The sequence below is a fragment of the Enterobacter cloacae complex sp. P13B genome, assembly GCF_014895915.1.
Classification (GTDB): Bacteria; Pseudomonadota; Gammaproteobacteria; order Enterobacterales; family Enterobacteriaceae; genus Enterobacter; species Enterobacter bugandensis.
Genome location: NZ_JADBQN010000022.1, coordinates 1 through 111,959, shown reverse-complemented (window position 1 = coordinate 111,959; position 111,959 = coordinate 1). Strand labels below are relative to the sequence as shown.

Genomic DNA, 111,959 nt, shown 5'->3' with positions numbered 1-111,959 from the left:
ATAAATTGTTAAAGAGCAGTTGCAACGCGGCTTTCAGCTCACCGTTGCGAGGTCCCGTATATTACGTTTTCCTCATTCAGAGTCAAGCGATTATTTTCACTTTTCTCTGTTGGCGTTCATCTCTGAACCCCGCTAACCCGGCGGCCTGTAAGCCGTTGTTCCGTGTCAGTGGAGGCGCATTATAGGGAGTTCTCAGACGTTGACAACCCCTCTTTTAAAAAAAACTTTCAACCGTCTCTTTTTTGCTCAAAACCGTGCTACAGCGCCAGTTTTTCGAGCGTTTCAAAGCCATAACGGCGTAAAACGGGTAAAAGTTGCTCAGTCTCTTTCGTGATAGCCATGCAAAATGCGATATTTGCATCGGTAGATTTCGCATCCGGCGCTTCATGCTCCAGCAGCCAGGCCGTACGACGGGCGATCGCCGCACCAGAATCCACCAGCCGCGTCCCCTCCGGAAGCACTTCTAATAGCTCTTCCTGCAAGAGAGGGAAGTGGGTGCAGCCCAGCACAACCGTATCCGGTGGTTCGGGCATCCGCAGCCACGGACGAAGAATACGACGCAGCTCTTCGAGCGATACCGTCTCGCCGTGCAGTTTCGCTTCCGCCATCTCCACCAGCTCTGCGGAGCCAAGCATTGCAATCTGGCATTCGTTAGCAAAACGGTCGATCAGCTCGCGGGTATAAGGACGCTTCACCGTGCCACGCGTGGCCAGCAAGCCCACGATACCGTTCGCCGTCAGGCGCGCGGCAGGCTTTATGGCAGGAACAACGCCCACAACCGGGAACTGGAATTTTTCACGCAGGGCGGGAAGAGAAACGGTGCTCGCCGTATTACAGGCAATGACCGCCAGCGCAAGGGGATAGCGCTTTTGTACCGCGGTGACGATTTCAACCACGCGCTCAACGATAAAGTCCTCACTCTTCTCCCCATACGGAAAAGCGACGTTATCGAAGGCGTAGATGTAATGGAGATCCGGCAGGAGATGCCGAATCTCATCGTAGACCGAAAGCCCACCGACGCCGGAATCAAACACCAGCACGGTAGGGCGCGGATTAGAAGGTGTAGCTGCCAGACAAGGTGTATTCCCGTCCTGCAGTTTGGTAGCCATAAACTGTCTCGTAATCTTTATCGAACAGGTTGGCTATTTTACCACGAACTGTGAGGTGTGAGGTGACCGGATATGAAACTGCGACATCCCACAGGCTCACACCGCCCATTTTCACTTTTTCTGACGGATAAGAACCAAAATCAGTGTCGTAACGCGTGCCGAGATAGTGATACGTCAGGCTCCAGTCGAAATCATAGATCTGCGTATCGAGCTGATATTTCACCTGCTGCTTAGCACGACGGTCCAGAAGTTCGTTGGTCGCCGCATTGCGGGCATCCACATAGTCGTAGCCAACGATATGCGTCAACGGACCTGTATCAAACGACGCCGTCACTTCCACACCCTTAATGCGTGCTTTGCCGACGTTGTAATATTCCTGAAGGTTATTATTGAAGTCGATGAGATTATCAACGTCATTACGATAGCCAGACACGCGCCAGCTCACGCCTGCCGTCAGGCCTTCAAACGCCCCTTCCCATTGCTTGCTCTCTTCTGGATCAAGATGGTCATTGCCATAGAAGCCATAGAGTTGACCCAGATTCGGGGCCTTATAGGCCGTACCATAAGAAGCAATGAAGCGGTAACCGTCCACGAACTCCCACGCTGCACTGCTTTGCCAGGTGCCATGGCGACCAAACTGAGAGTTGTCATCGCTGCGAAACGCCCCTTCCAGAGTGAAATCGCCCAGCTGCTGCAGCCCGGTCAGGTAGACGCCGGTGTTACGCAGGTCGTAGCCGTTGGTCACGTAGTTTGTACCCGGCTCGGTGCTCTGCTTCTGCCAGTCAACGCCCGCACCAATGTTCCCGTGCCCCACATCAACGGAGTTGAGCCACTGAACGTTGTACTGTTTGATTTCATCCAGCGTGGCCGTCGAATCGTAACGGCCCAAATTAGGGTCGTAGTTATAGTCTTTGCTGTGGCTATAGCTGGTGAGCAGCTGTGAATGGAATATATCCTCGTTGAAGCGTAGTCCTGCGTCCCAGGTTTGGCTATAGAGCTGGCGGGTATCGACCAGAACGTCAGGGGTAAATGAGCTGTAGTAACCGTCATAGGCCGTACGGTTGCTGTAGCCAAAGCCGCGAACAAATCCGCTCCACTGGTCTGAGAATGCGTGCTCCAGTGCGCCGTAGAGCGTTTTATTCATAAAGCCGTCGCGATCGGTCTGGGCAAGGCCACCATTGTTGCCGTCCGCAACCACATCGAAACCTTTGGTATAGGTGTAATCCCCCGCCAGCGTGACGCGCGTGCTGTCGCCCAGCGTTTGCTGGGTACTGCCGCCATAATTCTGGTAACCGTGCGACCCTACGCCGGCATTCAGCGTCGTACCGTCCTTCGCGCGAGTGGTAATAATGTTGACTACACCGCCAATCGCATCCGAGCCGTATACCGCCGAACGCGGTCCACGCACATATTCGATACGCTGCACCAGGGAGATCGGGAACTGGCTGAGATCGGACGACCCCGTGACGCCCGCCTGGTTAAGGCGGATGCCGTCAACGAGAATCAGGACGTGGCTGGAGTTGGTGCCACGGATAAAGAGAGAAGAGAGTTGCCCCATCCCGCCATTTTGCGCCGTGTCCACGCCGGGCAGGCGACGCATAACGTCCAGCACCGAGGTTGACTGCCAGCGGTCAATATCGGCACGCGTAACCACCGACGTTGCTGCCAGAATAGTTTTTTCAGGTTGTTCAAAACGATTTGCCGTCACCACCAACGAGTCAGCGCTATCCTGCGCCCAGCCCGAAAATGCCGTGACGGACAGCGCCGTCAACAGCGATACTTTTTTAATCATTGTTAAAGCATCCACAATATAAGAAGGATGCCGCAGGCCTCATCTATAGCACGCGATGATGAAACCAAATGCGACGTGATCCCGGCAGGTCTTCGGGCTAGGTGGCGTTATACGGATGAAGACTTCCCATTTTCACAGTGTCTACAGCTCTCATCCCGCCAGTCTTTACCGCTGCGCGTCAGCTCCAGATTTTCACTGGATTCCCTTTTCACTCTCAGGAGACCGGAAACAGAATGCTACAATTAGACACGTATAGATGTCCAGACAGCTATTGGCCATTAAATCTGGACATCCCCTGAACAATCCCTACAATCCCCGCGTAATTCTTTATCACTCAGGACGCATCATGACCCCAGAACACCTCCCGACAGAACAGTACGACGCGCAGCTGGCCGAGAAAGTTGTCCGCCTGCAAAGTATGATGACGCCTTTCAACGCGCCCGTTCCCGAGGTGTTCCGCTCCCCTGTCAGCCACTACCGCATGCGCGCCGAGTTCCGCATCTGGCATGACGGCGACGACCTGTACCACATCATTTTTGATCAGCAGACCAAATCACGCATTCGCGTGGACAGCTTCCCGGCAGCGAGCGAGCTTATCAACCAGCTGATGACGCTGATCATTGAAGGCGTGCGCAACAATCCGGTGCTGCGCCACAAGCTGTTCCAGATTGACTATCTGACCACGCAAAGCAATCAGGCGATTGTCTCTCTGCTGTACCACAAAGCGCTGACCGACGAATGGCGCGAGCAGGCCGAAGCCCTGCGCGATACGCTGCGTGCGCAGAACATCAACGTGCACCTGATTGGCCGCGCGACCAAAACCAAAATCATGCTGGATCAGGATTACGTCGACGAGCGTCTGCCGGTGGCAGGTAAAGAGATGGTTTACCGTCAGGTGGAAAACAGCTTCACCCAGCCGAATGCCGCGATGAACGTGCAGATGCTGGAGTGGGCGCTGAAGGCGACGGAAGGGTCTAAGGGCGATCTGCTTGAGCTGTACTGCGGTAACGGCAACTTCTCGCTGGCGCTGGCGCGTAACTTCGAACGCGTGCTGGCAACGGAAATCGCCAAGCCGTCGGTAGCGGCCGCGCAGTACAACATCGCCGCTAACCATATCGATAACGTGCAGATCATTCGCATGGCGGCAGAAGAGTTCACCCAGGCCATGAACGGTGTACGCCAGTTTAACCGCCTGGAAGGGATCGATTTGAAGAGCTACCAGTGTGAGACGATTTTTGTCGACCCGCCGCGCAGTGGCCTGGACAGCGAAACCGAGAAGATGGTGCAGGCGTATCCGCGTATTTTGTACATCTCCTGTAACCCGGAGACGCTGTGCAAGAATCTGGAAACATTAAGCCAGACGCACAAGGTTGAACGTCTGGCGCTGTTCGATCAGTTCCCGTATACACACCATATGGAGTGCGGTGTACTGCTCACGGCGAAGTAACTAGCCGGCGTTTTTGGCAGGTGGCGCTTCGCTTACCTGCCCTACTCAGACCTCATTACTCTGGCAGTTGGCTCTTGCGGCTACGCATGCGCGAGCCAATCCAGAACACCAGCGCCACGGACAGTACCGCAGGGAAGAAGTTAGAGCCGATATCCGGATACTCCGCGCGCACCACGGTGCTATACAGCAATACGCCCAGAATAAAACAGGCAGCGGCCAGCCCCGGTAACCCGACCGGCATCGTACGGTTCAGGTAACGCTGATGCAGGCAGTAGACCGTCAGCACCAGCGCAATAAGCGGGAAAATCGAAAATGGCACGATGGAGCTAAAAATAGCGGCAAACGTGCCATTAATGGATAAGCCAGCGATCAATGCCAGCAACAGCGTCCCTTTATCCTGACCTGACTGTTTCATTACTCACCTTCACTCTTCGGTTTGATGTGCCAGTTTCTCTTGTTCACGGCGATACCAGTAGTACGCGCCTTTGGAGATCATCCTGAGCTGCAATACCAGTCGCTCTTCAAGCTGCTTGCGTTGTTCAATGCTGACGTCCAGCGCTTCGGCACCCGCGCTGAACACAATCGTCACCATCGCCTCGGCCTGTGCTTCAGTAAAGGCACGCGGCATATGGTTTTCGAGTTCAAGATAGTCGGCAAGTTCCGCGATGAAGTGCTGAATTTCCCGCGCGACGGCGGCACGAAACGCTGCCGATGTGCCCGAACGCTCGCGCAGAAGCAGACGAAACGCGTTGGGGTTATTGCCGATAAATTCCATAAACGTCGACACGGAGGTGCGGATCACGCTGCCGCCTTTGGCGATACGCTGACGCGCCTGGCGCATCAGCTGGCGCAGCATCAAACCGCTCTCGTCGACCATGGTCAGGCCCAGTTCATCCACATCACGGAAGTGACGATAGAAGGACGTTGGCGCAATCCCGGCCTCGCGTGCGACTTCGCGCAGGCTCAAACTGGCAAAACTCCGCTCTGCACTCAGTTGACTGAATGCGGCTTCCACCAGCGAACGCCGGGTTTTCTCTTTTTGTTGTGCTCTTACGCCCATCACGATAGTTGAATCCTTCCAAAGGCCTGATGGCACTATACCAGAGAATAAAATTAATCTGTTTGCTCAGCTTTGTGAATGATTGTTTACGTGCGGTTTGTGCTCCACTGCCGGAAAAAAGCACAACGATAATTGGGTTACCCTGGCAATGATGTTATGATTCTGTTGCTTTTATGTATAAGAACAGGTAAGCCTTGCCATGCCACATTCCTACGATTACGACGCAATAGTTATTGGTTCCGGCCCCGGCGGCGAAGGTGCTGCTATGGGTCTGGTGAAACAGGGAGCCAGAGTAGCGGTCATCGAGCGCTACCATAATGTCGGCGGCGGTTGCACCCACTGGGGCACCATCCCATCGAAAGCCCTCCGCCACGCCGTTAGCCGCATTATCGAATTTAACCAGAACCCTCTTTACAGCGACCACTCCCGACTTCTTCGTTCCTCCTTTGCCGACATCCTGAATCACGCGGATACCGTCATTAACCAGCAGACGCGCATGCGTCAGGGCTTTTATGAGCGTAACCATTGTGAAATCCTGCAGGGCAACGCGCATTTTGTGGATGAACACACCCTGGCACTCGAATGCCACGACGGTTCGATTGAGACGATCACCGCTGAAAAATTTGTGATTGCCTGCGGTTCACGCCCTTACCATCCGGCCGACGTCGACTTCTCACACCCACGCGTCTACGACAGCGACTCCATTCTGAGCCTGCACCATGAACCCCGCCACGTCATTATCTATGGCGCAGGGGTCATCGGCTGCGAATACGCGTCGATCTTCCGCGGAATGGACGTCAAAGTTGACCTGATTAACACCCGCGATCGCCTGCTGGCGTTCCTCGATCAGGAAATGTCAGACTCCCTCTCCTACCACTTCTGGAACAGCGGCGTAGTGATTCGTCACAACGAAGAGTACGAGAAGATCGAAGGCTGCGATGACGGTGTGATCATGCACCTGAAGTCCGGTAAGAAGCTGAAAGCCGACTGCCTGCTGTACGCCAACGGCCGTACCGGCAATACCGATTCACTGCGGCTGGAAAATATCGGGCTTGAAACAGACAGCCGCGGTCAGTTGAAGGTCAACAGCATGTATCAGACCGCGCTGCCGCACGTATACGCGGTGGGCGACGTAATTGGCTACCCGAGCCTGGCCTCCGCCGCTTACGATCAGGGCCGCATTGCCGCTCAGGCGCTGGTGAAGGGTGAAGCAACGGCGCATCTGATCGAAGATATCCCGACGGGGATCTACACCATTCCGGAAATCAGTTCTGTCGGGAAAACCGAGCAGCAGCTGACGTCAATGAAGGTGCCTTACGAGGTAGGTCGTGCCCAGTTTAAACATCTGGCGCGGGCGCAGATCGTGGGGATGAGCGTAGGTACGCTGAAAATTCTGTTCCATCGCGAGACGAAAGAGATCCTCGGGATTCACTGCTTTGGTGAACGCGCGGCGGAAATCATTCATATCGGCCAGGCAATCATGGAGCAGAAAGGCGGTGGTAACACCATTGAGTACTTCGTTAACACCACCTTTAACTACCCGACCATGGCAGAAGCCTATCGGGTAGCCGCGCTGAACGGCTTAAACCGCCTGTTTTAACGCGCTGTCGAAATGGCCATCCATCGCACCGCGGATGGCCTCTGCCAGCTGCTCATAGCGGCTGCGCAGCGGTGACCCTGGGCGATACACCAGGCCGATCGTGCGACGCGGCTCCGGCTTAATGCACGGCAGGTACACCACGCCATCACGCTTACGCTCGCGTGGCACGGCCAGCGCAGGCAGCAACGTAATACCGCTTCCCGCCGCCACCATATTACGCAGCGTTTCCAGACTGGTTGCGCGGAAGTGGGTATCTTCGTCAGCTCCCGCTTCGAAGCAGAAGCCCATCGCCTGATCGCGCAGGCAGTGACCGTCTTCCAGCATCAGCAGCTTTTCCCCGGCCAGATCGGCCATCGGCACGCGATCGCGGTTCGCCCACGGGTGATCTTCATAGATCGCCAGCATCATCGGCTCATCGAACAGCGGTACTTCAATAAACGCTTCGCTCTCTTTTACCAACGCCAGAATGGCGCAGTCGAGCTTGCCGCTGTCCAGCTGCGCCAGCAGCTGATGGGTTTGCGCTTCGTGCAGATACATTTCGAGTTTCGGGAACGTCTGGTGCAGCATCGGAATGATGTGCGGTAACAGGTACGGGCCAACGGTTGGGATCAGGCCAATATGCAGCGGGCCGGACATGGCCTCTCCCTGCTGGCTTGCCATTTCCTTGAGCACTTTGACCTCGCGCAGCACGGTGCGCGCCTGATCCACCAGCAGAAGACCGGCCTGGGTGAACAGCACCTTACGGCTGGTGCGCTCCAGCAGCATCACGCCCAGCTCGTCTTCCAGCTTGCGGATCTGCCCGCTCAGCGTCGGCTGGCTGACGTGGCAGGAATCTGCCGCGCGGCGAAAGTGACGATGCTCGGCTAACGCTACCAGGTATTCAAGATCACGAATATTCATTATTCATCCTCCGTCGCCACGATAGTTCATGGCGATAGATAGCATAGCAATGAACGATTATCCCTATCAAGCATTCTGTTGAATAATACGCCACATAGACGAGGCGGCCGTGTTTGACCCTTGACGTCCCCGCACCGTCAGCGAGTTTCTCTCAAAACTCGAACAACTAAAGCCAACGTGAACTTTTGCGGACCCCGTGGTCCGCTTTTTTTTTTGCGTAAAAAAGCCCGGCGCTAAGCCAGGCTCCGTTTTACTCCCTCTCTCAGTGGGAGAGGGCCGGGGTGAGGGCACCAGCCCGCACGGTTCAAATCAGGCGGTTTTTCGCATCCGCAATTGCCTGCGCCACCTGCTTGGGCGACACGCCGCCTTTCGCCGCACGTTTATCCAGGCAGGACTGCAGCGCCAGAATCGGGTACACATCCTCCCCGATCGCCGCGCTGAATTTTTGCAGGTCGGCAAGCGCCAGATCTTCCAGCGGTTTACCCTGACGAATCGCTTCCACCACCGCTTCGCCCACAATATGGTGCGCCTCGCGGAACGGTACGCCCTTCGCGACAAGGTAGTCCGCCAGTTCGGTAGAGTTGGCATAGCCCTGCTGCGCCGCTTCCTGGCAGCGCGGACGTTTCACCTGAATGCCGTCCAGCACCAGCGCGCCCATGTGCAGACAGTCCAGCCAGGTGTCGAGCGCGTCGAACAGCCCTTCCTTGTCTTCCTGCATATCTTTGTTATACGCCAGCGGCAGCCCTTTCAGGGTCATCATCATGCCGGTCAGCGCGCCCTGCACGCGACCGCACTTGCCGCGGATCAGCTCCAGCGCGTCCGGGTTTTTCTTCTGCGGCATCAGCGATGAGCCTGAGGTCACGCGGTCAGACAGCTCAACGAAGCCCGCTTCACCGGAGTTAAAGAAGATCAGGTCTTCGGCAAAGCGCGAAAGATGCACCATCCCGATAGAGGCATTGGAGAGCAGCTCCAGCACGTGGTCACGGTCAGAGACGCTGTCCAGGCTGTTGCGGGTGGCGGAGGCAAAGCCCAGCCATCCTGCCAGCTGCTCGCGGTCGATTTCATACGCCGTACCGGCCAGCGCGCCGCTGCCCAGCGGGCTGACGTCCAGACGCTTCAGGGTATCCTGCAGACGGCTTTCGTCACGCGCCAGCATCTCAACGTAGGCCAGACACCAGTGCGCAAAGGTCACCGGCTGCGCACGCTGCAGGTGGGTATAACCCGGCATCACCGCGTCCTGATTGTTCTGCGCGGTCTCTACCAGCGCACTTTGAAGCTGACGGTTGGCCGCCAGCAGTTCGCCAACGGTCTCTTTACACCACAGCTTCAGGTCGGTGGCGACCTGGTCGTTACGGCTACGGCCGGTGTGCAGCTTTTTACCCAGCTGGCCGACCTTGTCGATCAGCTTGCCTTCCACCCAGCTGTGAATATCTTCGGCATCGCTCTGCAGGATTTGCTGCGGATCCAGACGCACCTCTTCCAGCAGGTTGTTCAGCGCCTCTTCCAGCTGCTGCTGTTCGTCTGCGGTCAGTACGCCAACGGTCACCAGCGCTTTGGACCAGGCCACAGAGCCGACAATATCCTGTTCGGCCAGGCGGTAGTCGAAGCGCAAAGAGTCGTTGAACTGTTTGAACCGCTGATCCGCTGCCTGTGTAAAACGCCCACCCCAAAGTGCCATAACATCGTTCCTTTATTCGTTAGTTCCGCCGGGTGCGCTTCGCTTACCCCGGCCTACGGTCATTCAATAAAAAACTTACGCCAGAATACGCGTGCCAATCGGCGTGCCGTTAAACAGCGCCGGGAGCTGCTCCGCGTGACGCCAGGAGGCGATATCCACCGGGCGGCCCAGCGTGCGCGCTGCATCCAGCGCGGCGTTCACTTTGACGATCATGCCGTCGGTAATAATGCCCTGAGCGATCAGCTGCTCGGCTTTGGCGGCGGTCATTTCCGCTATGCGCTGGCCTTTACCGTCGAGAATGCCGCTCACGTCGGAGAGCAGGATCAGGTCTGCGCCCAGCGTGGCCGCCAGCGCGGTTGCCGCCTGGTCCGCGTTAACGTTCATCAGCTCGCCCTCTTCGGTCACGCCGATAGAGCTCACCACCGGCAGGAAACCGCCTTCCAGCAGGGTGTTAATCAGCTTAGGCGAACCTGGCTGCGCCAGTCCAACATGGCCGAGCTCTTCGTCGAGCTGGGTCACTTTTACGCTATCACCGTCGCCCAGGTAGAGGCCAACGGACGCAATATGGTGTTTCTTCGCCCATGCCAGCAGCGTTTTGTTCGCCGTGCCCGCCAGCGCGCCGGTAATGATGTCAATCTGGTCAGCAGGCGTGACGCGCAGGCCATTTTTCTTTTTCACCGGCAGATTCAGACCTTTCATCAGCTCATCCACCACGCAGCCGCCGCCGTGCACAATCACCAGCGGACGCTGGTGCGATTCGCGATAGTTCACCAGCGCGGTAAACAGGCGCTCCAGCGCTTCTTCGCTGTCCAGCAGTACACCACCGAGTTTGATAATTAATGGGTTCATCATCACACCTTAAATAAGAGCCTGCGTTTCAGGGAAGCCGAAACGAATATTTGCACACTGCATTGCCTGTGCGGCAGCGCCTTTGAGTAAGTTATCTTCTGCGGCGACCACAATCAGATGCTCGCCCTGTACGGCAAAGCCGATATCGCAGAACGGCAGGCCAACCACGTTTTTGAGCGCCGGCACGCCTTTGTCGTACAGACGCACCAGCGGTTTATCCGCATACGCCTGCGTGAAGGCCTCGCTCACCTGCGCTTTGGTCACGCCCGACTTCAGGCGACAGGTGATGGTTTCGAGGATCCCGCGCGGGAAGCTGCCCAGGTGCGGGGTAAAAATGACGTCCGCGCCCAGATGGGTGGTGATTTCAGGGTGATGACGGTGATTAAACACGCCATACGGCTGAAGGCTCACTTCGCAGAAGCTGTTGGAGATAGCGGCCTTGCGCCCCGCACCGCTCACGCCGCTGGTGGCGTTGATCACCGGCCACTGGCTCAGATCCAGCAGACCGGCGTCGATCAGCGGCTTCAGGGAGAGCTGCGCCGCCGTCGGGTAGCAGCCCGGAACGGCAATCAGGTCCGCTTCTTTCAGTTTATCCGCACTCCACTCCGCCAGGCCGTACACCGCTTTTTCAAGCAGATCCGGATGCTGATGAGTGAAGCCGTAATATTTTTCGTAGAACGCGCCGTCGTTAACGCGGAACGCGCCGGAGAGGTCAAACACCACGCAGCCGGCCGCCAGGAACTGCGGCGCAAGGTCGTGGCTGACCTCGTGCGCGGTGGCTAAAAACACCACGTCGACGCCGTCGGTAAACTCGCTGATGTCAGACATCGGCTGCAGCGGCAGATCGACCATGCCCTTAAGCTGCGGATGCAAATCGGAAATTAACTTTCCTGCATCATTGCTTTGCGCTGACACGGTCAAAGCGGTTATGGTCATATGAGGGTGGCGATTTACGTAGCTTACAAGCTCTGCGCCCGCATAACCGCTAGCGCCTACAATCAGCGTATTCAACATCGGGTTCCTTTATGCTCAACGTTAATGTATTTTTATTCACATTTATTGCATGAATATTGATACTATCACGACCTAAGGTGTGTCAACAATGAAAATGAACTTACCGCCATTTATCGAGATCTACCGCGCCCTGATTGCCACACCGTCCATCAGTGCGACCGAAGAAGCGCTGGATCAGAGCAATGAGTCTTTAATCAATCTGCTGGCGGGTTGGTTTAGCGATCTTGGGTTTAACGTTGAGGTTCAGCCCGTCCCCGGAACCCGCCACAAATTTAACCTGCTCGCCAGCACCGGAACCGGCGCGGGCGGCCTGCTGCTGGCCGGCCATACCGACACCGTACCGTTTGACGATGGCCGCTGGACGCGCGATCCGTTCACCCTGACCGAGCATGACAACAAGCTCTACGGTCTGGGCACCGCCGACATGAAAGGCTTCTTCGCCTTTATCCTCGACGCGCTGCGTGACGTGGACGTGACGAAGCTGAAAAAACCGCTCTACATTCTGGCAACCGCCGATGAAGAGACCAGCATGGCGGGCGCACGTTATTTCTCTGAAAACACGTCGATTCGTCCGGACTGCGCGATCATCGGTGAACCGACCTCTCTGCAGCCGATTCGTGCGCACAAAGGCCATATTTCTACCGCGGTGCGCGTGCTGGGCCAGTCCGGTCACTCCAGCGATCCGGCGCGCGGCGTGAACGCCATTGAGCTGATGCACGACGCCATTGGCCGCATTATGACCCTGCGCGACGACCTGAAAGAGCGGTATCACTACGAGGCATTCACCGTGCCGTATCCGACGCTGAACCTCGGTAGCCTGCACGGCGGCGATGCGTCCAACCGCATCTGCGCCTGCTGCGAACTGCATATGGATATCCGTCCGCTGCCGGGCATGACGCTGAGCGATCTGGATGGCCTGCTGAATGAAGCGCTGGCCCCGGTGAGCGAGCGCTGGCCGGGACGCCTGACGGTCTCCGAACTGCATCCGCCAATCCCGGGCTACGAATGCCCGCCAGACCATCAGCTGGTTCAGGTGGTGGAAAAACTGCTCGGCGAGAAAACCGACGTGGTGAACTACTGCACCGAAGCGCCTTTTATTCAAACGCTTTGCCCGACGCTGGTCCTCGGCCCTGGCTCCATTAATCAGGCCCACCAGCCGGATGAATATCTGGAAACTCGCTTCATCAAGCCCACCCGCGAGCTGATTACCCAGGTTGTGCATCACTTCTGCTGGCATTAAAACCGCACCGAAAAGTCCCCTCTCCCTGTGGGAGAGGGTTAGGGTGAGGGCAACAAATCGCATGATCACCGTCACATTTCCATAAGCATCTCTTATCTGACGCAATGCGAATTAAATTTCGTAAATTGCCCGCATTTATTCGTTTGCTGAACCGTTTTCGCAGCAATTGACGACGGGGGTTTTACGTGGCTTTATAAAGGGAGATGACAAAATAATGTCCAGAAGATTTTCGCCTGGGCATAAACAAAAATGATGGGGTGACTGGGTTTTTATGAACGAACAATATTCCGCGTTGCGTAGTAATGTCAGCATGCTCGGCAAAGTGCTTGGAGATACCATCAAAGACGCGCTGGGGGAGAACATCCTCGACCGCGTTGAAACCATCCGCAAGCTGTCCAAATCTTCCCGTGCCGGTAACGAGGCCAGTCGTCAGGAGCTGCTCACCACCTTGCAGAACCTCTCTAACGATGAGCTGCTGCCCGTTGCCCGCGCCTTCAGCCAGTTCCTGAACCTGGCAAACACCGCTGAGCAATACCACAGCATTTCGCCAAACGGCGAAGCGGCCAGCAACCCGGAAGTCATTGCCCGCACCCTTCGTAAACTGAAAGACCAGCCAGACCTCAACGAAGCCACCATCAAAAAAGCGGTGGAGTCCCTTTCGCTGGAGCTGGTGCTGACCGCACACCCAACCGAAATCACCCGTCGTACGCTGATCCACAAGATGGTGGAAGTAAACAGCTGCCTGAAGCAGCTGGATAACAAAGACATTGCCGACTACGAGCGCAACCAGCTGATGCGCCGTCTGCGCCAGCTGATTGCCCAGTCCTGGCATACCGATGAAATTCGTAAGCATCGCCCAAGCCCGGTCGACGAAGCCAAATGGGGCTTTGCGGTGGTGGAAAACAGCCTGTGGGAAGGGGTACCAAACTACCTGCGCGAGCTGAACGAACAGCTGGAAGAAAACCTGGGCTATCGTCTGCCGGTAGACTTTGTGCCGGTGCGCTTCACCTCCTGGATGGGCGGCGACCGCGACGGCAACCCGAACGTGACCGCGGAAATCACCCGTCACGTCCTGCTGCTGAGCCGCTGGAAAGCGACCGACCTGTTCCTGAAAGATATTCAGGTGCTGATCTCCGAGCTGTCGATGGTTGAAGCGACGCCGGAACTGCGCGCGCTGGCCGGTGAAGAAGGTGCCAGCGAGCCGTACCGTTTCCTGATGAAAAAGCTGCGCGGTCAGCTGATGGCCACCCAGGCGTGGCTGGAAGCGCGCCTTAAAGGCCAGCGCCTGCCGAAGCCGGAAGGTCTGCTGAGCCAGAACGAACAGCTCTGGGAGCCGCTGTACGCCTGCTATAAATCACTCCAGGCCTGTGGCATGGGCATCATCGCCAACGGCGAACTGCTTGATACCCTGCGCCGCGTGAAGTGTTTCGGCGTACCGCTGGTGCGTATCGACGTGCGTCAGGAAAGTACCCGTCATACCGAAGCGCTGGGCGAGCTGACCCGCTATCTCGGCATCGGCGACTATGAAAGCTGGTCAGAAGCCGACAAGCAGGCGTTCCTGATCCGCGAATTGAACTCCAAGCGCCCTCTGCTGCCGCGCAACTGGGAGCCAAGCAACGACACCCGCGAGGTGCTCAACACCTGTAAAGCGATCGTCGATGCGCCGAAAGGATCGGTGGCCGCCTACGTGATCTCCATGGCGAAAACCCCGTCCGACGTGCTGGGCGTTCATCTTCTGCTGAAAGAAGCGGGCATCGACTACGCCCTGCCAGTCGCCCCGCTGTTTGAGACCCTCGACGACCTGAACAACGCCAACGACGTCATGACCCAGCTGCTTAACATCGACTGGTATCGCGGCTTTATTCAGGGCAAGCAGATGGTAATGATTGGCTATTCCGACTCCGCGAAAGATGCGGGCGTGATGGCGGCGTCCTGGGCGCAGTATCAGGCTCAGGATGCGCTGATCAAAACCTGCGAGAAAGCCGGTATCGAGCTTACCCTGTTCCACGGTCGCGGCGGCTCCATTGGCCGCGGTGGCGCGCCTGCTCACGCGGCGCTGCTCTCTCAACCGCCGGGAAGCCTGAAAGGCGGCCTGCGCGTGACCGAGCAGGGCGAGATGATCCGCTTCAAGTATGGCCTGCCGGAAGTGACCATCAGCAGCCTGTCGCTCTATACCAGCGCGATCCTGGAAGCGAACCTGCTGCCACCGCCGGAGCCAAAAGAATCCTGGTGCCGCATCATGGACGAGCTGTCAGACATCTCCTGCGATCTGTACCGCGGCTACGTGCGTGAAAACAAAGATTTTGTCCCTTACTTCCGCTCGGCCACGCCTGAACAGGAGCTGGGTAAACTGCCGCTGGGCTCGCGTCCTGCAAAGCGTCGCCCGACCGGTGGCGTTGAATCCCTGCGCGCCATTCCATGGATCTTCGCCTGGACGCAGAACCGCCTGATGCTGCCCGCCTGGCTGGGTGCCGGTGCCGCGCTGCAAAAAGTGGTGGAAGACGGTAAACAGAACGAACTGGAAACCATGTGCCGCGACTGGCCCTTCTTCTCTACCCGTCTTGGCATGCTGGAGATGGTCTTCTCGAAGGCCGACCTGTGGCTGGCGGAATACTACGACCAGCGGCTGGTGAAACCAGAGCTGTGGGCGTTGGGTAAAGAACTGCGCGAACTGCTGGAAGGCGACATCAAAGTGGTGCTGGACATCGCCAACGACTCGCACCTGATGGCGGACCTGCCGTGGATTGCCGAGTCTATCCAGCTGCGTAACATCTACACCGACCCGCTGAACGTTTTACAGGCTGAACTGCTGCACCGTTCCCGCCTGGCGGAAGAGGAAGGTAAAGAGCCGGATCCTCGCGTTGAACAGGCGCTGATGGTGACGATTGCGGGCGTTGCGGCGGGTATGCGTAACACTGGGTAATGCTTTATGCCGGGCAGGCGTTTTTAGCGCCGCCCGGCACGTTTCGGTAGTCTTCTCATGTATTCCGATATCACCCGAATTTTGGCTGACCTGGTGAACCGTACGTTACCGCTGGGCCAGATTCATTTCTCAGCGCTGGCTGAACAGCATCCCCGAACATCTCCCTGCCTCGTCATTAGCCTTGCTCCCCCCTGTGAGGCGATATTTTCATCCTTTGGACACATCACGCTTCCACCGCCTAACGCCCTGAGCATACATTTCGGTAAGCAGCAGCTGACTCTCGATTTACAGCGTGACAACGCGCTTTTGCAGCAGCTGCAGGTTCCCCGGCGTGGCCCGCGAACGGGTGCTTTTCTTCTGCAAGCGCTCACCGAATTGCAGATGCAGCCAGACGAGCAAGACACAGCCATGCTGGTGGTATTAAGCTTGCTCAGCCACTGCCGGGATCTGCTTGGCAGTGACATCCACACCGCTAACCGTAGCCGGGCGCTATTCGAAGCCATTCGTAGCTATATCGAAGAAAATTACGCCTCTTCGTTAACGCGCGAATCCGTGGCACAGGCGTTCTACATCTCGCCGAACTACCTTTCCCATCTCTTTCAGAAGATCGGCCATGTGGGGTTCAACGAGTATCTGACGCAAACGCGGCTGGAACATGCGCGCCAGCTGCTGAAAGGCTACGATCTCAAAATTAAAGATATTGCCGCACGCTGCGGATTTCCTGACAGCAACTACTTTTGTCGCCTCTTTCGCAAGCACACCGAGCGTTCCCCTTCCGAATATCGTCGCCAGTATCACAGCCACCTTATCGCCAAAAAATAGCATTGTGATCGCTATCGCACTTCGCTAAGGACATTACATTTGTCCAGTATTTGGCAAAATTGACCTGTATCCGCCGCACTCAGCCGGGCCTTATCCTTTATTCAACCTTTCTGACTTAAGGAAAAATAATGGAACTGTATCTGGATACCGCGAACGTGGCGGAAGTGGAACGCCTTGCCCGCGTCTTCCCCATCGCGGGCGTCACCACCAACCCAAGCATCATTGCCGCCAGCCGTGAATCCATCTGGGACGTGCTGCCGCGGCTGCAAAAAGCCGTCGGGCCGGAGGGTACGCTGTTTGCTCAAACCATGAGCCGCGACGCCGAAGGCATGGTGGCGGAGGCCAAACGCCTGAGTAACGCCATCCCGGGTATTGTGGTGAAAATTCCGGTCACCGCGCAGGGGCTTATCGCCATTAAAGGGCTGAAAAGAGAGGGTATTACCACGCTGGGCACCGCCGTTTACAGCGCCGCTCAGGGTTTACTGGCCGCGCTGGCAGGCGCGAAATACGTTGCGCCGTACGTCAACCGCGTCGACGCACAGGGCGGCGACGGTATTGGCATGGTACAGGAACTGCAGTCCCTGCTGGAACTGCATGCGTCGGAAAGCATGGTGCTGGCTGCCAGCTTTAAAACACCGCGTCAGGCGCTGGACTGCCTGCTGGCCGGATGCGAGGCAATCACGCTCCCCTTAGACGTAGCGCAACAAATGCTCGGTACCCCAGCGGTAGAGTCGGCCATAGAAAAGTTCGAGCAGGACTGGAAAAACGCGTTTGGTAACCTCAATCTCTAAGGGAGAACTGTTATGGACCGTATCATTCAATCGCCGGGGAAATATATCCAGGGCGCGGATGTGCTGACCCGTCTCGGCGACTATCTGAAACCCCTGGCAAACCGCTGGCTGATCGTCGGTGATAAGTTTGTGCTGGGTTTTGCCGAAGACACCCTGCGCCAGAGTTTTAAAAAAGCCGAACTGCATGCCGAAATCGCGCCGTTTGGCGGCGAATGTTCGCAAAATGAAATCGATCGCCTGAAAAAGTTGGCCGACAGCGCCGACTGCCTGGCAGTACTGGGGATTGGTGGCGGTAAAACGCTTGATACCGCGAAAGCGCTGGCTCACTTTATGGACGTGCCGGTCGCCATTGCGCCGACTATCGCTTCCACCGACGCGCCGTGCAGTGCCCTTTCCGTTATTTACACCGACAGCGGCGAGTTCGATCGCTACCTGATGCTGCCGCACAACCCGAACATGGTCATTGTGGATACGAAAGTGGTAGCAGGTGCGCCTGCACGTCTGCTGGCCGCCGGGATTGGCGACGCGCTGGCGACCTGGTTTGAAGCACGCGCCTGCTCGCGCAGCGGCGCGACCACCATGGCCGGGGGTAAATGCACACAGGCGGCATTAGCGCTCGCCGAGCTGTGCTACAACACGTTGGTTGAAGAGGGTGAAAAAGCGATGCTGGCGGCGGAACAGCATGTGGTAACGCCTGCGCTGGAACGCATTATCGAAGCTAACACCTATCTCAGCGGCGTCGGCTTTGAAAGTGGCGGGCTTGCGGCTGCACACGCTATTCATAACGGCATGACGGCGGTGCCGGACGCGCATCACTTCTATCATGGGGAAAAAGTGGCGTTTGGTACGCTGACGCAGCTGGTGCTGGAAAACGCGCCGGTAGAAGAAATTGAGACCGTCGCGGCGCTTTGCCACAGCGTAGGGCTGCCGATCACCCTGGCACAGCTGAACATCAAAGAGGATATTCCGGCCAAAATGCGTCTGATTGCCGAAGCCTCTTGTGCGGAAGGAGAAACGATCCACAACATGCCGGGGGGCGTCACGCCGGATCAGGTGTATGCGGCGCTGCTGGTGGCAGACCAGTATGGGCAGCGATTCCTGCAGGAGTGGGAGTAATAAAAAAGCCGGGTGGCGCTGCGCTTACCCGGCCTACATGGCACTTTAATTTGTAGGCCGGGTAAGGCGTAGCCGCCACCCGGCACAATGGCTACTTCACGTCAAACCGATCCAAATCCATCACCTTCGCCCATGCGGCAACGAAGTCACGGACAAACTTCTCGTGTGCGTCGCTGCTGGCATAAACTTCGGCCAGCGCGCGCAGGACGGCGTTAGAACCGAAGACCAGGTCGGCGCGGGTAGCGGTGTATTTCACTTCACCGCTGGCGCGATCGCTACCGGCAAACAGCTCGTTTGAATCGTCGGTCGCTTTCCACTGCGTGTTCATGTCCAGCAGATTCACGAAGAAATCATTGCTCAGCACGCCTTCGCGGTTGGTGAACACGCCGTTCTTACTGCCATCAAAGTTCGTGCCCAGCACGCGCAGGCCGCCGATCAGCACCGTCAGCTCAGGTGCGGTCAGGGTCAGTTGCTGGGCCTTATCAATCAGCAATGATTCCGTCGTGGACACATCCACCTGCGCACGGTAGTTGCGGAAGCCGTCGGCAATCGGTTCGAGCAGGTTAAACATCTCGATATCCGTCTGATCCTGACGTGCATCCACACGGCCCGGCGTGAACGGCACGTTGACGTAAACGCCCGCGGCTTTCGCCGCCTGCTCAACGCCCACAACGCCCGCCAGCACGATGATATCCGCCAGCGAGGCTTTATTGGTGGTGCGCTGAATAGCTTCCAGAGCCGGTAACGCACGTACCGCCGCGGCGTTCACATCCCAGTCGCGCTGAGGCGCCAGCGCCAGACGCGCGCCGTTGGCGCCGCCGCGCTTGTCGCCACCGCGGAAGGTCGATGCAGACGCCCATGCCACTGAAACCAGCTCGCTCACGGAGAGGCCAGAGGCCGCGATTTCCGCTTTCAGGCTTTCAATGTCTTCCTGCGTCGGATGGAACACCGGCTGAGGCAGCGGATCCTGCCAAATCAGATCTTCTTTCGGCACTTCCGGGCCGATGTACCGCGCTTTTGGCCCCATATCACGGTGGGTCAGTTTGAACCACGCGCGCGCGAAGGCTTCGTTAAAGGCCTGCGGATCGTTCAGGAAGCGACGGGAAATTTTCTCGAATTCCGGGTCAAAGCGCAGCGTCAGGTCGGTGACCAGCATGGTTGGCTTGCGTTTTTTCGACGGGTCGAACGGGTCAGGCATAATCTCTGGCGCATCCACGGCTTCAAACTGAATCGCGCCTGCCGGGCTGCGGGTCTGCACCCATTCGTACTTGAACAGGTTCTCAAAGAAGTAGTTACTCCACTGGGTCGGAGTTTGCGACCAGATGACTTCCAGCCCGGAGGTGATGGCGTCAGCGCCAATACCGGTGCCGTGCGTGCTGGCCCAGCCTAAGCCCTGCGCTTCAATCGGCGAGGCTTCCGGATCGGTACCTACGTGCGTGGCTTCACCCGCGCCGTGGGTTTTACCGAGCGTATGGCCGCCGGCAATCAGCGCGACGGTCTCTTCGTCGTTCATACCCATGTTGCCAAAGGTGGCGCGGATTGCCGCAGCCGCAGACAGCGGTTCACCGCTGGCGTTTGGCCCTTCCGGGTTCACGTAAATCAGCCCCATTTCGGTGGCCGCCAGCGGGCGCTTCGCCAGTGCTTCCGGGTCACGGTGGGTCAGCCAGGCTTTTTCATCACCCCAGTTCACGTCCAGATCCGGTTCCCAGACGTCTTCACGACCGGCGCCAAAACCAAAGGTGCGGAAGCCGGAGTTCTCCAGCGCCACGTTACCCGCGAGAATAAACAGGTCGGCCCAGGAGATTTTTTGTCCGTATTTTTGCTTGATTGGCCACAGCAGGCGGCGCGCTTTATCCAGGCTGACGTTATCAGGCCAGGAGTTCAGCGGCGCAAAGCGCTGTTGGCCGCGTCCGGCGCCGCCGCGTCCGTCAACGGAGCGGTAAGTACCTGCCCCGTGCCAGGCCATGCGAATAAACAGACCCGCGTAGCTGCCCCAGTCGGCAGGCCACCACGGCTGTGAATCGGTTAACAGGGCTTTGAGATCGCCCTTGAGGGCGGAATAGTCGAGCTTGCTGAATTCTTTGCGGTAGTCGAAGTCTTCACCCAGAGGGTTCGAACGGTTGGAATGTTGGTTTAGAAGATCGATGCGGAGTTGTTTAGGCCACCACTCTTTGCTGCCGGTACCTGCGCCCGCGCTGTGATCGACGCCGCCCTGATGGAACGGACATTTGCCGGCGGATGCCGCGTTATTGGTCTCGTCTGACGTGCTCATCGCTATGCTCCCTTTACAGTGATACCGTTACGATATACACCACTAGCAATAAGATATAGTTGAATTAATCCACAGATTCGATAGTTAATACCTTTTAACTTTTTATCTGATTAAAAAGCCCTCATAAAGTGAGGGCTTTTTGCTGATTACGCTGGACGAACGCCCAGCGTATGACAAATGGCGTAGCTCATCTCCGCGCGGTTAAGCGTGTAGAAGTGGAAGTCTTTCACCCCTTCGCGGCTTAAGATCTTAACCATGTCCATCGCGATATTGGCCCCCACCAGCTTGCGGGTTTCCGCGTCATCGTCCAGCCCTTCGTACATTTTGGACATCCACAGCGGAATGCGAACGTTGGTCATATCGGCGAACTTCTTCGCCTGTTTGAAGTTAGAGACTGGCAGAATGCCCGGGATAATTTCGACGTCGATACCTGCCGAGACGCAGCGGTCGCGGAAGCGCAGATAGCTTTCCACGTCAAAGAAGAACTGGGTGATGGCGCGGTTGGCACCGGCCTCCACCTTACGCTTCAGGTTAAGCAAATCCGCCTGGGCGCTTTTCGCTTCCGGGTGGACTTCAGGGTAGGCGGCCACGGAAATATCAAAATCAGCAACGTCTTTCAGCAGCGCGACCAGATCGGTAGCGTACATGTCCGGCTTGCCGCTTCCCGGCGGCAGATCGCCACGCAGGGCAACGATATGGCGAATCCCGTTGTTCCAGTAGTCCTGGGCAATGGCGCGCAGCTCATCGCGGGTGGCGTCAATACAGGTCAGATGCGGCGCTGCTTCCAGACCAGTACGATCTTTGATGCCTTTAATAATGCTGTGCGTGCGGTCACGCTCGCCGGAGTTGGCGCCGTAGGTCACGGAGACAAACTTCGGCTTCAGGCTGCTCAGGCGATCGATAGAGCTCCACAAGGTTTGCTCCATTTCACTGGTGCGCGGCGGGAAAAATTCAAAAGAGACGTTAATCTGGCCGTTTACTTCGGCCAGGCTCTGATTCAGTGCTTCCCGCTGGTTGGCGTGAAAAAAGCTCATACCTTACCTCTATCTTTCGCGTGTCATTGTCTGTTGTGTTGTGAACTTCTATACGTTTAGACGTCCAGATGTAAAAATGACGGAAAAGCGGCGTGACGTCAACAGAAATAATCACAATAACGGTGAGGTTTGCTCAGGGAAAATGAGGGAAATTCATGATGGGGGTGAGCGCGGTCTGATGCCCTCACCCTAACCCTCTCCCACAGGGAGAGGGAAATTCACTTTTTACAGCAGCTTAGCCAGACGGTTAATATCGGACTGGATAGCCCCAGCGGTGACGTCGCGCCCCGCGCCCGGGCCGCGGATCACCAGCGGGTTATCGCGGTACCAGCGGCTTTCAATGGCGAAGACGTTATCGCACGGCAGCAGGGCCGCCAGCGGATGGTCAGGACGCACCGCCTCGACACCCACACGCGCCTTACCGTTCGCCTCGAAACGCGCCACGTAGCGCAGCACCAGCCCCATCTCGTTTGCCGCTTCCAGACGCTGCACCATCTGGTCATTCAGCTCGTCGCCGTTTTCGAAGAAGTGGTCAACAGAACCTTCTTCGCAGCCCGCAGGCACCAGCGACTCGACGCGGACGGAATCCGGTTCGATGTCATAACCGGCTTCACGCGCCAGGATCACCAGCTTGCGCATCACGTCTTTACCGGAGAGGTCAACGCGCGGATCGGGCTCGGTTAAGCCCTGCTGCCACGCCTGATCCACCAGGTCGGTGAACGGTACGGTGCCGTCAAACTGCAGGAACAGCCAGGAGAGCGTGCCGGAGAAGATCCCGCTTAGCGCCAGAATGCTGTCGCCGCTTTCAATCAGGTCACGCACGGTATGGTTAACCGGCAGGCCCGCGCCAACGGTGGCATTATAGAGCCAGTGGCGGCCCGTTTTTTCGAACGCGTCATGGATCTGACGGTATTTATCGGTGCTGCTCGCCCCCGCCAGCTTGTTGGCGCTGATGACGTGGAAACCGTGGCTGGCGAAATCCAGATACTGATCGGCAAGCTGTTCGCTGGCGGTGACGTCCAGCACCACCAGATCGTCATACGGGTGCGCGCGCATCCACAGGAACAGCGACTCTTCATCCTGCTCAACCGCTTCATCGTTAAAGAAGGCAAGCGCCCGGCTGGCGTCCAGCCCTTCGTAGTTCAGCAAGCTGCGGCGGCTATCCACCACGCCGGCAAGAATAAATTCAAACCCGGTACGCGCCGAAAGCGTGACCTGTTCGCGGGCGAACAGCTCCAGCCAGCGGGAACCGATGTTACCCTTACCAAACAGCACCAGGCCGATGCGTTTTTCCGCGCGGAACAGCGAGGTGTGCAGACCCTGAATCAGGCTTTCGGTTGGGCCTTTACGCAGCACGGCGACCAGGCTGATGCCCTCTTCCGACTGCCAGGTGAACTCCACCGGCTGGCCCTTCAGCTGCTGCCAGAAACGGTGGCAGTGCAGCGGGTTACGGGTGACGCCCGCGCCGACCATCGCCACCAGCGCCAGCCCCTGACGCAGGCGAAGCTCGCCCGGCAGGCCCGCTTCGTCGAGAATTTTCAGCGCGCTGTCCGCCACTTCGGCGGTATAGCAGAACTGCAGCAGCTGACGATCGTTATGCACGCCAACGGCCAGCGGACGCACCTGGGCGCGTTTCAGGATCGTGTCGATATCTTTATGCGCCAGCCTGAAGTCCTGACCCGCAGGCACCTGGAACTCGATCAGGCAGATGTCGTCGTGGCTGGTGACGATGCGCGCGCCCGTGCCGGACGCCAGCACGCGCTCAATGCGGGTAGACCCCTGATCCGGCGTATAGCTACAGCGCAGCTGCAGGTCAATATCGCTGCCGGAAACCGGCTGCAGCGTACGGGCGTGCAGAACCGGTGCCGCCAGACGCGCCAGCTCGCTCGCTTCGTCGAGACGCAGCAGCGGAAGCAGGCAGGCATCTTTCACTTTACGCGGGTCCGCGCTGTAGACACCGGCCACGTCGCTCCAGATGGTAACGCGGGACACGCCCGCCAGGGCACCGATCTGCGTTGCCGAGTAGTCCGAGCCGTTACGGCCCAGCAGCACGGTTTCACCGGCGTTGCTGCGGCTGATAAAGCCGGTGACGACAATACGTTTGCCCGGATGCTGCACCAGCAGCTGTTGCAGCAGCGGATAGGACAACCCTTCGTCCACCTGCGGCTGCGCGGCGCGTTCCGCACGCAGGAAATCACGCGCGTCGAGCCAGGCCGCGTCTACGCCCAGGTGTTGCAGTACGGCGGCCATCAGGCGCGCGGACCACACTTCACCGTGGCCCACCACTTCGGCATACACCGCGTCGGTAATCCCGCTGTCCAGCAGGGCAGCCAGACGCTCAAGGTCATGCGTGAAGGCGCTGATCAGCCCGTCCGCCACGTCCGCAGGCAGCAGGCCGGCAATCAGCTCGCTCTGGTAACGACGTAAGGACTGTTGCACCTGATGCGCAGAAAGGCGATCGGTCTGGCTCAGTTTCAGCCAGCTAATCAACTGGTTGGTGGTGCTGCCCGCCGCCGAGACAACCATCATGTCACCCGGCTGTGAATATTCGGTCATGATCCCTGCGACGCGCAGATAACATTTCACATCAGCAAGACTACTACCACCAAACTTGTGCAGCTGACGACCCTTCGCCCCTGCCTGCGCTATCACACTCATGATTACCCCTTGGCTGCGACCCGGAAGCCATTTTCCAGATCGGCAATTAAATCTTCAGAATCTTCAATACCGGTCGAGATACGCAGCAGCGTCTCGGAAATCCCGGCGGCGGCACGTGCTTCCGGTGCCATACCTGCGTGTGTCATGGTCGCGGCGTGGGAGATCAAGCTTTCAACCCCACCTAAGGATTCCGCCAGCGTAAACAATGACAGCCCGCTCAGGAAGCGACGCAGCGTTTGCTCGTCACCGTCCAGTTCAAAACTTAACATCGCGCCAAACCCCTTCTGCTGGCGCGCGGCAATCTCATGCCCCTGGTTTTCCGGCAGCGACGGGTGATAAAGCTTCTTCACCAGCGGCTGGGTTTTCAGGAAATCGACAATCGCCTGGGCATTACGCTGCGCCACGTCCATGCGCGGCGACAGCGTGCGGATGCCGCGCAACAGCAGGTAGCTGTCGAACGCGCCCGCGGTGACGCCGATGTTATTAGCCCACCATGCCAGTTCCGTGACAACGTCGGGATCTTTTGCAATCACCACGCCCGCCACCACGTCAGAATGGCCGTTCAGATATTTAGTGCATGAATGCAATACCAGATCCGCACCCAGTGCTAACGGGTTCTGAAGGGCCGGGCTGAGGAAGGTATTATCCACTACACTTATCGCTCCCGCATCCCTTGCGAGCTGACAAATTTTCGCAATGTCGACAACGCGCAACAATGGGTTGCTTGGACTTTCCACCAGAACCAGCTTCGGCTTCTCTGCCAGCGCCTGTTTCAGCGCCTGTTCGTCGTTTTGATCGACAAACAGCACGCGGTAGCAGCCGCGCTTTGCCAGGCTGTCAAACAGACGATAGCTGCCGCCGTAACAGTCGTGCGGCGCAACCAGCAGATCGCCAGGCTTCAGGAACACCGTGGTCACCAGGTGAATGGCAGACATACCGGTATTGGTTAATACCGCACCCGCGCCGCCTTCCAGTTCCGCCAGCGCGCGCTGGGTTACATCACGCGTAGGGTTGCCGCGACGCGAGTAGTCATGCGCGCGCGGTTCATTAAATCCGGTGAAATTGTAGGTGCTGGAAAGATGAATGGGCGGGACAACGCAGCCGTACTGCTCGTCATCATTTAATCCGCTACGCACTGCGATCGTGGCCTGTTTACGCGTCATGGTGAGGGCTTCCTGGCGAATGAGGTGAAAAGTCAGCCACCAGAGTAAACATTGAAAGTATGGACGTCAATACATCTGGACATCTAAACTTCTTTGCGTATAGATTGAGCAATGCGCAAATAGCCGTTAAAATTATATGCTTTAGTGCACGCTGCAGCGGCAATATCCGTGCCACGGTATCGTCTCTACGGTAAACTACGCAAGATTACGGTTCAAAACGGGCAGTGACCGGTTTGCACCTTTAGATTAATGACTGAGAGGATTAAAGGTATCTCATGGCTGAATGGAGCGGCGAATATATCAGCCCATACGCTGAGCACGGTAAGAAGAGTGAGCAAGTAAAGAAAATTACGGTTTCCATTCCTCTGAAGGTGTTGAAGATCCTCACCGATGAACGTACGCGTCGTCAGGTGAACAACCTGCGTCACGCGACCAACAGCGAACTGCTGTGCGAAGCGTTCCTGCATGCGTTTACCGGCCAACCGTTGCCGAACGATGACGATCTGCGCAAAGAGCGTAGCGACGAAATCCCGGAAGAGGCGAAGGTGATCATGCGTGAACTGGGTATTGACCCGGAGACGTGGGAATACTGAGAAGCGGATACAAAAAAGGCACCTTGCGGTGCCTTTTTTTCGGGAAACTTATTTAGCGCCCGGGATGCTGAAACGCTTGTTGAAGCGGTCAACACGGCCACCGGTTGCAACATCACGCTGCTTACCAGTGTAGAACGGGTGGCATTTGCCGCACACGTCCAGGTTCAGATCGTGACCCACGGTAGAGCGGATCTGGATAGAGTTACCGCAAGAGCAGTTTGCAGTAATCATTTCGTATTTCGGGTGAATATCTTTTTTCATGGGAGAACCTCAGTTAAGGCCGCGTCGCTCTTCCAGCCCTAACGCCAGACACCACGCGATGTTGAATGTAAGTTCTTTGGCGTAAAGTACACCAAAGGCGGCGAATCATACAGAATTTAACCAACGTATGCAAACTGATCCGCACGCCGCTTTTACTAATGTGTATACTAACGCGCCACTTTTCAAGTCAGGAAGATTCGATGCTCGTCGCTCACGTTGCCCTGCCCGTTCCGCTTCCCCGCACCTTTGACTACCTGCTGCCCGACAGCATGAGCGCCAAAGCGGGCTGTCGCGTGACCGTGCCGTTTGGCAAACAGCAGCGCGTGGGGATCGTCGTCTCCGTCAGCGATACAAGCGAATTGCCCCTCAATGAACTGAAATCGGTGGTTGAGGTGCTGGACAGCGAGCCTGTTTACTCCACCAGCACCTGGCGACTGCTGCTGTGGGCGGCAGATTATTATCATCACCCGATTGGCGACGTCCTGTTCCACGCCCTGCCGATCCTGCTGCGCCAGGGCAAGAGCGCCAGCCACGCCCCGATGTGGTACTGGTTTGCCACCGAACAGGGGCAGGCCGTGGACATCAACAGCCTGAAGCGTTCGCAGAAACAGCAGCAGGCGCTGGCGGCGCTGCGTCAGGGAAAAATCTGGCGGCACCAGGTCGACGAGCTTGAGGTCAGCGAAACGGCGCTACAGGCATTAAGAAAGAAAGGGTTGAGCGAGCTGGCCAGCGAAGCGCCCGCCCTTCACGACTGGCGCGACGGCTTCTCCGTCTCGGGCGATCGCCTGCGTCTGAATACCGAGCAGGCTACCGCGGTAGGCGCCATTCATAGCGCCTCGGACCACTTTTCCGCCTGGCTGCTGGCGGGCGTGACGGGCTCCGGCAAGACCGAAGTCTATCTGAGCGTGCTGGAAAACGTGCTCGCGCAGGGCAAACAGGCGCTGGTGATGGTGCCGGAAATCGGCCTGACGCCGCAAACCATCGCCCGCTTCCGCGAGCGCTTTAACGCGCCCGTTGAGGTGCTGCACTCCGGGCTGAACGACAGCGAGCGCCTCAGCGCCTGGCTGAAAGCGAAAAACGGCGAAGCGGCGATTGTGATCGGCACCCGCTCGTCGCTGTTTACGCCGTTTAAAAACCTCGGCGTTATCGTCATCGACGAAGAGCACGACAGCTCCTATAAACAGCAGGAAGGCTGGCGCTATCACGCCCGCGATCTGGCGGTCTACCGTGCGCACAGCGAGCAAATCCCTATTATTCTCGGATCCGCCACGCCTGCGCTCGAAACGCTGCACAACGTGCGCCAGCGTAAATATCACATGCTGCGCCTGACGCGCCGCGCGGGGAATGCCCGCCCGGCCATTCAGCACGTGCTGGATCTCAAAGGCCAGCAGGTGCAGGCCGGCTTAGCGCCCGCCTTGATTTCCCGCATGCGCCAGCATTTGCAGGCGGGGAACCAGGTCATTCTGTTCCTCAACCGTCGCGGATTTGCCCCCGCCCTGCTGTGCCACGACTGCGGCTGGATTGCCGAGTGCCCGCGCTGCGACCACTACTACACCTTCCATCAGGCCCAGCGACACTTGCGCTGCCACCACTGCGACAGCCAGCGTCCCGTGCCTCGCCAGTGCCCGTCATGTGGTTCCACGCATATCGTGCCGGTGGGGCTGGGAACGGAACAGCTGGAACAGGCGCTTGGCCCTTTCTTCCCGGACGTGCCTATTTCCCGAATCGACCGGGACACCACCAGCCGCAAGGGGGCGCTGGAGCAGCAGCTGGCGGAAGTGCATCGCGGCGGCGCGCGCATCCTGATTGGCACCCAGATGCTGGCCAAAGGGCACCACTTCCCGGACGTGACGCTGGTCGCCCTGCTCGACGTCGACGGCGCGCTGTTCTCGGCAGATTTCCGCTCCGCCGAGCGCTTCGCCCAGCTTTATACTCAGGTGGCAGGGCGTGCCGGTCGCGCGGGTAAACAGGGCGAGGTAATACTGCAAACGCATCACCCTGAGCACCCGCTGCTACAGACTCTGCTGCACAAAGGCTATGACGCCTTTGCCGAGCAGGCGCTGGCCGAACGCCAGACCATGCAGCTGCCGCCGTGGACCAGCCACGTCATCATCCGCGCGGAGGATCATAACAACCAGCAGGCGCCGCTTTTCCTGCAACAGCTGAGGAATCTCCTGCAGGCCAGCCCGCTGGTGGATAACCAGCTGTGGATCCTGGGCCCGGCGCCGGCGCTGGCGCCAAAACGCGGTGGACGTTTCCGCTGGCAGATTTTACTTCAGCACCCCTCGCGTATTCGCCTGCAGCACATCGTCAGCGGCACGCTGGCGCTCATCAATACCCTGCCGGAAGCGCGTAAAGTGAAGTGGGTACTGGACGTCGATCCCATCGAAGGCTGAAGACGGATCGAAAAATTTAACGCGCCTCACACTTTTTATGAAAATTCTGTAACCGATTCCATTAACTATCTGTAAAAATGGTGATGTCCGCAGTTCGGTGTTCAGGCGAGGAGAAGACGTTGAAGTCCAGGAAAGAGGTTGCCACGGCGACCATGAAAGACGTTGCCGAGAAAGCACAAGTCTCAACGGCAACCGTGTCCCGCGCATTAATGAACCCGGATAAAGTCTCCCAGGCGACCCGTAACAAGGTTGAACAGGCGGCGCTAGAAGTGGGGTATTTCCCGCAGGCGATGGGGCGGAACGTCAAGCGCAATGAATCTCGGACCATCCTGGTAATAGTGCCGGATATCTGCGATCCCTTCTTCAGCGAAATCATTCGCGGTATCGAAGTGACGGCGGCGGAGCAGGGCTATCTGGTGCTGATTGGCGACTGCGCTCACCAGAACCAGCAGGAAAAAACCTTTATCGATCTCATTATCACCAAGCAGATTGACGGCATGCTGCTGCTTGGCTCGCGCCTGCCGTTTGATGCCAGCATCGAAGAACAGCGCAATTTACCGCCAATGGTAATGGCCAACGAATTTGCGCCTGAGCTTGAGCTGCCGACGGTCCACATTGATAACCTCACCGCCGCGTTCAACGCCGTAAACTATCTCCAGGAGCTGGGACATAAGCGGATTGGCTGCATTGCCGGGCCGGAAGAGATGCCGCTGTGCCACTACCGCCTGCAGGGCTATGTTCAGGCGCTGCGCCGTACCGGTGCAATTGTCGATCCGCACTATATTGCGCGCGGTGATTTTACCTTTGAAGCGGGCGGACAGGCGCTGGAGAAACTGCTGGCGCTGCCGGAACCGCCAACGGCGGTGTTCTGCCACAGCGACGTGATGGCGCTGGGTGCGCTTTCACACGCCAAGCGCCGTGGCTTACGCGTGCCGAAAGATTTGTCGATTATCGGATTCGATAACATTTCACTTTCAGAGTTTTGCGATCCACCGCTCTCCACCGTTTCACAACCGCGCTATCAGATTGGCCGCGAAGCGATGCTGCTTCTGCTGGATCAGCTGCAGGGTCAAACGGTTAGCAGCGGCTCGCGTTTGCTGGACTGCGAGCTGATTATTCGCGGCTCTACCCAGGCATTGACTTAAAGTAAACGCCTTTCGGACACCCTTATCTGGTCAAAGCCCCGCCGCTTAAGTAACATGGCGGGCTGACGAACGAATAAATACAGCGAAACGATAGTGGCACAACGAGATTATGTACGTCGCGGCCAGCCGGCACCTTCGCGACGCAAAAAGAGCAGTTCAAAAAGCAAGCAGCGTAATCTGCCTGCGGTCTCGCCAGCAATGGTCGCTATAGCTGCGGCCGTGCTGGTGGCCTTTATTGGCGGCCTGTACTTCATCACGCACCATAAAAAAGAAGAGTCCGAGGCCCTTCAGGGCAACAAAGTGGTGGGAAATGGTCTGCCGCCGAAACCTGAAGAGCGCTGGCGCTATATTAAAGAGCTGGAAAGTCGTCAGCCCGGCGTGCGTGCGCCTACTGAGCCCTCAGCCGGTGGCGAAGTGAAGAATGCCGATCAGCTGACGGACGAGCAGCGCCAGCTGCTGGCACAGATGCAGGCCGATATGCGCCAGCAGCCGACGCAGCTGAATGAAGTGCCGTGGAATGAACAAACGCCAGCGCAGCGTCAGCAAACGTTGCAGCTGCAGCGTCAGCGCCAGGCACAAATTCAACAGCAGCAACAGCAGCAGTGGACGCAAACTCAGCCGGTACAGCAGCCGAAGGCCCAGCCATACCAGCAACCGCAGCAGCAGACGCGTACGGTGCAGTCGCAGCCTGTTCAACAGCCAAAAGCGCAGCCGCCAAAGCAAGCGGCGCAGCCGTATCAGGATCTGCTCCAGACGCCAGTGCATACCACCGCGCAGCAGCCGAAAACGCAGCAGGCCGCGCCGGTGACCAAAGAGACCGAAGCGCCGAAGCAGACGGCAGAGAAAAAAGACGAGCGCCGCTGGATGGTGCAGTGTGGTTCGTTTAAAGGTGCCGAGCAGGCGGAAACGGTACGTGCACAGCTGGCGTTCGAAGGATTTGATTCACGCATTACCACCAATAACGGCTGGAACCGCGTGGTGATCGGCCCGGTTAAAGGCAAAGAAAACGCAGACGGCACCATTTCACGTTTGAAAGTGGCTGGCCACACAAACTGCATTCGACTCGCCTCCGGGGGTTGAAACCCCCAAAATCCCCCCCATCTATCATTTAATTCAGCCCTGAGCACAGGCTCAGGGCTTCTGTTTCCCGAATCTGTAACCAGGGGGTCTGCTCGTGACAACAATAGTAAGTGTACGCCGTAACGGCCAGGTGGTAATTGCCGGTGATGGCCAGGCCACGCTGGGTAATACCGTCATGAAAGGCAACGTGAAGAAAGTCCGTCGTCTCTACAACGACAAAGTGATCGCCGGTTTCGCAGGCGGCACGGCGGATGCCTTCACGCTGTTTGAACTGTTTGAACGCAAGCTGGAAATGCACCAGGGTCATCTGGTGAAAGCTGCCGTTGAGCTGGCAAAGGACTGGCGTACCGACCGTATGCTGCGCAAGCTCGAAGCGCTGCTGGCGGTCGCGGATGAAACCGCCTCGCTTATCATCACCGGTAACGGTGACGTGATTCAGCCGGAAAACGACCTGATTGCCATCGGCTCTGGCGGCCCTTATGCCCAGGCTGCAGCCCGCGCGCTGTTGGAAAATACCGACATGAACGCGCGCGATATCGCGGTGAAGGCGTTGGATATTGCAGGTGATATCTGCATCTATACCAACCACAACCACACCATCGAAGAATTGACCTCCAAAGCGTAAGGATCTCCCATGTCTGAAATGACCCCACGCGAAATTGTCAGCGAACTGAACAAACACATTATCGGCCAGGATAACGCCAAGCGCTCCGTGGCTATCGCGCTGCGTAACCGCTGGCGTCGTATGCAGCTTGACGAAGAGCTGCGTCACGAAGTCACCCCGAAAAACATTCTGATGATCGGCCCGACCGGCGTCGGTAAAACCGAAATCGCCCGTCGTCTGGCGAAGCTGGCAAACGCGCCGTTCATCAAAGTTGAAGCCACCAAGTTCACCGAAGTGGGCTATGTGGGTAAAGAAGTGGACTCTATCATCCGCGACCTGACCGATTCTGCGATTAAGATGGTGCGCGTCCAGGCGATTGAGAAAAACCGCTACCGCGCGGAAGAGATGGCCGAAGAGCGTATTCTCGACGTGCTGATCCCACCGGCGAAAAACAACTGGGGCCAGGCTGAACAGCAGGCTGAGCCTTCAGCCGCGCGTCAGGCGTTCCGCAAAAAACTGCGTGAAGGCCAGCTGGACGACAAAGAGATTGAGATCGACCTCGCGGCCGCGCCGATGGGCGTGGAAATCATGGCGCCTCCGGGCATGGAAGAAATGACCAGCCAGCTGCAGTCCATGTTCCAGAACCTGGGCGGCCAAAAGCAGAAAGCGCGTAAGCTGAAAATCAAAGACGCGATGAAGCTGCTGATTGAAGAAGAAGCGGCGAAGCTGGTGAATCCGGAAGAGCTGAAGCAGGACGCTATCGACGCGGTTGAGCAGCACGGTATCGTGTTTATCGACGAAATCGACAAAATTTGTAAGCGCGGCGGCAACAGCTCCGGTCCAGACGTGTCCCGCGAAGGCGTACAGCGCGATCTGCTGCCGCTGGTTGAAGGCTGCACCGTCTCTACCAAGCACGGCATGGTGAAAACGGACCACATTCTGTTTATCGCTTCCGGTGCATTCCAGGTAGCCAGCCCGTCGGATCTGATCCCCGAACTGCAGGGCCGTCTGCCGATCCGCGTTGAGCTGCAGGCGCTGACCACCGAAGATTTCGAGCGCATCCTGACGGAGCCAAACGCCTCTGCTACCGTACAGTACAAGGCGCTGATGGCGACCGAAGGCGTGAACCTCGAGTTTACCGAAGACGGTATCAAGCGTATCGCCCAGGCCGCATGGCAGGTCAACGAAACCACCGAGAACATCGGTGCGCGTCGTCTGCACACCGTGCTGGAACGCCTGGTAGAAGACATCTCATATGACGCGAGCGACCTCAACGGTCAAACCATCACCATCGACGCAGACTATGTGAGCAAACATCTGGATGCGTTAGTGGCAGATGAAGATCTGAGCCGTTTTATCCTATAATCGCGGTTACTGCATTCTCATCACTGTTAATGGGGGCTAAGGCCCCCATTTTTATTGGCTAAATTACTATGACTGATATCAGCCGTACTCAGGCGTGGCTCGAAAGTCTGCGCCCTAAAACGCTTCCTCTGGCTTTTGCCGCCATTATTGTCGGCACCGCGCTTGCCTGGTGGCAAGGGCATTTCGATCCGCTAGTGGCAGGTCTGGCGCTCATTACCGCCGGGCTGCTGCAAATCCTCTCTAACCTCGCGAACGATTATGGCGATGCGGTAAAAGGCAGCGACAAGCCTGACCGTATCGGGCCGCTGCGCGGGATGCAAAAAGGGGTGATCACCCAGGCACAGATGAAGCGTGCGCTGATTATCACCGTGGTGCTGATTTGCTTATCTGGCCTGGCGCTGGTGACGGTCGCCTCGAAAACTACCAGCGACTTCATTGGCTTCCTGGTGCTGGGCCTGCTCGCCATTATCGCGGCCATCACCTACACCGTCGGCACGCGCCCTTACGGCTATATTGGCCTTGGGGATATCTCTGTGCTGGTGTTCTTCGGCTGGCTGAGCGTAATGGGGAGCTGGTACTTACAGGCGCATACGGTGATCCCTGCCCTGTTCCTCCCGGCGACCGCCTGCGGCCTGCTGGCGACGGCGGTACTCAATATCAATAATCTGCGCGATATCGACAGCGATCGTGAGAACGGCAAGAACACGCTGGCGGTGCGTCTGGGGCCGGTGAATGCGCGCCGCTATCATGCCTGCCTGCTTATTGGCGCGCTGGTTTGCCTGGCGCTGTTTAACCTGATTTCCCTGCACAGTCTGTGGGGCTGGCTGTTTGTGCTTGCCGCGCCGCTGCTGGTTAAGCAGGCCTGCTTTGTGATGCGTGAACTCAGCCCGGCAGCCATGCCGCCGATGCTGGAGCGAACGGTAAAAGGCGCGCTGCTGACTAACCTGTTGTTCGTCATTGGGATTGTGTTAAGCCAGACGCTCAGTTAGCTGACAAATATCAATTAACAATTGATGATTTTGCCAACAACGCATTTCGCACGATATACTGAACACATTCGCAGCAACTGAGCGTTAAACCTATGAAATACGATACCTCCGAGCTTTGTGACATCTACCAGGAAGATGTCAACGTCGTTGAACCGCTGTTCTCCAACTTTGGTGGGCGGTCATCGTTTGGCGGGCAAATCGTCACGGTGAAATGTTTCGAGGACAACGGGTTGCTGTACGATCTGCTCGAACAGAACGGCCGTGGCCGCGTTCTGGTGGTCGACGGCGGCGGGTCCGTGCGTCGCGCACTGATTGATGCTGAACTGGCCGGCATTGCCGTCCAGAACGAGTGGGAAGGCATCGTGGTGTACGGCTCCGTGCGTCAGGTGGACGATCTGGAAGACCTGGATATCGGAATTCAGGCCATCGCGGCCATACCGGTAGGCGCTGCGGGCGACGGCATCGGCGAAAGCGACGTGCGCGTCAATTTCGGCGGAGTGACCTTCTTCTCAGGCGATCATCTCTACGCCGATAATACCGGCATTATCCTTTCTGAAGATCCGCTGGATATCGAGTAATAAAACCATAAGCGTGAACCATAAAAAAACCGCCAACAGCAATGTGGCGGTTTTTTTTGTCCCTCGGGATTCGCGGTCCGTTGGGAAGTTTTGCAACCTTTAACCAGGATTTTTATCTTACCCTGGTTCAAACCTCAGGTAACCTCATCGACCCTTTATAAATTCCTAATTATCTATGAAAACCTTAACTACGCTGCTATTGCTCATTATGATGCAGCGTCCCTTTCCGCCATTTCGCACATGGGCATCGGTCCAGGGAAAGGTGTAACCACAACCGTAAAGCAGCCTTTAACCAGGCTTGTGTCCACCGACTTATCACCGGTGGTGAACGGTGGAGCGGTTAGCCGCAGGGACCGCATAATGAAACGCTATTTATGTATCGCGTTCATTGTCGCCAGCGTACTCGTTGTAAAAAGTGATGAACCGATCGGGTTTGTTGCGTTTACCACAATAGCGCAGGACAAGTAGCGTTAAGGCCGCCTTGGGCGGCCTTTTTTATGGTTGGATGTCAGTCAGCGAGAACCATAAAAAAAGCCGGGTAGCGGCATCGCCTTACCCGGCCTGTTCAGTTCATCCCAGTGGGAATCAGACTTCTTCCATACGTCCCAGCAGCGCCTGCAGGCGATCCTGCCAGCCGTTCTGCTGTTCGCGCAGCTGGTTGTTTTCGCGCTCCAGTTCTTCGCGGCCGTGCTGAGCGTTCTGAACTTCCTGCGCCAGGCTGTTGTTCTTCTCTTTCAGCTCTTCAATTTCCATCTGCAGCAGCGTGATGGTGTCAATCGCCTGCTGTACTTTCGCTTCCAGTTTCTCAAACACTTCTAAAGACATGATCCTACCTCTCCTGAATTGCAAGGCGACGCTTTAACGTAAACGCGCACAACATATGTTCCGATTGTATGGAGCGCAGTCGCCCCTGTCCAGCGGCATGCCACGCAGATCGCGGTTTGCAACACTTTTCGGCCTCGTCCTGGTGCGTTCGCGGCATATACCTCTAAGTTGTTAACCCATTCGTTAAAAAAATGATTCAGCTCACCGTGCGCGACTGATGCAAAAACGCGCTTTATGGCGCGAAAACGCTCATTTTATTGACACAGACCACACATTTTAATTTCGATATTTCTCGTTTTTGCTCGTTAACGATAAATTAACACTATGTCTACAGGGCATCGTGGCTGTCACGGGCGGCCACGCTAACAATAAACATCAATTTCTTCAGGATTCCGATTATGAGTCAGACATCAACCTTAAAAGGCCAGTGCATTGCCGAGTTCCTTGGTACCGGGTTGTTGATATTCTTCGGAGTGGGCTGTGTCGCTGCACTGAAAGTGGCGGGTGCCAGTTTTGGTCAGTGGGAAATCAGTATCATCTGGGGTCTGGGCGTGGCGATGGCCATCTACCTGACTGCAGGGGTCTCTGGCGCACATCTTAACCCGGCGGTGACTATCGCACTGTGGCTGTTCGCGTGCTTCGACGGACGCAAAGTTGTTCCCTTCATTATTTCTCAATTTGCCGGCGCGTTTTGCGCAGCGGCGTTAGTTTACGGGCTTTATTACAATCTTTTCATCGACTTCGAACAGACGCATCATATGGTGCGCGGTAGCGTCGAAAGTCTGGATCTGGCAGGCATCTTCTCAACCTACCCTAACCCGCATATCAATTTTGTGCAGGCGTTCGCAGTTGAAATGGTGATTACCGCTATTCTGATGGGCGTCATTATGGCTTTGGGCGATGATGGTAACGGCATTCCGCGTGGCCCGCTGGCGCCATTGCTGATTGGCCTGCTGATCGCCGTCATCGGTGCGTCCATGGGGCCGTTAACAGGGTTTGCGATGAACCCGGCGCGTGACCTGGGTCCAAAAACCTTCGCCTTCTTTGCAGGATGGGGCGACGTGGCTTTCACCGGCGGCAAAGATATTCCTTACTTCCTGGTACCGCTGTTCGGACCCGTCGTAGGGGCGGCACTGGGTGCATTTGGCTATCGCAAATTAATTGGTCGCCACTTACCGTGCGACACCTGTGTGGAAGAGGAGAAGGAAACGACTTCTACCGCACAACAAAAAGCTTCGCTGTAATCTGACTACGGGACACATACCATGACCGAAAAAAAATATATCGTTGCGCTCGACCAGGGCACTACCAGCTCCCGCGCTGTCGTAATGGATCATGACGCGAATATCGTCAGCGTGTCACAGCGCGAATTTGAGCAAATTTATCCGCGTCCAGGCTGGGTAGAACACGACCCGATGGAGATCTGGGCGTCACAAAGCTCCACGCTGGTGGAAGTGCTGGCGAAAGCCGACATCAGTTCCGACGAAATCGCCGCGATTGGTATCACCAACCAGCGTGAAACCACCGTGGTGTGGGAACGCGAAACCGGTAAGCCTATTTACAACGCCATCGTCTGGCAGTGCCGCCGTACGTCAGAGATCTGCGAACAGCTTAAGCGTGACGGGATGGAAGAGTACGTGCGTAGCGCCACCGGTCTGGTGGTTGACCCGTACTTCTCCGGCACCAAAGTGAAGTGGATCCTCGACCACGTGGAAGGTTCACGCGAGCGTGCAAAACGCGGCGAGCTGCTGTTCGGTACCGTCGATACCTGGCTTATCTGGAAGATGACTCAGGGACGTGTCCACGTTACTGACTACACTAACGCCTCGCGCACCATGCTGTTCAACATCAACACCCTGGAGTGGGATGACAAGATGCTGGACGCGCTGGATATTCCGCGCGCGATGCTGCCTGAAGTGCGTAAGTCGTCTGAAGTCTACGGCCAGACCAACATCGGCGGTAAAGGTGGCACCCGTATTCCTATCGCCGGTATCGCCGGTGACCAGCAGGCGGCGCTGTTCGGCCAGCTGTGCGTCAAGGAAGGGATGGCGAAGAACACCTACGGCACCGGCTGCTTTATGCTGATGAACACCGGCGAGAAAGCGGTGAAATCAGAAAACGGCCTGCTGACCACCATCGCCTGCGGCCCGCGCGGCGAGGTGAACTATGCCCTGGAAGGTGCGGTGTTTATGGCGGGCGCATCTATTCAGTGGCTGCGCGACGAGATGAAGCTGATCAGCGATGCGTTTGACTCCGAGTACTTCGCGACCAAAGTGAAAGACACCAACGGCGTGTACGTGGTGCCAGCGTTCACCGGTCTGGGCGCACCGTACTGGGACCCGTATGCCCGCGGCGCAATTTTCGGCCTGACGCGTGGTGTGAACTCAAACCACATCATTCGTGCGACCCTGGAATCCATCGCCTACCAGACGCGTGACGTGCTGGAAGCGATGCAGGCAGACTCCGGCATTCGTCTGCACGCCCTGCGCGTGGACGGTGGCGCGGTGGCCAACAACTTCCTGATGCAGTTCCAGTCCGACATTCTGGGCACCCGCGTTGAGCGCCCTGAAGTACGTGAAGTGACGGCACTGGGCGCGGCGTATCTTGCGGGTCTCGCGGTAGGCTTCTGGCAGAACCTGGACGAGCTGCAGGAGAAAGCGGTCATCGAACGCGAATTCCGCCCTGGCATCGAAACCACCGAGCGCAACTACCGCTACAGCGGCTGGAAGAAAGCGGTGAAACGTGCCCTGGCGTGGGAAGAGCACGAAGAGTAAGCCTATATTCCCTCTCCCCTGAGGAGAGGGTTAGGGTGAGGGGCTCCAAACGTACCGGTCCCCTCACCCCTCCCCACTCTGTGATAAACTTCGTGCAATTCCTTTTGATTGTACGAGTCCCTCATGAAACGTGAACTTGCTATCGAGTTTTCCCGCGTCACCGAAGCAGCCGCCCTTGCAGGCTATAAATGGCTGGGTCGTGGCGACAAAAATACCGCAGACGGCGCGGCCGTCCACGCCATGCGCATTGTGCTTAACCAGGTCAACATCGACGGCACTATTGTCATCGGTGAAGGCGAGATCGACGAAGCGCCGATGCTCTACATCGGTGAAAAGGTCGGGACCGGCAAAGGCGATGCGGTGGATATCGCGGTGGACCCGATCGAAGGCACGCGCATGACGGCGATGGGCCAGGCCAACGCCCTGGCGGTGCTGGCCGTGGGCGATAAAGGCTGCTTCCTCAACGCGCCGGACATGTACATGGAAAAGCTGATTGTCGGCCCTGGTGCGAAAGGCGCAATCGATCTCAGCCTGCCGCTGGACGCCAACCTGCGCAATATCGCGGCGGCGCTGGCTAAACCGCTCAACGAACTCACCGTGACCATTCTGGCGAAACCGCGCCACGACGCCACCATCTCTTATCTGCAGGCACTCGGCGTGCGCGTGTTTGCCATTCCGGATGGCGACGTTGCCGCCTCTATTCTGACCTGCATGCCGGACAGCGAAGTCGACGTGCTTTACGGCATCGGCGGTGCGCCGGAAGGCGTGGTCTCTGCGGCGGTGATCCGCGCGCTGGACGGCGATATGCAGGCGCGCCTTCTGCCGCGCCATGAGGTGAAAGGCGACAGCGACGAAAACCGTCGTATCGGTGAGGACGAGCTGGCGCGCTGCGCAGCGATGGGCATCGAAGCCAATAAAGTACTGGCGCTGAACGACATGGCGCGCAGCGATAACGTCGTCTTCTCTGCAACCGGCATCACCAAAGGCGATCTGCTGGACGGCATCACCCGCAAGGGCAACATGGCGACCACCGAAACGCTGCTGATCCGCGGTAAATCGCGCACCATCCGACGCATTCAGTCCATTCACTATCTCGACCGTAAAGACCCGGACGTGCAGACGCACATTCTGTAAAACAGTTTGATCGATAGAGCTTTCCGGCCCGAAGGGGCTGGAAATGTTTCCCACAAGTACGGAAGATAGAACAGAGAAACAGCACAGGAGAAGATCATGGCGGACTGGGTAACAGGTAAAGTCACAAAGATAGAATTCTGGACCGATGCGCTATTTAGTCTCACCCTGCATGCTCCCGTTCACCCGTTTAAGGCCGGGCAATTTGCCAAGCTGGGTCTGGATGTCGACGGCGAGCGCGTGCAGCGCGCCTACTCTTACGTTAACGCGCCGGATAACCCGGATCTCGAGTTCTATCTCGTCACCGTTCCTGACGGTAAGCTCAGCCCGCGTCTTGCCGCCCTTCAGCCCGGCGACGATGTGCAGATTGTGAGCGAAGCGGCAGGCTTCTTTGTGCTCGAAGAGATCCCTGACTGTGACACGCTCTGGATGCTGGCAACCGGCACGGCCATCGGTCCGTATCTCTCTATCTTGCAGTACGGTAAGGATCTGGAGCGCTTCAAAAACATCGTGCTGGTGCACGCCGCGCGCTATGCCGCAGATTTAAGCTATCTCCCGCAGATGCAGGCGCTGGAACAGCAGTACGGCGGAAAGTTAAAGATTCAGACGGTAGTCAGCCGCGAAACCGTAGCAGGAGCGCTTACCGGTCGCGTACCGGCGTTAATTGAGAGCGGCGCACTGGAAGACGCGGTGGGCTTACCGATGACGGCCGAAACCAGCCACGTCATGCTGTGCGGTAACCCGCAGATGGTCCGGGACACGCAGCAGCTTCTGAAGGATACCCGGCAGATGACGAAACATCTTCGCCGCCGGCCGGGCCATATGACCGCCGAACACTACTGGTGATCAGCGGTATTTCACCTCGACGGTATCTTTACCGTATTTATTTTCGCTCTGGGTGCCGATAAACGCGCCCAGATCGACAATCATCATCACGAAGATGACCGACGGCAGCAGCCTGCCCACGACCCACGGCAGGATGGAAGGCAGCATCGCCCAGTTCCCTGCCACCAGCATCCACGCCAGTATGATCAAAAATGCCCACGCGCCGGAGCGGCCGCGATCGTGCAGGCGTTTCACCACGACGGCCGCCGTCGGCCATAGCAGGCAGACCAGTGCAAATGCCGCCGTTTGCGTGCTCAGCCAGGCGTTGTAGGCAACGAAAAAAAGAAGCAGCATGGCGACGACCCACGTCACCATCCAGACCCAGAAATCACGGCGTCCAATACGCCCTTTGAATGAAAACAGCCACTGCTGTATGGTCATGTAAGGTTCCTTATTATCGTTTAGCCCGCATTTTACCCTGGAGTTGTGACCTTTTGACAAGCCGACCAGATATCGTTTTAATCATGAGCACTTACGGCCAGGTGCAATGTTGATGAAAAATTCGGCACATTCTCTTTTCCTGTGTTTAGCGATGCTCGGCGCGGGTTTTCCGCTGCACGCCGCCAACACCGCGGCCCCCACCACTGCGCCGTATTTGCTGGCGGGCGCACCGTCTTTCGATCAGTCCATCAGCCAGTTTCGCGAAGCTTTCAATCAGGCCAACCCAGGGCTGCCGCTGGATGAGTTTCGCGCCATTGATAGCTCGCGCGATACCCCGACACTGACCCGTGCAGCGAGCAAGATTAACGAGAATTTGTATGCTTCCACGGCGCTGGAGCGCGGTACGTTAAAAATCAAAAGTATGCAAATCACCTGGCTGCCGATTCAGGGGCCAGAGCAGAAAGCGGCTAAATCGAAGGCGCTTGATTACATGAGCGCGGTGCTGCAGGCGTTTACGCCTGCGCTGACGAAAAAGCAGAGCCAGCAAAAGCTGCAAAAGCTGCTGACCGCCGGTAAAAACAAGCGGTACTACGCCACAACCGAAGGCGCGATTCGCTATGTAGTGGCGGATAACGGCGAAAAAGGACTGACCTTCGCCGTTGAACCGATTAAGCTGGCGCTATCTGACACCCTTGGCGGGGCCAATTAATGACAAAAAGCAAAGCCTTTCGAGGGAAAATCTCTATACTGATTCACAGACCATGCTGCCCGACAGGGCGGCCATATTCCTTAATTCGCTTATTTAGCGTGGAGAATTGAAATGCGACATCCTTTAGTGATGGGTAACTGGAAACTGAACGGCAGCCGCCACATGGTAAACGAACTGGTTGCAAACCTGCGTAAAGAGCTGGCTGGCGTGACCGGCTGCGCGGTTGCTATCGCTCCGCCGGATATGTACCTGGATCTGGCTAAACGTGCCGCTGACGGCAGCCACATCGTGCTGGGCGCGCAGAACGTTGACGTTAACCTGTCTGGCGCGTTCACCGGTGAAACTTCCGCTGAAATGCTGAAAGATATCGGCGCGAAATACATCATCATCGGCCACTCCGAGCGTCGCACTTACCACAAAGAATCTGACGAGTTCATCGCGAAGAAATTTGCCGTGCTGAAAGAGCAGGGTCTGATCCCGGTTCTGTGCATCGGTGAAACCGAAGCGGAAAACGAAGCGGGCAAAACCGAAGAAGTGTGTGCACGTCAGATCGACGCCGTGCTGAAAACGCAGGGCGCGGCAGCGTTCGAAGGCGCGGTTATCGCTTACGAGCCAGTCTGGGCGATCGGTACCGGCAAATCTGCTACCCCTGCGCAGGCTCAGGCAGTTCACAAATTCATCCGTGACCACATTGCTAAAGCCGACGCGAAAGTGGCTGAGCAAGTGATCATCCAGTACGGCGGCTCCGTAAACGCCTCCAACGCTGCTGAGCTGTTCACCCAGCCAGATATCGATGGCGCGCTGGTTGGCGGTGCATCCCTGAAAGCGGACGCTTTCGCGGTGATCGTTAAAGCGGCAGAAGCGGCTAAACAGGCGTAATGGCCTTTGTGGCGGGTGGCGCTTGCGCTTACCCGCCGCTACAAACGCCCTAACACGCTAAACCACAGATAATCCAGCGGCAGCAGCACCAGATACGTCGCAATCGCCAGCGCCAGGCAGAGCACCATCCCCGCCCTTGCAGGCACCTTTCCTAGCCCCATCGCCACCACAATCGGCGACGCCTGATACGGCAGTAGCGGCGTGGAATAGCCCAGTACCTGAATCATGATCACCGACAGCAGCGGGAAACCGGTCGCATCCGAGAAGCTCTGCGCCAGCGTGGTGTACAGCGCCGGAACGCCGTTGGCAGTCATAATGAAGTTGAGTGCCGTAGTAATTCCGGTTAGCGCCAGGAAGCTGGTGAATGGTTTGTCCGCATCCAGCGGCATTATGCGCAGCAGCGCCTCGCCTACGGCCGCTCCGATACCCGTTTGCGTCACGACGATCGCCAGCCCGAGAATACCCGCAACGTAAATGCAGGTGCGCATATTTACCCCCGCCGAGAACTCCTCGCCGGTGATAAAACCAATGCGCGGCAGCATAACGATAATCGAGGCCGCCAGCCCCGTCCACGCCGGCCCCACGCCGTGCCAGCTCTCCGTCACCCACATCATCAGTACCACCACCAGCAGCCAGGCGAGTCGTTTTTCGTCACGCCCCATCGGTTCAGACAGCGTGAAATCCTTCGCCGGTTTCGGGCTGCCGGGGAACAGCCAGCAGATGAGGCCAATCAGAATCAGGCCTTTGAGAATACCGAGCACCGGCGTGTGCAGCAGCAGATACGGGACATAGTTCAGGTGAATGCCGTACGAGCCTTCCGCCGCGCCGCTCATGACCAGGTTAGGCACGTTGGCGGGCAGAATGGTGGCCGAGAGCTGGAAGGTACCGAAGCCGACTGCCAGCGCAAGGCCGAACCAGGCGCGGGAGCCGTCGGCGATACCGGCGCGTTTCGCCATCGCCGCGACAATGGGCATCAGCAGCGCAATACGCCCCATGTTTGACGGCATCACAAACGCCAGCGCGTAGCTGAGCAATACCACGCTCGCCACCATCAGCATCCAGGAGTCAGTGAGCTTTGCCGACAGCGCCCGGGCGGCCCTGTCCGCCAGGCCGGTTTTACGGATCGCCACGCCGAGCACAAAGCCGCTGAAGACCAGCCAGAAAGCCGACGAGGCAAAACCGCCAAAAATCACCTCCGGCGGGGCGATTCTGGCGGTCATCGCCGCCGTGAAAAACAACAGCGCGGTGATAAATTCCGGCAACAGCGACGTCGCCCACAGCACGATGGTGACGCCGACGATCAGCGAGGGCAGCAGCAGAGGATGCGTTAACCAGAGCGACATACCTGTCTCCTGTAGATTTTTTCAGCAAGTCTACGGTGACAGGCAGCCTGAGTAAACGCGATTTATAGTGGGGTTACTTCAGGATAGCGCATTGATGATCCTGCAATTCCTCTGCCGACGCGCGGTTAAGCGTGAGCAGGTTACGCTCGGTCGCCAGCAAAACAAACGAACCATCCGACTGCTGCGCCATCGCCAGCGCGAAGCGTCCCATATGGTCGCGCGCTTCCGGCAGCTCTTCCGCCAGCATCATAAACGGACTGCGCTGGACCAGTTCATTCTCCGTCACCCGGCGTGCGAGGTACTCATGTCCTTCCAGCCCACCCGGGAACGGTAGCCACTGGGTGCTGATGTCTCCCTGCGCCGCGTTGAGCTTCTCGCGCACGTCCGGGCGCAGGCAGGAGATATGGATATGGAAATGGTTCTGCGTGCGTCCGGTTGGTGAGTTAATCGTCAGCGAAATAGCGCTGTCCGGCACTTCAGAGCCACGCTTCAGGGTCATAAAGCTGCGCGACTGCCACGCCAGCCAGAAGAAGTTTGGCGTATGAGGCTCGGTCAGTAGCGGGCTTTCAGTGCCGTTGATGCGATACGTTGGCATCAGCAGATACTGCAGCGGCCCGTTGCGGTCCTTAAATACCACATAGCCCGCGTCAGGCTTCACCTGCGCGCAGGGTGCCGGGTTACGGAGTTGCAGCTGATTAGGCAGACACTGGTCGAGGACGATATGGCGCAACGCATTCGGATTACCCGCTTTTATCCAGTACACGCCGCCTGCGGCAAGGGCGATGACAATCAGGATCAGTAAGATAATTTTTTTCACAACGCGTTCCCTGTTTTCAATAGAGGCAAAAGAGTAACGCAAAATGATGACCAAATAAAAAACCCGGTGGATTTCTCACACCGGGTCGCCGTGTCGTTTGCTAACCGTTAGCGCTGGCTAATCTGGTCGAAGGTGCCGCCATTAGAGAAGTGCTCTTTCTGCGCTTTCGTCCAGCCGCCGAACACATCATCAATGGTGAAGAGCTTCAGTTTCGGGAATTCGCTGTCGTATTTCTTCGCGACAGCCGCATCGCGCGGACGATAGAAGTTCTTCGCCGCGATTTCCTGGCCTTCCGGCGAGTAGAGATACTTCAGGTAGGCTTCCGCCACCGCTTTGGTGCCTTTCTTATCAACGACCTTATCGACCACGGAAACGGTCGGCTCGGCGAGGATGGATTCGCTCGGAGTCACGATCTCAAACTTGTCTTTACCCAGTTCGTGGGTCGCCAGCAGGGCTTCGTTTTCCCAGGCAATAAGCACGTCGCCAATTCCGCGCTCGACGAAGGTGTTAGTGGCACCGCGTGCGCCGGAGTCCAGCACTTCAACGTTTTTGTACAGGGATTTGACGAACTCCTGTGCTTTAGCCTGGTCACCGTTGTTGTGGTGCAGCGCGTAGCCCCAGGCCGCCAGGTAGTTCCAGCGTGCCCCGCCGGAGCTTTTCGGGTTCGGGGTAATCACAGAAACGCCCGGTTTGATCAGGTCGTTCCAGTCCTTAATCTGTTTTGGGTTGCCTTTACGCACCAGGAAGACGATGGTCGAGGTGTATGGCGCGGAGTTGTCCGGCAGGCGTTTGATCCAGTTTTTGTCGATACGGCCACGCTCGGCGATAGCGTCGACATCATAGGCCAGCGCCAGGGTAACCACGTCGGCTTCAATACCGTTAATCACAGACGTTGCCTGCTTACCGGAGCCACCGTGCGACTGACGAACCACCACGTTATCGCCGGTTTCCTGCTTCCAGTGCGCCGCGAAGGCTTTGTTGTATTGATCGTACAGCTCACGCGTCGGGTCGTACGACACGTTGAGAAGTTGAATGTCCTTTGCCAGCACGCTGGTCGATGCCAGCAATAATGTTAACCCCACGCCCCATTTATACATCGCCCAGCTCTCTTGTGTAGTGTTTTGATGAATGCAGCGTGCCAGAAAGCGAATCGATGATTAAAGAATAAAAAAAGATTGGCTATAACGTGAAGGAATAAAAGCCCTCTTCAGAAAGAAGAGGGCTCGAAGGATCAGTACAGTTTTTTCGCGCAGTCCAGCCAGTCACCTTTGAACGGACGCTTCATGTTTTCAATGGCGTCGATGATGTCATGGTGAACCAGCTGTTCGTTCTGAATACCGACGCAGCGGCCACCGTGGCCCTGCAGCAGCAGCTCGATAGCGTACGCGCCCATGCGGGACGCCAGAATACGGTCGTACGGGCCAGGGGAACCGCCGCGCTGGATGTGGCCCAGAACGGTCGCGCGGGTTTCGCGTTTGGTTTCGGTTTCGATGTACTTCGCCAGCTCGTCAACGTCACAGATGTGCTCGGTGATAGCCACAATCGCGTGTTTCTTACCTTTCGCGATACCGGCTTTGATCTCAGCAACCAGATCTTCGCGGCTGAATTCCACTTCAGGAACCACCACAAACTCACAACCACCGGCGATAGCCGCTGCCAGGGTCAGGTCACCGCAGTAACGGCCCATCACTTCAACGATAGAGATACGCTGGTGAGAAGAAGAGGTGTCACGCAGGCGGTCAATGGCTTCCACAACGGTGCCCAGCGCGGTGAAGTAACCGATGGTGTAGTCAGTGCCTTTGATGTCGTTGTCTATGGTGCCCGGCAGGCCGATGCACGGGAAGCCCATTTCGGTCAGACGTTTTGCACCCATGTACGAGCCGTCACCGCCGATAACGACCAGCGCGTCCAGACCACGCTTTTTCATGTTCTCGATAGCCACTTCACGGATGTGTTCGTCACGGAATTCCGGGAAGCGCGCAGACCCAAGGAAGGTACCGCCACGGTTGATCATGTCAGACACGCTGTAGCGGTCGAGCTGAACCATACGGTCTTCATACAGACCCAGGTAACCATCATAGATACCAAAAACTTCCAGACCTTCCGTCAGCGCTGCACGGACAACCCCACGAATTGCCGCGTTCATGCCCGGCGCATCACCGCCGCTTGTCAACACACCGATTTTCTTAATCATGACTACCTCTGAACTTAGGAATGCAAAATTGAAATCTGTTGCCGGAAGAAACTTATCGACCAACGAATACTGCAAATAGTATATCAATCCCTTCTGGCTGAATTGATTCAGGTCAGACCAAATGGCGGTAATTTATACACAAAATGCTGGCCTGGCTCACTTTTTTACAACGAATTACGAAAGCCCAACATGTCCGGGTACAACCGAGCAGGGATCCTGGTGAATGATGACGTCTGAACCAGGAAAACGCTGCAAAATCGCCTGCTCGACCTGCTCAGCAATAACGTGAGCCTGTACCAGTGGCAGGTTGTCTTCCATTTCAATATGAATCTGAATAAAGCGGGTCGGCCCTGACTGCCGCGTTCGAAGATCGTGTGCACCGCTGACGCCGGGCCAGGAGGTCACGATAGAAAAAATTTCGTTACGTTCTGAGTCCGGAAGAGCGCGATCGAGCAGTGATTGCACCGCGTCATACCCCATCCGCAGGGCGCTATATAAAATATAGATACCAATCCCTAACGCAAACAACGCATCGGCCCGATGCCAGCCATACCAGGCCAGACCGAGCGCAATAAGAATAGCCCCATTCATCATAACATCAGATTGATAATGAAGCATATCCGCCCGTACGGCCTGACTTTGCGTTTTGCGAACGACCCAGCGCTGGAACGTTACCAGAACAAGTGTGCTTATAAGTGCAATGACCGTGACGACCACGCCGACACCGGGATTGTTCATCGGTGAAGGTGAAACCAGATGCTGAATACCGGTCAAAAACAGGAACAGTGCAGAGCCAGAAATGAACATACTTTGCGCCAGCGCCGCGAGCGATTCCGCCTTGCCGTGCCCAAACGTGTGCTCTTCATCCGCCGGCTGCAGCGAGTAGCGCACCACCAGAAGATTGGTCAGCGAGGCGGCGATATCGACCAGTGAATCCACCAGCGCCGCCAGAATACTGACCGAGCCGGTATACCACCAGGCAAAAATTTTGATCAGCAGCAGGCCAGAGGCCATGACGGTCGCCGCAATGGCGGCCCGGCTTACCAGCCTTCCATAGGATTGATTCATAAACGCTCCTGTCATGTCATGCCGCTAGTATAACGGAAGCATGGGGAGGCAAAGGATGAATAAACGGTTAACAAATCAGAATGCGGGGCAAAAAAAACCCCCACATCATGTGGGGGAAGACAGGGATGGTGTCTATGGCAAGGAAAACAGGGTTTACTGGTTACTACGGGTACTGCTATTGCTACTGAAAAACGTCGCTTCTGAGCTTCGCTGCATCCGTGCAACCTCACGCAGCTGGTCCATACGCTGCTGATGTTTGGCATTCAAAACCGCTTGCTGCTCGGGCGTTAGCAGGTGGAACATCTGGTTGCGGACCTTCGCCATTTCTACCTGGCGGGCAACCTGTTCCTGTGCCATTTTTTCGGCCTGAGCGCGAACAGCGCTTTCGTCAAAATTTTCTGCGGTGACAAGGCGATGCATTGTCTCCATTTCGCTAACATTAACAGGGGGCTGGTCGTGTCGTGCCCTCTGCATCAGATCTCGCATCTGTTGACGCTGATGTTCGGTTAAACTTATGCCGTCAAACATATGGCTTTGGCTGCTGTGCTGCGTTGCGCCCTCTTGCGAGGAACCGTTATCGCCGATGATAGCTACAGCAGCCTGGCTAAACGCACTGAACGCCAGCGTTGAGGCCATGACGGCAGCGGTAACTTTGCGCATCACTTGCTCCCAAAATCTTTCGTGTCGCGATTCAACGAGAGACAGTCTACGATTCAGGCTGCAAACATGCGTCAGGGGGTGTAAAACAACGTAAAGTCATGGATTAGATAGCCTTGATGTCGTAATTTCTGCCTCGGAGGTATTTAAACAATGAATAAAATCCTGTTAGTTGACGATGACCGAGAGCTCACATCCCTTTTAAAGGAGTTGCTCGACATGGAAGGTTTCAACGTCCTGGTTGCCCATGATGGCGAGCAGGCGCTGAGTCTCCTTGACGACAGCATCGATCTACTTTTGCTCGACGTAATGATGCCAAAGAAAAACGGTATTGATACGCTGAAAGAGCTTCGCCAGACACACCAGACCCCCGTTATCATGCTGACCGCCCGCGGCAGCGAGCTTGACCGCGTTCTCGGCCTTGAGCTGGGTGCGGATGACTATTTACCGAAGCCGTTCAACGACCGTGAACTGGTGGCCCGTATTCGTGCGATCCTGCGTCGTTCCCACTGGAGCGAGCAGCAGCAGAATACCGACAACAGCTCGCCAACGCTGGAAGTGGACTCCCTGAGCCTGAACCCGGGCCGTCAGGAAGCAAGCTTCGACGGCCAGACGCTGGAGCTTACTGGCACCGAGTTCACCCTGCTGTATCTACTGGCGCAACATCTTGGCCAGGTGGTATCGCGTGAACATTTAAGCCAGGAAGTGCTGGGCAAACGCCTCACGCCGTTTGACCGCGCCATCGACATGCACATCTCTAACCTGCGCCGCAAGCTGCCGGAGCGTAAAGACGGTCACCCATGGTTTAAAACCCTGCGTGGTCGCGGCTATCTGATGGTTTCTGCTTCATGATAGGCAGCTTAACCGCCCGCATCTTCGCCATCTTCTGGCTGACGCTGGCACTGGTTTTAATGCTCGTTTTGATGTTGCCAAAACTCGACTCACGCCAGATGACGGAGCTTCTCGACAGCGAGCAACGTCAGGGCGTGATGATCGAGCAGCACGTGGAAGCGGAGCTGGCAAACGATCCGCCGAACGATTTAATGTGGTGGCGCAGGCTGTTTCGCGCTATCGACAAGTGGGCGCCGCCAGGACAACGTCTTTTGCTGGTTACCAGCGAAGGCCGCGTGATTGGCGCCGATCGCAATGAAATGCAGATCATCCGCAACTTTATTGGCCAGGCGGATAACGCCGATCACCCACAGAAAAAGAAATATGGTCGGGTAGAGATGGTCGGCCCTTTCTCGGTACGGGATGGGGAAGATAACTACCAGCTCTACCTGATTCGCCCTGCGAGCAGTTCCCAGTCCGACTTCATCAACCTGCTATTTGACCGTCCGCTTCTGCTGCTGATCGTCACGATGCTGGTCAGTTCCCCGCTGCTGTTATGGCTGGCGTGGAGCCTGGCGAAACCGGCACGTAAGCTGAAAAACGCGGCGGACGAAGTGGCACAAGGCAATCTCAGACAGCATCCGGAGCTGGAATCCGGGCCGCAGGAGTTCCTGGCCGCCGGGACCAGTTTTAACCAGATGGTCAGCGCGCTTGATCGGATGATGACGGCCCAGCAACGCCTGCTGTCGGACATCTCACACGAGCTGCGCACCCCGCTCACGCGCTTACAGCTGGGCACCGCCCTGCTGCGTCGCCGCAGCGGGGAGAGCAAAGAGCTGGAGCGTATTGAAACGGAAGCGCATCGTCTGGACAGCATGATTAACGATCTGCTGGTGATGTCGCGCAACCAGCAGAAAAACGCGCTGGTGAGCGAAACGGTGAAAGCCAATCACCTGTGGCACGAGGTGCTGGACAACGCGGCGTTCGAAGCGGAGCAGATGGGGAAATCGTTCACCGTCAACTTCCCGCCGGGCCCGTGGCCGCTGTACGGTAACCCCAACGCGCTGGAAAGCGCGCTGGAGAATATCGTGCGTAACGCCCTGCGCTACTCGCATACGAAGATTGAAGTGGCGTTCTCGGTGGATAAAGACGGGATCACCGTCATTGTCGATGACGACGGTCCTGGCGTCAGCCCGGAAGATCGCGAGCAGATTTTCCGTCCGTTCTACCGCACCGACGAAGCGCGCGACCGCGAGTCTGGCGGCACGGGGCTGGGGCTGGCGATTGTAGAAACCGCCATGCAGCAGCACCGCGGCTGGGTGAAAGCCGACGACAGCCCGCTGGGCGGGCTGCGGTTAACGCTGTGGCTACCGCTGTATAAGCGTTCGTAACGGTATGTGCCGGGTGGCGGCTTCGCCTTACCCGGCCTACTTTCTACGGAACCTATTTCCCCCACAATCTCCGCGAACTACTCTCGATCTTCCCGCTTATACGCCGCTTCTGCATCGTTCTCGTCCAACTGGTAGACAACCCCGCCGCCGATAGCAGGCGATGATACTGTTCATCGTCAAACGGCATATGCCAGGCAATCGCGCAGGCCTCGTACACCGACACCTCACTCACGCGCGACGCGAGCTCAAGCGGCGCGTCCGCCGAAACCTGTCCCGCCTGCACAACGCGATACAGCCAGCCGGTTTTGCCCGCGTTTTGCAGCTGGGCCGACATATCCTGAATCCCGAAATGGTAGTTGAGCTTAAAGCACGGTGAGCGTGGCTGCGTCACCTGAATCAGAGCATCGCCCCAGCGGTAAATATCGCCAATAAAGACGTTCTTTTCCGTCAGCCCTTCCGTTGAAAGATTTTCGCCAAACGCGGGCGCGACGAAGAGGTCCGCCTGCTCAGGAAATTCGGTTTTCCAGTGCTGATAGTGCTCGCGCGGATAGTGGCACAGCGCGCGATCGGGCCCGCCGTGGATTTTCTTTTCGGCCTGCTGGTCGCCCACAAGCCCGAGCTCGGTCAGCGACAGCTCACCGTCAACCTGCACTTTGGCGATGGCGCTCGGGCGGCTGCCGTCGTATTCCCTTACCTTGCCTGTAAACACGTTCACCGGGTAATGCATCGCTGCCTCCATTACGCAGATACAAAAAAGCGAGTCATCAGACTCGCTTCTCACAGGCGTCAATGCAACCTTATTTTTTAGCGGCGAAACGCGCTGCTGCTTCGTCCCAGTTCACGACATCCCAGAACGCTTTGATGTAGTCAGGGCGACGGTTCTGGAACTTCAGGTAGTAAGCGTGTTCCCACACGTCCAGACCCAGGATTGGGAAACCGGATGCGCCAGAGATCGCTTCACCCATCAGCGGGGAGTCCTGGTTAGCAGTAGAAACCACTGCCAGCTTGTCGCCTTTCAGAACCAGCCACGCCCAGCCAGAGCCGAAGCGGGTTGCAGCGGCTTTTTCGAATTCCGCTTTGAAGTTGTCTACGGAACCGAAGTCGCGCTCGATAGCCGCTTTCAGGTCGCCCTGCAGGGTGGTGCCGGTTTTCAGGCCTTTCCAGAACAGGCTGTGGTTAGCGTGACCGCCCGCGTTGTTACGCAGTACGGTTTTCTTGTCTGCTGGCAGCTGGTCCAGCTTGGTGATCAGCTCTTCAACAGGCAGATTAGCGAACTCTGGCAGGCTTTCCAGCGCAGCATTCGCGTTGTTCACGTAGGTCTGGTGGTGTTTAGTGTGATGGATTTCCATCGTCTGCTTGTCGAAATGCGGTTCCAGTGCGTCGTAGGCATACGGCAGGGATGGCAGTGTATAACTCATAATCCTCTCCATTATTGTCGGGCGGCACAGCTGTTAATGCCGCGTAAGCAGTTGGTTCATTATAGTTAATTAAATGATATTGAAAATGATTATCAATGCCGTAGTTTTTATAAGGTTATTCGGTTTTTGAGAAATAAAAGAATTGTGAGTCTGCTCACGCGCTTAACGTGCTGATTGCCATTCAAAACAAAAGTGCGGCAATCTTCTGAAGGTTCCTGAACAGCCTAATTTTTACACTCATCAAGTCGGGGGGAAGCCTCCGGCTATAAAAACAATGAGGACGTAAAAATGAATCATGCGATTACGATGGGTATCTTCTGGCATTTAATAGGCGCAGCCAGTGCAGCCTGTTTCTATGCCCCGTTCAAAAAGGTGAAAGGCTGGTCGTGGGAAACCATGTGGTCCGTTGGCGGTACCGTGTCCTGGCTGATTTTGCCGTGGACAATCAGCGCCATGCTGCTGCCCGATTTCTGGAGCTACTTCTCCTCCTTCAACGCTTCCACCCTGCTGCCGGTATTCCTGTTCGGCGCGATGTGGGGCATCGGCAACATCAACTACGGCCTGACCATGCGCTACCTCGGGATGTCGATGGGTATCGGCATCGCGATTGGCATTACGCTGATAGTGGGCACCCTGATGACGCCCATTCTCAACGGCCATTTCGACGTGCTGATCAACACCCAGGGCGGGCGAATGACGCTGCTGGGCGTGCTGGTAGCGGTGATCGGCGTGGGGATCGTCACCCGCGCAGGCCAGCTAAAAGAACGCAAGATGGGCATCAGGGCCGAAGAGTTCAACCTGAAGAAAGGGCTGCTGCTGGCGGTGATGTGCGGGGTCTTCTCGGCGGGCATGTCGTTCGCCATGAACGCCGCCAAACCGATGCACGACGCCGCTGCGGCGCTGGGCGTTGACCCGCTGTATGTTGCCCTGCCAAGCTACGTGGTGATCATGGGCGGCGGCGCGCTGGTAAACCTCGGTTTCTGCTTCATTCGTCTGGCAAAAGTGAAGAACCTGTCGGTAAAAGCCGACTTCTCGCTGGCAAAAACGCTGATCCTCACCAACGTTCTGCTCTCCGCGCTCGGCGGCCTGATGTGGTATCTGCAGTTCTTCTTCTACGCCTGGGGCCACGCCAGCATTCCGCCGCAGTACGACTACATAAGCTGGATGCTGCACATGAGCTTCTACGTGCTGTGCGGCGGGCTGGTTGGGCTGGTGCTGAAGGAGTGGAACAACGCCGGACGTCGTCCGGTTGGCGTACTGAGCCTGGGCTGCGTGGTGATTATCATTGCGGCCAATATCGTCGGCCTCGGCATGGCGAACTGATTACGCTGCTTTTCGACTGCGATGACGCCACTGAACCGGCGTCATCCCCACCTCACGGTTAAACACCACCGAAAAGTAGTTACTGTCCTCAAAGCCGCAGCGCATCGCCACTTCACTGACCATCAGCTCCGTATGCTGTAACAGATACTGGGCGTGGCAGATGCGCAGCTGGCGCAGGTAATGGTTTATCGTCATCCCCGTCTGGGTGCGGAACTGCTGGCGCAGCGCGCGCTCGCTGCACTGCTCCTGCTCGCAGAATTTTTCCAGTACGAAACTCTTGTTCAGACTGCCCGCAAGCCGGGCGATCAGCTTATCCAGCAGCGCTTCCTGCGTGGTGGCGGAGGGATTATCCGTGGCGTAACGATGACGCTTCAGGGTCATCACCAGCTGGGCAAAAAGCAGCTCCGACATCTGGTTTGCCACCGGGTCGCTCTTCTGGCTCTCCTGCTCCAGCTGGGAAATCGTCTGGCGCACCTGAGCCATGCCGCTGCTGCTTAAGCGCCAGTGCGGTTCGCCTCCGGCATTCAGAATGCCCGGAATGTTGCTCGCCCAGTCGACATTCAGTTTAAGCCTGTCAGGGCAGTAGATGACGTTCTGCAACACCAGATCGTTAACCGAGGCGTAGGCGTGTTTGTCTTCGGCGCGAATGTAAAACAGATCCCCGCGCGTGATGCGGTAGGGCCGGTCGTTGAGAACGTGAAGGCCGTTGCCGCGCCACACCAGCACCAGCTCGCAGAACTCATGGGTGTGCTCGGCAAAGACATTTTGCGGGTAACGGTCGGCCACCGCGACGGCCTGACTCGCGGAGGCAAAAAAATCATCTTTGCGAAGAATTAACTGAGCGGCCACACCACAACCTCTACGGCGAATAACCGGGCATTATTAGCTTTTTTGCGGCCTGAAAACGGTGACTGCCCTCGCGTTACTGAAGCAACGCGTCTTTCCCCTGACGAATATCGCGCGGCGACCAGCTAAATTCCCGGCGAAAAAGCGTCGAAAAGTGGTTACTGTCGCCGAAACCGCAGCGATAAGCAATTTCCGTTACGCTTTCGTCGGTATGCCGTAAAAGGTGACGCGCTTTGATCAGGCGCAGACGGTTAAGGTAACGCTGCGGCGTGAGCCCGGTATGCTGCTTGAGCTGACGATGCAGCGTGCGCAGCGAGAGCGAAAAGTCGTCCGCCAGCGTTTTCCAGCAGACATCTTCAGCGAAATGATCTTCCAGCCAGGCCATAAGCTGGTTCAGCCGTGCGTCATTATTTTCCATCCCTTCCACCAGGCTGCTTCGGCGCAGCAGCACCAGCAGCTGCATAAACAGCAGCTCGCGGGTGGCAATCGCGTGCGTCTCCTGCCCGTCCTCGCTCTGCTCCATCTGGCTCACCAGCTGACGCACCTGCTGTAACGTGGATTGATTCACCCGCCAGTGCGACGGGTAGTGGCCGTCCTTCTCCTGCGGCAACAGCTGATTCAACCCGGAGAGAAACTGGAACGCGTCCGGGGAACGATAGAGTACGTTGGTCAGAAACAGGTTGTCGGTATGTTCATACAGGTGTCTGTCGTGGTCGCGCACGAAGCACACCGTACCGCCGCTGATGGTATACGGCTGACCGTTGAATACGTGGATGCCCGTTCCGTGCTCAACAATCACAATCTCATGAAAATCATGATGATGCTCCGGGAACGCAGCCTGAGGAAGCCGTGGCTCAATCGCGACGGGAGAAGCCCCCGAAGGAAAAAAATCGACGCTGTACAGTACGGTCATAACGGCCCCCACCAATGAGAAAAGTTCTCAAAATAGTAATTAAGGCCCTCCACGCTCACCTTAAATTTTTGACAGTAAACCGCGCAAAAGCTGCCGGTTTTTCAAGAAACAGGCGGAAAGATCGGGAAATGCGGTCAGCGTCACACTGCCAGCAAACCCCGCCATTACTGGAAACTGTGAACTCCCTCACGTTCACCTTTGCTTTCTTGCCAGCGCGAGATTTGGGCTGTCAGTAGCGAGAAGGTGGCTATTTCTTCCCTTTCTTACACTCATCGCTAATGACTTAAGAAAGGACCCGACCATGACTTTTCGCCATTGTGTGGCTGTCGATTTAGGCGCATCCAGCGGCCGTGTAATGCTCGCCACCTGGGACTGTGACCAGCACACCCTTACGCTTCGCGAAATGCACCGTTTCGCCAATTGTCTGCAAAAACAGGTCGGTTTTGTGACCTGGGATATTGATGCGCTGGAGGCGGAGATCCGCACCGGACTTCACAACGTCTGCGAAAACGGTATCCGCATCGACAGTATCGGCATTGATACCTGGGGCGTGGATTACGTGCTGCTGGACAGTCACGGCGAACGCGTTGGCCTGCCCGTCTCCTACCGAGACAGCCGCACCGATGGGCTGATGGCGCACGCCATCGCGCAGCTTGGCAAAGTGAATATCTATGGTCGCAGCGGCATTCAGTTTCTGCCGTTTAACACGCTGTACCAGCTGCGCGCGCTGGTGGAGCAACAGCCAGAGCTGGTTGAAAAGGTGGCGCATGCACTGCTGATCCCGGACTACTTAAGCTATCGTCTGACCGGCAACATGAACTGGGAATACACCAACGCCACCACCACGCAGCTGGTCAATATCAACACCGATAACTGGGATGAACACCTGCTGGCATGGACGGGTGCCTCGCCGTCCTGGTTCGGCGCGCCAACCCATCCAGGCAATGTCATCGGCCAGTGGATTTGCCCGCAGGGGAATGAAATTCCCGTTGTCGCCGTCGCCAGTCACGACACCGCAAGCGCGGTCATTGCCTCGCCGCTCGCCAGCAAAGACGCGGCCTATCTCTCCTCCGGCACCTGGTCGCTGATGGGTTTTGAGAGCAAAACGCCTTACACCAGCGACGCCGCGCTGGCCGCCAATATCACCAACGAAGGCGGTGCCGAAGGACGCTACCGCGTGCTGAAGAACATCATGGGCCTGTGGCTGCTCCAGCGGGTGCTGAAAGAGCAGAACGTCACCGACCTGCCCGCGCTTATCGCGGAAACCGAAAAGCTGAAGGCCTGCACCTTCCTGATTAACCCGAACGACGACCGCTTTATTAACCCGGTGCACATGAGCGCTGAGATCCAGGCCGCCTGTTTTGCCGCGGGGCAGCCGGTACCTTCCCGCCCCGCCGAGCTGGCGCGCTGTATTTTTGACAGCCTCGCCCTGCTCTATGCCGACATCCTGAGCGAGCTGGCTGACCTTCGCGGTAAACCGTTCAGCCAGCTGCACATCGTGGGCGGCGGCTGCCAGAACCAGCTGCTGAACCAGCTCTGCGCCGATGCCTGCGGCATTACCGTGGTGGCAGGTCCCGTAGAGGCTTCCACGCTCGGCAACATTGGCATTCAGTTGATGACGCTGGACGAACTATCAAACGTCGACGATTTCCGTTCGGTGGTGACGGCGAATAACAGCCTGACCACCTTCACCCCCAATCCCTGCCATGACATTGCCCGCTACCGGGCGCAGTTTCAGCAAAAACGACTGACTAAGGAGCTTTGCGCATGACCACTCAACTTGAACAAGCCTGGGACCTGGCTAAACAGCGTTTCGCCGCCGTCGGCGTGGATGTCGAAGAGGCGCTGCGCCAGCTCGACCGTCTGCCCGTCTCCATGCACTGCTGGCAGGGTGATGACGTCGCCGGTTTCGAGAATCCGGGCGGTTCCCTGACGGGTGGCATTCAGGCAACGGGTAACTACCCGGGCAAAGCGCGCAACGCCACCGAACTGCGTGCGGATCTGGAGCTGGCGCTGAGCCTGATCCCGGGGCCAAAACGGCTGAACCTGCACGCGATTTATCTCGAATCCGACGCACCGGTCGCGCGTAACGAAATCAAACCGGAACACTTTAAGAACTGGGTGGAGTGGGCAAAGGCCAACCGGCTGGGACTGGATTTTAACCCGTCCTGCTTCTCGCACCCGCTGAGCGCGGACGGGTTTACCCTTGCACACGCCAACGACGAAATCCGGCAGTTCTGGATCGACCACGTGAAGGCCAGCCGCCGCGTCTCCGCGTATTTTGGCGAGCAGCTCGGCACGCCGTCGGTGATGAATATCTGGATCCCGGACGGCATGAAGGACATCACCGTTGACCGTCTGGCGCCACGCCAGCGCCTGCTGGCCGCGCTGGATGAAGCCATCAGCGAGAAGCTTGATCCGGCGCACCATATCGACGCGGTGGAGAGCAAGCTGTTCGGCATTGGCGCAGAGAGCTACACCGTGGGCTCGAACGAGTTCTACATGGGCTACGCCACCAGCCGCCAGACCGCGCTGTGCCTGGATGCTGGCCACTTCCACCCAACGGAAGTCATCTCCGACAAAATCTCCGCCGCCATGCTCTACGTGCCGCGCCTGCTACTGCACGTCAGCCGTCCGGTGCGCTGGGACAGCGACCACGTGGTCCTGCTGGACGACGAAACCCAGGCGATTGCCAGCGAAATCATCCGCCACGATCTGTTTGACCGCGTGCACATCGGGCTCGACTTCTTCGACGCCTCCATCAACCGCATCGCGGCATGGGTTATCGGCACCCGCAACATGAAAAAAGCCCTGCTGCGTGCCCTGCTGGAGCCAACCGCCGCGCTGAAACAGCTGGAAGAGAGCGGCGATTACACCGCGCGCCTGGCGCTGCTGGAGGAGCAGAAATCCCTGCCGTGGCAGGCGGTGTGGGAGATCTACTGCCAGCGTCACGACGCCCCGGCGGGCAGCCAGTGGCTGGACAACGTGCGGGCGTATGAAAAAGACGTGCTCGCCGCTCGTCAGTAAAAAATATCGCCCGGCGGCGCGTTGCTTGCCGGGCCTACAGGTAAAAGCTGGCCGGGTAAGCGTAACGCCACCCGGTATTTTCAAAGGAAACACTGTATGCAGACCATCACCTCCTCCTGGTTCGTCCAGGGCATGATCAAAGCCACCTCCGACGCCTGGCTGAAGGGCTGGGACGAGCGCAACGGCGGCAACCTCACGCTGCGCCTGGACGATGCGGACATCGAGCCGTACGCCGCCGATTTTCACCAGAAGCCGCGCTATATTGCCCTGAGTCAGCCGATGCCGCTGCTCGCCAACACGCCGTTTATCGTTACCGGTTCCGGCAAGTTCTTCCGTAACGTTCAACTGGACCCGGAAGCCAATCTCGGCGTCGTGAGGGTAGACAGCGACGGCGCGGGATACCACATTCTGTGGGGGCTAACGGACGACGCGGTGCCGACCTCTGAGCTGCCGGCGCACTTCCTCTCCCACTGCGAACGCATCAAGGCGACTGACGGCAAAGACCGCGTGATCATGCACTGCCACGCCACTAACCTGATCGCCCTGACCTACGTGCTGGAAAATAATTCTGATTTCTTTACCCGCAAGCTGTGGGAAGGCAGTACCGAATGCCTGGTGGTCTTCCCGGACGGTGTCGGTATTCTGCCGTGGATGGTGCCGGGCACCGACGAAATCGGTCAGGCGACCGCGACGGATATGCAAAAGCACGCCCTGGTGCTGTGGCCGTTCCACGGCGTCTTCGGCAGCGGTCCGACGCTGGATGAAACCTTCGGCCTGATCGACACCGCCGAGAAATCCGCGGAGGTGCTGGTGAAGGTCTACTCCATGGGCGGCATGAAGCAGACCATCACCCGGGAAGAGCTGATCGCGCTGGGCAAACGTTTTGGCGTTACCCCGATGCAGTCGGCCCTGGATTTATACGCGTAACGCCACAGGCGATAGTTAAGGAGAATTATCATGAGCTTTATGTTGGCACTTCCCAAAATTAGCCTGCATGGCGCGGGTGCAATCGGCGATATGGTCACCCTGGTGGCGACCAGGCAGTGGGGCAAAGCGCTGATTGTCACCGACGGCCAACTGGTGAAACTGGGCCTGCTCGACAGCCTGTTTACCGCGCTGGACGCCCATCAAATGTCATATCACCTGTTCGATGAGGTATTTCCGAACCCGACGGAAGCGCTGGTGCAAAAAGGATTTGCGGCTTACCAGGACGCGGAGTGTGATTACGTGATTGCCTTTGGCGGCGGCAGCCCGATTGATACCGCCAAGGCGATTAAAATCCTCACCGCTAATCCAGGCCCGTCTACCGATTACTCCGGCGTCGGCAAGGTGAAAAACGCAGGCGTGCCGCTGGTGGCGATCAACACTACCGCAGGCACCGCGGCAGAGATGACCAGCAATGCGGTGATCATCGACTCCGCGCGTCAGGTGAAAGAGGTGATTATCGACCCGAACATCATCCCGGATATTGCCGTGGACGATGCCAGCGTGATGCTTGATATTCCGGCCTCCGTGACCGCGGCGACCGGTATGGATGCGTTAACGCACGCCATTGAAGCCTACGTGTCCGTTGGCGCGCACCCGCTGACCGATGCCAACGCGCTGGAAGCGATTCGCCTGATCAGCCTCTGGCTGCCGAAAGCGGTCGACGACGGTCATAACCTGGAAGCGCGCGAGCAGATGGCGTTTGGTCAGTACCTGGCAGGTATGGCGTTTAACAGCGCCGGGCTGGGGCTGGTACATGCTCTGGCGCACCAGCCGGGCGCAACGCACAACCTGCCGCATGGCGTGTGCAACGCCATCCTGCTGCCGATCATCGAAAACTTTAACCGCCCGAACGCGGTCGCGCGTTTTGCCCGCGTGGCGCTGGCAATGGGCGTCGATACCCGAGGGATGAGCGATGTAGCCGCCAGCATGTCCGCCATTCAGGCGATTCGCGACCTGAGCGCCCGCGTCGGCATTCCGTCAGGCTTCAGCCAGCTCGGCGTCACCAAAGCCGATATCGAAGGCTGGCTGGATAAAGCCCTCGCCGATCCGTGTGCGCCGTGTAACCCACGCACCGCCAGCCGCGATGAAGTCCGCGAGCTGTACCTGGAGGCATTATGATCCGCAAAGCGTTTGTGATGCAGGTAAACCCGGACGCGCACGAGGAGTACGCGCGTCGACACAATCCGATTTGGCCCGAACTGGAAGCGGTGTTGAAAGACCACGGCGCACACCACTACGCCATTTACCTCGATAAAGCACGCAACCTGCTGTTTGCGACGGTGGAGATTGAGTCGGAGGAGCGCTGGAACGCGGTGGCGAATACCGACGTGTGCCAGCGCTGGTGGAAATATATGGCTGACGTCATGCCGTCGAACCCGGATAACAGCCCGGTGAGCGCCGGGCTGAAAGAGGTGTTTTACCTGGAGTGATGCGTTAACGCTGCCGCCCCTGTGGTGGCAGCAATCTCCCGCCTGCTGCTCAGCGTAAACGCCGACACCACCGTAATCGCCAGCACGAAACAGCCCAGCATCAGATACGTCTCCTGAAAGCCGATCCGGTCATACATATTTCCGGCAAAGGCGGAGAGGAAAATCGCTGCCGACTGTTTGGCAAACTGGAAGCCAATCAGGTAGATGGTGGCCGACAGGCGCGTATCAAACACTCCGGTAATGTATTTGAATGCCCCCACCAGCAGGAACGGGACTTCCAGGGCGTGCAACATCTTGAGGGCGATGACTTCCATGGCGGTGGTGGCAAACGACGAGCCGATAATGCGCGTCGCCATAATCACCCCGGCGATCAGCAGCGTGTTCTTCGCGCCGATGCGGTTAATGATCCACGGCGAGCAGAACATGATGATGGCGTTACAAATCTCCCCCGCCGTGGTGGCAAAACCAAAGGCGCGGGTCCCTTCCTGCGGCGTGGCGAAGAAGGTTTTAAAGAAGGTGGCAAACTGCTGGTCGAAAACGTCATACACGCAGGCCACGCCAACCACGTACAGGATGAACATCCACATTCTGCGCTGGCGGAACAGGTTGAACACGGTTTTAGCGGTGATTTGCGGCTGGTTCGCGCCCAGGGCGTTCATCACCTGCGCCGTCTGGTTGGGCTTCGGTTTCGCGACCACCAGCAACAGCATCAGCAAAAGTGCCGCCGCCGATCCCATCCAGAAAACATACGACGGATCGATGCCGAACAGGATGCCGCCCGTTGAGGCGCACAAGCCCCAGCCGAGGCAGCCAAACATGCGCGCCTTGCCGTACTCAAAGAAGCTGTTGCGGCTCACGCGTTCAATGTAGGCCTCAATCGCCCCGGATCCGGCTGAAAAAACAAAGCCGATATACAGCCCGCCGCTCAGCGCGCCCAGCCAGATATTCGTTTTCAACAGTGGCGCGAAGACGTACAGGAAAAACGGCGCGAACAGAAACAGCAGCACCGAGATGATCCACAGCAGGTGTTTTTTCAGCCCCAGCTTGTCCGAAATGACGCCCAGCACCGGCTGGAACGCGATGGCCGACAGCGAGATGCAGGAGAAGACAATCCCGGTATGGGTTTTGTTCAGACCGATGATGTCCGACAGCCAGATCGGCAGGAACGGAAAGCAGGTGGCCATGATGAAGAAGTAGAGAAAGAAGAACAGCCCGAAGATCCAGAAGTTAGGGTTGTCTTTGTGGGTACAGGTTGTTGTGTTCATTATTTTTATCCTCAACGGAGGGCCGGTTGCCCGGCCCGTCACCTTTACACGCGTTCCACGCCAATCAGAATGGCGGTTTCCGGATCCAGAATCGGCAGCGCAATACCCGCCCGCATCAGCCATTCGCCGCTTGCCGTTTGCGGTGCTTCCATCCACGCTGGCAGCTTGCGCATGGTGTGCCCGCCCTCGCCCGTGATCTGAATGTTCGGGTGATCCAGCAGCGTGATGCGGTACTGTGCGCTGGCGTCTAACCCCGGCATGCGCAGCGGCATCATCAGGGTGTAATCCGGCATCGCGAGCTGGCTGACCAAAAATAGCCCCTGCGTTTTGTCTTCACTCACTATACCCTGCGCCAGCGTGGTGGCATCCGGCATGTCCACGCGCCACTGGGTACCGCGATGAATCACCTCACGCCACCGCTTATACAGCGCGGCATAATGGCGATAGCCCTCACGCTCCTGCGCATCGACGGTGAGCGGATCCAGCTCCAGCCCCATATGCCCAAACAGCGCCGTCAGCCCACGGAAAGCGATGCTGTGCTGGCGGAAGGTGGCGTGACATTTATGATGACCGATATGCGCCCCCATCACCTCCGGCGGGAAGAAATAGCTCATGCCGCGCTGGATCGTGTTGCGCTCCAGCGCGTCGTTGTTGTCGGAAGCCCAGAAACGATGGCTGCGGGTCAGCACTTCATAATCGATTCGCCCCCCGCCGGAGGAGCAGGATTCAAATTCAATGTGCGGAAAACGCTCGCCCAGCACGTCCAGCAGGCGGTAAAACTGGCGGGTCTGCGCGTCGGCGGCGGCTTTACCGTTGTGCCCGGGCTGCACCAGTTCGCGGTTCATGTCCCATTTCACGTAGTCAACCTCGTGCTCGCCCAGCAGCCAGCTCATGCGCTCTACGAGATAATCAAAGGCCTCTGGGATGTTGAGATTAAGCACCAGCTGGTGCCGTCCGGTCGCCTGGGGATAGCCCGGCAGCGCCAGCACCCAGTCAGGATGCGCGCGATACAGATCGGAATCCGGGTTAATCATCTCCGGCTCGATCCAGATGCCAAACTCCATGCCGAGCCGTTTAACGTGACTGATTACCGGCGTCAGGCCGTTCGGGTATTTTTTCTCATCCAGGTACCAGTCGCCCAGCGCGGCATGGTCGTCGTTGCGGCCTTTGAACCAGCCGTCGTCAATGATAAAGCGCTCCACACCCAGCGCGGCGGCCTCGTCGGCCATGCGCATGATGTACTCCGGATCGTGGCTGAAGTAGATCCCCTCCCAGGTATTGAGGTGTACCGGGCGCGGTTTGTTTTCCGGGAAGCGGATGATGCTGTCGCGCAGGTAGCGGTGGAACTGCTGGCTCATGCCGTTCAGCCCGTGCGGGGAGTAGCTGGCATACAGGCGCGGCGTCCAGAGCGTTTCGCCCTCTTCAATCGCCATTTCACCCGGCAGGTAGAGCGCTTCGGCCTGTATATAACGGCGACCATCGGTTTTCGCTTCGGCGCGCAGGCGGTGGTTGCCGCTCCAGCCCAGATGCACGCCCCAGACGTCGCCCTGCATTTCGCTGAACGATGGCGTACCGGCGATCAGCGCCGGGAAATGTTCGTGGGACGTTTTACCCCGACGGTTTTCAATGATAAAGCTGTCGTGTTCAAGCGTGACGCGGTGCGGCTGAAATTCTCTGATCCAGCGTCCGTGAAAGGCCATAACCTCCTGCGCGCGCTCGGCCACCGGCAGCGTGACAGCGAATCGGTCCACCTGCCACGCCAGCGCTTTCAGGTTGGTTAACCCATGGCGCACCACCAGCACGCCGCTGGCCTGCAGCGTCAGCTCGCTGGTCAGACGCAGTCCCGCGCATTCATCTTCGGCGGTTATCGTCAGGGTGTTTACGTCCTGCTGCACCTGCGTGGTTTTAAACACCGGGGAACCGTCCAGCCCCTGGCGATGCCCCTCAATACCTGGCGAGCCAAACAGCCCGTGCCCCAGCTCGGCCATCAGCGTTACCGGGGAGTCCACATCCAGCCTGCCGTTTGCCACCGGCCGCACCAGCGTAGTGACATTCTGCGGCGAAAAGTGCTGAAGATGCGGTCCCCAGTAGAGAATTTCGGCGAACGGTTGGGTTTTTATCACCACATCAACGGTGGTGCTTTCGAGTCGTAAAATGGCATCTTGCATCAGACATCTCCTGTCGTCGGGATGTCTTGAGTGTTGATCCGAAACGTTTCGGATACAAACCAAAACGTTTCGGATCTGTGATCGGGTTTGGAAATTTACGCGGTTTAGGCCGTCTGGCCCGGGAAGAATTCGGGCTGCCAGAGCACCTGGAGCCGTTCGACGTCGTCGCCGTTAATCAGCTGGCGCACCATATCGGCAATCTGTTTCCCGACGCCCTGACGAGTGGACTGGATCACTGCCGCCACGTCAGCATCAACGATGCTGTCCTGCGGAAGTCCGTCATAAACCACCAGCGCAACGGCGTTCTCGCCTGTCAGGCGGCCCAGTTCCGCCAGCGCCATCGCCGCGCCGTCGCCGTGGGTGTTGCAGTCGGTAATGATGGCCGTGGGGGGCTGCGGCAGGGAGAGAAGTTCTTTCGTGGTGGCATACCCCACGCGGCGCGAAGGGGGCATAGCGCGCAGCCATTCGCTGGAGAGCCCGGCTTCCCGCAGCGCGTCCAGGTAGCCCTGTCGCCGCTGGGTGATGAATGCCTGATTATTGCTTTCGCCCAGCAGGGCGATGCGCTGATGGCCTTTCTCAATCAACCAGCGGGTGGCCTGGTACGTGCCAGCATAGTTGTCGAAGTCGAACCATGCGTACGGCTGCGGCAGCTGGCTGCGGCCAAGCGCCAGAAAAGGGAATCCGACGGCCTGCAGCTGTTCAAGTCGCGGATCGCGATCGAGCGTGTGGGCCACAATCAGCGCATCCACGCGGCGGCTTTGCACCATGCGCATATAGCTGTGCTTATCCGCCAGATCATCGTCGGCGATGAGCTGCAGGTCGATCTCATGTCGCGCCAGTTCGTGGCTAATTTCGCCGACCATGTCCATAAAAACGCTGTTATTGAGCGGAACAGGATGCACGGGAAAAACGAGGCCGACAGCATCGATTTTGCCCATCTTCAGGCGGCGCGCAAACGTATTAGGTCGGTAACCACGGCGCTGAGCCTCCGCCTCCACGCGGGCGCGCGTCTCAGCAGACACATCGTCATACCCGTTGAGGGCGCGGCTGACGGTAGTGACGGACAGCCCCAGTTCTTTAGCAATGGCTTTGAGCGACATGATTTTCCGTATCTTCGTTAATTTTGTTCCGCCACCAGAAGGGCGTGGGTGTCTGGCTCCAGCGCCTTAAAGATATGCGGCTGATCGGCAGGGTAGCAAATGTAATCGCCCGGGCCGAGTTCTTCCGCGGCGTCGATCAGGCCGACCATCGCCCGCCCCTGGGTCACGATAATGTGCTCAACCGACCCCGGCGGATGCGGCTGGGAAATACGGTCTGCCCCCGGCTGCGTCAGCAGCAGATAGATATCACGACGCGCGCCCGGCGGACACGCCGCCAGCAAAATCGCCTCGTAGTTTGCCTGCCCGGCAACCACCTTGGTGCCCTCGCCGCGGCGGATCACCTGCGTGACGGGCTGCTGCGGTTCCAGTAACCGGGCAAACGGAATATCCAGCGCCACGCAAAGCGACCAGAGCGTCTCCAGGCTAGGATTGCCGTTGCCAGACTCCAGCTGAGAAAGCGTAGATTTGGCGATCCCGGCACGGCGGGCAATTTCCGCCAGTGACAGCCCGGTTCGCAGGCGTTCCCGCACCAGGCTTTTGGCGATCACGCTGATTGGCTGCGTCATAAAAACGGCCTCTGTCTCTCTATAACGAACGATTCGTTCATCTTGTAAAACGATTTTGATGCGTTCATTATAATGGAAATACGTTCGATATGGCTAAAATGATATGAAGAATCCCCTCTCTTGCCTGAAAGGCGACACGATAAAAGCGATAATTTTGGTCTGCCTCGCGGTAGGCGTGGTCGGCATGTCTTACGGCTCCCTGGCGATGGCCTACGGTTTTCCGCTGTGGGTGCCGTTTGTGCTTTCCCTCACGGTGCTGGCGGGCGCATCCGAGTTTATGTTTATCGGCATTGTGGCAAGCGGAGGTAACCCGCTGGCGGCAGCGGCCGCCGGTTTGCTGGTCAACGCGCGCCATGTGCCGTTTGGCGTGACGGTGCGTGAACTGGTGGGCAAACGGGGTTTGAGCTATCTCGGCTGTCACATCATGAACGATGAAAGCGTAGTGTTTGGCCTGTCGCAAAAAACGCCCGAGCAGCGTAAAGCGGCCTACTGGCTGTGCGGTTTAGGCGTGGCGATTATCTGGCCGGTGGGGGCGCTGCTGGGTGCCATGGTCGGTAAACTGCTGCCGGACCCGGAGACCATCGGGCTGGACGCGGTGTTTCCGGCGATCCTGCTGGCGTTAGTGGTACCCGCGTTTAAAAACCGTACCACGCTGATCCGCGCCTGCAGCGGTGCCGCGCTATCACTGGCTGCCGTGCCGTTTGCCCCGGTGGGTTTACCGGTTCTGCTCTCGTTACTCGGTCTCGCTGCGAGGAAAAAATAATGGGAAACATGACGTTTTTTATTCTCGGCATCGCCATTCTTTCTGCCGGAACCTACCTGATGCGTCTCGGCGGGGCAAAGCTGGGCAACCGGCTGGCGCTTTCTGAACGATCGCAGGCGCTGCTTTCCGATGCGGCTACCGTTTTGCTGTTCTCCGTCGCGCTGGCGACCACGTTTTATGAAGGGGAACATTTTGCGGGCATGGCGCGCGTGCTGGGCGTGGGGTTCGCGGTGTTTCTGGCATGGCGAAAAATGCCGTTAATTGTGGTGATCGTCGCGGCGGCGGTGGTGACGGCGCTGCTGCGTCTGGCGGGTATAAATTAAAAAAGCGCCCCAGGGGCGCTCTTTCGACGGTATAGCGAAATTATTTGTTCAGTTCAGCGGTCATGTGTACGCGGTTACCGGTGAACGCCTGGGTAATTTTGTAGGATGACGCGCCCGCTTCCTGAGCCTGAGCCGCGATTTTCGCTTCTGCGCTATCAATGGTGGAAGCAGAGGCGGTCACTGTCTGTGCAGCGAAAGAACCGAAAGAAACAGCCAGAGCGATTACAGCGACAAAAGTTTTGATGCTTTTCATGATATAAACCCTTTCATTAAGTTGTTTAGGTAAGGCACCGTGCCTTGATGAGATAAATACTAGCCCTCATCCTGAACAACTAAAAGCGGAAGGATTTGCTATTATCGTTCAAAATTACTGATCAACCATTAACCGCTGCGGATGGGTATAAATTGTCGCCCTGCCCGGCTTGCAGAACCCCACCAGCGTCAGATTGCAGCGCTCCGCCACCTCCACCGCCAGCGTGGTTGCCGCCGACACCGCAAACAGAATTTCCACGCCGCACATCGCGGACTTCTGCACCATCTCATAGCTGGCGCGGCTGGAAACAAGCGCCGCGCCCTGCTGCCAGAGATCGCTCTCCCCCGCACGACGGCCTAATAGCTTGTCGAGCGCGACGTGGCGGCCCACGTCCTCATGCCCTCCAGCAATATCTCCTGACGGCAATACCCACGCCGCCGCGTGCGTGCAGCCGCTCAGTTGGCCGATGGGCTGAACATCGTTGAGATTTTCCAGCGCACGGTCGAGATGCGCCAGATTGAAGGTCTGGGTAAACGGCAGTGGCGCAACGGGCTTGCCAATATCATTAAGCTGCTCAACACCACAGACACCGCACCCGGTACGCCCGGCCAGCGCGCGGCGGCGCTCTTTCAGCCCCATAAAGCGGCGGCTGGAGAGTTCGATTTGCACTTCAAGACCGTTACACGCCTGAACCACGTCCATGCCGTAGATCTCCTGCGGGTGCGCAATGATGCCTTCCGAAAGGGAAAAACCGATGGCGAACAGTTCGAGATCTTTGGGTGAGGCCATCATCACCACGTGCGAAATACCGTTGTAAACGAGGGCAACGGGCACTTCTTCAGCCAGAAAATCGGGGGTGGCATGGGTAATGTGGGGCGGTCTGCGTACCGACATTTCCACAATGCCCGCAGGCAGTGGCGATGAGCGGGTAGCACGGTTTTGTTTAGACACAGCGGTATTCCTGAACAACCACGGAAGTAAGCCTGCTATTGCAGCATAAACCGCAGGCCTTACGCATAGTATGGATCAACTTTTCGACACTCATTGTCCTACTCATTAAGAAGAGGTGCAACCCGGCCCCCGCTACACCCCTTTAACATGCAGAGCTTATAGTGTGATCATTGTCACACTTTATAATCAACACAGTGATAATACGTTCACTTTGTATTAACGCCGTTGGAACAGGTATACCGACATTGTGGTATTCTGATGATATCCCTCGGAGAAATGAGGGATTAACGCAAATTTTTCTCCTTTGCGGTCAATTCTCAACCGCGAAGTTAAAACTACATATATAAGCAATGTCGAACAAGGAGTGACCCATGCAGGTCAGCAGAAGGCAGTTCTTTAAGATCTGCGCTGGCGGTATGGCAGGCACCACGGCGGCGGCACTGGGCTTTGCGCCCGGCGTAGCGCTGGCGGAAACGCGGCAGTACAAACTGCTGCGCACCCGCGAAACCCGTAACACCTGTACGTACTGCTCCGTCGGCTGTGGGCTGTTGATGTATAGCCTCGGCGACGGTGCGAAAAACGCCAAAGCGTCTATTTTCCATATCGAAGGCGACCCGGACCATCCGGTCAACCGCGGCGCGCTGTGTCCGAAAGGGGCCGGTCTGGTGGACTTTATCCACTCCGAAAGCCGTCTGAAATTCCCGGAATATCGCGCACCTGGCTCCGATAAATGGCAGCAAATCAGCTGGGAAGAGGCGTTTGACCGCATCGCAAAACATATTAAAGAAGACCGCGATGCCAACTTTATTGAGAAGAACGCCGACGGCGTCACGGTCAACCGCTGGCTCTCCACCGGGATGCTGTGTGCTTCTGCCTCCAGCAACGAAACCGGCTATTTAACCCAGAAATTTACGCGCGCACTCGGTATGCTCGCGGTCGACAACCAGGCGCGTGTCTGACACGGACCAACGGTAGCAAGTCTTGCTCCAACATTTGGTCGCGGTGCGATGACCAACCACTGGGTCGACATCAAGAACGCCAACCTCATTGTGGTGATGGGCGGTAACGCCGCTGAAGCGCACCCTGTCGGGTTCCGCTGGGCGATGGAAGCCAAAATCCACAACGGTGCGAAACTGATTGTGATCGATCCCCGCTTTACGCGTACTGCGTCAGTGGCGGATTTCTACACCCCTATTCGTTCAGGTACTGACATCACTTTCCTGTCAGGCGTACTGCTGTACCTGATGACCAACGAAAAATATAACCGCGAGTACACCGAAGCCTATACCAACGCCAGCCTGATCGTGCGTGAGGATTACCACTTCGAAGATGGCCTGTTCAGCGGTTATGACGCGGAAAAACGCAAGTACGACAAAACCAGCTGGAACTACGAGCTGGATGAGAAAGGCTTTGCGAAGCGCGACACCACTCTTCAACACCCGCGCTGCGTATGGAACCTGCTGAAAGAGCACGTTTCCCGCTACACGCCGGACGTTGTCGAGAACATCTGCGGCACGCCGAAAGCAGACTTCCTGAAGGTCTGCGAGCTGATCGCGGAGACCAGCGCGAAGGACAAAACCGCGTCGTTCCTGTATGCACTCGGCTGGACGCAGCACTCCATCGGCGCGCAGAACATCCGTACCATGGCAATGGTGCAGCTGCTGCTCGGCAACATGGGGATGGCAGGCGGCGGCGTGAACGCCCTGCGCGGTCACTCCAACATTCAGGGTCTGACCGACCTCGGCCTGCTGTCTCAGAGCCTGACGGGTTACATGAACCTGCCGAGCGAGAAACAGACTGACCTGCAGACCTACCTGACGGCCAGCACGCCAAAACCGCTGCTCGAAGGCCAGGTGAACTACTGGGGCAACTATCCGAAGTTCTTCGTCTCGCTGATGAAAGCCTTCTACGGCGACAAAGCGACGGCGGAAAACAGCTGGGGCTTTGACTGGCTGCCGAAGTGGGACAAAGGTTACGACGTTCTCCAGTACTTCGAAATGATGCACCAGGGCCAGGTCAACGGCTATATCTGCCAGGGCTTTAACCCGGTGGCGTCGTTCCCGAACAAGAACAAGGTTGTTGAATCCCTCTCGAAGCTGAAGTTCCTGGTGACGATTGACCCGCTCAACACCGAGACCTCGACCTTCTGGCAGAACCACGGTGAGTCGAACGACGTCGATCCGTCGAAGATTCAGACCGAAGTGTTCCGCCTGCCGTCTACCTGCTTCGCGGAAGAGAACGGTTCTATCGTCAACTCCGGCCGCTGGCTGCAGTGGCACTGGAAAGGCGCGGACGCCCCGGGCATCGCCATGAACGACGGCGAGATCCTGGCCGGTATCTTCTTACGCCTGCGTAAGATGTATGCAGCAGAAGGCGGCGCGAACCCTGAGCCGGTGCTGAACATGACCTGGAACTACTCGACGCCGGAAAATCCTGCGCCGGAAGAAGTGGCCATGGAGAGCAACGGTAAGGCGCTGGCGGACGTTATCGACCCGGTCACCGGCGCGGTTCTGGCGAAGAAAGGCGACCAGCTCAGCACCTTCGCGCACCTGCGCGATGACGGTACCACCTCCAGCGGCTGCTGGATCTTTGCCGGTAGCTGGACGCCGAAAGGCAACCAGATGGCCAACCGTGACAACGCCGACCCGTCGGGCCTCGGCAATACGCTGGGCTGGGCATGGGCATGGCCGCTGAACCGCCGCATCCTCTATAACCGTGCCTCCGCTGATCCGCAGGGTAACCCGTGGGATCCGAAGCGTCAGCTTCTGAAGTGGGACGGCGCGAAATGGGGCGGCGTGGATATTCCGGACTACAGCACTGCCGCACCAGGCAGCGACGTTGGGCCGTTTATCATGCAGCCTGAAGGGATGGGCCGTCTGTTTGCTATCGATAAGATGGCGGAAGGGCCGTTCCCGGAACACTACGAGCCGTTTGAGACGCCGCTGGGCACCAACCCGCTGCACCCGAACGTGGTCTCTAACCCGGCAGCGCGTATCTTCAAGGGCGACTTTGAAGCGCTGGGTAAAAAAGACAAGTTCCCGTACGTGGGCACCACTTACCGTCTGACCGAACACTTCCACTACTGGACCAAGCACGCGCTGCTTAACGCCATCGCGCAGCCGGAACAGTTTGTGGAGATCGGCGAGAAGCTGGCGAACAAGCTCGGCATTGCCCATGGCGATACCGTGAAGGTCTCCTCTAACCGCGGCTACATCAAGGCCAAGGCGGTGGTGACCAAGCGTATTCGCACGCTGAACGTTCACGGTCAGCAGGTGGATACCATCGGCATCCCAATTCACTGGGGCTATGAGGGCGTGGCGAAGAAAGGGTTCATTGCGAACACCCTGACGCCGTTCGTCGGTGATGCGAACACGCAGACGCCGGAGTTTAAGGCCTTCCTTGTGAACGTGGAAAAGGTGTAACGGAGACGACTTATGGCTTATCAATCTCAAGACATTATCCGTCGTTCCGCGACTAACGGTTTCACGCCCGCGCCTCAGGCGCGGGACCACCAGCAGGAAGTGGCGAAGCTGATCGACGTGACCACCTGTATCGGCTGTAAAGCCTGTCAGGTGGCCTGCTCTGAGTGGAACGACATCCGTGACGAAGTAGGTCACAACGTCGGGGTGTACGACAACCCGGCAGACCTGACCGCCAAGTCCTGGACGGTAATGCGTTTCTCGGAAGTGGAGCAGAACGACAAACTGGAATGGCTTATCCGCAAAGACGGCTGTATGCACTGCGCGGATCCGGGCTGCCTGAAGGCGTGTCCGTCAGAAGGGGCTATCATTCAGTATGCTAACGGCATCGTCGACTTCCAGTCCGAGCAGTGCATTGGCTGCGGCTACTGCATCGCGGGCTGTCCGTTCGACGTGCCGCGCATGAACCCGGAAGACAACCGCGTCTATAAATGTACGCTGTGCGTAGACCGCGTTAACGTGGGCCAGGAGCCTGCATGCGTGAAGACCTGCCCAACCGGCGCTATCCACTTTGGCTCCAAAGAGGATATGAAAACGCTGGCGGCAGAGCGCGTGGGCGAGTTGAAAACCCGTGGTTACGACAACGCGGGCCTGTACGATCCGGCCGGGGTTGGCGGTACGCACGTGATGTACGTGCTGCACCACGCCGACAAGCCGAACCTGTATCACGGCCTGCCGGAGAACCCGGAAATCAGCGCCACCGTGAAGTTCTGGAAAGGCATCTGGAAACCGCTGGCCGCGGTGGGCTTTGCTGCCACCTTCGCAGCGAGCATCTTCCACTACGTCGGCGTCGGTCCGAACCGTGCGGAAGAGGAAGACGACAACCTGCATGAAGAGAAAGACGAGGTGCGCAAATGAGAAAACGTGACACCATCGTGCGCTACACCGCGCCGGAACGCATCAACCACTGGGTCACCGCCTTCTGCTTCATGCTGGCGGCGATAAGCGGGCTGGGGTTCTTCTTCCCCTCCTTCAACTGGCTGATGCAGATCCTGGGCACGCCGCAGCTGGCGCGCATCCTTCACCCGTTCGTGGGTGTGGTGATGTTTGCCTCGTTTATCATCATGTTTTTCCGCTACTGGCACCATAACCTAATCAATCGGGATGATATCTTTTGGGCGAAGAATATTCGTAAGATCGTCGTCAACGAGGAAGTGGGTGATACCGGGCGTTATAACTTCGGCCAGAAATGCGTATTCTGGGCGGCGATTATCTTCCTGGTCCTGTTGCTGGTGAGCGGCGTGATCATCTGGCGTCCGTACTTTGCGCCTGCTTTCTCAATCCCGGTGATCCGATTTGCGCTAATGCTGCATTCATTTGCCGCAGTGGCGTTAATTGTGGTTATCATGGTGCATATTTACGCCGCCCTCTGGGTGAAAGGCACCATTACCGCGATGGTGGAAGGATGGGTAACCAAAACGTGGGCGAAGAAACATCACCCGCGCTGGTACCGTGAAGTCCGCCAGAAACAGGAAAAGTCATCTGAATGAGTATTCGCATAATCCCGCAAGATGAGCTGGGGTCGAGCGAGAAACGTACGGCGGAGTATATTCCGCCGTTGTTATTCCCCAGACTCAAGAACCTCTACAACCGCCGCGCAGAGCGTCTGCGCGAGCTGGCAGAGAACAACCCGCTGGGCGATTTTCTGCGTTTTGCCGCGCTGGTCGCCCATGCGCAGGAGGTGGTGCTGTACGATCACCCGCTGCAAATGGACCTGACCGCGCGCATCAAAGAAGCTAACGAGCAGGGCAAGCCGCCGCTGGATATTCACGTCCTGCCGCGCGACAAGCACTGGCATAAGCTGCTTCATTCGCTGATTGCCGAGCTGAAGCCGGAGATGAGCGGCACGGCGCTGGCGGTCATCGAGAATCTGGAAAAAGCCTCTGACCTGGAGCTGGAAGAGATGGCGAGCGCGCTGTTTGCCTCCGACTTCTCGCTGGTCAGCAGCGATAAAGCGCCGTTTATCTGGGCCGCGCTGTCGCTCTACTGGGCGCAAATGGCGAGCCTGATCCCGGGCAAAGCCCGCGCCGAATACGGCGAAGCGCGCCAGTTCTGCCCGGTGTGCGGCTCAATGCCGGTCTCCAGCATGGTGCAGATTGGGACCACGCAGGGGCTGCGCTACCTGCACTGCAACCTGTGTGAAACCGAGTGGCACGTGGTGCGCGTGAAGTGCAGCAACTGCGAGCAGACTCGCGATCTCAACTACTGGTCGCTGGAAAATGAAGACGCGGCGGTGAAAGCCGAAAGCTGCGGCGACTGCGGAACCTACCTGAAGATCCTGTATCAGGAAAAAGACCCGAAAGTCGAAGCGGTGGCCGACGATCTCGCCTCGCTGATTCTGGATGCGAAGATGGAGCAAGAGGGCTTTGCCCGCAGCTCGATCAACCCGTTCCTGTTCCCGGGTGAAGGGGAGTAATCTCCTGCGAGAGTGCCGGGCGGCGCGAGCTTGCCCGGCCTACACCTGGTAAGGCGTAAGGACCTCGTCAATACCCGCAAAATCTTTCGTGTTGCGAGAAATCAACGGGCATTTTCTGCTCTGCGCTGTAGCCAGGATGATAGCATCAGGCAGTTTCATTCCATGCTTCTCACGTAGTAAAACGCTTCTTTCCGCGATATCCCGAGACACATCAATAATTTCAAAAGCGCCCATCACGGCTGCCGTTTTCGCTTCATGACCATGCCTGCGAGCGCCCACCATCACTTCCATCCAGGTAATTAAGCTGATGGCACGATGCGACGCGGTATGCTCAATCGCATCCGCAGCTTCAACACGGTTGTTGAAGAGATCAATAAGAATATTGGTATCAAACACTGCCATGTGCTCCATGATTACCACTCCTCACGCAGCTTGCGTTCATACTCAAGCCCGTCCTCTTTTCTGTCTCCCCACAGACCAAGCGCATTTCGGATAACAGAGGAACTCTGCTGGTCGAGATACAGCTCAATCGCTTCGCGAAGCAGTTCAGCACGTGGTTGATTTCGCAATTGCTTGAGGTTATCCAAACGTTGAATCACGTCATCAGACAAATCGATAAGTATTCTGCCCATATCAAGTTCCGCCAAAACGCTCATATATCACCTTAGTATATCATCATTGGTTAATTTTCAGGCAAAATACTCTTTATCAATTTAGGGTGAAAGGACGTTTTTTAGGGAATGATCGATTTTGCGAGCCGCTTTCCACAATATGCACCTCTCAACATTTCTCTGTTTTCATCTGCTGTAAACCAGGCTATAAACTGTATAAACACACAGTAAAAGGACGTAACCATGGCTCTGGAGAAGGGTATTGATAAGCTGGTACAGGAGTTTATTGCCGCAGGACGACCTTCCTCGCGAAAGCAGAGTATTGATGACCGGAGAAGCGGATATGTCGCCAGCACAGCGCTGGCCGGGGAAAAAGAAACTCGTGTCCAGGTTGAAACGCTTGTTCTTGAGGATTTGACCTTTCGGGTATTTTCGCCTGTCAATGCCCCTGAAACGTTACCTTGTGCCCTCTACTATCATGGCGGTTGTTTTGTCAGCGGTGGGTTTGAAACCCATGATAATCAGCTTCGCCAACTGGCGTTTTACGGTAACTGTCGGGTCATTGCGGTTCAGTACAGACTCGCACCCGAGCATACCTTCCCCGCTGCGCATGACGATGCAGAGAGAGCGGCAGATCTTGTCTGGCAGAATGCAGAACAATTAGGTGTGGATAAAAACCGGATTACACTTTGTGGAGACAGCGCGGGAGGCCATCTTGCGCTGGTAACATCATTGCGGCTTAAGGCCAAAGGTCTCTGGGATCCCGCACAGCTCATTCTTATCTACCCCATGCTCGACGCTACGGCCAGTTTTGAAAGCTATACCCTCAATGGCATGGATTACGTGATTACTCGCGATACCCTTTTGAGCGGCTATGAAATGTATCTGGCTGGAGCCGACCGTCAGCATCCTGAAGTCAGCCCGCTGTGGCGCAACGACTTTAGCGGTCTGCCAAAGGTCCACATTGTTACCGCTGAGTATGATCCGTTACGCGACGAAGGCGAGGCGCTTTGTCAGCGCCTCACGGAGCAAGGCGTGAAGTGTACCGCTCAACGATGGCGGGGTGTAATACACGGCTTCTTTCAGTTGAGTGGAATTAGCCAGTCAGCGCGAGACGTTATGCGAGATATTGCCTGGCGCATTAACCATGCCGGGCGAGAGTGAGAAGGAGACTACTCCTCCTCGTTCCCGCCCTCTTCATAAGCGCCATACGGCTTCGCAGGAAGAACGATATAGGTGCCTTCAAACACCGCGCCCGGCGTTTCATCGCCGAACAACTCAACCTGCATCTGCACGCGCGCTTTGCGGCCACGTGCCAGACGATCGAGATCGCCGCCCAGCGCGCCAAGGTCCGCCACCGCGCTCGGCTTGCCGCTGATCGGCGCACTGTAGCGAATGTGGGCATCGGCCAGAATAATGGTGCCGCCAAGATGCCGCTCGCGCAGCATTAGCCAGATCAGCCCCCAGCCGGTGAGCGTCGCCAGGGAAAACAGGCTGCCGGCAAACAGGGTGTGGTGAGGGTTCTGATTGCCGGTTTCCGGCATGGTGGTAATGAATTTTTGCCCGGTGTACTGCTGAATGCGCACGCCCATCTTTTCACTCAGAGGGATGTGTTCATACCAGGCCTGCTGCAGTTGCCCGCACCAGTCCGCGCGATGAAGAATATCGTCCAGCGTGGCGATGGGTTTGATCATCAAAAAGTGGCGAATCGGCGTGGTTTGCGGGGCGGTGATTTCACCCTGGTTAACAAAACCGAGTTTGGCAAAAAACTCCACGGCATCTTCCCGGGCGCTACAGGTGACGCGCTTAACGCCTTCCTGACGGGCGACGGACTCCAGCGTCATCGCCATTAGCGTCCCCAGCCCTTTATCCTGCACGGAAGGGTGAACCGCCATAAAACGAATCGACGCTTCGTTATCAGCGTTGATATACAGTCGCCCGACGGCGACGAGGTTGCCCTCTTCGTCCATCACCATCTGATGATGAGCCATCGCATCCCAGGCGTCGCGTTCAGATCCTTTTGGCTGATGCAGTGGCTTGCGCAGCATTTCCCAGCGGAACTGGTAATACGCTTCTAACTCTTCTTCCGTTTGCGGTACTCGAAGGTGATACATAGCTGTACTCTCTCTTGTTACCCGCGGCCACGCCGCCAGTTGGCTCATACCTGGAGCCAGAATGTGACGGGGCCATCGTTCACCAGCGAGACCTGCATATCTGCAGCGAATCGTCCGGTTTGCGTATTCATTTCCTGTTGGCGACAACGCTCAACAAAGTATTCGTAAAGTGCTTCTGCACGATCCGGCGCGGCGCCTTTAGAGAAACTCGGGCGCATGCCGCGCTCGGTATCCGCTGCCAGCGTAAACTGGGAAACCACCAGCACGCTGCCGCCCGCCTGCTGGACGTTCAGATTCATCTTGCCTTCCGCATCGCTGAATATGCGGTAGCCCAGCACGCGCTCGCATAAGCGGTTCGCTTTTTGTTCGTCATCATCCTTTTCGACACCTAACAACACCAAAAGTCCTGGGCCAATTTCACCCGTCACCTCTCCCTCCACGGTGACGCTGGCACGGGTTACGCGCTGTATCAATGCAATCATGGTTGGTCTGCTTCTAATTGTTTTTCAGCTTCTGCTGCTTTTTTAAGTTCGCGGTATACGCCGAGAGTGACAGTTATTTCGGCGCCAAGCAAGACGATACACCAGGTCCAGTAAACCCAGACAAATAAAATGGGGATCACCGCCAGCACGCCGTAAATCAGCTGATAAGACGGGAACATGGTGATGTAAAGGGCAAACCCTTTTTTACCCAGTTCAAAAAGCACTGCCGCCACCAGCGCCCCAACTACCGCATCGCGGTTAGGCACGCGCGTGGTCGGTACAACGCTATAGAGCAGCCAGAACGAGAGCCAGGACAGGATCAGCGGAAAAATACGCAGCACGTTATCAATCACGCTGTTTAAATCACTCGCCCAGCGCAAGGAGAGAAGATACGAACTGATTGCCAGACTCGCCCCAGCCAGCAACGGCCCCAGCGTTAAAATCATCCAGTAGACGGCAAAGGAATAGACCTTAGGACGGATTTTTTTGCTTCGCCAGATGGTGTTAAGCGCGCTGTCGATAGAGTACATCAGCAGCAGCGCGGTGACGATAAGGCCGCACGCCCCCACCGCCGTCATCTTGCTGGAGTTGGCAACAAACTGCTCGATGTAGTTCTGGATAACATCCCCGGTGGCCGGGATGAAGTTCGCGAAGACGAAATGGCGAAGCTGCAGGCTAACGTCCGCGAACATCGGGAAAGCGGAAAAGAGCGCAAAGATAACCGCCACCAGCGGCACTAATGAGAGCAACGACACGTAGGCGAGGTTACCCGCCAGCGTGGTCATGTTGTCCTCATCAATGCGGTGCCAGAGCAACTTCAGCCAGGCCCTCAGCGGGCGAGTATGATGCGTGGCTTTTTGATGAACAGTTTTTAGCATAACTGCTTCGCAAAGTAGTTCGGTATCGTCTCTTTTCCGGTCACCAGAATTGACGTGATACCCAACTGGTTAGCTCCCTCTATATTATCGGCGTTGTCATCGAAAAAGACCGCATCGGCCGCGGTGAATCCCTCTGCCTGCAAAACAGCCTGATAAATTCGCGCTTCAGGCTTACGCATACCCATCTCTTGCGAAAGATAGATCTTATCTGCCGCCGCCTTAACTTCGGGGTATTCCTCTGGCCAGAAGGTCGTGTGCAGACGGTTGGTGTTAGACAGCACGACCACCCGGTGCCCCTGCTCGCGCAGTTTGTGCATAATGTCGATCACTTCCGGACGGATCGCGACGAATACCGCCTGCCAGCCGTGAGAAAATTGTTCATAGCTTAACGAAAGCCCCATCTCCTGGCAGAAGCGTTCAGCAAACTCTTCATCGCTAATCTCGCCGCGTTCATGCTGATGGAAGGTCTCACCCATCGCGAAATCCTGCTTTAACGTCGCCAGCGGCACACGGCTAAAGTCGCTCCAGGCACCCAGCACCCGGTTAAAATCGATATCGACAATTACGTTTCCTAAGTCAAAGATATAAAGCATGTTTATCTCCTTTCGCCGTGGAGAGATAACTGTAGCGGGAATCACGAGATTTGACTATGCGTGCCGTCTAAGGTGTGCGATTGATTTTTACGGCGCGTTTTTACGGCAGTACAGCGAAGGGACGTTCGACGCGGCAAAAAGCCACGCTCCACGGTACTCATCAATCATCAGGCTCAGATCTCTTCCCGGCGTGCGATAAAAACCCGGTAGCGTTGCATTGATATCAGCCTCATCCGCACTATCGGCGAAGGTTTTAACAATACGATCGTTATTTAATACGCGCGCGTTCTGGTGATCGCTGTAGTGGAAATAGATGGTGCGGTTAACTTCAGAAACCACGTGACCAAACAGTTTACCGTTAATGACAGCGGTCCCTTCCCGATGCTGCATTCGCCATGAAACCGTTCCTACAAATCGGTTTTTACCAATCGTCCACTCCACATCACCTGTACAGCGTATCGGCGCACTCGAAAAATGCGAATACGCTAGCCAGCCGCTGGTAATAGCAGCCCCCAGCAACGCCGCCAGCAAAATAATACGATTCCCGAGTGTCATCATTGCTCATGCGCCCAAAAATAATGCGTGGTACATAACGCTGCCGCGTCATGTCGCGCATCGTTATTACAGACAAACGCCGCGATTCGCTCCGTTTTACTATAGCCGATGAGAAAAACGTATCGGTTTCCGGCACACAGGCTGGGGTAATTTTTTAACAAGCGAAGGTAATGGTCCTGCATATGTTCATTAGGTGCATAAAAGAGTTGGCAGGCGTTGGTCGTGCTGCCCATTGAAAGTGGAATGTAGTGACTAAACGGCATGTTCTGGTGATGTTTATATAATATGACCCCGTTAATAAGCGCGATCAGAAAAAGCGTAGCGGTGGCTATTATTAACCACGCCAGCTTCTTCATCGCGGTGCCTTCGGCTATTGCCGCGTCTTCACTGGCAATTACCGGCTCGGCGGTTGGGGTAAATACTTCAACCTGGGTGGCTTCGGAAAGCGTCAGCCCGCGACGCGAAATCGTTTTTACCGTATCGCGCGGTAATCCTACTTCAGCCAGCGCATTGCGCAATGTCAAAATGGCCTGGTAAAAGGTATTCGGTGTGGTGACATCGTTACGTTCACCCCATCCCACCACCATTAACTGATTTTGCGAAATTATTTCGCCAGGATGGGTAACGAGATAAAGAAAGCAGAGATTGGCAGGAAGCTGCAAATGTATCGTGCGCCCGGTAATATGATTCGCCAGGGTTTTGTTTTCCGGGTCATACTCGACCAGCTTGTTAATAAGATACAATTTTACTTTCCTCTGCAATAACAATATTTAACCCCACAAACCCAAAAAACATACGTATATTTAACAACAGTATAGGTCAGAAGGATCAGAGCGCGACACACCCGTACCTAAGATTAGAAACATCGCATTATTTTTCAATTGATTACAAGTCGGTTTTCTTAGGTGAGCCTCAGCTAAAAGGACATAATGAGATTTCATTACACTTCACTAGGTCAAATAATTATATTGAGCCACACGTTGAGAAAAGACTGACGTTCAGGCAGATCGAGGTGACGAATCTTTAGCTATTAGTGCTATTTCGTCAATTTCCTTCCGGGGTTGTTTTTGCCAAATAATCTTAATGGATTGATGAATATTCCTGGGTAAGGTCTGGCAATCAATGTTCTGTCGCTATGTCTGCGGCCTGCAAGAATAGAGACAGCCAGGAATTTATTTTCTCTGGCATTATTTCTCATAAATACGACAGAAACGCTGGATATGTTTCAAGATTGACACATTTGAAAGGCAGTGAAATATTGATAATGAAAATAAGACAGGAGTGGACTGGATGATAACATCGTCGCGAAAGGTTGTCCGCTGTATAAGCTGCGAATTGTCCTGTCAGTTATTTCCGGATAACACGGTGCGCTCACAATACTGTGGCAGCGCCTCCTTCGCAGTTTGGCCGGTGGGAAATCATTTCCTGCAACTTGCAGTAGAAAATAAAATATTGTCTGGAAACAAGAATCATTTATTACGCGGATTTATTTTTGTAGATTTTTCGATGTATAACCTGCGCCTGCTTGTCGATCCGCAATGGATTGAACATCTGGCGATGACCAACATGCACATCGTGCTTATCGCGGACCGTAAACTGGAGGCGTTGGCTCACTACTTTTTCGCTCATCAAAGTGAAATAAAGGGAATTATTTATTCAGATGACGATGACGCTATATTGCAGGAAAAAATTAACCATCTTTTTTCCGGCAGGCGAGTGAGCAGCAGGCGTGGTAATACCCTGAACACTGTTGAATTCACTTTACTTAACAGACTTATTTCAGGGGTGTGTCTCCGGGAGATAATAAAAACAACCAGCGTTGATGTGAAAAAAATTTACGTTCATAAAATACGATTAGAGAGGAAGTTAGGTACCAGCATTCATAAAATACTCGTTTCTATTTTGTAATTTCAACTTCTTAACATACCCACATTTAATGGTGTGGAGGATGTTTTACGCCTGAAAGAAAGGGGGCAGTTATGCCATATTTATTGAAACATTCACCTGTCGCCGTTGCGATTTCGCTGGCACTATCGTCAGCGCTATTTACCGCGAATGCTGCAGTTATCGATTTTGCTAATTTACCAGCCACCGGAGCAGTAACGGATTTGCCTGCGGAAATACAGGCGCTGATTCCTGCAACGGCAAACGCGAACTTTAGCAAAAATACCAGCAATCCTAACTATGTCTACCAGTACAGCCCTGGCAATATTCCAGTCTACGGGGATGGGATCACTCTCGAAGGGCCGGGGGCGGAAGCCTTTGAGCACTCCGTGACCGTTATTCAGAACTCCACGTCCGGCAGCCCGGGGGTGATATTTGGTGACGATCTGACTATTCGTACCCAGTCAAAAGCGGCTGCCAATAACGGTAAAGATGTCGACGGTATTCGTACCCACGGTATGAACACGCCGAACAACCCGGTGTTTATCATTACCGGCGACCGCACCCACATTTACGTTAATGGCCAAAGCGGCGATGGCATCAATGCCGGGTACAGCTCCTTCAGCCAGGGTTCTCTCGGCTCCGCCAATATTTATGTGGGTGACGATCTCTATATAGAAACCACCGGCAGTACCGGTCGCGGTATTAGCGCCTATGCACTGAATGATGCCTCGAAGGCCAAAAATAACATTGTCGTCGGCGATCGTGCGCATATTGTGACGCGGGGTACCTACGCCGAGGGGATTCGTACCAACCAGAGCGGCTCATCCGTCCGTCTGGGGGATGAGGCCACCATCGAAACGTATGGCACCTCGGCCTACGGCCTGTATGCGGGTTCTGCCTCCAGAATCGAGCTGGGAAAAAAAGCGACCATTACCACCGACGCAGCAAATGCCTCCGGTGTGTACTCTACCGGCTCGTCAACCATCACCCTTGATGAAGGCGCGACCATCACCACCAACGGTGCCAGCGCGCATGGCATCTACGCTTACACAGCAGCGGTAAATGTGGGAGATAACGTCACCATTGCGGTCAACAGCAGCGAGAAAACCAGCAGCTCCGCCCAGGCACCGCACGGGATGTATGCCTGGTCACGCGGCGTGATAACGCTCGACGGTGGGGCAACCATTACCACCGCAGGCCAGCGCGACCAGGGTAGCTATGCCCTGAACGCCAGCAATGGCGGAATTATTGATGCCTCTGCAGGCGGAAAATTCCTCCTTAACGGCGATATCCTCGCCGCAGGTGGCGTCGCGGCCAACAGTACCCTTCCGGCACAAAACAGTACCATTACGCTGACAATGGGTAACAGCTCGCTGTGGAACGGAGCATCGTACATAGAAAGCAACGCTACCGGGACCGGTACTCTCGCGCTTACGATGAATGATGCCGTCTGGAATATGCGCGACAGCTCAACGCTGACCAGCCTGACCCTGAACGCGGGCGGCACGATAAATTTCCAGCATGCTGAGGACGCGGCCTGGCAAACCCTGACCATCAACGAGGATTACACAGGCAACGGCGGCAAGCTGGTTTTCAATACCGTGCTGTCTGACGATACCTCTGAAACTGACAGGCTGATTGTTAAAGGAAACACATCCGGTCGTACCGCGGTTGACGTAAACAACATTGGTGGTGAAGGCGCACAAACCGTTGAAGGGATTGAAATAGTCAGCGTTGGCGGCAACTCGGAGGGAACGTTTGAGAAGGCCAGCCGTATCGTAGCGGGGGGTTATGACTATAACGTTGTGCAGAAAGGTAAGAACTGGTTTCTGACCAGCCTGGCTGAACCCGTTGACCCACCGATCGACCCGGTAGATCCCCCTGTTGACCCGGTAGACCCACCGGTCGACCCCGTCGACCCGCCTGTTGACCCGGTGGATCCACCTGTTGACCCTGTCGACCCGCCTGTCGTCCCGGTAGATCCGCCCGTCGACCCGGTGATTCCGCCGCAAGAACCGGTACCGCCACCTGCGCCGCCGAAAAGCGAGCATCAGTATCGCCCAGAATTTGGCAGCTATCAGGCAAACAGCTATGCGGCAAATACGCTGTTTATGACCCGCCTGCACGATCGTCTGGGTGAAACGCAGTACACCGACATGCTCACCGGCGAGCAAAAAGTGACGAGCCTTTGGATGCGTAACGTCGGCGGGCATGCGCGTTTCAACGACGGCAGCGGCCAGCTAAAAACGACAGCCAACCGTTACGTACTGCAGTTAGGTGGCGATATCGCCCAATGGAGCACAGATGGCCTGGACCGCTGGCATCTTGGCCTGATCGCGGGCTACGGTAACAGCCAAAGCCGGAGCGCTTCCAGCCTGACCGGATACCACTCACGTGGCGAAGTGAATGGCTATAGCGTAGGTCTGTACGGTACCTGGTACGCAAACGAAGCCGATAAAAGCGGCACCTACGTTGATAGCTGGGTGCTGTATAACTGGTTTGACAATAAGGTGATGGGGCAGGACCAGGCGACCGAGCGTTATCGCTCCAGCGGCATAACCGCCTCTGTCGAAGCGGGCTATAGCGTTAAGGTGGGTGAAAGCGGCCGCAACAGCTACTGGATCCAGCCGAAGGCGCAGGCCGTTTGGATGGACGTGCAGGCTGACGACCATCGCGAGCGTAACGGCACGCGGGTGAAAGACGAAACCCAGGGCAACCTGATGACGCGTCTCGGCGTGAAGGCCTATATCAGCGGACATAACGCGATGGATGACGCTAATTCACGCACCTTCCAGCCGTTTATTGAAGCGAACTGGATCCACAATACCCAGACCACGCGCATCCGCATGGATGACGTCAGCAATGAGATGCGCGGTACGCGCAATATTGGTGAGTTAAAGACGGGCGTAGAGGGGCAGATTACCCCGCAGCTTAGCGTCTGGGGCAATGTGGCACAGCAGATTGGCTATAAAGGCTACAGCGATACGCAGGGAATGCTGGGGATAAAATACAGCTTCAAATAACAAAAAAGCCGCTGAGAAATCAGCGGCTTTTTGCTTCAGGCGATATCATCGCTGGTACAGGCCAGCACCGTTTCAACCTTGCTGGATTTCAGATGATTTTGCAGCGCCGAGCCGGGCATCTCATCGGTGAAAAGAGCCGTTGTCTGCGCCACGTTGCCAATTTCCACCGCGGCGGATGCGTTAAATTTCGTATGATCGGCCGCCAGCAAAATGTGGCGAGAGTGGGCCATCATGGTTTTCACCACGCTGGCTTCATTCACGTCAAACTCCATCATCGCGCCGTCGTGCTCAATCGCCCCGACGCTGGTCACGAGATAGTCCGCCCGAAAACCAGACACAAACGCCGTCGCCGCAGGCCCGATAATGCCGCCGTTGTGCGGGCGCAGCGTGCCGCCGGGCACCATCACTTCAAAGCGCGGGTTCTTATACAAAATATGCGCCACCCGCAGGCTGTTGGTGATGATGCGCAGATGATTATGGTTAAGCAGCGCCCGGGCAACATGCTCTACGGTCGTGCCGATCGTGATGAAAATAGTTGAGCCATCGGGAATATAGTCCGCAATGGCTTCGGCTATCGCCCGCTTCTCTTCGGTAAGCGACACTTCGCGCTGCTCGAACGCCGTGTTCACCACGCTGGATGCCCTGCCCGCGCCGCCGTGATGACGCGTGATCAGCCCCTGCTCGCTGAGCTTACGGATATCCCGGCGCACCGTTTGCGTCGACACGTCCAGCAGCTGCGCCAGTTCATCAATGTTCATATAGCCGCGATCGGCAATCAGCGTCAGCAGCTGATCGTGACGCGGGTTGCCGGTCAGTTCGGTAAGGCTCATGGGCTGTCCTCTGAAAACCATCACGCTCCGCATTTTATACAAAAAGTGACAAAAAAGAGCGGGTTTGATCACAGTCGGGTATACCCGCGCGCCCGCCGGGCTTTGTGCATTTCAGGGCTGCGACGGCGCTGGCAAAACGCACGGCGTCTGCGGCGGTGGATTGCTGCCCCAGGCTGAACGCCAGCGCGCCGTGGAAAACGTCGCCCGCGCCGGTGGTATCCACCACGTTCACCTCAAAGCCGGATTGATGACACAAGGCGCCGTTTTCCAGCCAGTAGCAGCCGTCTCGCCCCTGAGTGACATACACATGTCCATTTGTGAGCGTTTGTGCTTTTTTAAGGGCATCTTCTGCTTTATCCAACTGAGTTAGTCGCTGCAGGCCCGGCGCGGAGAAGGCCGCGTGGTCGCTTAAGGCTATCAGCTCCGCGATGTCCTGCGGGGTAACGTCGGCATCAAGCAAAGTAGGAATGCCCTGCTGACGGGCCAGGGTAAACGCCTGTTTTGCCCCGTCATGCCAGCGCACGTCTGCTAACACGATATCCCATTGCGAGAAGTCGATGTCACACAGCCAGTCTGCCGTGACAGGGAGATCGGGGCTGGGGTAATTCGCTATAACGCGCTCCCCGCAGCCGTCCACCAGCACCGCGGATTGTGACGATCGGGCACCCTTAAACACGCGCGTATAGCGGGTGTTCACCCCCAGGGATTCCAGCTCCGCCAGCAGCCGTCTGCCGGTATCGTCGTCCCCCACCCGGCCAATAAAATCCACTTCCGCGCCCAGTTTCGCCGCCGCCACAGCCGCAGTTGCCGCCGGGCCGCCCCCCACTTCCGTATAGTCCTTTGCGACATATTTCCCACCTTCCTTTGGTAAATCATCGAGATACCAGATGCGATCCAGCACGGTAATGCCGACACAAACGATGCGAGTCATGGTGATTCCTTCTGCGATTTCTGATGCCTTCATTTTAATTTCACCAAATGTTTAAAAAGTGACCCGTGTCAATTTTTTGACTATAAATTACAAATACGATCAAAAACAGACAACACAAACGCGCAAAAATTGACACGATGTGACAGGAGAGAGGCATGTCAGCAATCGCATTTATCGGTTTAGGGCAGATGGGCGCGCCAATGGCGAAGAATCTGTTGAATCAAGGCCACCAGCTTAACGTGTTTGACGTGAACCCGCAGGCGGTTCAGGCGCTGGTAGAGAGCGGCGCACGGGCGGCGGCTACGCCCGCTCAGGCCGCAACGGACGCCGAATTCGTCATTACCATGCTGCCAAACGGCGACCTGGTGCGCAGCGTCCTGTTCGGCGAGCACGGCGTGTGCGAAGGGTTATCCCGCGACGCGCTGGTGATTGATATGTCCACCATTCACCCGCTGCAAACCGACGCGCTGATCCGCGACATGGCTGAGCGCGGCTTCAGCCTGATGGACGTGCCCGTGGGACGCACGTCTGACCATGCCATCGCCGGCACGCTGCTCCTGCTGGCGGGCGGCACCGCGCAGCAGGTGGAACGCGCCACCCCCGTCTTAATGGCGATGGGCAATGAGCTGATTAACTCCGGCGGGCCGGGCATGGGCATCCGCGTTAAGCTCATCAATAACTACATGAGCATCGCCCTGAACGCGCTTTCCGCCGAGGCGGCCGTGCTGTGTGAAGCGCTTGGCCTCTCCTTTGAGGTGGCGCTGAAGGTGATGAACGGCACGCCGGCGGGTAAAGGCCACTTCACCACCTCATGGCCGAACAAGGTGTTGAAAGGCGATCTTTCACCCGCCTTCATGATCGACCTTGCGCATAAGGATCTGGGGATCGCCCTCGACGTGGCCAACCAGCTCCACGTTCCGATGCCGCTGGGCGCGGCTTCCCGCGAAGTTTACAACCAGGCTCGCGCCGCCGGGCGCGGGCGCGAAGACTGGACGGCCATTCTTGAACAGGTTCGCGCATCTGCCGGGCTGAAAAAATCACACTGATACGAAAGGACTGAGGAATGACGATGTACACCCTGAAAGATATCACCCGACCTTCCGGCGGTTTTGCAATGCTGGCCGTGGATCAGCGCGAAGCGATGCGCCTGATGTTTGCCGCCGCAGGCGCGCCGGTGCCGGTAACCGACCAGCACCTGACGGATTTTAAGGTCAACGCGGCGAAGATTCTGTCGCCTTACGCCTCTGCCATTCTCGTCGACCAGCAGTTCTGCTATCGCCAGATTGTGGAGCAGCAGGCCGTAGCCAACAGCTGCGCGATGATTGTGGCGGCCGACGAGTTTATTCCGGGGAACGGTATTCCGGTCGACAGCGTGGTGATCGACAAAAGCATCGACGCGCAGGCGGTCAAACGCGACGGCGGCAAGGCGCTCAAGCTGCTGGTGCTGTGGCGTAGCGATGAAGATCCGCAGCAGCGCCTGGAGATGGTGAAAGCGTTCAATACGCTGTGCCACGACAACGGGCTGCTGAGCATTATCGAGCCTGTGGTGCGTCCGCCGCGTCACGGAGCCGAATTTAACCGCGAACAGGCGATTATCGATGCGGCTAAAGAGCTGGGCGACAGCGGTGCCGACCTCTACAAGGTGGAGATGCCGCTGTTTGGTAAGGGCACGCAGCAGGAACTGCTGGCGGCCTCGCAGAAGCTGAACGAGAACATCGCCATGCCGTGGGTGATCCTCTCCTCCGGCGTGGACGATAAGCTGTTCCCGCGCGCCGTGAGCGTGGCGATGCAGGCAGGGGCATCGGGCTTTTTAGCCGGTCGCGCCGTCTGGTCATCGGTGATTGGCCTGCCGGATACCGAGCTGATGCTGCGTGATATTTCCGTACCAAAACTTCAGCGTCTGGGTGAGATCGTCGACGAAATGATGGCTCGCCGTTAAGAAAGGACCCGAACATGAAATGGTTTAACACCCTGAGCCACAACCGCTGGCTCGAACAAGAGACCGACCGCATTCTCGATTTCGGCAAAAACGCCGCCGTACCGACCGGCTTTGGCTGGCTGGGCAATAACGGGCAGGTTCGCAGCGATATGGGCACCCATCTTTGGATCACCGCCCGCATGCTTCACGTGTACGCGGTGGCGGCGAACATGGGCCGTCCCGGCGCGTATGCCCTGGTTGAACACGGCATTAATGCCCTCAACGGCCCGCTGCGCGACAAACAGCACGGCGGCTGGTACGCCTGCGTAAACGATGAGGGCGTCATTGACGCCTCCAAGCAGGGCTATCAGCACTTCTTCGTCCTGCTGGGCGCGGCGAGCGCCGTCACCACCGGACACCCGCAGGCACGCAAGCTGCTGGACGATGCCATCGAGGTGATTGAGCGCTACTTCTGGAGCGAACAGGAGCAAATGTGCCTTGAGTCCTGGGATGAAGCCTTCAGCAAAACGGAAGATTACCGCGGCGGTAACGCCAACATGCACGCCGTGGAAGCCTTCCTGATTGTCTATGACGTGACCCACGACCGCAAATGGCTCGACCGCGCCCTGCGCATCGCCTCGGTGATTATTCACGACGTGGCGCGCAAAGGTGAGTACCGCGTTAACGAACATTTCGACACCAACTGGAACCCGATCCGCGACTACAACATTGATAATCCCGCCCACCGCTTCCGCGCCTACGGCGGCACGCCGGGGCACTGGATTGAGTGGGGCCGCCTGATGCTGCACCTGCGCGCCGCGCTGGAAGCGCGCTTTGAAACCCCGCCGGAGTGGCTGCTGGAAGATGCGAAAGGCCTGTTTCACGCCACCATCCGCGACGCCTGGGCACCCGACGGGGCGGACGGGTTTGTCTACTCCGTGGGCTGGGACGGCAAGCCTATCGTGCGGGAACGCGTGCGCTGGCCAATCGTCGAGGCGATGGGCACGGCCTATGCCCTCTATACCGTGACCGGCGAAGCGCAGTACGAAGCTTGGTATCAGAAGTGGTGGGATTACTGCATCAAGTACCTGATGGATTACGAAAACGGTTCCTGGTGGCAGGAGCTGGACACCAATAACGAAGTGACCACCAAAGTCTGGGACGGCAAGCAGGATATTTACCATCTGCTGCACTGCCTGGTGATCCCCCGCCTGCCGCTGGCGCCGGGCTTAGCGCCTGCCGTCGCCGCCGGATTGCTGGATAGCCAGGCCAAATAATAAAGACGGAGTTTTTATGCGTACCCTACACAATATTGACCTGAAAAATAACGAACGTGGCTTCACCCTGCGCTGGCAGGATCGCCTGATTTTATCCCACTCCGAAGAAGCGCCTTGCCTGTGGATCGGCGCAGGCGAAGCCGATATCGAGATGTTTCGCGGCAATTTCAGCATTAAAGACAAGCTCAACGAAAAGATTGCCCTGACGGACGCGACCGTCTCGCAGCAAAGCGCGGGCTGGGCCATCCGCTTTACCCGCGGCGATGCGGTGAGCGCCACCCTGCTGGTGGGCGTGGATGCGGAAGGCCGTCTGGAGCTGAAACTGAAAAATGATGCCGCCAGCCATAACCGCATCTGGCTGCGGCTGGCGGCGCAGCCGGAAGATCATATCTACGGCTGCGGCGAGCAATTCTCGTACTTCGACCTGCGCGGCAAGCCGTTCCCGCTTTGGACCAGCGAGCAGGGTGTGGGGCGCAACAAGCAGACCTACGTCACCTGGCAGGCCGACTGCAAAGAGAACGCGGGTGGTGACTACTACTGGACCTTCTTCCCGCAGCCTACCTTCGTGAGCACCCAGAAGTACTACTGCCACGTGGATAACAGCTGCTACATGAACTTTGACTTCAGCGCCCCGGATTTCCACGAGCTGGCGTTCTGGGAAGATAACGCCACGCTGCGCTTCGAATGTGCGGAAACGTACGTCGATCTGCTGGAAAAACTGACCGGCCTGCTGGGACGTCAGCCGGAGCTGCCGGACTGGGTTTACGACGGCGTGACGCTGGGCATCCAGGGCGGCACCGAGGTGTGCCAGCAGAAGCTCGACGCTATGCGCGAGGGCGGCGTGAAGGTGAACGGCATCTGGGCGCAGGACTGGTCCGGCATCCGCATGACCTCCTTCGGCAAACGCGTGATGTGGAACTGGAAGTGGAACAGCGCGCTCTATCCGCAGCTTGACGAGCGGATCGGGCAGTGGAAGCAGGAGGGCGTACAATTCCTCTCCTATATCAACCCGTACGTCGCCAGCGATAAAGATCTCTGCGAAGAGGCGGCGAAACGCGGCTATCTGACCAAAAACGCCAACGGCGAGGACTACCAAGTTGAATTCGGCGAGTTCTACGCGGGCGTTATCGACCTGACCAACCCGGAAGCCTACGGCTGGTACAAAGAGGTCATTAAAAAGAACCTGATCGAACTGGGCTGCGGCGGCTGGATGGCTGATTTCGGGGAGTATCTGCCAACCGACACCTTCCTGCACAACGGCGTGAGCGCGGAGATCATGCATAACGCCTGGCCTGCCCTGTGGGCGAAATGTAACTACGAGGCGCTCCAGGAAACCGGCAAGCTCGGGGAGATCCTGTTCTTCATGCGCGCGGGCTACACCGGCAGCCAGAAGCACTCGGTGATGATGTGGGCGGGGGATCAGAACGTTGACTGGAGCCTGGACGACGGTCTGGCGTCCGTCATCCCTGCGGCGCTGTCGCTGGCGATGACCGGGCACGGCCTGCACCACAGCGACATCGGCGGCTATACCACCCTGTTCGAGATGAAGCGCAGCAAGGAGCTGCTGCTGCGCTGGTGCGACTTCAGCGCCTTTACGCCGATGATGCGTACCCACGAGGGCAACCGCCCTGGCGACAACTGGCAGTTCGACGGCGATGCGGAAACCATCGCGCACTTCGCGCGCATGACCACCGTGTTCACCACCCTGAAGCCGTACATCAAAGCTGCGGTTGCGCAGAACGCGAAAAGCGGCCTGCCGGTGATGCGTCCGCTGTTCCTGCACTATGAGGACGACGCGCGCGCCTACACGCTGAAATACCAGTACCTGTTTGGCCGCGATCTGCTGGTGGCACCGGTTCATGAAGAGGGCCGCCGGGACTGGTCGCTCTATCTGCCGCAGGACAGCTGGGTCAATGCGTGGACGGGGGAAATCTGCCAGGGCGGTGACGTGACCGTTGATGCCCCGATCGGCAAGCCGCCGGTCTTCTATCGCCAGCACAGCGAATGGGCAGATCTGTTTAGCACCTTACGTGATATCTGATAAGGCTCGCCCGCAGGGAAACCTGCGGGCAGACGGAGAACAATAATGAGTCAACATACTTCCGATCCGGCAACCCTACGCCTGCCGTTTAAAGAAAAACTCGCCTACGGGATGGGCGATCTCGGCTCTAACATCCTGCTGGATATCGGCACGCTCTATTTGCTGAAGTTTTACACCGACGTGCTGGGGCTGCCCGGCACCTACGGCGGGATTATCTTCCTGATTGCGAAGTTCTTTACCGCCTTCACCGATATGGGCACCGGGATCATGCTCGACTCCCGGCGCAAAATTGGCCCGAAAGGGAAATTCCGCCCGTTCGTGCTGTATGCCGCCTTCCCGGTGACCTTGCTGGCGATTGCCAACTTCGTCGGTACGCCATTTGAGATGACCGGCAAAACGGTGATGGCGACGGTGCTGTTCATGCTGTACGGCCTGTTCTTCAGCATGATGAACTGCTCTTACGGCGCGATGGTGCCCGCCATCACCAAAAACCCGGACGAGCGCGCCTCGCTGGCGGCCTGGCGTCAGGGCGGCGCCACGCTCGGCCTGCTGCTCTGTACGGTGGGTTTTGTCCCGGTGATGAACCTGATTGAGGGTAACGACCAGCTTGGCTACATCTTTGCCGCCACCCTCTTCTCGCTGTTCGGGCTGTTCTTTATGTGGTGGTGCTATAAGGGCGTTACCGAGCGTTACGTCGAGACGCAGCCTGCTAACCCGGCGCAAAAGCCGGGGCTGTTGCAGTCGTTTCGCGCCATTGCCGGGAACCGTCCGCTGTTTATCCTGTGCATCGCGAACCTATGCACGCTGGGCGCGTTTAACGTTAAGCTCGCCATTCAGGTCTACTACACGCAGTACGTGCTGAACGACCCGATCCTGCTGTCGTACATGGGCTTCTTCAGCATGGGCTGTATTTTTATCGGCGTCTTTATGATGCCCGGCGCGGTGCGGCGCTTCGGCAAGAAAAAGGTCTACATCAGCGGGCTGATGATTTGGGTGGCGGGCGATCTGCTCAACTACTTCTTCGGCGGCGGCTCGGTGAGCTTTGTGGCGTTCTCCTGCCTGGCGTTCTTCGGCTCCGCGTTTGTGAACAGCCTGAACTGGGCGCTGGTGTCCGATACCGTGGAGTACGGCGAGTGGCGCACCGGCGTACGCTCCGAAGGGACGGTCTACACCGGCTTTACCTTCTTCCGTAAGGTATCCCAGGCGCTGGCGGGCTTCTTCCCGGGGATCATGCTCACCCAGATCGGCTATGTGCCGAACGTGGTGCAGTCCGCCGGGACGGTTGAAGGGCTGCGGCAGCTGATATTTATCTACCCGAGCCTGCTGGCGGTCATCACCATCGTGGCGATGGGCTGCTTCTACAACCTCAACGAGAAGATGTATGTTCGCATCGTCGAAGAGATCGAACTGCGCAAACGTACGGCATAAATGACGTGATAGAGCGCCCTGCGGGGCGCTCTGAGGATCGACCATGACACACAATACTGATCCGTTAACCCTGAAATTGAGCCTGCGAGAGAAGTGCGCCTACGGGATGGGCGATTTTGGCTCGAACCTGATGCTCTGTATCGGCACGCTGTATTTGCTGAAGTTTTACACCGATGAACTGGGCATGCCCGCGTTCTACGGCGGCATAATTTTCCTGGTGGCGAAGTTTTTCACCGCGTTTACCGACATGCTGACCGGCGTGCTGCTCGACTCCCGGCGAAACATCGGCGCGCGGGGAAAATTCCGGCCATTCATTTTGTATGCCTCCGTGCCGGTGGCGCTGGTCGCGACGGCGCAGTTTATGGCCAACGACTTTAGCCTGACGGTCAAAACGGCCCTCGCCACCGTGCTCTTCATGATGTTTGGGCTCTGCTACAGCCTGATGAACTGCGCCTACGGTGCGATGGTCCCTGCCATCACCAAAAACCCGAACGAGCGAGCGCAGCTTGCCGCGTGGCGTCAGGGCGGCGCCACGGTGGGGCTGTTACTCTGCACCGTCGGCTTTATGCCCATTCAGGCGCTGTTCGTCCACCAGCCCTCCCTCGGCTATCTGGTGGCTGCGCTGGTGTTCGTCACCGGCGGCCTGTTCTGCATGTGGTGGTGCTACAGCGGGGTGAAAGAGCGCTACGTCGAGATAACGCCCGATCACCATAAGCCCGGCATTCTGAAATCGTTCTGCGCGATTTTCCGCAATCCGCCGCTGCTGGTGCTGTGCATTGCCAACCTGTGTACTCTCGCCGCGTTCAACATCAAGCTGGCGATTCAGGTCTATTACACCCAGTACGTGCTGAACGATCTGCATCTGCTGTCGTGGATGGGCTTTTTCAGCATGGGCTGCATTCTGATTGGCGTGTTTCTGGTACCCGGCGCGGTGAAGCGCTTTGGCAAGAAGCCGGTCTATCTGGGCGGACTGGCGCTGTGGGCGGTGGGCGACGTGCTGAACTTCTTCTGGGGAACCAGCTCCCTGCTGTTCGTGCTCTTTTCCTGCATGGCCTTTTTCGGCACCGCGTTTGTGAACAGCCTGAACTGGGCGCTGGTGCCGGATACCGTTGATTACGGCGAGTGGAAAACCGGCATTCGCGCCGAGGGATCGGTTTACACCGGCTACACCTTCTCGCGCAAAATCTCCGCCGCTCTCGCCGGCTTCCTGCCCGGCATCATGCTGACCCAGATCGGTTACGTTCCTCATGCGGTGCAGAGCGCGGGCACGCTGCTGGGTTTGCGTCAGCTTATTTTCCTCTGGCCGTGCGGCCTGGCGATTGTTGCCGCCGTGACCATGGGGCTATTTTATAAACTCAACGAAGCGCGCTTCGCCTTTATTATCGAGGAGATTGGAAAACGAAAAAAACAGTCAGCGAATACCCCTGAGATAACCACCAACAATAAAGCGTCAGCAGTCACTTTATAACAATAAATCCGGCCCGTATTTCCTTCCTGTTCATCAGGAGGGAGGCCTTTCTGTACCTGATACATGGACAAATTATGAAAAGAATCATCACCGTACTGATCGTGTCGTCTGTGTCCTGCCCGGTATTCGCCGGGGCATATGTTGAAACCCGTGAAGCCTACAATACGGCCTCTGAACTGCACGAAGTGATCCTGCGTGCCGGCTATAACTTCGATATGGGCGCGGGGTTGATGTTCACCAACGCCTACAACGTGGGGAGATGGGATGAGCTCAAGCACAGCTATAACGAAATAGAGGGGTGGTATCCCCTTTTTAAGCCGACCGACAAACTCACCTTCCAGCCGGGCGGGTTGATCAACGACAGCAGCGCCGGGTCCGGTGGCGCGGTCTATTTAGATACCAACTATAAATTCACGGACGGGTTTAATCTGACGTTCCGCTATCGCTATAACCATAACAATTACGATACGCCGGACTATAACGGGCAGATGGATAAGAACGACACGCACGAATTCGCCAATTACTGGAATTTCAAGGTGACGGATGCGTTTTTCTATACCTTTGAGCCGCACTTTTTCCAGCGGATAAATGACTATCACAGCAAAAATGGCAAAGACCATCACTGGGAAATTACCAACAAGTTCAGCTATAAGATCGACAGAAACTGGCTGCCGTACCTCGAACTGCAGTGGCTGGACAGATGGAATGATTACAACCGCGAGCAGTACAGGATCCGCCTGGGGTTACGTTATTCGTTCTAATAAAAAAGCCGCTGATTTCTCAGCGGCTTTTTTTACTACGGATTGACCGTATTAGTCTTCTTTCGCACCGCGCATAGCACGTTTACGATCGTTCTCGGTCAGGTGACGTTTACGGATACGAATTGACTGTGGAGTCACTTCTACCAGTTCGTCATCATCGATGAACTCCAGAGCCTGCTCCAGGGTCATCTTGATCGGTGGAACCAGAACCGTTGCTTCGTCAGTACCGGACGCACGCATGTTGGTCAGCTTCTTACCGGTCAGGCAGTTTACCGTCAGGTCGTTAGAACGGCTGTGAATACCGATGATCTGGCCTTCGTAAACTTCAGCACCGTGACCCAGGAACAGCTTACCGCGATCCTGCAGACCGAACAGCGCAAACGCAACCGCTTTACCCTGACCGTTGGAGATCAGTACGCCGTTGTTACGCTGGCCCACTTCGCCCGGACGAACGTCGTCGTAGTGGCTGAAGGTGGAGTACAGCAGGCCGGTACCGGAGGTCATGGTCATGAACTCAGAACGGAAGCCGATCAGGCCACGGCTTGGGATCACGTAGTCGAGACGTACGCGGCCTTTGCCATCTGGATTCATGTTTTTCAGGTCGCCTTTACGCTCGCCCAGTGCCTGCATCACAGAACCCTGGTGCTGCTCTTCTACGTCCAGCGTTACGTTTTCGAACGGCTCTTGTTTACGGCCATCGATTTCACGGAAGATTACTTTCGGACGGGAAACCGCCATCTCGAAACCTTCACGACGCATGTTTTCGATCAGAACAGACAGGTGCAGCTCACCACGACCGGAAACGCGGAATGCATCAGCGTCTTCGGTTTCTTCAACGCGCAGCGCAACGTTGTGCACCAGCTCTTTGTTCAGACGGTCAAGGATCTGACGAGAGGTAACGAACTTACCTTCTTTACCACAGAACGGAGAGGTGTTGACGTTGAAGAACATGGATACGGTTGGTTCATCAACGGACAGGGCTGGCAGCGCTTCGACGTTCTGCGGATCGCAGATGGTGTCGGAGATGTTCAGTTCACCCAGACCGGTGATCGCGATGATGTCGCCCGCTTCAGCGATGTCGCTCTCGATACGCTCAAGACCCAGGTGAGTCAGGACTTTACCGACTTTACCGTTACGGGTTTTGCCTTCGCTATCGATGATAGTGACCTGCTGGTTAGGCTTCACTTTACCGCGCTTGATACGGCCAATGCCGATTACGCCAACGTAGTTGTTGTAGTCGAGCTGGGAGATCTGCATCTGCAGGGTGCCTTCCAGGTCAACGTTTGGCGCAGGAACACGGTCAACAATCGCCTGATACAGCGGGGTCATGTCTTCAGCCATGTCTTCGTGGTCCAGACCTGCGATACCGTTCAGCGCAGAGGCGTAAACGATAGGGAAGTCCAGCTGCTCGTCGGTCGCGTCGAGGTTAACGAACAGGTCGAAGACCTGGTCAACAACCCAGTCAGGACGCGCGCCAGGGCGGTCAACTTTGTTGATAACAACGATTGGCTTCAGACCATGGGCAAAAGCTTTTTTGGTCACGAAGCGCGTCTGTGGCATTGGGCCATCCATTGCGTCAACGACCAGCAGAACGGAGTCTACCATGGACATTACACGTTCAACTTCACCACCGAAGTCGGCGTGCCCTGGGGTATCAACGATGTTGATACGGTAGTCATTCCATTTAATCGCGGTGTTTTTCGCGAGGATGGTAATCCCACGCTCTTTCTCCAAATCGTTGGAGTCCATCACGCGTTCTTGGGTTTCGGCACGCGCATCAAACGTACCGGATTGCTGCAGCAGCTTATCAACCAGGGTAGTTTTACCATGGTCAACGTGCGCGATGATGGCGATGTTACGCAAATTTTCGATCACAACTTTGCCTCAGGCATTTAGAAATAGCGCGTTATTGTACACGGATTAATCGCACTACAAAACAGGATCACAAACATCCCCCGCAAACAAGTATTGCAGAGATGCTTTGTGATCGCTTTCACGGAGCGGTAAAAGGGCACTTTAACGTAAATTGCACCAATATGGTGCTTAATGTTCACATTGAAGCACTATACTGGTGCAACAAATCCATCATGGTGCAGCCCTTTTGCACTATGGTGCGCATGATAACGCCTTTTTGGGGTGTTTTAAAAGTTGGCACAGATTTCGCTTTATAAAAAATACATGGCAACAGCCAGTACCAACAGAAATTGAAGACCTCGTTACCACGACGACAATGACCAATCTGGAGAGTTAAGTATGTCCGCTGAACACGTTTTGACGATGCTGAACGAACATGAAGTGAAGTTTGTTGATCTGCGCTTCACCGATACCAAAGGTAAAGAACAGCACGTCACAATCCCTGCTCATCAGGTGAACGCCGAATTCTTTGAAGAAGGCAAAATGTTTGACGGCTCCTCCATTGGTGGCTGGAAAGGCATTAACGAATCCGACATGGTTCTGATGCCAGACGCAACCACTGCGGTCATTGATCCGTTCTTCGAAGAACCAACCCTGATCATCCGCTGCGATATCCTTGAGCCAGGCACGCTGCAGGGCTACGACCGCGACCCACGTTCTATCGCTAAACGCGCTGAAGAGTACCTGCGTTCTACCGGCATCGCGGACACCGTTCTGTTCGGGCCAGAGCCAGAGTTCTTCCTGTTCGACGACATCCGCTTCGGTGCCTCTATTTCTGGCTCCCACGTGGCTATCGACGACATCGAAGGCGCATGGAACTCTTCCACCAAATACGAAGGTGGTAACAAAGGTCACCGTCCTGGTGTGAAAGGCGGTTACTTCCCGGTTCCTCCGGTCGACTCTGCGCAGGACATCCGTTCCACCATGTGCCTGGTGATGGAAGAGATGGGCCTGGTTGTTGAAGCGCACCACCACGAAGTGGCGACTGCGGGTCAGAACGAAGTGGCAACCCGCTTCAACACCATGACCAAAAAAGCGGACGAAATTCAGATCTACAAATACGTTGTGCACAACGTTGCGCACCGTTTCGGTAAAACCGCGACCTTCATGCCAAAACCAATGTTTGGCGACAACGGTTCCGGTATGCACTGCCACATGTCTCTGTCCAAGAACGGTACCAACCTGTTCTCTGGCGACAAATATGCCGGTCTGTCCGAGCAGGCGCTGTATTACATCGGTGGTGTTATCAAACACGCTAAAGCGATCAACGCCCTGGCGAACCCAACCACTAACTCCTACAAGCGTCTGGTCCCGGGCTACGAAGCGCCAGTCATGCTGGCTTACTCTGCGCGTAACCGTTCTGCTTCCATCCGTATCCCGGTGGTGGCGTCTCCGAAAGCGCGTCGTATCGAAGTGCGCTTCCCGGACCCAGCGGCTAACCCATACCTGTGCTTCGCAGCGCTGCTGATGGCCGGTCTGGACGGTATCAAGAACAAGATCCACCCAGGCGAAGCGATGGACAAAAACCTGTACGACCTGCCGCCAGAAGAAGCGAAAGAGATCCCACAGGTTGCTGGCTCTCTGGAAGAAGCCCTGCAGGCGCTGGATGCAGACCGCGAGTTCCTGACTGCGGGTGGCGTATTCACTGACGACGCTATCGATGCTTACATCGCCCTGCGTACTGAAGAGAACGACCGCGTGCGTATGACTCCGCATCCGGTTGAGTTCGAACTGTACTACAGCGTTTAATTTAGTTGTTTTACCCGGCGTCAAAAGCGCCGGGGGTAGTTGCCGTGGAAACTTTTAGCCCATCTCCGGATGGGCTTTTTTCTCCACCAACAACCTGATCTCACGCGCTTTTTACGCCGAAACCGCTATACTGCACTAAAACAGTGCAACGACTCCAGGAGACTGCTGAATGGCAACTGGCACGCTGCCCGATGCTGGGCAGATCCTCAATTCTTTGATTAACAGCATCCTGCTGGTCGACGACGAGCTGGCCGTCCATTACGCCAACCCGGCGGCGCAACAGCTGCTCGCCCAGAGTTCACGCAAACTGTTTGGCACCCCGCTTCCTGAGTTGTTGAGTTATTTCTCGCTGAATATTGGCCTGATGCAGGAGAGTTTGCAGGCCGGTCAGGGGTTCACCGATAACGAAGTCACGCTGGTGATCGACGGGCGCTCACATATTCTTTCCCTTACCGCGCAGCGTTTGCCGGAAGGACTGATCCTGCTGGAAATGGCGCCGATGGATAATCAGCGTCGCCTGAGCCAGGAGCAGCTTCAGCATGCGCAGCAAATTGCCGCCCGTGACCTGGTGCGCGGTCTGGCGCATGAAATCAAAAACCCGCTGGGTGGGTTACGCGGCGCGGCGCAGCTTCTGACCAAGGCGCTGCCCGATCCCGCGCTGGCGGAGTACACCAACGTCATCATTGAGCAGGCGGACCGCCTGCGTAACCTGGTCGATCGCCTGCTCGGGCCGCAGCAGCCGGGTATGCACGTTTCAGAAAGCATTCATAAAGTCGCTGAACGGGTGGTGAAGCTCGTCTCCATGGAGCTGCCGGAGAACGTCACGCTGGTGCGTGATTACGACCCAAGCCTGCCGGAACTGGCGCATGACCCGGACCAGATTGAGCAGGTTCTGCTGAATATTGTGCGCAATGCCCTGCAGGCGCTGGGGCCGGAAGGCGGCGAGATTATTTTACGCACCCGCACCGCCTTCCAGCTCACGCTGCACGGCGTGCGCTATCGTCTGGCGGCACGCATCGACGTTGAGGATAACGGGCCTGGCATTCCTTCTCATCTGCAGGACACCCTGTTCTACCCAATGGTAAGCGGGCGCGAAGGCGGTACGGGACTGGGCTTATCTATCGCCCGCAGCTTGATCGATCAGCACTCCGGAAAAATTGAATTTACCAGTTGGCCGGGACATACCGAGTTTTCGGTTTTCCTGCCGATTAAAAAATAAAGGTGACGTTTATGCAACGAGGGATAGTCTGGGTAGTCGATGACGATAGCTCCATCCGTTGGGTGCTTGAACGCGCGCTCACAGGGGCAGGTTTAAGCTGCACGACGTTTGAGAGCGGCAGCGAGGTGCTCGACGCACTCACCACCAAAACGCCGGACGTTCTGCTGTCGGATATTCGCATGCCGGGCATGGACGGGCTGGCGCTGTTAAAGCAGATCAAACAGCGCCATCCTATGCTTCCGGTCATCATAATGACGGCTCATTCCGACCTGGATGCCGCGGTGAGCGCCTATCAGCAAGGGGCGTTCGATTATCTGCCCAAACCGTTCGATATCGACGAAGCGGTGGCGCTGGTTGAGCGCGCGATTAGCCACTACCAGGAGCAACAACAGCCACGCCACGCACCCGATTTTGGGCCAACCACCGACATCATCGGCGAAGCGCCGGCGATGCAGGACGTGTTTCGCATTATTGGCCGTCTGTCCCGCTCGTCCATCAGCGTGTTGATTAACGGGGAATCGGGTACAGGTAAAGAGCTGGTGGCGCATGCGTTACATCGCCACAGCCCGCGGGCAAAAGCGCCGTTTATCGCCCTCAATATGGCGGCGATCCCGAAGGATTTGATTGAGTCCGAGCTGTTCGGCCACGAAAAAGGGGCGTTTACCGGCGCGAATACCATTCGCCAGGGGCGCTTTGAGCAGGCTGACGGCGGCACGCTGTTCCTGGACGAGATCGGCGATATGCCGCTGGACGTTCAAACTCGCCTGCTGCGCGTGCTGGCCGACGGGCAGTTTTACCGCGTGGGCGGCTATGCGCCGGTGAAGGTGGACGTGCGTATTATCGCCGCGACGCATCAGAACCTGGAGCTGCGCGTGCAGGAGGGCAAATTCCGTGAGGATTTATTTCATCGTCTGAACGTGATCCGCGTCCACCTGCCGCCGCTGCGCGAGCGTCGGGAAGATATCCCGCGCCTGGCGCGTCATTTCCTGCAGGTGGCGGCCCGCGAGCTGGGCGTGGAAGCCAAGCAGCTTCACCCGGAAACCGATGCCGCCCTCACCCGTCTGGCGTGGCCGGGCAACGTACGCCAGCTGGAAAACACCTGCCGCTGGCTGACCGTGATGGCCGCCGGACAGGAAGTGTTGATTCAGGATCTCCCTGCCGAACTGTTTGAGGCCACCGCGCCCGAAAGCAGCACCGGGCACGCGCTGCCGGACAGCTGGGCAACGCTGCTGGCGCAGTGGGCCGACCGCGCGCTGCGTTCCGGTCATCAAAACCTGCTGTCTGAGGCTCAGCCAGAGATGGAGCGTACGCTGTTGACCACCGCGCTTCGTCATACGCAGGGCCATAAGCAGGAAGCCGCGCGCCTGCTGGGATGGGGACGTAATACCCTGACGCGTAAGCTGAAAGAGCTGGGAATGGAGTGATCGTACGCCGCTGTGTAAAGGTTATTAATTGAGCGCAAATTGCCGTTATTTTGCGCTTTACTGTTCCGATGAGTTTTGTATGATCGTGCCCGGAAATTGGGGGAACCATCATGCTGGGATCATTAGTGACTTTACTGTCGAGCGGAGCAGCTGAAAGCCACACGCCGCAAACCGCTGTTGCTGCGGTATTATGTGCGGCGCTGGTTGGGCTGTTTAGCTAGCAGGTTGAAATGTAAAAGCCGGGTAGCGGCTTCGCCTTACCCGGCTTTGCGCCTTAAATCACCCGTGAAAACTGCTGCATACGCGCCTTCTGGCGCAGATACGCGTCAAAGCACATGCAGATATTACGGATCAACAGACGCCCTTTCGGCGTGACCTCAATCGCGTTCTCCGACACATCCACCAGCCCGTCTTTCGCCAGCGGCGCAATCAGCTTCAGGTCTTCCGCAAAATATTCGCTGAATGTCAGATCCCACTGTGCTTCCACGTCGCTAAAGTCGAGACGGAAGTTGCAGATAAGCGCCTTAATCACATCACGACGAATGCAGTCGTCTCGGGTCAGCGCGATGCCGCGCCATAGCGCGTTGCCGGTTGCATCAACCTGCTGGTAGTAGAGCTTCAGCTCTTTCTGGTTCTGCGCGTAGCAGTCACCGATCATGCTGATGGCGGAGACACCCATACCGAGCAGATCGGTATCGCCCTGAGTGGTATAACCCTGGAAGTTACGGTGCAGTACGCCTTCGCGCTGGGCAATCGCCAGCTCGTCATCCGGACGAGCAAAGTGATCCATGCCGATAAATTGATAGCCGCTCTCCGTCAGAGAGGTGATAGTTTCCTGCAGGATATCCAGCTTCTGCTGGGCAGAAGGCAGATCCGCATCTTTGATTTTACGCTGGGCGGCGAATAGCGTCGGCAGGTGCGCGTAGTTAAAGACGCTCAGGCGGTCCGGGCTAAGTTCAGCCACGCGCTTCAGCGTGAAGGCGAAGCTCTCAGGCGTCTGCTTTGGCAGGCCGTAAATCAGGTCGATGTTGGTCGAGGTAAAGCCGATGTCACGCGCGTGGTTGAGTAAGGCGAAGATAAATTCCTCGTCCTGCTCGCGGTTGACCAGACGCTGCACCTCTTTATTGAAATCCTGCACGCCCATGCTCAGACGATTAAAGCCTTCGGCGCGTAAGTGATCCAGTACATCCAGCTCAATTTCACGCGGATCGACTTCGATCGAGATTTCGGCGTCGTCGTTAAAATTGAAATTTCCGCGCAGCAGCGTCATCAGGCGGCTTATTTGCGCCTTATTGAGATACGTTGGCGTGCCGCCCCCCCAGTGAAGCTGGCTGACGTGACGACCTTTAAACAGCGGCGCACGATGCACAATTTCCTGTTCGAGCGCATCGAGGTATTGGTCGGCTTTATGCTGCTGACGGGTCACGATTTTATTGCAGCCGCAGAAGTAGCAGAGCTTGTGGCAGAACGGAATATGGACGTAGAGCGACAGCGGACGCTCTGGATAGCGCGCGACGGCCTGCTGAAAATCCTCCTCGCCGAAGGCATCGGAGAACTCTAGCGCGGTGGGGTATGAGGTATAACGCGGCCCGGAATAGTTATACTTCTGGATTAGGGCCAAATCCCAGTCGATAGTTGGTGCTGACATGCTCACTCCTTCCGTTGGTGTCGCGTTCGTATACGGCGGCCCGTTCTGGCCCCATCGCGGGCCATCATTCGGGTGCGCAGCCACTTCTGTCGCCGCGACAACCGCCGTAGTTTAACGAATAACCACACCAGATAACATATAACCGGAAGGGTTATAAGCAGGACTATCGTGCCTGCCGGGTGCAAATGTTAGTTTCCACCTTTCAGAAGACGCATCATATCTTCCTGCTTTTCTTCTTCCTCTTCGTCGTCTTCGTCATCGTAAGACAGACCCAGCTTCTGCATTAGCTCATCAATGCGGTCCAGTTTGGCATCTACCCATGACTGCTCTTCGGCGGTCAGGGTTTCACCCTCTTCAAGACGTTCCAGCAGCGCGTCCAGGCGCTCATCGTTCTCCAGCATATCCAGCTCAGCCTGCGGTGAAAGCATAGGTTTCTCGCTCTTTGGTTTGTGCTGCTTAGTGACCGGGGTGTCTGTCACGCCCAGTGGAATGGGAGTTTTACTGCCGATACGAGGGTCTTTCTGCTGTTTGCCTTTTGCAGAGGCGCCCGTTGCACCAACGCCGTTGGCACGGCTACCCGCAGCATGACCGCGATGTTTTTTGTCGCGTTTGCGATCGCGCGCTTCCTGGTTCAGTTCTTCGCGCGTTTTGCGGCGTGCTTTTGCAGGGCGTTTCGCGCCCGCAGCGGAGGTTGGTTTTTTCATGATGTTTTATCTTAAAGTCGTTTTCTTCAGTATAGAATTGCGGCGAAATCTAGCAGAAAGCAAGCAAAGAAAAAAGGCGACAGAGCAATCTGTCGCCTTTTTTCCTGACTCACAACCCTTAACGGGTCAGACATTCCATGTTTACCAACAACACACCCTGTTTATCCTTTGGCTGATACCGTCCGTGTATGGTTCCATTTCCTGTTAAAACGCCTCCAGGCGCTGGTCGTCCTGACTATCCTGCGTCTTCGCCTCCTGGCGCTCCCGACCCTAATCCTTAAGTTGAATTCCTGTTGGCTTCCTCGCCCTGACGCATACTTTACCTTGTTCGCTTAAACTGGCAAGCAACGAAACGGTACACAAAGAGATTTTCAGACAATTACCTGGAAATAAGCTTATGATTTAATACAGTTTGCTTTTTTTGATACCTGCGAATTCTCTGAAATATCCCATAGCAACACTAGCCGATCTCTCACACCGATGGGGACATTCGCCTACAGGGCATAGCAATCAGAAAAGCCTTTTGCCCGCATTCGGGTATAATCCCTCCAGATTACGATTTTTGGAGACGACCACGTGACTACCTGGAACTACCAACAGACGCATTTTGTCACCAGTGCGCCCGATATTCGCCACCTGCCTTCTGATACAGGTATTGAAGTGGCATTTGCTGGCCGCTCCAATGCGGGGAAATCCAGCGCCCTGAATACGCTGACCAATCAGAAGAACCTGGCGCGTACCTCAAAAACACCTGGCCGTACCCAGCTGATTAACCTCTTTGAAGTGGCTGAAGGCAAACGCCTCGTAGACTTGCCGGGATACGGTTATGCGCAGGTGCCTGAAGAGATGAAGATCAAGTGGCAGCGTGCGCTGGGCGAATACCTGGAAAAACGCATGTGCCTGAAAGGTCTGGTGGTGCTGATGGATATTCGTCACCCGCTAAAAGATCTCGATCAGCAGATGATCGACTGGGCCGTAGCAAGCGATATTGCCGTGCTGGTGCTGCTGACGAAAGCCGACAAGCTGGCAAGCGGCGCGCGTAAAGCGCAGGTGAATATGGTTCGCGAAGCGGTACTGGCCTTCAATGGCGATGTACAGGTTGAGCCTTTCTCTTCGCTGAAAAAACAGGGCGTGGACAAGTTGCGTCAGAAGCTCGACAGCTGGTTTAACGAGCTGGAACCCGCAACGGAAGCGGAAGCAGAGTAATACCGAGCGCGGCGATGTCCGCGCTTTTTTTTGACCAAACTTTTCTTTGCCGCAATAAAAAACGCCCCAGTCATTACTGACTGGGGCGGCTAAAATATTCAGCCAAATCCGATTACGTGAAGTAAAAGGTCTGAAAGATAGAACATCTTACCTCTGTACCCTACGTCGATAACTCTACCCCTTTTTGTGCTGCAGAAAAAGCACTTTTTGTAGTTTTTTTTCATTCTTTACATAGGGAATTCTAAAGATCGTCACAAAACGCGCTTTCTTATGTTGCAAACTTACATAAACAGCGCGTTATGCGAAGAACCTTTAGTGAGCCTGATCCCAGTTTTCACCACTTCCCACTTCCACCAGCAACGGCACGTCCAGCGTCATGCTGCTTTCCATGAGTTCGTGGATCTTTTTCGACACAATATCGAGATCGTCTTTGTGCACTTCAAATACCAGTTCATCGTGTACCTGCATGATCATTTTCACGCGCGGCTTCTCTTTCTCCAGCCAGGCATCAACGGCGATCATTGCGCGCTTGATGATGTCCGCTGCGGTACCCTGCATCGGAGCGTTGATCGCCGCACGCTCTGCGCCAGCGCGGCGCGCCGCGTTGCTGGATTTGATGTCCGGGAGATAGAGACGACGGCCATCCAGGGTTTCAACGTAACCTTTCTCTTTCGCCTGCGCGCGGGTGCGTTCCATATATTCCAGAACACCCGGATAACGCTCGAAGTAAAGATCCATATACTTCTGCGACTCTTTGCGCGGAATGTTTAGCTGGCGTGAAAGGCCAAACGCGCTCATGCCGTAAATTAGACCGAAGTTGATCGCTTTTGCACTGCGGCGCTGTTCGTTGGTCACGTTGTCCAGCGGTAAACCAAAGACCTCCGCCGCGGTCGCCCGGTGGATGTCTTTTCCTTCCGCAAATGCCGTCAGCAGACCTTTATCGCGGGACAGGTGCGCCATAATGCGCAGTTCAATTTGAGAGTAGTCAGCCGAGACAATTAGGTAGTCATCAGGTGCTATAAAGGCCTGACGAATGCGGCGCCCTTCCTCATTACGCACCGGAATGTTCTGCAAGTTAGGATCGGTTGACGAGAGACGCCCGGTTGCCGCTACCGCCTGATGATACGACGTGTGCACACGGCCTGTTTTCGGGTTGATCATCAGCGGAAGTTTATCCGTGTAGGTAGACTTCAGCTTTGCGAGACCGCGGTACTCCAGGATCACTTTTGGCAGTGGGTAGTCCAACGCCAGCTCTTCCAGCACCTCTTCAGAGGTTGACGGCGCGCCGCCAGGGGTTTTCTTCAGCGGCTTGATGCCCTGCTTTTCAAACAGGATAGTTTGCAGCTGTTTCGGTGAAGAGAGGTTAAACGGCTCGCCGGCAAGGTCGTGCGCTTTTTGCTCGAGCTCGGTCAAACGCTGCGCGAGCTCGCCAGAGTGGTTATGCAGCACCGTTGGATCGATCTTAACGCCATTGCGTTCGATACGGGACAGCACGGGCACCAGCGGCATTTCAATATGCTGGAATACGTTCAGCGGACCTTCGTGCTTCTGCAGTTTTGGCCACATCTTCAGATGCAGTTGCAGCGTGACGTCGGCATCTTCCGCCGCGTAGCGCCCTGCTTCTTCGAGAGCAATCTGGTTAAAGGTGAGCTGATTTTTCCCTTTACCGGCAATCTCTTCAAAGGTAATGGTTTTGTGCTTGAGCCAGCGGTCAGATAAGGAATCCATATCATGACGGCCCGCCACGCTGTCCAGAATGTAGGATTCGAGCATAGTGTCAAAGGCAATCCCGCGCAGCTCAATGCCGTAGTTCTGCAGAATGCCGCGGTCGTACTTGAGGTTTTGACCAACCTTCAGCGCCTTTTCGTCTTCCAGAATCGGCTTCAGTAGCTCGAGCGCGCGCTCGCGGGAGATCTGCTCCGGCGCATCCAGGTAGTCGTGCGCCACGGGAACGTAGGCGGCAATACCCGGCTCTGTCGCAAAGGACAATCCCACCATATTGGCTGAGATGTTGTCGAGGCTGTCTGTTTCGGTGTCAAAGGCAAAGACCGGCGCTTTTTTCAGTTTCTCGATCCAGGCGATCAGCTGTGACTCTTCCAGAATGGTTTCGTAGTTGTCGAAGGAGAGCGCTGCGGCTTCTTCTTCCGCCTGATCTTCGGCATCAACGACAATCGTCTCTTTCGGCTTAGCAGCAGGTTTGGCCCCTTTAGCCTGCAGCCATTTACCGGCTTCCACGTCAGTGGTCCAGCGCTTGAATTCGTATTTCTTAAACAGGCTCAGCAGGTCGTCAGCGGAAGGCTGTTGCACTTCCAGCTGCTCACAGCCCAGCTCCAGCTCCACATCGGTTTTGATCGTTGCCAGCTTATAGGAGAGATAAGCCACCTCTTTGTTCTCTTCCAGCTTCCCGGCCATGGTTTTTGCGCCACGGAAGGAAAGTCCGGCGATTTTGTCGGATTCCGCGTAGAGCGTGTCCAGACCACCCAGCCCCTGAAGCAGCGCCTGCGCGGTTTTTTCACCGACGCCAGGAACGCCAGGAATGTTATCCGAGGAGTCGCCCATCAACGCGAGAAAGTCGATAATCAGCTCTGGCGGCACGCCATACTTAGTGACCACTTCTTCTGGCCCCAGAATGGTGTTGGTCATGGTGTTGATCAGGGTGATACCTGGCGTCACCAGCTGCGCCATATCTTTATCACCGGTGCTGATCAGCACCGGACGGCCCATTTTTTCAGCTTCACGCGCCAGCGTACCGATGACGTCGTCGGCCTCCACGCCAGAGACGGCCAGCAGCGGCAGGCCCATTGCTTTCACCATGGCGTGCAGCGGCTCAATCTGCGCACGCAGATCGTCAGGCATTGGCGGACGATGGGATTTGTAATGTTCGAACAGCTCATCGCGGAAGGTTTTGCCTTTCGCATCAAAAACGACAGCCGCATGGGTGGGCTGATACTGAAGAATCAGGCTGCGCAGCATGTTCAGCACGCCGTACATCGCGCCGGTAGGTTCCCCTGCGCTATTGGTCAGAGGAGGAAACGCATGGTACGCCCGATACAGGTAAGAAGAGCCGTCGACGAGAATAAGTGGGTTTTCTGGGATCTGAACCATAATGTCCGTGCCTTTAATCAATTTATGCGTAAAGGATGCCACAGAAGGATGAAAACATCAGTTATTCAGGTTCGATACAGGAAAAGATTTTGCGATCGTGAGGATCGCTCGCAAAATTCAAACTGTGGATAAGTTTGTGAATATTTTCACTTCAAATGAAAAACAGATACTAAAAGCAGGCGCGCGTCGAGAATAAATCATTATATATCATAACGTTAACAACTAACACTGCATAAAAATAGCCTGCTGATGGCAATTTAGTCTATGTGGATATAAGTCCTGATTAGCGCACAATATTAGAGAAATCTTCTGCTTCAGGGGAAAAGCCGTCTATTGACGATATGAAAGCGCCATAATTTTGTCACTTTTCTGATAAAATCAGCCCCCGGCGCCGTATCATCGGCCGGTCCATTAAAGCTAACCACCTGAAAAAGCTCATCATGTCGAGATTGCTCACTGCAATAACATTACCGCTAAGCATCATTTTAACTATTCTGGTGACGATTGCGTGTTCTGTGCCAATCATTATCGCCGGGATCGTTAAACTGCTGCTGCCTGTGCCTGCGGTGTGGCGATCCGTCTCTGCGTTTTGTAATTTCATGATGTATTGCTGGTGTGAAGGGCTAGCGATCCTGCTGTGCCTGAATCCGCATCTGAAGTGGGATGTCGAAGGGCTGGAGAGCCTCAACAAAAAGAACTGGTACCTGCTGATTTGCAATCATCACAGCTGGGCGGACATCGTGGTGTTATGCGTGCTTTTTCGCAAACATATCCCGATGAACAAGTACTTCCTGAAGCAGCAGCTCGCCTGGGTGCCCTTTATCGGGCTGGCCTGCTGGGCACTTGATATGCCGTTTATGAAACGCTATTCGCGCAGCTATCTGATTCGTCATCCGGAGCGTCGCGGTAAGGATGTGGAGACCACGCGCCGCTCCTGTGAAAAGTTTCGCGCACATCCAACGACCATCGTGAACTTTGTTGAAGGCTCACGGTTTACGGAAGATAAACGTCAACAAACACGCTCCCCTTATCAGAACCTGCTTCCGCCAAAGGCGGCGGGTATTGCGATGGCGCTTAACGTGCTGGGTGCACAGTTCGATAAACTTCTGAACGTTACGCTCTGCTATCCGGAAAATGACAGGACGCCATTCTTCGATATGCTAAGCGGCAAGCTGACGCGCATTGTTGTTCGGGTGAATTTAGTGCCGATCGATGCCGGGCTGCACGGTGACTACGTTAACGATAAGAATTTTAAACGTGGTTTCCAGCAGTGGCTTAATACGCTCTGGAAAGAGAAAGACGAACAGATAGACAGCATTAAATCTTCATACAAAAACGCCGGTCAGTGACCGGCGTTTTCATATCAACGAAATTACTTCTTCTCAACCAGGTATTTCACGGTGTCAGCATACTGCTGTACGAAAATATCCATGCTGCTGGTGTCCATGCCCTGCATGTTCAGCTGATATTTGCCGTTAACAAACATCGCCGGAACGCCCTGAAGCTGCAGATCAGCGGCCGCTTTTTCCTGCTGAGCAACCAGAGATTTCACTACAAAGCTGTTCCACGCGGCGTCGTACTCTTCACCTTTCACACCGGCATCAACGAACACTTTGCGGATATCCGCAGTGGTCTGAACGGTCTGGGTTTTCTGTACGGCTTCGAACATTGGAGCAGTGATTTTATCTTCCACGCCCAGCGCCATCGCAACCGCCCACGCCTGAGTCAGGTCTTTACCCAACGGGCCCAGGAACTCAACGTGGTACTTGGTCATTTTGGTGCCTTCCGGCAGCTTCTTCTTCACGTTGTCAGAAACATGCAGCACCTCTTCGAATTGATAGCAGTGCGGGCAATAGAATGAGAAGAACTCCAGAACCTGTGGCTCGCCAGCAACCGGCTTTTCCAGCGTGATAAACTGTTTACCGTCGGTAAACTGCGCAGCAGAAGCGCTAAATGCCAGAATCATACCTGCCAGCGCCAGCCAAATTTTTTTCATGATTAACTCTCTCCTGGGTGTGTCCAATTAATACATCGGCGTTAATTGCAGAGGGGGTTCCTGAAGAACCTTAACCTGCTGAGTGAATGTAGATATCTGGCTGCGCCAGTAATCTTCTCCGGTAAGCCACGGGAAATTACGAGGAAATGCGGGGTCGTCCCAACGCCTGATTAACCATGCGAGATAATAAACAAAACGCATCGCACGTAAAGGCTCCATCAGGGCAATTTCGTCTGAATTAAACGGGCTAAATTCTTCATAGGCTTCAATAATCGTTTCAAGCTGCATACGCTGCTCGGCTTTGTCGCCATTGAGCAGCATCCACAGATCCTGAACCGCTGGTCCCATGCGCGCATCGTCGAGATCGACAAACAGCGGTCCATCGCGCCAGAGAATATTTCCGGCGTGACAATCGCCATGCAGGCGCAGAACGGAAATATCATCACGCCAGCAGGTTTTCACCGCAGCAATAAGCTTATCAGTGGCGTTGAGGAAATCATCCTTTAACGCAGCGGGGATCAGCGCAGACGTTTCGAATATCTGACGTGGTTCGGTGAGATATTCGTGAATCCCGATCGTTGGTCGGGCAGTGAACGCTGTTTTACGTCCCGTCTGATGAATGCGTCCCAGATAGCGGGCAACCCACTCCATTTGATCGATATTATCCGCTTCAAACTGGCGGCCACCCAGACTGGGAAATACGGCGTAGTAAAACCCTTCATGCGTGAGCAGCGTTTGGTTATTGAACTTTATCGGCGCGGCAATGGGGACGTCATCAACCAGCAGATCGTGAGCAAACTGGTGCTCCTCCTGAATTTGCTGTGCAGACCAACGTTCAGGGCGATAGAACTTTACGACGAAGCGCTGACGATCCTCGTCCTGAAATTGATAGACGCGGTTTTCGTAGCTGTTTAACGGAGTTAGCCCGGAATCCACACGAATACCCTGTTCAAACAGGGCATCCATAATGGTATCCGGGTGTAGTGTCTGGAAAGTAAAAGCCTGGTCGTTCATCCGATCATCCGGAAATTATACGAATGATTCAGGATATCATCTTGTAGCGATTTCGGTGGCTCCGCTTACAAGCTTTTACTCTTTAATTACGCCTCGGGCGCGCAGCAATGCAGTTTTAAAATCTTCCTCATAATCCTTCTGAATACCAGGAATAACAGCATCTTTGGCTGAGTCGCGCATTTTGAGGTGGTAGATCAGGATGTCGTCAGAAAGGTCTGCCAGATCGCCGTCAAAACCTGACTCTTTTGCCAGTTTCTGTAAGAATTGCATCAGATTCAGCTCTGGCTCTTTTTGCCAGGCTGGCTGGAGGAGTTCAATGACTTCATTCAGACGTTTACATTTCATGGTGGTGCTCCTTTCATTTAGAGTGACACGTTAGCAGGGTCAATCCCACAATAAAAGAGGCGATATTCGTGAATCTTAGCCTGGAAATCACTGGGGTCGTTCTGGCAGGCGGCAGAGCTACGCGGATGGGCGGGGAAGATAAAGGACTACAGCTCCTGAAAGGCAAGCCCTTATGGCAGCATGTCGCTGATACGCTTGTCGATCAGGTATCGGCAATGGCGCTGAGCGCAAATCGCCATATCGATATTTACCAGCGCAGCGGGTTTCCCGTTTATCAGGATAATCTCGCAGATTTTCCGGGGCCGCTGGCAGGTATGCTTTCGGTGATGCAGCAGTCGCAGGGAGAGTGGTTTCTCTTTTGTTCGTGTGATACGCCATTTATACCCACCTGCCTGGTGGAACGGATGGTGCAACAGCGAGGTGATTCACCCGTGGTCTGGGTGCATGACGGCGAGCGCGACCACCCAACTATCGCGCTCATTAACCGATCCTTGATTCCTGCTATGAGCGACTATCTGGCTTTCGGAGAACGAAGAGTGATGGTGTTTATGCGTAAGGTCGGCGGACATGCTGTTGATTTTAGCGACATGAAAACATCGTTCGTGAATGTGAACACAATAGAAGATTTACAGGCCATGCAGGAGAAGAGATGAACGCTGTTTTAGCCATTTCCGCCTGGAGTGGGACAGGAAAAACCACGTTGCTGAAAAAACTGATACCCGCGCTGTGCGCCCGCGGTATTCGTCCAGGCTTGATTAAGCATACTCACCATAATATGGATGTCGATAAGCCGGGCAAAGATAGCTATGAACTGCGCAAAGCGGGTGCCGCGCAGACAATAATAGCAAGCAACCAGCGTTGGGCATTGATGACAGAAACGCCGGATGAGGCACCGCTGGATCTCGCGTATCTGGTGAGCCGGATGGATCATTCCACGCTGGATCTGGTGCTGGTTGAGGGATTTAAGCATGAGGCCGTGCCTAAGATCCTACTGTTCAGAAGCGATGCCGGGCACGATATCAGCGAGTTAACGCTGGATGAGCATGTGATTGCGGTGGCCAGCGATGTTGCTCTCGATATTGAGGTTCCGGTGCTGGATTTAAATGATGAGGATGGGATTGCTAAGTTTATTGTGAAGTGGTGTGCGGTCTGACTTGCCGGGTGGCGGCTTCGCCTTACCCGGCCTACGGTTTGTGCAGCGCAGAAACGCAAAAAGGCCATCCTTTCGGATGGCCTCTTCACTTAA

Annotated in this window: 101 protein-coding genes and 1 riboswitch; of the genes, 53 read left to right on the top strand and 48 right to left on the bottom strand. The window is 56.4% G+C overall.

The genetic code is table 11. The annotated features are described in order from the left end of the window. Positions 1-257: 257 nt before the first annotated feature. Complete coding sequence (murI, locus tag IM273_RS11405) at positions 258-1,109, bottom strand: glutamate racemase (protein ID WP_028014824.1); 852 nt, start codon at positions 1,107-1,109, stop codon at positions 258-260. Then, positions 1,054-2,901, bottom strand: coding sequence for a TonB-dependent vitamin B12 receptor BtuB (btuB, locus tag IM273_RS11400; protein ID WP_193051002.1), 1,848 nt, complete (start codon positions 2,899-2,901; stop codon positions 1,054-1,056). Before btuB ends, murI begins: the two co-directional genes overlap by 56 nt. A gap of 65 nt (positions 2,902-2,966) precedes the next feature. Continuing rightward, positions 2,967-3,143, bottom strand: a riboswitch (cobalamin riboswitch). Positions 3,144-3,247: 104 nt separating this feature from the next. On the opposite strand from btuB, the gene trmA reads away from it, so the two are divergent. After that, the gene (trmA, locus tag IM273_RS11395; RefSeq protein ID WP_048998209.1) at positions 3,248-4,348 is read left to right on the top strand and encodes a tRNA (uridine(54)-C5)-methyltransferase TrmA; all 1,101 of its coding nucleotides are present in this window, start codon (positions 3,248-3,250) and stop codon (positions 4,346-4,348) included. Positions 4,349-4,403: 55 nt separating this feature from the next. Here the strand turns inward: trmA and IM273_RS11390 are convergent, their stop codons facing one another. Continuing rightward, positions 4,404-4,763, bottom strand: coding sequence for a YijD family membrane protein (locus IM273_RS11390; RefSeq protein ID WP_008501783.1), 360 nt, complete (start codon positions 4,761-4,763; stop codon positions 4,404-4,406). Positions 4,764-4,772: 9 nt separating this feature from the next. Continuing rightward, positions 4,773-5,411: an HTH-type transcriptional repressor FabR gene (gene fabR, locus IM273_RS11385; protein WP_008501784.1), complete on the bottom strand. Its 639-nt coding sequence runs from the start codon at positions 5,409-5,411 to the stop codon at positions 4,773-4,775. A 196-nt stretch (positions 5,412-5,607) separates the two neighbouring features. On the opposite strand from fabR, the gene sthA reads away from it, so the two are divergent. Next, complete coding sequence (sthA, locus tag IM273_RS11380) at positions 5,608-7,008, top strand: Si-specific NAD(P)(+) transhydrogenase (RefSeq protein ID WP_045260262.1); 1,401 nt, start codon at positions 5,608-5,610, stop codon at positions 7,006-7,008. Here sthA and oxyR read toward each other — a convergent pair. From oxyR to argC, 4 genes are all read right to left on the bottom strand, one after another. Continuing rightward, entirely contained in the window at positions 6,991-7,908 is a 918-nt protein-coding gene (oxyR, locus tag IM273_RS11375; protein ID WP_025758848.1) for a DNA-binding transcriptional regulator OxyR, read from the bottom strand. The genes sthA and oxyR overlap by 18 nt on opposite strands. 304 nt (positions 7,909-8,212) lie before the next feature. After that, positions 8,213-9,586, bottom strand: coding sequence for an argininosuccinate lyase (argH, locus tag IM273_RS11370; RefSeq protein ID WP_045260261.1), 1,374 nt, complete (start codon positions 9,584-9,586; stop codon positions 8,213-8,215). 75 nt (positions 9,587-9,661) lie between these two features. Further along, on the bottom strand, positions 9,662-10,438 hold the full coding sequence (argB, locus tag IM273_RS11365) for an acetylglutamate kinase (RefSeq protein WP_098946274.1): 777 nt from the start codon (positions 10,436-10,438) through the stop codon (positions 9,662-9,664). Positions 10,439-10,444: 6 nt separating this feature from the next. Further along, on the bottom strand, positions 10,445-11,449 hold the full coding sequence (argC, locus tag IM273_RS11360; protein WP_193051004.1) for an N-acetyl-gamma-glutamyl-phosphate reductase: 1,005 nt from the start codon (positions 11,447-11,449) through the stop codon (positions 10,445-10,447). Between the two features lie 88 nt (positions 11,450-11,537). Here argC and argE point away from each other — a divergent pair, with 88 nt between their 5' ends. The 5 genes from argE to IM273_RS11335 all read left to right on the top strand — a co-directional run bounded on the left by argE (position 11,538) and on the right by IM273_RS11335 (position 18,341). Next, positions 11,538-12,689 (top strand): acetylornithine deacetylase, encoded by a 1,152-nt coding sequence (argE, locus tag IM273_RS11355; RefSeq protein ID WP_028014830.1) that lies wholly within the window; start codon positions 11,538-11,540, stop codon positions 12,687-12,689. A 271-nt stretch (positions 12,690-12,960) separates the two neighbouring features. Continuing rightward, positions 12,961-15,612, top strand: a complete 2,652-nt coding sequence (gene ppc, locus IM273_RS11350) for a phosphoenolpyruvate carboxylase (protein WP_041911805.1) — start codon at positions 12,961-12,963, stop codon at positions 15,610-15,612. 57 nt (positions 15,613-15,669) lie between these two features. Next, the gene (locus tag IM273_RS11345; RefSeq protein WP_193051005.1) at positions 15,670-16,434 is read left to right on the top strand and encodes an AraC family transcriptional regulator; all 765 of its coding nucleotides are present in this window, start codon (positions 15,670-15,672) and stop codon (positions 16,432-16,434) included. Positions 16,435-16,562: 128 nt separating this feature from the next. After that, positions 16,563-17,225: a fructose-6-phosphate aldolase gene (fsa, locus tag IM273_RS11340; RefSeq protein ID WP_193051006.1), complete on the top strand. Its 663-nt coding sequence runs from the start codon at positions 16,563-16,565 to the stop codon at positions 17,223-17,225. Between the two features lie 12 nt (positions 17,226-17,237). Further along, positions 17,238-18,341 carry a glycerol dehydrogenase gene (locus tag IM273_RS11335; RefSeq protein WP_048959186.1) on the top strand — a complete coding sequence of 368 codons (1,104 nt, stop codon included), beginning with the start codon at positions 17,238-17,240 and terminating at the stop codon, positions 18,339-18,341. Positions 18,342-18,432: 91 nt separating this feature from the next. On the opposite strand, the gene katG is transcribed toward IM273_RS11335, so the two are convergent. From katG to metB, 4 genes are all read right to left on the bottom strand, one after another. After that, positions 18,433-20,613: a catalase/peroxidase HPI gene (gene katG, locus IM273_RS11330; protein ID WP_028014834.1), complete on the bottom strand. Its 2,181-nt coding sequence runs from the start codon at positions 20,611-20,613 to the stop codon at positions 18,433-18,435. 146 nt (positions 20,614-20,759) lie between these two features. Then, positions 20,760-21,647 carry a methylenetetrahydrofolate reductase gene (gene metF, locus IM273_RS11325; RefSeq protein ID WP_041911801.1) on the bottom strand — a complete coding sequence of 296 codons (888 nt, stop codon included), beginning with the start codon at positions 21,645-21,647 and terminating at the stop codon, positions 20,760-20,762. Positions 21,648-21,872: 225 nt separating this feature from the next. Beyond that, positions 21,873-24,305: a bifunctional aspartate kinase/homoserine dehydrogenase II gene (locus IM273_RS11320; RefSeq protein ID WP_041911800.1), complete on the bottom strand. Its 2,433-nt coding sequence runs from the start codon at positions 24,303-24,305 to the stop codon at positions 21,873-21,875. Positions 24,306-24,307: 2 nt separating this feature from the next. Then, on the bottom strand, positions 24,308-25,468 hold the full coding sequence (gene metB / locus IM273_RS11315; RefSeq protein ID WP_021242813.1) for a cystathionine gamma-synthase: 1,161 nt from the start codon (positions 25,466-25,468) through the stop codon (positions 24,308-24,310). Between the two features lie 275 nt (positions 25,469-25,743). Between metB and metJ the strand changes: the two genes are divergently transcribed. After that, entirely contained in the window at positions 25,744-26,061 is a 318-nt protein-coding gene (metJ, locus tag IM273_RS11310; RefSeq protein WP_003862042.1) for a met regulon transcriptional regulator MetJ, read from the top strand. 48 nt (positions 26,062-26,109) lie between these two features. Here metJ and rpmE read toward each other — a convergent pair whose 3' ends face one another. Then, entirely contained in the window at positions 26,110-26,322 is a 213-nt protein-coding gene (gene rpmE / locus IM273_RS11305; RefSeq protein ID WP_003862040.1) for a 50S ribosomal protein L31, read from the bottom strand. A gap of 200 nt (positions 26,323-26,522) precedes the next feature. Between rpmE and priA the strand changes: the two genes are divergently transcribed. The 7 genes from priA (at position 26,523) to rraA (ending at position 34,479) form a co-directional block, all read left to right on the top strand. Continuing rightward, positions 26,523-28,718: a primosomal protein N' gene (priA, locus tag IM273_RS11300; RefSeq protein ID WP_193051007.1), complete on the top strand. Its 2,196-nt coding sequence runs from the start codon at positions 26,523-26,525 to the stop codon at positions 28,716-28,718. 119 nt (positions 28,719-28,837) lie between these two features. Further along, positions 28,838-29,863 carry a DNA-binding transcriptional regulator CytR gene (cytR, locus tag IM273_RS11295; protein ID WP_041911797.1) on the top strand — a complete coding sequence of 342 codons (1,026 nt, stop codon included), beginning with the start codon at positions 28,838-28,840 and terminating at the stop codon, positions 29,861-29,863. Between the two features lie 93 nt (positions 29,864-29,956). After that, positions 29,957-30,943: a cell division protein FtsN gene (gene ftsN, locus IM273_RS11290; protein WP_193051008.1), complete on the top strand. Its 987-nt coding sequence runs from the start codon at positions 29,957-29,959 to the stop codon at positions 30,941-30,943. Between the two features lie 94 nt (positions 30,944-31,037). Continuing rightward, positions 31,038-31,568, top strand: a complete 531-nt coding sequence (gene hslV / locus IM273_RS11285; RefSeq protein ID WP_014072345.1) for an ATP-dependent protease subunit HslV — start codon at positions 31,038-31,040, stop codon at positions 31,566-31,568. A 9-nt stretch (positions 31,569-31,577) separates the two neighbouring features. Then, positions 31,578-32,912: an HslU--HslV peptidase ATPase subunit gene (gene hslU / locus IM273_RS11280; protein ID WP_028014840.1), complete on the top strand. Its 1,335-nt coding sequence runs from the start codon at positions 31,578-31,580 to the stop codon at positions 32,910-32,912. Positions 32,913-32,974: 62 nt separating this feature from the next. Continuing rightward, positions 32,975-33,901: a 1,4-dihydroxy-2-naphthoate polyprenyltransferase gene (menA, locus tag IM273_RS11275; protein WP_193051045.1), complete on the top strand. Its 927-nt coding sequence runs from the start codon at positions 32,975-32,977 to the stop codon at positions 33,899-33,901. 92 nt (positions 33,902-33,993) lie between these two features. Continuing rightward, positions 33,994-34,479, top strand: coding sequence for a ribonuclease E activity regulator RraA (gene rraA / locus IM273_RS11270; protein ID WP_014885702.1), 486 nt, complete (start codon positions 33,994-33,996; stop codon positions 34,477-34,479). A gap of 585 nt (positions 34,480-35,064) precedes the next feature. On the opposite strand, the gene zapB is transcribed toward rraA, so the two are convergent. After that, on the bottom strand, positions 35,065-35,304 hold the full coding sequence (gene zapB, locus IM273_RS11265; RefSeq protein ID WP_028014842.1) for a septal ring assembly protein ZapB: 240 nt from the start codon (positions 35,302-35,304) through the stop codon (positions 35,065-35,067). 398 nt (positions 35,305-35,702) lie between these two features. Here zapB and IM273_RS11260 point away from each other — a divergent pair, with 398 nt between their 5' ends. The 4 genes from IM273_RS11260 to fpr all read left to right on the top strand — a co-directional run bounded on the left by IM273_RS11260 (position 35,703) and on the right by fpr (position 40,055). Next, positions 35,703-36,548 (top strand): MIP/aquaporin family protein, encoded by an 846-nt coding sequence (locus IM273_RS11260; RefSeq protein WP_028014843.1) that lies wholly within the window; start codon positions 35,703-35,705, stop codon positions 36,546-36,548. A 21-nt stretch (positions 36,549-36,569) separates the two neighbouring features. Further along, on the top strand, positions 36,570-38,078 hold the full coding sequence (glpK, locus tag IM273_RS11255) for a glycerol kinase GlpK (RefSeq protein WP_028014844.1): 1,509 nt from the start codon (positions 36,570-36,572) through the stop codon (positions 38,076-38,078). A 123-nt stretch (positions 38,079-38,201) separates the two neighbouring features. Then, entirely contained in the window at positions 38,202-39,212 is a 1,011-nt protein-coding gene (glpX, locus tag IM273_RS11250; RefSeq protein WP_028014845.1) for a class II fructose-bisphosphatase, read from the top strand. Between the two features lie 96 nt (positions 39,213-39,308). After that, positions 39,309-40,055, top strand: coding sequence for a ferredoxin--NADP(+) reductase (fpr, locus tag IM273_RS11245; RefSeq protein WP_045260252.1), 747 nt, complete (start codon positions 39,309-39,311; stop codon positions 40,053-40,055). Here fpr and IM273_RS11240 read toward each other — a convergent pair whose 3' ends face one another. After that, a complete protein-coding gene (locus IM273_RS11240; RefSeq protein WP_028014847.1) occupies positions 40,056-40,475 on the bottom strand; it encodes a DUF805 domain-containing protein in 420 nt (139 codons plus the stop codon). A 112-nt stretch (positions 40,476-40,587) separates the two neighbouring features. Between IM273_RS11240 and IM273_RS11235 the strand changes: the two genes are divergently transcribed. Both IM273_RS11235 and tpiA read left to right on the top strand, forming a co-directional pair. Next, entirely contained in the window at positions 40,588-41,184 is a 597-nt protein-coding gene (locus IM273_RS11235; protein WP_028014848.1) for a DUF1454 family protein, read from the top strand. 111 nt (positions 41,185-41,295) lie between these two features. Beyond that, positions 41,296-42,063, top strand: a complete 768-nt coding sequence (gene tpiA / locus IM273_RS11230) for a triose-phosphate isomerase (protein WP_006808674.1) — start codon at positions 41,296-41,298, stop codon at positions 42,061-42,063. Between the two features lie 38 nt (positions 42,064-42,101). On the opposite strand, the gene IM273_RS11225 is transcribed toward tpiA, so the two are convergent. The 6 genes from IM273_RS11225 to cpxP form a co-directional block, all read right to left on the bottom strand. Beyond that, complete coding sequence (locus tag IM273_RS11225; RefSeq protein ID WP_028014849.1) at positions 42,102-43,406, bottom strand: SLC13 family permease; 1,305 nt, start codon at positions 43,404-43,406, stop codon at positions 42,102-42,104. 73 nt (positions 43,407-43,479) lie between these two features. Next, complete coding sequence (locus IM273_RS11220) at positions 43,480-44,223, bottom strand: CDP-diacylglycerol diphosphatase (RefSeq protein ID WP_059357410.1); 744 nt, start codon at positions 44,221-44,223, stop codon at positions 43,480-43,482. 107 nt (positions 44,224-44,330) lie between these two features. Continuing rightward, complete coding sequence (locus IM273_RS11215; protein WP_193051009.1) at positions 44,331-45,320, bottom strand: sulfate ABC transporter substrate-binding protein; 990 nt, start codon at positions 45,318-45,320, stop codon at positions 44,331-44,333. Positions 45,321-45,454: 134 nt separating this feature from the next. Further along, positions 45,455-46,417, bottom strand: a complete 963-nt coding sequence (pfkA, locus tag IM273_RS11210; protein WP_028014852.1) for a 6-phosphofructokinase — start codon at positions 46,415-46,417, stop codon at positions 45,455-45,457. A gap of 174 nt (positions 46,418-46,591) precedes the next feature. After that, positions 46,592-47,485 carry a CDF family cation-efflux transporter FieF gene (gene fieF, locus IM273_RS11205; protein WP_028014853.1) on the bottom strand — a complete coding sequence of 298 codons (894 nt, stop codon included), beginning with the start codon at positions 47,483-47,485 and terminating at the stop codon, positions 46,592-46,594. 153 nt (positions 47,486-47,638) lie between these two features. Continuing rightward, on the bottom strand, positions 47,639-48,145 hold the full coding sequence (gene cpxP, locus IM273_RS11200) for a cell-envelope stress modulator CpxP (RefSeq protein WP_028014854.1): 507 nt from the start codon (positions 48,143-48,145) through the stop codon (positions 47,639-47,641). Positions 48,146-48,295: 150 nt separating this feature from the next. Between cpxP and cpxR the strand changes: the two genes are divergently transcribed. Next, on the top strand, positions 48,296-48,994 hold the full coding sequence (gene cpxR / locus IM273_RS11195) for an envelope stress response regulator transcription factor CpxR (protein WP_006179159.1): 699 nt from the start codon (positions 48,296-48,298) through the stop codon (positions 48,992-48,994). Then, positions 48,991-50,364 (top strand): envelope stress sensor histidine kinase CpxA, encoded by a 1,374-nt coding sequence (cpxA, locus tag IM273_RS11190; RefSeq protein ID WP_003862003.1) that lies wholly within the window; start codon positions 48,991-48,993, stop codon positions 50,362-50,364. The genes cpxR and cpxA overlap by 4 nt, the downstream gene beginning before the upstream one ends. 52 nt (positions 50,365-50,416) lie before the next feature. On the opposite strand, the gene yiiM is transcribed toward cpxA, so the two are convergent. Beyond that, entirely contained in the window at positions 50,417-51,091 is a 675-nt protein-coding gene (gene yiiM / locus IM273_RS11185; RefSeq protein ID WP_192972078.1) for a 6-hydroxyaminopurine reductase, read from the bottom strand. A gap of 70 nt (positions 51,092-51,161) precedes the next feature. Beyond that, entirely contained in the window at positions 51,162-51,782 is a 621-nt protein-coding gene (gene sodA, locus IM273_RS11180) for a superoxide dismutase [Mn] (protein ID WP_003861999.1), read from the bottom strand. Positions 51,783-52,070: 288 nt separating this feature from the next. Between sodA and rhaT the strand changes: the two genes are divergently transcribed. Continuing rightward, positions 52,071-53,105 (top strand): L-rhamnose/proton symporter RhaT, encoded by a 1,035-nt coding sequence (gene rhaT / locus IM273_RS11175; protein WP_193051011.1) that lies wholly within the window; start codon positions 52,071-52,073, stop codon positions 53,103-53,105. Here the strand turns inward: rhaT and rhaR are convergent, their stop codons facing one another. Next, the gene (gene rhaR / locus IM273_RS11170; protein WP_028014857.1) at positions 53,106-53,954 is read right to left on the bottom strand and encodes an HTH-type transcriptional activator RhaR; all 849 of its coding nucleotides are present in this window, start codon (positions 53,952-53,954) and stop codon (positions 53,106-53,108) included. A gap of 73 nt (positions 53,955-54,027) precedes the next feature. After that, entirely contained in the window at positions 54,028-54,864 is an 837-nt protein-coding gene (gene rhaS / locus IM273_RS11165) for an HTH-type transcriptional activator RhaS (RefSeq protein WP_193051013.1), read from the bottom strand. A 301-nt stretch (positions 54,865-55,165) separates the two neighbouring features. Between rhaS and rhaB the strand changes: the two genes are divergently transcribed. The 5 genes from rhaB (at position 55,166) to rhaM (ending at position 60,308) form a co-directional block, all read left to right on the top strand. Further along, a complete protein-coding gene (gene rhaB, locus IM273_RS11160) occupies positions 55,166-56,635 on the top strand; it encodes a rhamnulokinase (protein ID WP_193051015.1) in 1,470 nt (489 codons plus the stop codon). After that, a complete protein-coding gene (gene rhaA, locus IM273_RS11155; protein WP_193051017.1) occupies positions 56,632-57,891 on the top strand; it encodes an L-rhamnose isomerase in 1,260 nt (419 codons plus the stop codon). The genes rhaB and rhaA overlap by 4 nt, the downstream gene beginning before the upstream one ends. A gap of 96 nt (positions 57,892-57,987) precedes the next feature. Beyond that, complete coding sequence (rhaD, locus tag IM273_RS11150; RefSeq protein WP_193051019.1) at positions 57,988-58,818, top strand: rhamnulose-1-phosphate aldolase; 831 nt, start codon at positions 57,988-57,990, stop codon at positions 58,816-58,818. Positions 58,819-58,848: 30 nt separating this feature from the next. After that, the gene (gene fucO / locus IM273_RS11145; RefSeq protein ID WP_193051021.1) at positions 58,849-59,997 is read left to right on the top strand and encodes a lactaldehyde reductase; all 1,149 of its coding nucleotides are present in this window, start codon (positions 58,849-58,851) and stop codon (positions 59,995-59,997) included. Then, positions 59,994-60,308, top strand: coding sequence for an L-rhamnose mutarotase (rhaM, locus tag IM273_RS11140; RefSeq protein ID WP_193051023.1), 315 nt, complete (start codon positions 59,994-59,996; stop codon positions 60,306-60,308). Before fucO ends, rhaM begins: the two co-directional genes overlap by 4 nt. On the opposite strand, the gene IM273_RS11135 is transcribed toward rhaM, so the two are convergent. The 4 genes from IM273_RS11135 to IM273_RS11120 all read right to left on the bottom strand — a co-directional run bounded on the left by IM273_RS11135 (position 60,296) and on the right by IM273_RS11120 (position 65,407). Then, entirely contained in the window at positions 60,296-61,573 is a 1,278-nt protein-coding gene (locus IM273_RS11135) for an MFS transporter (protein WP_193051025.1), read from the bottom strand. The genes rhaM and IM273_RS11135 overlap by 13 nt on opposite strands. A 44-nt stretch (positions 61,574-61,617) precedes the next feature. After that, on the bottom strand, positions 61,618-63,741 hold the full coding sequence (locus tag IM273_RS11130) for an alpha-galactosidase (RefSeq protein WP_126327351.1): 2,124 nt from the start codon (positions 63,739-63,741) through the stop codon (positions 61,618-61,620). Positions 63,742-63,845: 104 nt separating this feature from the next. Beyond that, the gene (locus IM273_RS11125) at positions 63,846-64,841 is read right to left on the bottom strand and encodes a LacI family DNA-binding transcriptional regulator (protein ID WP_193051027.1); all 996 of its coding nucleotides are present in this window, start codon (positions 64,839-64,841) and stop codon (positions 63,846-63,848) included. Between the two features lie 17 nt (positions 64,842-64,858). After that, on the bottom strand, positions 64,859-65,407 hold the full coding sequence (locus IM273_RS11120; protein WP_003861973.1) for a helix-turn-helix domain-containing protein: 549 nt from the start codon (positions 65,405-65,407) through the stop codon (positions 64,859-64,861). Positions 65,408-65,510: 103 nt separating this feature from the next. Here IM273_RS11120 and IM273_RS11115 point away from each other — a divergent pair, with 103 nt between their 5' ends. Further along, positions 65,511-66,170, top strand: coding sequence for an AzlC family ABC transporter permease (locus IM273_RS11115; protein ID WP_028014867.1), 660 nt, complete (start codon positions 65,511-65,513; stop codon positions 66,168-66,170). Next, the gene (locus IM273_RS11110) at positions 66,170-66,493 is read left to right on the top strand and encodes an AzlD domain-containing protein (RefSeq protein ID WP_028014868.1); all 324 of its coding nucleotides are present in this window, start codon (positions 66,170-66,172) and stop codon (positions 66,491-66,493) included. Before IM273_RS11115 ends, IM273_RS11110 begins: the two co-directional genes overlap by 1 nt. Positions 66,494-66,533: 40 nt before the next feature. Here IM273_RS11110 and IM273_RS11105 read toward each other — a convergent pair whose 3' ends face one another. Both IM273_RS11105 and fdhD read right to left on the bottom strand, forming a co-directional pair. Then, positions 66,534-66,746, bottom strand: a complete 213-nt coding sequence (locus tag IM273_RS11105; protein ID WP_193051029.1) for a DUF1471 domain-containing protein — start codon at positions 66,744-66,746, stop codon at positions 66,534-66,536. A gap of 114 nt (positions 66,747-66,860) precedes the next feature. Then, complete coding sequence (gene fdhD / locus IM273_RS11100; RefSeq protein WP_047366787.1) at positions 66,861-67,697, bottom strand: formate dehydrogenase accessory sulfurtransferase FdhD; 837 nt, start codon at positions 67,695-67,697, stop codon at positions 66,861-66,863. A gap of 371 nt (positions 67,698-68,068) precedes the next feature. Between fdhD and fdnG the strand changes: the two genes are divergently transcribed. From fdnG to fdhE, 4 genes are read left to right on the top strand one after another with little or no spacing between them, the layout of a single operon-like run. Continuing rightward, a complete protein-coding gene (fdnG, locus tag IM273_RS11095) occupies positions 68,069-71,119 on the top strand; it encodes a formate dehydrogenase-N subunit alpha (RefSeq protein WP_120266897.1) in 3,051 nt (1,016 codons plus the stop codon). Positions 71,120-71,131: 12 nt separating this feature from the next. Next, positions 71,132-72,034, top strand: a complete 903-nt coding sequence (gene fdxH, locus IM273_RS11090) for a formate dehydrogenase subunit beta (protein WP_003861960.1) — start codon at positions 71,132-71,134, stop codon at positions 72,032-72,034. Beyond that, entirely contained in the window at positions 72,031-72,666 is a 636-nt protein-coding gene (gene fdoI, locus IM273_RS11085) for a formate dehydrogenase cytochrome b556 subunit (protein WP_015569914.1), read from the top strand. Before fdxH ends, fdoI begins: the two co-directional genes overlap by 4 nt. After that, on the top strand, positions 72,663-73,592 hold the full coding sequence (gene fdhE / locus IM273_RS11080; RefSeq protein WP_028014872.1) for a formate dehydrogenase accessory protein FdhE: 930 nt from the start codon (positions 72,663-72,665) through the stop codon (positions 73,590-73,592). Before fdoI ends, fdhE begins: the two co-directional genes overlap by 4 nt. Before the next feature lie 39 nt (positions 73,593-73,631). Here the strand turns inward: fdhE and IM273_RS11075 are convergent, their stop codons facing one another. Next, complete coding sequence (locus tag IM273_RS11075) at positions 73,632-74,003, bottom strand: type II toxin-antitoxin system VapC family toxin (RefSeq protein WP_077266491.1); 372 nt, start codon at positions 74,001-74,003, stop codon at positions 73,632-73,634. A 2-nt stretch (positions 74,004-74,005) separates the two neighbouring features. Beyond that, positions 74,006-74,248, bottom strand: coding sequence for a ribbon-helix-helix domain-containing protein (locus tag IM273_RS11070; RefSeq protein WP_015569912.1), 243 nt, complete (start codon positions 74,246-74,248; stop codon positions 74,006-74,008). 198 nt (positions 74,249-74,446) lie between these two features. Here IM273_RS11070 and IM273_RS11065 point away from each other — a divergent pair, with 198 nt between their 5' ends. Then, a complete protein-coding gene (locus IM273_RS11065; protein ID WP_028014874.1) occupies positions 74,447-75,367 on the top strand; it encodes an alpha/beta hydrolase in 921 nt (306 codons plus the stop codon). 8 nt (positions 75,368-75,375) lie between these two features. Here IM273_RS11065 and fabY read toward each other — a convergent pair whose 3' ends face one another. The 6 genes from fabY to IM273_RS11035 form a co-directional block, all read right to left on the bottom strand. Beyond that, positions 75,376-76,317 (bottom strand): fatty acid biosynthesis protein FabY, encoded by a 942-nt coding sequence (fabY, locus tag IM273_RS11060; RefSeq protein ID WP_028014875.1) that lies wholly within the window; start codon positions 76,315-76,317, stop codon positions 75,376-75,378. Positions 76,318-76,361: 44 nt separating this feature from the next. Further along, a complete protein-coding gene (gene dtd, locus IM273_RS11055) occupies positions 76,362-76,799 on the bottom strand; it encodes a D-aminoacyl-tRNA deacylase (protein WP_008501836.1) in 438 nt (145 codons plus the stop codon). Next, positions 76,796-77,677 carry a virulence factor BrkB family protein gene (locus tag IM273_RS11050; RefSeq protein ID WP_045260235.1) on the bottom strand — a complete coding sequence of 294 codons (882 nt, stop codon included), beginning with the start codon at positions 77,675-77,677 and terminating at the stop codon, positions 76,796-76,798. Before IM273_RS11050 ends, dtd begins: the two co-directional genes overlap by 4 nt. Further along, positions 77,671-78,270 (bottom strand): glucose-1-phosphatase, encoded by a 600-nt coding sequence (gene yihX / locus IM273_RS11045; protein WP_045260234.1) that lies wholly within the window; start codon positions 78,268-78,270, stop codon positions 77,671-77,673. Before yihX ends, IM273_RS11050 begins: the two co-directional genes overlap by 7 nt. 87 nt (positions 78,271-78,357) lie before the next feature. Further along, entirely contained in the window at positions 78,358-78,828 is a 471-nt protein-coding gene (locus tag IM273_RS11040; RefSeq protein ID WP_028014878.1) for a hypothetical protein, read from the bottom strand. Beyond that, a complete protein-coding gene (locus IM273_RS11035; protein ID WP_059357395.1) occupies positions 78,825-79,568 on the bottom strand; it encodes a winged helix-turn-helix domain-containing protein in 744 nt (247 codons plus the stop codon). The genes IM273_RS11040 and IM273_RS11035 overlap by 4 nt, the downstream gene beginning before the upstream one ends. Before the next feature lie 547 nt (positions 79,569-80,115). On the opposite strand from IM273_RS11035, the gene IM273_RS11030 reads away from it, so the two are divergent. Both IM273_RS11030 and IM273_RS11025 read left to right on the top strand, forming a co-directional pair. Continuing rightward, positions 80,116-80,733, top strand: a complete 618-nt coding sequence (locus tag IM273_RS11030; RefSeq protein WP_193051031.1) for a helix-turn-helix transcriptional regulator — start codon at positions 80,116-80,118, stop codon at positions 80,731-80,733. A 71-nt stretch (positions 80,734-80,804) separates the two neighbouring features. Beyond that, positions 80,805-83,735 carry an autotransporter outer membrane beta-barrel domain-containing protein gene (locus IM273_RS11025; RefSeq protein ID WP_193051032.1) on the top strand — a complete coding sequence of 977 codons (2,931 nt, stop codon included), beginning with the start codon at positions 80,805-80,807 and terminating at the stop codon, positions 83,733-83,735. Between the two features lie 35 nt (positions 83,736-83,770). Here the strand turns inward: IM273_RS11025 and IM273_RS11020 are convergent, their stop codons facing one another. Together IM273_RS11020 and IM273_RS11015 are read right to left on the bottom strand one after the other, a co-directional pair. After that, positions 83,771-84,565: a DeoR/GlpR family DNA-binding transcription regulator gene (locus tag IM273_RS11020; RefSeq protein WP_032644939.1), complete on the bottom strand. Its 795-nt coding sequence runs from the start codon at positions 84,563-84,565 to the stop codon at positions 83,771-83,773. A gap of 34 nt (positions 84,566-84,599) precedes the next feature. Continuing rightward, positions 84,600-85,496, bottom strand: a complete 897-nt coding sequence (locus IM273_RS11015) for a sugar kinase (RefSeq protein WP_193051033.1) — start codon at positions 85,494-85,496, stop codon at positions 84,600-84,602. 155 nt (positions 85,497-85,651) lie between these two features. On the opposite strand from IM273_RS11015, the gene yihU reads away from it, so the two are divergent. The 7 genes from yihU to ompL all read left to right on the top strand — a co-directional run bounded on the left by yihU (position 85,652) and on the right by ompL (position 94,389). Then, the gene (yihU, locus tag IM273_RS11010; protein WP_193051034.1) at positions 85,652-86,542 is read left to right on the top strand and encodes a sulfolactaldehyde 3-reductase; all 891 of its coding nucleotides are present in this window, start codon (positions 85,652-85,654) and stop codon (positions 86,540-86,542) included. A gap of 17 nt (positions 86,543-86,559) precedes the next feature. Further along, entirely contained in the window at positions 86,560-87,435 is an 876-nt protein-coding gene (gene yihT, locus IM273_RS11005) for a sulfofructosephosphate aldolase (protein WP_126327359.1), read from the top strand. A gap of 14 nt (positions 87,436-87,449) precedes the next feature. Next, entirely contained in the window at positions 87,450-88,691 is a 1,242-nt protein-coding gene (gene yihS / locus IM273_RS11000) for a sulfoquinovose isomerase (protein WP_003861936.1), read from the top strand. 16 nt (positions 88,692-88,707) lie between these two features. Continuing rightward, on the top strand, positions 88,708-90,732 hold the full coding sequence (locus tag IM273_RS10995) for an alpha-glucosidase (RefSeq protein ID WP_193051035.1): 2,025 nt from the start codon (positions 88,708-88,710) through the stop codon (positions 90,730-90,732). 45 nt (positions 90,733-90,777) lie between these two features. Further along, a complete protein-coding gene (locus tag IM273_RS10990) occupies positions 90,778-92,160 on the top strand; it encodes an MFS transporter (protein WP_049138041.1) in 1,383 nt (460 codons plus the stop codon). Between the two features lie 43 nt (positions 92,161-92,203). Next, a complete protein-coding gene (locus IM273_RS10985) occupies positions 92,204-93,628 on the top strand; it encodes an MFS transporter (RefSeq protein ID WP_193051036.1) in 1,425 nt (474 codons plus the stop codon). Between the two features lie 74 nt (positions 93,629-93,702). Beyond that, a complete protein-coding gene (ompL, locus tag IM273_RS10980; RefSeq protein WP_045260222.1) occupies positions 93,703-94,389 on the top strand; it encodes a porin OmpL in 687 nt (228 codons plus the stop codon). 51 nt (positions 94,390-94,440) lie between these two features. Here the strand turns inward: ompL and typA are convergent, their stop codons facing one another. After that, positions 94,441-96,264 (bottom strand): ribosome-dependent GTPase TypA, encoded by a 1,824-nt coding sequence (typA, locus tag IM273_RS10975; protein ID WP_028014891.1) that lies wholly within the window; start codon positions 96,262-96,264, stop codon positions 94,441-94,443. 378 nt (positions 96,265-96,642) lie between these two features. Between typA and glnA the strand changes: the two genes are divergently transcribed. The 4 genes from glnA (at position 96,643) to IM273_RS10955 (ending at position 100,916) form a co-directional block, all read left to right on the top strand. Then, positions 96,643-98,052, top strand: a complete 1,410-nt coding sequence (glnA, locus tag IM273_RS10970) for a glutamate--ammonia ligase (protein WP_008501856.1) — start codon at positions 96,643-96,645, stop codon at positions 98,050-98,052. A 169-nt stretch (positions 98,053-98,221) separates the two neighbouring features. Continuing rightward, positions 98,222-99,271 (top strand): nitrogen regulation protein NR(II), encoded by a 1,050-nt coding sequence (gene glnL, locus IM273_RS10965; protein ID WP_014172250.1) that lies wholly within the window; start codon positions 98,222-98,224, stop codon positions 99,269-99,271. 11 nt (positions 99,272-99,282) lie between these two features. After that, positions 99,283-100,695, top strand: a complete 1,413-nt coding sequence (glnG, locus tag IM273_RS10960; RefSeq protein ID WP_028014893.1) for a nitrogen regulation protein NR(I) — start codon at positions 99,283-99,285, stop codon at positions 100,693-100,695. Between the two features lie 110 nt (positions 100,696-100,805). Beyond that, the gene (locus tag IM273_RS10955; protein ID WP_192987465.1) at positions 100,806-100,916 is read left to right on the top strand and encodes a YshB family small membrane protein; all 111 of its coding nucleotides are present in this window, start codon (positions 100,806-100,808) and stop codon (positions 100,914-100,916) included. Between the two features lie 53 nt (positions 100,917-100,969). Here IM273_RS10955 and hemN read toward each other — a convergent pair whose 3' ends face one another. Together hemN and yihI are read right to left on the bottom strand one after the other, a co-directional pair. Beyond that, entirely contained in the window at positions 100,970-102,343 is a 1,374-nt protein-coding gene (gene hemN, locus IM273_RS10950; RefSeq protein ID WP_048959969.1) for an oxygen-independent coproporphyrinogen III oxidase, read from the bottom strand. A 188-nt stretch (positions 102,344-102,531) separates the two neighbouring features. Continuing rightward, on the bottom strand, positions 102,532-103,047 hold the full coding sequence (gene yihI / locus IM273_RS10945) for a Der GTPase-activating protein YihI (RefSeq protein WP_192987463.1): 516 nt from the start codon (positions 103,045-103,047) through the stop codon (positions 102,532-102,534). Positions 103,048-103,623: 576 nt separating this feature from the next. Between yihI and yihA the strand changes: the two genes are divergently transcribed. Further along, positions 103,624-104,253, top strand: a complete 630-nt coding sequence (gene yihA, locus IM273_RS10940; protein ID WP_116343734.1) for a ribosome biogenesis GTP-binding protein YihA/YsxC — start codon at positions 103,624-103,626, stop codon at positions 104,251-104,253. A gap of 312 nt (positions 104,254-104,565) precedes the next feature. On the opposite strand, the gene polA is transcribed toward yihA, so the two are convergent. After that, a complete protein-coding gene (polA, locus tag IM273_RS10935; RefSeq protein WP_193051037.1) occupies positions 104,566-107,358 on the bottom strand; it encodes a DNA polymerase I in 2,793 nt (930 codons plus the stop codon). A gap of 440 nt (positions 107,359-107,798) precedes the next feature. Here polA and IM273_RS10930 point away from each other — a divergent pair, with 440 nt between their 5' ends. Then, a complete protein-coding gene (locus IM273_RS10930; RefSeq protein WP_047366772.1) occupies positions 107,799-108,707 on the top strand; it encodes an acyltransferase in 909 nt (302 codons plus the stop codon). A 23-nt stretch (positions 108,708-108,730) separates the two neighbouring features. Here the strand turns inward: IM273_RS10930 and dsbA are convergent, their stop codons facing one another. From dsbA to IM273_RS10915, 3 genes are all read right to left on the bottom strand, one after another. Further along, on the bottom strand, positions 108,731-109,354 hold the full coding sequence (gene dsbA / locus IM273_RS10925; protein WP_028014899.1) for a thiol:disulfide interchange protein DsbA: 624 nt from the start codon (positions 109,352-109,354) through the stop codon (positions 108,731-108,733). A gap of 27 nt (positions 109,355-109,381) precedes the next feature. Then, positions 109,382-110,368, bottom strand: coding sequence for a serine/threonine protein kinase (locus tag IM273_RS10920; protein WP_193051039.1), 987 nt, complete (start codon positions 110,366-110,368; stop codon positions 109,382-109,384). A gap of 75 nt (positions 110,369-110,443) precedes the next feature. After that, positions 110,444-110,713 (bottom strand): YihD family protein, encoded by a 270-nt coding sequence (locus IM273_RS10915; RefSeq protein ID WP_008501866.1) that lies wholly within the window; start codon positions 110,711-110,713, stop codon positions 110,444-110,446. Positions 110,714-110,781: 68 nt separating this feature from the next. On the opposite strand from IM273_RS10915, the gene mobA reads away from it, so the two are divergent. Both mobA and mobB read left to right on the top strand, forming a co-directional pair. Next, positions 110,782-111,366, top strand: a complete 585-nt coding sequence (gene mobA, locus IM273_RS10910; protein ID WP_193051041.1) for a molybdenum cofactor guanylyltransferase MobA — start codon at positions 110,782-110,784, stop codon at positions 111,364-111,366. Next, positions 111,363-111,866 carry a molybdopterin-guanine dinucleotide biosynthesis protein MobB gene (gene mobB / locus IM273_RS10905; protein WP_193051043.1) on the top strand — a complete coding sequence of 168 codons (504 nt, stop codon included), beginning with the start codon at positions 111,363-111,365 and terminating at the stop codon, positions 111,864-111,866. The genes mobA and mobB overlap by 4 nt, the downstream gene beginning before the upstream one ends. Positions 111,867-111,959: the final 93 nt, after the last annotated feature.

Excerpts from the sequence above, each read along its gene's own strand:
- fucO (WP_193051021.1), top strand. The coding sequence starts at position 58,849 with ATGAGCTTTATGTTGGCACTTCCCAAAATTAGCCTGCATGGCGCGGGT.
- argE (WP_028014830.1), top strand. The coding sequence starts at position 11,538 with ATGAAAATGAACTTACCGCCATTTATCGAGATCTACCGCGCCCTGATT.
- IM273_RS11235 (WP_028014848.1), top strand. The coding sequence starts at position 40,588 with ATGAAAAATTCGGCACATTCTCTTTTCCTGTGTTTAGCGATGCTCGGC.
- polA (WP_193051037.1), bottom strand. The coding sequence starts at position 107,358 with ATGGTTCAGATCCCAGAAAACCCACTTATTCTCGTCGACGGCTCTTCT.
- yihS (WP_003861936.1), top strand. The coding sequence starts at position 87,450 with ATGAAATGGTTTAACACCCTGAGCCACAACCGCTGGCTCGAACAAGAG.
- fsa (WP_193051006.1), top strand. The coding sequence starts at position 16,563 with ATGGAACTGTATCTGGATACCGCGAACGTGGCGGAAGTGGAACGCCTT.
- fdhE (WP_028014872.1), top strand. The coding sequence starts at position 72,663 with ATGAGTATTCGCATAATCCCGCAAGATGAGCTGGGGTCGAGCGAGAAA.
- glpK (WP_028014844.1), top strand. The coding sequence starts at position 36,570 with ATGACCGAAAAAAAATATATCGTTGCGCTCGACCAGGGCACTACCAGC.
- yiiM (WP_192972078.1), bottom strand. The coding sequence starts at position 51,091 with ATGCATTACCCGGTGAACGTGTTTACAGGCAAGGTAAGGGAATACGAC.
- fabY (WP_028014875.1), bottom strand. The coding sequence starts at position 76,317 with ATGTATCACCTTCGAGTACCGCAAACGGAAGAAGAGTTAGAAGCGTAT.
- zapB (WP_028014842.1), bottom strand. The coding sequence starts at position 35,304 with ATGTCTTTAGAAGTGTTTGAGAAACTGGAAGCGAAAGTACAGCAGGCG.
- IM273_RS11020 (WP_032644939.1), bottom strand. The coding sequence starts at position 84,565 with ATGAGCCTTACCGAACTGACCGGCAACCCGCGTCACGATCAGCTGCTG.
- yihT (WP_126327359.1), top strand. The coding sequence starts at position 86,560 with ATGACGATGTACACCCTGAAAGATATCACCCGACCTTCCGGCGGTTTT.
- IM273_RS11040 (WP_028014878.1), bottom strand. The coding sequence starts at position 78,828 with ATGATGACACTCGGGAATCGTATTATTTTGCTGGCGGCGTTGCTGGGG.
- fpr (WP_045260252.1), top strand. The coding sequence starts at position 39,309 with ATGGCGGACTGGGTAACAGGTAAAGTCACAAAGATAGAATTCTGGACC.
- metB (WP_021242813.1), bottom strand. The coding sequence starts at position 25,468 with ATGACGCGTAAACAGGCCACGATCGCAGTGCGTAGCGGATTAAATGAT.
- IM273_RS11345 (WP_193051005.1), top strand. The coding sequence starts at position 15,670 with ATGTATTCCGATATCACCCGAATTTTGGCTGACCTGGTGAACCGTACG.
- IM273_RS11015 (WP_193051033.1), bottom strand. The coding sequence starts at position 85,496 with ATGACTCGCATCGTTTGTGTCGGCATTACCGTGCTGGATCGCATCTGG.
- IM273_RS11240 (WP_028014847.1), bottom strand. The coding sequence starts at position 40,475 with ATGACCATACAGCAGTGGCTGTTTTCATTCAAAGGGCGTATTGGACGC.
- glpX (WP_028014845.1), top strand. The coding sequence starts at position 38,202 with ATGAAACGTGAACTTGCTATCGAGTTTTCCCGCGTCACCGAAGCAGCC.
- IM273_RS11130 (WP_126327351.1), bottom strand. The coding sequence starts at position 63,741 with ATGCAAGATGCCATTTTACGACTCGAAAGCACCACCGTTGATGTGGTG.
- IM273_RS11075 (WP_077266491.1), bottom strand. The coding sequence starts at position 74,003 with ATGGAGCACATGGCAGTGTTTGATACCAATATTCTTATTGATCTCTTC.
- yihI (WP_192987463.1), bottom strand. The coding sequence starts at position 103,047 with ATGAAAAAACCAACCTCCGCTGCGGGCGCGAAACGCCCTGCAAAAGCA.
- rhaT (WP_193051011.1), top strand. The coding sequence starts at position 52,071 with ATGAATCATGCGATTACGATGGGTATCTTCTGGCATTTAATAGGCGCA.
- IM273_RS11335 (WP_048959186.1), top strand. The coding sequence starts at position 17,238 with ATGGACCGTATCATTCAATCGCCGGGGAAATATATCCAGGGCGCGGAT.
- glnA (WP_008501856.1), top strand. The coding sequence starts at position 96,643 with ATGTCCGCTGAACACGTTTTGACGATGCTGAACGAACATGAAGTGAAG.
- argB (WP_098946274.1), bottom strand. The coding sequence starts at position 10,438 with ATGATGAACCCATTAATTATCAAACTCGGTGGTGTACTGCTGGACAGC.
- cpxR (WP_006179159.1), top strand. The coding sequence starts at position 48,296 with ATGAATAAAATCCTGTTAGTTGACGATGACCGAGAGCTCACATCCCTT.
- mobB (WP_193051043.1), top strand. The coding sequence starts at position 111,363 with ATGAACGCTGTTTTAGCCATTTCCGCCTGGAGTGGGACAGGAAAAACC.
- murI (WP_028014824.1), bottom strand. The coding sequence starts at position 1,109 with ATGGCTACCAAACTGCAGGACGGGAATACACCTTGTCTGGCAGCTACA.
- glnL (WP_014172250.1), top strand. The coding sequence starts at position 98,222 with ATGGCAACTGGCACGCTGCCCGATGCTGGGCAGATCCTCAATTCTTTG.
- IM273_RS11125 (WP_193051027.1), bottom strand. The coding sequence starts at position 64,841 with ATGTCGCTCAAAGCCATTGCTAAAGAACTGGGGCTGTCCGTCACTACC.
- rhaS (WP_193051013.1), bottom strand. The coding sequence starts at position 54,864 with ATGACCGTACTGTACAGCGTCGATTTTTTTCCTTCGGGGGCTTCTCCC.
- cpxP (WP_028014854.1), bottom strand. The coding sequence starts at position 48,145 with ATGCGCAAAGTTACCGCTGCCGTCATGGCCTCAACGCTGGCGTTCAGT.
- dtd (WP_008501836.1), bottom strand. The coding sequence starts at position 76,799 with ATGATTGCATTGATACAGCGCGTAACCCGTGCCAGCGTCACCGTGGAG.
- IM273_RS11030 (WP_193051031.1), top strand. The coding sequence starts at position 80,116 with ATGATAACATCGTCGCGAAAGGTTGTCCGCTGTATAAGCTGCGAATTG.
- katG (WP_028014834.1), bottom strand. The coding sequence starts at position 20,613 with ATGAGCACGTCAGACGAGACCAATAACGCGGCATCCGCCGGCAAATGT.
- IM273_RS10915 (WP_008501866.1), bottom strand. The coding sequence starts at position 110,713 with ATGAAATGTAAACGTCTGAATGAAGTCATTGAACTCCTCCAGCCAGCC.
- rraA (WP_014885702.1), top strand. The coding sequence starts at position 33,994 with ATGAAATACGATACCTCCGAGCTTTGTGACATCTACCAGGAAGATGTC.
- metF (WP_041911801.1), bottom strand. The coding sequence starts at position 21,647 with ATGAGCTTTTTTCACGCCAACCAGCGGGAAGCACTGAATCAGAGCCTG.
- IM273_RS10920 (WP_193051039.1), bottom strand. The coding sequence starts at position 110,368 with ATGAACGACCAGGCTTTTACTTTCCAGACACTACACCCGGATACCATT.
- rhaA (WP_193051017.1), top strand. The coding sequence starts at position 56,632 with ATGACCACTCAACTTGAACAAGCCTGGGACCTGGCTAAACAGCGTTTC.
- IM273_RS11390 (WP_008501783.1), bottom strand. The coding sequence starts at position 4,763 with ATGAAACAGTCAGGTCAGGATAAAGGGACGCTGTTGCTGGCATTGATC.
- IM273_RS11105 (WP_193051029.1), bottom strand. The coding sequence starts at position 66,746 with ATGAAAAGCATCAAAACTTTTGTCGCTGTAATCGCTCTGGCTGTTTCT.
- IM273_RS10955 (WP_192987465.1), top strand. The coding sequence starts at position 100,806 with ATGCTGGGATCATTAGTGACTTTACTGTCGAGCGGAGCAGCTGAAAGC.
- IM273_RS11115 (WP_028014867.1), top strand. The coding sequence starts at position 65,511 with ATGAAGAATCCCCTCTCTTGCCTGAAAGGCGACACGATAAAAGCGATA.
- rhaB (WP_193051015.1), top strand. The coding sequence starts at position 55,166 with ATGACTTTTCGCCATTGTGTGGCTGTCGATTTAGGCGCATCCAGCGGC.
- yihU (WP_193051034.1), top strand. The coding sequence starts at position 85,652 with ATGTCAGCAATCGCATTTATCGGTTTAGGGCAGATGGGCGCGCCAATG.
- IM273_RS11215 (WP_193051009.1), bottom strand. The coding sequence starts at position 45,320 with ATGTATAAATGGGGCGTGGGGTTAACATTATTGCTGGCATCGACCAGC.
- metJ (WP_003862042.1), top strand. The coding sequence starts at position 25,744 with ATGGCTGAATGGAGCGGCGAATATATCAGCCCATACGCTGAGCACGGT.
- tpiA (WP_006808674.1), top strand. The coding sequence starts at position 41,296 with ATGCGACATCCTTTAGTGATGGGTAACTGGAAACTGAACGGCAGCCGC.
- IM273_RS11065 (WP_028014874.1), top strand. The coding sequence starts at position 74,447 with ATGGCTCTGGAGAAGGGTATTGATAAGCTGGTACAGGAGTTTATTGCC.
- priA (WP_193051007.1), top strand. The coding sequence starts at position 26,523 with ATGCTCGTCGCTCACGTTGCCCTGCCCGTTCCGCTTCCCCGCACCTTT.
- glnG (WP_028014893.1), top strand. The coding sequence starts at position 99,283 with ATGCAACGAGGGATAGTCTGGGTAGTCGATGACGATAGCTCCATCCGT.
- ppc (WP_041911805.1), top strand. The coding sequence starts at position 12,961 with ATGAACGAACAATATTCCGCGTTGCGTAGTAATGTCAGCATGCTCGGC.
- IM273_RS11135 (WP_193051025.1), bottom strand. The coding sequence starts at position 61,573 with ATGAACACAACAACCTGTACCCACAAAGACAACCCTAACTTCTGGATC.
- cpxA (WP_003862003.1), top strand. The coding sequence starts at position 48,991 with ATGATAGGCAGCTTAACCGCCCGCATCTTCGCCATCTTCTGGCTGACG.
- rhaM (WP_193051023.1), top strand. The coding sequence starts at position 59,994 with ATGATCCGCAAAGCGTTTGTGATGCAGGTAAACCCGGACGCGCACGAG.
- rhaD (WP_193051019.1), top strand. The coding sequence starts at position 57,988 with ATGCAGACCATCACCTCCTCCTGGTTCGTCCAGGGCATGATCAAAGCC.
- fieF (WP_028014853.1), bottom strand. The coding sequence starts at position 47,485 with ATGAATCAATCCTATGGAAGGCTGGTAAGCCGGGCCGCCATTGCGGCG.
- IM273_RS10995 (WP_193051035.1), top strand. The coding sequence starts at position 88,708 with ATGCGTACCCTACACAATATTGACCTGAAAAATAACGAACGTGGCTTC.
- pfkA (WP_028014852.1), bottom strand. The coding sequence starts at position 46,417 with ATGATTAAGAAAATCGGTGTGTTGACAAGCGGCGGTGATGCGCCGGGC.
- trmA (WP_048998209.1), top strand. The coding sequence starts at position 3,248 with ATGACCCCAGAACACCTCCCGACAGAACAGTACGACGCGCAGCTGGCC.
- IM273_RS10990 (WP_049138041.1), top strand. The coding sequence starts at position 90,778 with ATGAGTCAACATACTTCCGATCCGGCAACCCTACGCCTGCCGTTTAAA.
- fdoI (WP_015569914.1), top strand. The coding sequence starts at position 72,031 with ATGAGAAAACGTGACACCATCGTGCGCTACACCGCGCCGGAACGCATC.
- fdxH (WP_003861960.1), top strand. The coding sequence starts at position 71,132 with ATGGCTTATCAATCTCAAGACATTATCCGTCGTTCCGCGACTAACGGT.
- argH (WP_045260261.1), bottom strand. The coding sequence starts at position 9,586 with ATGGCACTTTGGGGTGGGCGTTTTACACAGGCAGCGGATCAGCGGTTC.
- IM273_RS11260 (WP_028014843.1), top strand. The coding sequence starts at position 35,703 with ATGAGTCAGACATCAACCTTAAAAGGCCAGTGCATTGCCGAGTTCCTT.
- sodA (WP_003861999.1), bottom strand. The coding sequence starts at position 51,782 with ATGAGTTATACACTGCCATCCCTGCCGTATGCCTACGACGCACTGGAA.
- btuB (WP_193051002.1), bottom strand. The coding sequence starts at position 2,901 with ATGATTAAAAAAGTATCGCTGTTGACGGCGCTGTCCGTCACGGCATTT.
- IM273_RS11120 (WP_003861973.1), bottom strand. The coding sequence starts at position 65,407 with ATGACGCAGCCAATCAGCGTGATCGCCAAAAGCCTGGTGCGGGAACGC.
- IM273_RS11110 (WP_028014868.1), top strand. The coding sequence starts at position 66,170 with ATGGGAAACATGACGTTTTTTATTCTCGGCATCGCCATTCTTTCTGCC.
- dsbA (WP_028014899.1), bottom strand. The coding sequence starts at position 109,354 with ATGAAAAAAATTTGGCTGGCGCTGGCAGGTATGATTCTGGCATTTAGC.
- IM273_RS11050 (WP_045260235.1), bottom strand. The coding sequence starts at position 77,677 with ATGCTAAAAACTGTTCATCAAAAAGCCACGCATCATACTCGCCCGCTG.
- IM273_RS10930 (WP_047366772.1), top strand. The coding sequence starts at position 107,799 with ATGTCGAGATTGCTCACTGCAATAACATTACCGCTAAGCATCATTTTA.
- IM273_RS10985 (WP_193051036.1), top strand. The coding sequence starts at position 92,204 with ATGACACACAATACTGATCCGTTAACCCTGAAATTGAGCCTGCGAGAG.
- IM273_RS11225 (WP_028014849.1), bottom strand. The coding sequence starts at position 43,406 with ATGTCGCTCTGGTTAACGCATCCTCTGCTGCTGCCCTCGCTGATCGTC.
- IM273_RS11025 (WP_193051032.1), top strand. The coding sequence starts at position 80,805 with ATGCCATATTTATTGAAACATTCACCTGTCGCCGTTGCGATTTCGCTG.
- rpmE (WP_003862040.1), bottom strand. The coding sequence starts at position 26,322 with ATGAAAAAAGATATTCACCCGAAATACGAAATGATTACTGCAAACTGC.
- yihX (WP_045260234.1), bottom strand. The coding sequence starts at position 78,270 with ATGCTTTATATCTTTGACTTAGGAAACGTAATTGTCGATATCGATTTT.
- argC (WP_193051004.1), bottom strand. The coding sequence starts at position 11,449 with ATGTTGAATACGCTGATTGTAGGCGCTAGCGGTTATGCGGGCGCAGAG.
- IM273_RS11320 (WP_041911800.1), bottom strand. The coding sequence starts at position 24,305 with ATGAGTGTGATAGCGCAGGCAGGGGCGAAGGGTCGTCAGCTGCACAAG.
- oxyR (WP_025758848.1), bottom strand. The coding sequence starts at position 7,908 with ATGAATATTCGTGATCTTGAATACCTGGTAGCGTTAGCCGAGCATCGT.
- hemN (WP_048959969.1), bottom strand. The coding sequence starts at position 102,343 with ATGTCAGCACCAACTATCGACTGGGATTTGGCCCTAATCCAGAAGTAT.
- ompL (WP_045260222.1), top strand. The coding sequence starts at position 93,703 with ATGAAAAGAATCATCACCGTACTGATCGTGTCGTCTGTGTCCTGCCCG.
- sthA (WP_045260262.1), top strand. The coding sequence starts at position 5,608 with ATGCCACATTCCTACGATTACGACGCAATAGTTATTGGTTCCGGCCCC.
- hslU (WP_028014840.1), top strand. The coding sequence starts at position 31,578 with ATGTCTGAAATGACCCCACGCGAAATTGTCAGCGAACTGAACAAACAC.
- IM273_RS11070 (WP_015569912.1), bottom strand. The coding sequence starts at position 74,248 with ATGAGCGTTTTGGCGGAACTTGATATGGGCAGAATACTTATCGATTTG.